Genomic DNA, 113622 nt, shown 5'->3' with positions numbered 1-113622 from the left:
CAGGCTTTCGGCGCTTGTGCTTTTTACAACCAGTTCCATTTCCGGGTCCCCTAATGATCTATTGGTGTGCACGGCAGCGTTGGCCGTGCGAATACAGCCCCCGGCACTGCCCGTGGCGGGCCGGGTCAAAGTCCCCAGTTTGAGCCCTGCCGACGGAGCCTGACAACCCTTCGCGCAGGCTTTGCGTAACTGGGTATGCACGCGAAGTGACAGGCAGGCCCAATCACAGGATAATGCGCCAACTTTTTTCCGGTTCGCCTGGTGCGAATCCACCCGTAGAAGTGTCAGCTATGTATCCCTTGTTCGGCCGTCTGAGCCTGACAACCCTGGAGTGTCCGGTTTGATCGTCTTCCGTTATCTGTCCCGCGAAGTCATGCTCACCCTCAGTGCCGTCAGCGCGGTCCTGCTGGTGATCATCATGAGCGGGCGCTTCGTCAAGTACCTGGCCCAGGCCGCTTCCGGCGCCCTGGACCCAGGCGTGCTGTTCCTCATCATGGGCTACCGCCTGCCGGGCTTCCTGCAGTTGATCCTGCCCCTGGGCCTGTTCCTGGGCATCCTGCTGGCCTACGGCAGGCTGTACCTGGAAAGCGAGATGACCGTGCTGGCGGCCACCGGCATGAGCCAGCAGCGCCTGCTGGCCATGACCATGGCACCTGCCGCGGTAGTGGCCGTCATCGTCGCCTGGCTGAGCCTGAGCCTGGCGCCCCTGGGCGCGCAGCAGTTCTCCATGGTGCTCAACCAGCAGGACGCCATGACCGAGTTCGACACCCTCGAACCTGGCCGCTTCCAGGCCCTGCGTGACGAAAGCCGGGTGACCTACACCGAGAGCATGAGCGACGACCGCATCAACCTGGGCGGCGTGTTCATCTCGCAGAAGCGCCTGGGCCAGGACGCCAAGGACCGCGGCATCACCCTGCTGCTGGGCGAGAAGGGCCGCCAGGACCGCCACCCCGACGGCAGCCGCTACCTGATCCTGACCAACGGCTACCGCTACGACGGCATCCCCGGCCAGGCCGACTACCGTGCCATCAAGTACGACACCTACGGCGTGATGCTGCCCAAGCCCGAGGTCAGTGAAGAAGTCACCGACCGCGACGCCATCCCCAGCGCCAAGCTGTTCTCCGGCGAGGTCAACGACCCTGCCGAACTGCAATGGCGCCTGTCGCTGCCGTTGCTGGTGTTCATCGTCACCCTGATGGCCGTGCCGCTGGCCCGGGTCAACCCGCGCCAGGGCCGCTTCCTCAAACTGCTGCCGGCGATTCTCCTGTATATGGCCTACCTGACCATCCTGATCTCGGCGCGTGGTGCCCTGGAAAAAGGCAAGATCCATTCCGCCCTGGGCCTGTGGTGGGTGCACGGGCTGTTCCTGGCCATCGGCCTGGCGCTGATGTACTGGGAACCGCTGCGCCTGAAGCTGGCCAGCCGTCGCGCGGCGACGGAGGTGGCCCATGGTTAAGCTCGACCGGTACATCGGCAGCAGCGTGCTGATGGCAATCCTCGCCGTGCTGGGGGTTATCCTCGGCCTGGCCACGCTGTTCGCCTTCATCGACGAGATGAGCGACATCAGCCCCACCTACGGCCTCGCCGACGTGGCCTGGTTCGTGTTGCTGACCGCACCACGCCGGCTCTACGACATGCTGCCGATGGCCGCGCTGATCGGCTGCCTGATCGGCCTGGGTACCCTGGCCAGCAACAGCGAGCTGACCATCATGCGCGCTGCCGGCGTGTCGGTGTCGCGCATCGTCTGGGCGGTGATGAAGCCCATGCTGGTGCTGATGGTCTGCGGCCTGCTGGTGGGCGAATACATCGCCCCGGTCACCGAGGCCAAGGCCCAGGCCGACCGCTCGCTGGCCCAGGGCATCGGCGACGCGCAAAGCGGCCGCCACGGCCTGTGGCATCGCGAGGGCGAGCAGTTCATCCACATCAACACCGTGCAGCCTGCCGGCCTGTTGTATGGCGTGACCCGCTACACCTTCGACAGCGAGCGCCACATCAAGACCGCCAGCTTCGCCAAGAAGGCCCAGTACGCCGATGGCCACTGGAACCTCACCGACGTGGCCACCACGGTGTTCCATGACGACCGGACCGAGGTCATCAGCAACCCCACCGAACAGTGGGACGTGACCGTCACGCCGCAGCTGCTGAGCACCGTGGTGATGGCCCCCGAATCGCTGTCCATCACCGGGCTGTGGAGCTACATTCACTACCTGTCGGACCAGGGCCTGCGCAACTCCACCTACTGGCTGGCGTTCTGGACCAAGATCCTGCAGCCGCTGGTGACTGCGGCGCTGGTGCTGATGGCGATCTCGTTCATCTTCGGCCCGCTGCGTTCGGTAACCCTGGGCCAGCGTGTGTTCACTGGCGTGCTGGTGGGCTTCACCTTCCGCATCGTCCAGGACCTGCTGGGCCCGTCGAGCCTGGTGTTCGGCTTCCCGCCGCTGCTGGCGGTGGTCATCCCGTCGCTGGTGTGTGCGGCGGTGGGCTGGTGGCTGCTGCGCCGCGCGGGGTAAGCCTTCGCCTCATGAAAAAACCGACCCTCGGGTCGGTTTTTTTGTGCCCATCAACGGGCCTTCTTGGGGATATGCACCAGCTGCGTGCCTGAATACAGGTCATGCCAGCCACGCTTCTGCTTGTCCACCAGGGCCCACCAGAACCCGGCGCCAAAGCACAGCCACGAGCCAATGGCGACGATGAAGCGCAGCAGCGCCTGCCACAGGCTGATGGCCGTGCCGTCGGCGTTCTGCACGCGCACGCCCCACACCTGCATGCCCAGGGTCTGCCCGGCGTGCATCCAGAACTTGGCGAAGAAGGCGAACAGGGCGCAGAACAGCAGCGTCGACAGGAACGGGTCGCCGTCCAGCGCGCCGGACTCCGACAGCGCCCGCAGGCGTGCCTCGCCGATGAACGCCATCATGATCAGCTTGTACACCAGCGTGGTCACCATCAGCAGCGCGATGCACAGCAGGAAGTCGTACAGCACGGCCGCCATGCGCCGGCCAAAGGCGGCGGGGGCGAAGTCGCCTTGCGGGGTCAGTCGTCGGGTCATCCTTGGCTCTCCGTGTGGGTGCGAGCAAATCGCGGGCACAAAAAAGCCCCTGGCGTTCCCGGCAGGGGCTTTTTGCGCAACTAGACGAATCAGCCTTCGGCTTGTACTTCGTCAGCTTGCATGCCTTTCTGGCCTTGAACGGCGATGAAAGTCACTTTTTGGCCTTCTTTCAGGCTCTTGAAGCCGTTGCCCTGGATAGCGCGGAAGTGCACGAACAGATCCGGACCGCTTTCTGGAGTGATAAAACCAAAACCTTTCTCGTCGTTAAACCACTTGACGGTACCGCTCTGACGTTGGGACATTTTCTTATTTCCTTGGAACTTGAATTGATGACAGCTTCTTTCAGGTGAAAGAGATACTGGGCTGGTTGCAGGAAAGTAAGAGACGTCGAACGGGTTGTAGCAATACTCAGAGCTACTGCCCAGGTCACGAACCATAGCGACCCATGCAAACACAGTGAGGAAACTCTACGCTAACTTCAGCCAGAAAAACAAGCCCTGAGCCACGCAGGTTTTTCACCTTTTTTACGACCGTTCGAGCCTTTTCCTACGGGGGTTTCCGACTCTTTCATTCAGGTATTTTCGAATGGTCTAACGCCAGTTCGAAATCGAATAGAACACCCTGCACGTTGCGGCAAAATGACAGCTCGCCCTGAGCTGTCATTGCCGGCCCCTCAGCCGCGGTAGTAGCGCTGCGGCACGAACGGCATCTTGCTGACCTTCATGGCCACGTTCTTGCCACGCACGATGGCCCACACCGGGGTGTCCAGCGCCGCGTGGGCGCTGTCCACATAGCCCATGGCTACCGGGCCGCCCAGGGTAGGGCCAAAGCCGCCGCTGCACACGGTGCCGATGATGGCGCCGCTGGCATCGACGATCTCGGCGCCTTCGCGCACGGGCGTGCGTTCCTGGGGCAGCAGGCCCACGCGCTTGCGGGCCACGCCAGCCTGTTGCTGGGCGAAGATCGCCTCGGCGCCAGGGAAGCCACCGGCACGGGCGCCGTCGGCGCGGCGGGCCTTGGAGATGGCCCACAGCAGGCTGGCCTCGATAGGCGTGGTCTGCTCGTTCATGTCGTGGCCGTACAGGCACAGGCCGGCTTCCAGGCGCAGCGAGTCGCGTGCCCCCAGGCCGATGGCGGCCACTTCCGGTTCGGCCAGCAGGCGGCGCGCCAGGGCCTCGGCACTGGCGGCCGGCACCGAGATCTCGAAGCCGTCTTCACCGGTGTAGCCCGAGCGGCTGACGTAGCAGTCCACGCCCAGCAATTGCACCGGGGCAAACTGCATGAAAGTCATCTGCGCCACCTGTGGCGCCAGGCGCGCCAGCACGGTGACCGCAACAGGGCCTTGCAGGGCCAGCAGGGCGCGTTCCTCGAACAGCGGCTGGATCTGGCAGCGGTCGCCGATGTGCGCGCGCAGGTGGGCCAGGTCCTGGTCCTTGCAGGCGGCGTTGACCACCAGGAACAGTGTGTCGTCGCCCAGGTTGGCGACCATCAGGTCGTCGAGGATGCCGCCCTGCTGGTTGGTGAACATGGCGTAGCGCTGCATGCCCACGGGCAGGTCGACGATGTCCACCGGCACCAGGGTTTCCAGAGCCTTGGCGGCGTCGCTGCCCACCAGGCGGATCTGGCCCATGTGCGACACGTCGAACAGGCCGGCCTGCTCGCGGCTGTGCAGGTGTTCCTTCATCACGCCCAGCGGGTATTGCACCGGCATGTCGTAGCCGGCGAAGGGCACCATGCGGGCACCCAGTTCCAGGTGCAGGGCGTGCAGCGGGGTGTGTTGCAGTGCTTCGGACATCGTTGACTCCTGAATTCGAAAGGGTGCCTCAACACTCGATGATGTTGACGGCCAGGCCGCCACGGGCGGTCTCTTTGTATTTGCTTTTCATGTCGGCGCCGGTCTGGCGCATGGTGCGGATGACCTTGTCCAGCGACACGTAGTGCACGCCGTCGCCGCGCAGGGCCATGCGCACGGCGTTGATGGCCTTCACCGAGCCCATGGCGTTGCGCTCGATGCAGGGCACCTGCACCAGGCCGCCGATGGGGTCGCAGGTCAGGCCCAGGTTGTGTTCCATGCCGATTTCGGCGGCGTTCTCGACCTGCTGCACGCTGCCGCCCATCACCTCGCACAGGGCGCCGGCAGCCATGGAGCAAGCCACGCCGACCTCACCCTGGCAGCCCACCTCGGCGCCGGAAATGGAGGCGTTTTCCTTGTACAGGATGCCGATGGCGGCGGCGGTGAGCAGGAAGCGCACCACGCCGTCCTCGTTGGCACCGGGCACGAAGCGCATGTAGTAATGCAGCACCGCCGGCACGATGCCGGCCGCGCCGTTGGTGGGCGCGGTGACCACGCGGCCACCGAAGGCGTTTTCCTCGTTCACCGCCAGGGCGTAGAGGTTGACCCAGTCCAGCACCGACAGCGCGTCGCGCAGGGCGGCCTCGGGGTTCTTGCACAGCTGCCGGTACAGCGCCGCGGCACGGCGCTTGACCTTCAGCCCGCCGGGCAGGATGCCTTCGTTGCGGCAACCGGCCTCGACGCAGTCCTGCATCACCTGCCAGATGTTCAGCAGGCCGGAGCGGGTCTCGGCTTCCGGGCGCCAGGCGCTTTCATTGGCCAGCATCAGCTGGCTGATGGTCATGCCCTGCGCCGCGCAATGGGCCAGCAGTTCCTTGCCGGTCTTGAACGGGAAGGGCAGCACCGTGGTGTCTTCGACAATGCGGTCGGCACCCGCCGCGCCTTCGTCCACCACGAAGCCACCGCCCACCGAGTAGTACTCGCGGCTGCGAATCTCCAGGCCGTGTTCGTCCAGGGCACGGAAGATCATGCCGTTGGGGTGGAAGGGCAGGGGTTTGCGGATCATCGCCAGGTGCTGTTTTTCGACGAAGGCGATGCTGTGTTCGCCCAGCAGGTTGAGGCGCCCGCTGGCGCGGATAGCCTGCAGGCGGGCGTCCACGGTTCCGGTGTCGACGCTGTCGGGGTGCGAGCCTTCAAGGCCCAGTAGCACCGCCTTGTCGCTGCCGTGGCCCTTGCCGGTGGCGCCCAGCGAGCCGTACAGCTCGGCCTTGACGGTGGCGGTGGCCAGCAGAAGGTCGTCGCGGCGCAGGCCCTCGACGAAGCGCGCGGCGGCGCGCATGGGTCCCACCGTGTGGGAACTGGAGGGGCCGATGCCGATCTTGAAGAGGTCGAAAACGCTTAAAGACATGGACGTGCTCCAAAGACTGCTTCGATTCGGCGCCAACGCAGCGTAACCGCTGCCGTAGGCTGCGCTGGCCCTTGAGGGCACTGAAGATCTCCAGTGGCCATGCAGGCCAGCGCAGCCTGGCGGCAGCGGCTACAGGGTTGCGCTGTAGCCGATGCCAAAGGAGCCAGGCTTAATCCTGATACGCCTCGATCGACGGGCAGGCACACACCAGGTTGCGGTCGCCAAACACGTTGTCCACGCGCCCGACCGGCGGCCAGTACTTGCTTTCCACCAGCGAGGCCAGCGGGTACACCGCCTGTTCGCGGCTGTAGGCGTGGGTCCACTCGCCCACCAGTTCGGCAGCGGTGTGCGGCGCGTTCTTCAGCGGGTTGTCGTCCTTGTCCAGGGCGCCGCTTTCCACCGCGCGAATCTCTTCGCGGATGCGGATCATGGCGTCGCAGAAGCGGTCCAGTTCAGCCTTGGATTCGCTTTCGGTCGGTTCGATCATCAGCGTGCCGGCCACCGGGAACGACATGGTCGGGGCGTGGAAGCCGAAGTCGATCAGGCGCTTGGCCACGTCGTCGACGCTGATGCCGCTGCTGTCCTTCAACGGGCGCAGGTCGAGGATGCACTCGTGGGCCACCAGGCCATTGCTGCCGGTGTACAACACAGGATAGTGCTCTTCCAGGCGGCGCGAGATGTAGTTGGCGTTGAGGATGGCCAGCTGCGAGGCGCGTTTGAGGCCTTCGCCGCCCATCATGCGGATGTACATCCAGGTGATCGGCAGAATCGAGGCGCTGCCGAACGGTGCGGCGCAGACCGCGCCTTCCTTGCGCGCCATGGTGCCGTGGCCGGGCATGAACGGTGCCAGGTGCGACTTCACGCCGATCGGGCCGACGCCCGGGCCGCCACCGCCGTGGGGAATGCAGAAGGTCTTGTGCAGGTTCAGGTGCGAGACGTCGCCGCCGAACTTGCCCGGGGCACACAGGCCGACCATGGCGTTCATGTTGGCGCCGTCGATGTACACCTGGCCGCCGTTGTCGTGGACGATGGCGCAGATCTCGCGAATGCCTTCCTCGAACACGCCGTGGGTGGACGGGTAGGTGATCATGATCGCGGCCAGGCGCTCACGGTGCTCGATGGCCTTGGCGCGCAGGTCTTCGATGTCGACGTTGCCGCGTTCGTCGCAGGCGGTCACTACCACGCGCATGCCGGCCATGTGGGCGGTGGCGGGGTTGGTGCCGTGGGCCGACGACGGAATCAGGCAGATGTCGCGACGCTCGTCACCACGGCTGTGGTGGTAGGCGCGAATGGCCAGCAGGCCGGCGTACTCGCCCTGGGAGCCGGCGTTGGGCTGCAGCGACACGGCGTCATAGCCGGTGGCCTTGCACAGCATGCTTTCCAGCTCGTCGGTCAGCAGTTGGTAGCCCTTGCTCTGCTCGGCCGGGGCGAAGGGGTGCAGGCTGCCGAATTCCGGCCAGGTGATGGGGATCATCTCGCTGGCGGCGTTGAGCTTCATGGTGCACGAGCCCAGCGGGATCATGGTGCGGTCCAGCGCCAGGTCCTTGTCGGCCAGCTTGCGCAGGTAGCGCATCAGCTCGGTTTCGGAGTGGTAGCGGTTGAACACTTCGTGGGCGAGGATCGGCGACTGGCGCAGCAGGCTGGCGGGCAGGGCTTCGGCAACGCTGGCAGCCAGGGCGTCGAACGCTGGTTGCTGGCCTGGGAACAGTGCCCAGAGGGCTTCGACGTCGGCCTGGCGAGTGGTCTCGTCCAGCGACAGGCCCAGGCGCTGGGCGTCGATTTCCCGCAGGTTCAGGCCGGCGGCACGGGCCTTGGCGTGCAGTTCGGCGGTGGCGCTGCCGGTGGCCAGGGTCAGGGTGTCGAAGAAGTGCTGCTGCTCGACGGTGACGCCCATGGCGGCCAGGCCCTGGGCCAGGATGGCGGTCAGGCTGTGGGTGCGGCGGGCAATCTGCACCAGGCCGGCCGGGCCGTGGTACACGGCGTACATGCTGGCGATGTTGGCCAGCAGCACCTGGGCGGTGCAGATGTTGCTGGTGGCCTTCTCGCGGCGGATGTGTTGCTCGCGGGTTTGCATGGCCAGGCGCAAAGCGGTCTTGCCGTGGCGGTCGATGGACACGCCCACCAGGCGGCCGGGCATGTCGCGCTTGAACGCGTCGCGGGTCGAGAAGTAGGCCGCGTGCGGGCCACCGAAGCCCAGCGGCACGCCGAAGCGCTGGGCGCTGCCGATGGCCACGTCGGCGCCGAACTCGCCCGGCGGGGTCAGCAGGGTCAGGGCCAGCAGGTCGGCGGCCACGGCTACCAGGGCGTTGGCGGCGTGGAAGCGCTCCACCAGCTCGCGGTAGTCGAAGATGTCGCCGTTGCTGGCCGGGTACTGCAGCAGCGCGCCGAAGTACTCGCTGACGTCATCCAGTTGGGCCTCGTCGGCCACTACCACTTCAATGCCCAGGGGCTCGGCACGGGTGCGCAGCACGTCCAGGGTTTGCGGGTGGCAATGGGCGGAGGCGAAGAACCGGTGGCTGCCCTTGTTCTTGCTCAGGCGCTTGCAGAAGGTCATGGCTTCGGCGGCGGCGGTGGCTTCGTCCAGCAGCGAGGCATTGGCGATCGGCAGGCCGGTGAGGTCGCTGATCAGGGTCTGGAAGTTCAGCAGCGCTTCCAGGCGGCCCTGGGAAATTTCCGGCTGGTACGGGGTGTAGGCGGTGTACCAGGCCGGGTTTTCCAGCAGGTTGCGCAGGATCGGCGCCGGGGTGTGGCAGTTGTAGTAGCCCTGGCCGATGTAGGTCTTGAACAGCTGGTTCTGCGCGGCGATGGCCTTGATGGCGGCCAGTGCCTCGGCTTCACCCTGGCCGGCCGGGAGGTCGAGCACGCTGGTGCCCTTGATGCTGTCGGGGATGACGCTGGCGGTCAGCGCGTCGAGGTTGTCATAGCCCAGGGTGGCCAGCATGGCCTGCTCGTCGGCGGCGCGCGGGCCGATGTGACGGGCGATGAATTCGTTGGTGGTGGTCAGCGCAGTGGTCATCGTGAATCCTCAGGCCTGGGCGGCGATCAGGTTGTCGTAGGCCTGCTGGTCCAGCAGCTCGCCCACCTGGCTGGCGTCAGCCGGGATGAAGCGGAAGAACCAGCCGGCGCCCAGGGCGTCTTCGTTGACCAGCTCGGGGCTGGCGTCGAGTTCGTTGTTCACTTCAACCACTTCGCCGTCCAGCGGCATGTTGATGCTGCTGGCGGCCTTCACCGATTCCAGCACCGAGACTTCGGCATCCTTGGCGTAGGTGGTCAGTTCCGGCAATTGCACGAACACCACGTCACCCAGGGCGTTCTGGGCAAAGGGGGTAATGCCGACCGTAACGCTACCGTCCGCTTCAACGCGCAGCCATTCGTGTTCGACAGTAAAACGCAACTCGCTCATGGAAACTCCTCGGGGCCAGATGACGGCTGGCCTACGCAATGGATGTGTCCGGGGCAGGGCACCGGACGGGGTCTGCCGGTTACATAGCAAGTTCGTTGCCAACCTTGGTTTTGGCCTTTGAAATCAGGGTTTTAGCGGGTTCGGGGGAAGTTTGGCGAATTGCAGGTGTAGCGAAATCGCTACGGGGCCGCCGGAGAAAAAAAGCCTTGGGGGATCAGGCCCTTGGGAATGGGCACCTGAAACGAAGTGGAATGATATCGGTACGACGTAACGATATCATTCCATGTTTCATTTGCCGCCGATGCCGTACTTGCGCAGGCGGTGGGCGATAGCCGTGTGTGAGGTTTGCAGGCGGGTGGCCAGCTGGCGGGTCGAGGGGAAGCTGGCGTACAGCTTTTCCAGCAGGGCCTTTTCGAAATCGCCCACGGCTTGCTCCAGGCTGTTCACCTCGCCGTCGCTGGTGTGCCGCGCCACTGCGGTGCCGGCGATGTCCAGGTCGCCGATGTCCACCAGCGAGCCTTCGCAGATGGCCGCCGCGCGGAAGATCACGTTCTGCAGCTGGCGCACGTTGCCCGGCCAGCGGTTGCCCAGCAGCGCCGGGTAGGTGGCCGGCGCCAGGCGGCAGATGGGGCGCTGGATCTGCGTGCAAGCCTGCTGCATGAACGAGCGCGCCAGCAGCAGGATGTCCTGGCCGCGTTCGCGCAGGGGCGGCACGTCGAGGTTGAGCACGTTGAGGCGGTAGAACAGGTCTTCGCGGAACGCGCCCTCGCTGACCATCTTCTCCAGGTCGCGGTGGGTGGCGCTGAGGATGCGCACGTTGACCTTCACTTCCTTGTCGCCGCCTACCCGGCGGAAGCTGCCGTCGTTGAGGAAACGCAGGAGCTTGGCTTGCAGGTACGGCGACATCTCGCCAATTTCGTCGAGAAACACCGTGCCCTGGTGCGCCAGCTCCATCAGCCCCGGCTTGCCGCCGCGCTGGGCGCCGGTGAAGGCGCCGGGGGCATAGCCGAACAGCTCGCTTTCAGCGAGGTTCTCCGGCAAGGCCGCGCAGTTCAGCGCCAGGAACGGTGCGCTGTGGCGCGCGCTGATGGCGTGGCAGGCACGCGCCACCAGCTCCTTGCCGGTGCCGGTCTCGCCTTGGATCAGCAGCGGTGCGTCCAGTGCCGCCACGCGCTGGGCGCGGGCCTTGAGGGTACGAATCGGCGGCGAATCGCCCAGCAGCGAATCGAAACCTTCGGCGTGGTCGTGGTGCAGGGCCGCCAGGCGCTCGCCGATGCGGTTGGGCGGGTACAGGGTGAGAAGGGCGCCGGCGTCGGTGATGGGCGTGGCGTCCAGCAGCAGGGTCTCGCCGTTGACGCTGACTTCGCGCAGCGGCAGGCGGAAACCCTGGTCCAGCAGGGTGTCGAGCAGGTTGGGGTCGCGGAACAGCTCGGTCACCGACTCGCCCGCAGGCTCCCGACCATACAGGCTGATCAGCGCCGGGTTGGCCAGCAGCACGTTGCCGGCGCTGTCCAGGGCCAGCACCGGGTCGGTCATGGCCGCCAGCAGCGCGTCCAGCTGCAGGTGCCGGCGCTGGCCGGGAAGAATGTCCACCACGCTGACGTTCTGCACGCCGCGCACGCTCAGCAGCGCCTCGCGCAGCTCGTCCAGCACCTTGGGGCTCAGCGTCGGGGCATCGATGTAGACGTTGGGCGGCACCATCTCCACGGCATCGAGGTTGAGATTGCGCGCCCCCAGCAGGGCGAGGACTTCCTGGGTGATACCGACTCGATCGATGAAACTGACGTGAATGCGCATGGGCAGGCAGGGAATCTGGACAGCAGGGAGGGCGAGTATGCCTTGTCTGGCCTGCTTCGCGCACCCCGTAGCAGCTGCCGAAGGCTGCGTCCGGACGTACTTGATGCCTGGCGCAGGGGACGCGGCCTGTGGCCGCTGTTACGGGTGCGGTGTGCACGATTGCTGTAGCCGCTGCCGTCAGGCTGCGCGGGTCCCGGCGTGCACTGAAGATTTTCAGTGTAGAAAAAGGGCCAGCGCAGCCTGCGGCAGCGGCTACACCGAACCTACGTAGCCGCTGCCGCGGGGTATGTCTGGGAGTGCGTGGCGGCTGCGGACGCGGCCTGTGGCCGCTGCTACGGGTGGGGTGTGCACGATTGCTGTAGCCGCTGCCGCCAGGCTGCGCTGGTCCCGGCGTGCACTGAAGATTTTCAGTATAGAAAAAGGGCCAGCGCAGCCTGCGGCAGCGGCTACACCGAACCTACGTAGCCGCTGCCGCGGGGTATGCCTGGGAGTGCGTGGCGGCTGCGGACGCGGCCAGCGGCCGCTGCTACGGGTTGGGGAACTCTCGGATTTCGAGGACGTGGCTGAAGGTTTGCGATTTGCCGTCCCAGCAGTAACGGAAATGTGGGCCTTGGGTGGTGGGAGATAGTGCTGGTGGTCGCAGGGCTGCCACGCATTCGTGTTGGGGTGAACGTACGCTGCGGTAGAGCAGCCCCCATGCCTGTTCATCCCTTTGCTGACGGGCGAAAGCCTGGGTCGCGGGATAGCTTGACGCATCCCTGGAGTGAAAGTCCTTGCGGTCTCTCACATCGACCAGGGGTTTGGTGACCTTGTTGATGTAAGTCCGTATGGTCACCTCGATGTTGTCTTGCGCGGTGGCGCGCCAGAACGCTTCCTGGTGATGGCGAGTCTCGGCGATCGCCGCCTCAATCGCATTGGCGCAGTAGTAAACGCCAAAACTTCCATCGGTGTAGCGGCTCGCCCGGCCGATATGGGTGAACGCCGCCATGACTGGCGTGGACCCTGGGCCGCACATTCGGTCCTGCGGGGGTACACGCTGGATTTGCCCCGCTTCATCACACAAGCGATCGTTGGTCAGCCCCTCGATCAGAAACGCAGTTTCCAGGTCTGCAGGGTCGAGGGTGTCCTCGAAAACGCTGATGGGCGGGAAGGCGCTGTTGACGATGCGAAAGGCCTGGTCCCAATCAGGCAGCACAGGGGAGGCCATCAACCGCGCACTGCGTCGAGGTAGCGCCGCACATCAGCCAGGTCCACTACGCGCCCACCCAACATGTAGTCCAACGCGGAGCGACCGTTGAACGGCGCTGCCGAATTCGCCAGCCGGGGCCATTCATAGCTGCGTTCCGGTTGGTTGCTGAACAGAATGCGCAGGGCTTTGTGAATACCCATCAGGTAGGAAATACGCTCCAGGGTGTCATGGGGCAGCCGCACGGTTGGGCGTTTTTTCCAATTGAAGTAGGTGGTGTTGCCGATGCTGCCCAGCAGCACCCTTTGCTGGTCGGCCGTGCATTGCCAGTGCTCCATCAGGTTGAAGAAGAACGTAAGCGCCACTCGACCCATTTCAGCGTTATCGCTGGCAGGATGTTTCAACGGGGCCGAGGAGGTCATGGTCTTCTCCGAATATGACGGGTGAAACAATCATACTCCCGATACGAATTAATTGAATCAGATGATTCATATTCGGATTAAGCCAAGGTACCAGATTCTTGTCAGGCGTTTCTCAATCAACCATAGGGGTCAAGATGCTTAGGCGACACCGCATCCCCCGACTGCGCGCCAATCTTGCTGCGAATGTCCTCGAACACCGCGTCGTAATGGCTGTGCATCGACAGTGACAACACGCTGGTGGTGGGCAGGCCGTTCTTGCGGGCGATGTGGTCGGCGGCGCTGGCGAAGTTGTACCAGTCGTCCTTGCCCAGTTCGAATTGGTCCTTGAAGGTCTTGTCGTTAATGTGGCCTTCGACGTCGAACTGTACGTATTTGCCGCGGCTGGCCTCGTGCAGCACCTGGTAGTCGAGCTTGATGTCGTAGCTGAAGTCGGTGGGTTGCAGCGCGGTGCGCTGGATGTGCAGGTGACCGGGTTCGAACTGGGCCATGGCGGGGCTCCTTCACGGAAAAAGTAGAGGATAGACCCTGGGGCCCATCCTCTGGTTCGACTACGGGTAGCGGATGCCCGGCGTGGCAGTGCTGATGCGGGTGCCGGCGCTGCCCTGGACGATGGCGTCGATGTCGGCCAGGGAGCCGATCACCGCTACTTTGCCGGTATTGCGCGCGAATTCGCAGGCTGCCTGCACCTTGGGCCCCATGGACCCGGCGGCGAAGCCCAGCTGTTCCAGGGCGTCAGGGTGCGCCTGGGCGATGGCTTGCTGGGTGGGCTTGCCCCAGTCGATGAACGCAGCCTGCACGTCGGTGGCGATCACCAGCAGGTCGGCGTCCAGTTGCTCGGCCAGCAGCGCCGAGCACAGGTCCTTGTCGATCACCGCTTCCACCCCCTGCAGCTTGCGGCCTTCGCCGTACAAGGTGGGGATGCCGCCGCCACCGGCGCAGATGACGATGCTGCCTTTCTCCAGCAGCCACTTGATGGGGCGGATTTCGAAGATGCGCTTGGGTTTGGGGCTGGCCACCACGCGGCGGAACTTGTCGCCATCGGCGGCAATGCTCCAGCCTTTTTCCGCCGCCAGGCGCTCGGCCTCTTCCTTGGAATACACCGGGCCGATGGGCTTGGTGGGGTGCTGGAACGCCGGGTCGTTGCGGTCCACTTCCACCTGGGTGAGCAAGGTGGCGAACGGCACTTCGAAGTCCAGCAGGTTGCCCAGTTCCTGCTCGATCATGTAGCCGATCATGCCCTCGGTCTCGGCGCCCAGCACGTCCAGGGGGTAGGGCGTGACAGACGTGTAGGCCGCAGCCTGCAGCGACAGCAGGCCCACCTGGGGGCCATTGCCGTGGGCCACCACCAGTTCGTTGCCAGGGGCTATTTTGGCGATCTGCTCGGTAGCGATGCGAATATTGGCGCGCTGATTGTCGGCGGTCATGGGTTCACCACGCCGCAGAAGGGCGTTACCGCCCAGTGCAACGACGATACGCATGGAGAATTCCTCTCGTCAGCAAATGATCCCCCGTAGCAGCTGCCGAAGGCTGCGTCCCCAGGCACCTCGGTCGTGCGCTCGGACGCAGCCTGGCGGCAGCTGCTACGCGGGTGTCTACAGGTCCGCCAGGGTCGCCACCAGGATCGCCTTGATGGTGTGCATGCGGTTTTCCGCCTGCTCGAAGGCGATGCACGCCGGCGACTCGAACACGTCGTCGGTCACCTCGATGCCGTTGGCCAGGTGCGGGTACTGCTCGGCAATCTGCTTGCCCACCTTGGTCTCCGAGTTGTGGAACGCCGGCAGGCAGTGCATGAACTTGCTACGCGGGTTGCCGGTGGCCTTCATCAGCTCGGCGTTCACCTGGTAGGGCAACAGCTGCTTGATGCGCTCGCCCCAGGCGTCCACGGGCTCGCCCATGGACACCCAGACATCGGTGTGCACGAAGTCCACGCCCTTCACGGCGGCTTTCGGGTCTTCGGTGAGGGTCAGGCGCGCGCCGCTTTCCTCGGCGTACTGCTTGCAGCGCGCCACCAGGTCTTCGTGGGGCCACAGCGCCTTGGGCGCGGCAATGCGGACGTCCATGCCCAGCTTGGCGCCGATCAGCAGCAGCGAGTTGCCCATGTTGTTGCGCGCATCGCCCAGGTAGGCGTAGCTGATGTCATGCAGCGGCTTGTCGCTGTGTTCGCGCATGGTCAGCACGTCGGCGATCATCTGGGTGGGGTGGTATTCGTCGGTCAGGCCGTTGAACACCGGCACGCCAGCGTATTTTGCCAGTTCCTCGACAATGTCCTGCTTGAAGCCGCGGTACTCGATGGCGTTGTACATGCGCCCGAGCACGCGGGCGGTGTCTTTCATGCTCTCCTTGTGGCCGATCTGCGAGGAATTGGGGTCGATATAGGTGACATTGGCGCCCTGGTCGTAGGCGGCCACCTCAAAGGCGCAGCGGGTGCGCGTCGAGGTCTTCTCGAAGATCAGCGCAATGTTCTTGCCCTTCAGGTGCTGCTGCTCGGTGCCGGTGTACTTGGCGCGCTTGAGGTCGCGGGACAGGTCCAGCAGGTAACGCAGCTCGCGGGTGGTGTGGTGTTCCAGGCTGAGCAGGCTGCGGTTGCGAATGTTGAAAGCCATGATGGATCTCCTTTGGCAGAGGGTCGATCAGTAGTCGATAGGGTCGCGGACAATCGGGCAGGTCATGCAGTGGCCGCCGCCGCGGCCGCGGCCCAGCTCGCCGGCGCTGATGGTGATGACCTCGACACCGGCCTTGCGCAGCAGGGTATTGGTGTAGGTGTTGCGGTCGTAGCCGATGACCACGCCGGGCTCCACGGCCACCACGTTGTTGCCGTCGTCCCACTGTTCGCGCTCGGCGGCGAAGCTGTTGCCGCCGGTTTCCACCACGCGCAGGGCCTTGAGGTTGAGGGCCGCGGCCACGGCGTCGAGGAAGGGCTTTTCCTCGCGGCGGATGTCGATGCCGCCCGGTTTGCTGTCGTCAGGGCGCAGGGTGAAGGCGACGATCTGCTTCACCACTTCCGGGAAGATGGTCACCAGGTCGCGGTCGCAGAAACTGAACACGGTGTCCAGGTGCATGGCGGCGCGGGACTTGGGCAGGCCGGCGACGATCACTCGCTCCACCGCCTTGTGCTTGAACAGGTTCTGCGCCAGCTGGCCGATGGCCTGGCGCGAGGTGCGCTCGCCCATGCCGATCAGCACCACGCCGTTGCCGATGGGCATCACGTCGCCGCCCTCCAGCGTGGCGCTGCCGTGGTCCTCGTCGGGGTTGCCGTACCACACCTGGAAGTCGGCGTCGGTGAACTCGGGGTGGAACTTGTAGATGGCGCTGGTCAACAGGGTTTCCTGGCGGCGCGCCGGCCAGTACATGGGGTTCAGCGTTACGCCACCGTAGATCCAGCAGGTGGTGTCGCGGGTGAACTGGGTGTTGGGCAGCGGCGGCAGGATGAAGCTGGAGTGGCCAAGAAAGTCGCGGAACATCTGGATGGTCTTGCCACCGAAGCTGTCGGGCAGGTCGTCGGCCGACACGCCGCCAATCAGGAATTCGGCGATCTTGCGCGGCTCCAGGCTGCGCAACCAGCTGCGCACCTCATCCACCAGGCCGACGCCGACCTGGTTGGGCACTACCTTGCGCGACAGTATCCAGTCCAGGGCTTCGGGTTGCCCGACGATATCGGTCAGCAGGTTGTGCATTTCCAGCACGTCGATGCCGCGCTCGCGCATCTTGGTCACGAAGTCGAAATGGTCGCGCTTGGCCTGGTTCACCCAGAGCACATCGTCGAACAGCAGTTCATCGCAGTTGTTGGGGGTCAGGCGCTGGTGGGCAAGGCCTGGGGAGCAGACCATCACCTTGCGCAGCTTGCCCGCCTCGGAATGCACGCCGTATTTGATTTTTTCCGTGGACATTGCAGTGTTCCTCCAGATTCACAAACAGGGGTTAAAGCGTTAAGAACCCGTCATACAGCCCGTAGGCCGCGAACAGGGCACCGACGATCACCAGGGCGAATATCAATTTCTCCACGTTGGTAAAAATGGCTTGGCCCACCTCCCGCCGGGCCTTGGCGAACAGCAGCGCCCCGGGGGCGTACAGCAGGGCCGAGAGCAGCAGGTATTTGACGCCGCCGGCGTACAGCAGCCAGATGGCGTAGACCAGCGCGATGGCGCCAATGAACAGGTCTTTGCGGCGCTCGGCCAGGGCCTGTTCATAGGTTTCCCCGCGCACCGCCAGCAGCAGCGCATAGGCCGCCGACCACAGGTAGGGCACCAGGATCATCGAGGTGGCGAGGTAGATCAGCGACAGGTAGGTGCTGGCCGAGAACAGGGTGATCACCAGGAATACCTGCACCATGGCGTTGGTCAGCCACAGCGCGTTGACCGGCACCTGGTTGGCGTTTTCCTTGCGCAGGAATGCCGGCATGGTGTGGTCCTTGGCGGCGGCGAACATGATCTCGGCGCACAGCAGCACCCACGACAACAGGGCGCCCAGCAGCGAAATGATCAGGCCGACGCTGATCAGCACGGCGCCCCAGTGGCCCACCACATGCTCCAGCACCGCGGCCATGGACGGGTTCTGCAGCTTGGCCAGCTCCGGCTGGGTCATGATGCCCAGGCTCAGCACGTTCACCAGCACCAGGAACAGCAGCACGGTGATGAAGCCGATGACCGTGGCCTTGCCCACGTCCGAGCGTTTTTCCGCGCGGGCGGAGAAAATGCTCGCGCCTTCGATGCCGATGAACACCCACACGGTGACCAGCATCATGTTGCGCACCTGGTTCATCACGCTGCCCAGGTCAGGGTTCATGCGCCCCCAGATGTCGGCGGTGAAGATGTCCAGCTTGAAGGCAAACAGTGCGATCAGCACGAACAGCACCAGTGGCACCACCTTGGCGACGGTGGTCACCAGGTTGATGAACGCCGCTTCCTTGATGCCGCGCAGCACCAGGAAGTGCACCGCCCACAACAGAATGGACGCGCAGATGATGGCAACCGGGGTGTTGCCCTCGCCGAACACCGGGAAGAAGTACCCAAGGGTGCTGAATAGCAGCACAAAGTAGCCGACGTTGCCCAGCCAGGCGCTGATCCAGTAGCCCCAGGCCGAGGAAAAACCCATGTAGGCGCCGAAGCCGGCCTTGGCGTAGGCGTACACGCCGCCGTCCAGGTCGGGCTTGCGATTGGCCAGGGTCTGGAACACGAACGCCAGGGTCAACATGCCCACCGCGGTGATTGCCCAACCAATCAATACTGCGCCCACGTCGGCACTGGCGGCCATGTTTTGCGGCAGTGAGAATATTCCGCCACCAATCATCGAACCCACGACCAGCGCTACCAACGCGCCGAGCCTTAGTTTGTCGTTAGCTGCTGACATTGCTTGACTCCACGCTAGGAGAAGAGGCGATAGGGTAAGTCCGTTCCTAACCTTCGAGCATGATCCAGGTCATCTAATGTGCTTATTCCATGTTGCAATGGAAGTTCGTTTGTTTTGCGGAAAGATGAATCTCGGTCGCACAGAAGCCTTGTGCTGTGGGGCTTCCATGCGATATTTCGCCATGGGTTGGCGATGCCGAGAGCTTTCAAATTAGCCCGGTTTTTCGATTTCGCAAATTTTATCGAGAATTTTTACCATTTGTTCATTGTGTAAGAAACCGTACTGAATGGTTAATTAGCTGGCTATCTTTTCTTAATGCTGGTGGCGATTGAAACAATATTCTTTTAGTCTTAAAACTGTCGGCGCAGCCTTTGTTTATATATTTAACTGCGCGGGTGGAGCGCCAATTAGATACTGGAGAGCCGCATGGCGGAACATGGACAGAAGTTGCGATTGGGCGCATTGATCGCGCTAGTGGTGGGCTCGATGATTGGCGGCGGTATTTTCTCCCTGCCGCAGAACATGGCCGAACGCGCCGAGGTGGGCGCGGTGCTGATCGGCTGGGGCATCACCGCCGTGGGCATGCTGATGCTGGCGCTGGTGTTCCAGAACCTGGCCAACCGCAAACCCGCGCTCGATTCCGGGGTGTACGCCTACGCCAAGGCCGGGTTTGGCGACTACATGGGCTTCTCGTCGGCGTGGGGCTACTGGATCAGCGCCTGGCTGGGCAACGTGGGGTACTTCGTGCTGCTGTTCAGCACCCTGGGTTACTACTTCCCGGTGTTCGGCCAGGGCAACACGCCGCTGGCCATCGGCTGCGCGTCGCTGCTGCTGTGGGCGGTGCATTTCCTGGTGCTGCGGGGCATCAAGGAGGCCGCGTTCATCAACCAGGTGACCACCGTGGCCAAGGTGGTGCCGCTGGTGATGTTCATTGTCATCGCTGCCGTGGCGTTCAAGGCGGATATCTTCACCCAGGACATCTGGGGCGTCGGCAACCCCAGCCTGGGCAGCGTGCTGCAGCAGGTGCGGCACATGATGCTGGTGACGGTGTTCGTGTTCATCGGCATCGAGGGCGCCAGCGTGTATTCGGGGCGCGCCGAGCGTCGCGCGGACGTGGGCCGGGCCACGGTGCTGGGGTTCCTGGGCGTGCTGGCGCTGCTGGTGCTGGTGAACGTGCTGAGCCTGGGGGTGATGAGCCAGGGCGAACTCGCCGGCCTGCAGAACCCGTCGCTGGCGGCGGTGCTGGAGCATATCGTCGGGCGCTGGGGCGCGCTGCTGATCAGCCTGGGGCTGGCGGTGTCGCTGCTCGGCGCGCTGCTGTCGTGGGCGCTGCTATGCGCGGAAATTCTCTACGCCACCGCGCGTGACGCCACCATGCCGCGCTTCCTGAAAAAGGAAAACGCCAACGGCGTGCCGGTGAACGCGCTGTGGATGACCAACCTGATGATCCAGCTGTTCCTGCTGATCACCCTGGTGTCGGCGGGCACCTACACCAGCCTGATCTACCTGGCGTCGTCGATGATCCTGGTGCCGTACCTGTGGTCGGCGGCCTATGCGGTGTTGCTGGCAGTGCGGGGCGAGACGTACGAGGGCCTGGCAGCGGTGCGCCAGCGTGACCTGCTGATTGCGGCAGTGGCGCTGCTGTATGCGATCTGGCTGCTGTACGCGGGCGGGTTGAAATACCTGCTGCTGTCGGCGCTGTTGTACGCGCCGGGGGTGGTTTTGTTCGCCAAGGCCAAGCGCGAGCAGGGGCAGCCGTTGTTCACGGGGTGGGAGAAACTGATATTCGCCGCGGTGCTGGTGGGAGCCGGGTTGGCGGCGTATGGGTTGTACAGTGGGGTGTTGGGGTTATGAGCCGGACGCGGCCTGCGGCCGCTGCTACGGGGGGCATTTTCCGTAGCAGCGGCCGCAGGCCGCGTCCGCGGTTCAGCTGAAGCTCGCAGGGCTGGCGCCCAGCTGGCCGGCGGGGCAGGCCCACTGCATGGGCGTGCCGGGTATCGCCAGCGGCGGCGTCAGGCGCTGGGCCGGGCCCCACCGGGTGTGCTCGATCTGGCTGGCCAGGTCGGCGCCGGTTTCTGCGGCCAGGGGCAGGTCGGTGGTGACCTGGCCATGGTCGATCAGCGCCTTGGCGGTGCGTGCCAGCGACAACCGCGCCGCGCTGCCGCGGCCGCTGGCCAGGCGCTCGCGCAGGCCATTGATGGCGGCTGCGGCGGCCAGGTAGCCGGTGGCCATGTCCAGCGCCTGCACCGGCAAGGGCACGGGCTTGTCCGCCTGGCGCCACTGCTGGCCGGCGGCGGCGATGCCGGTGCTCATCTGCACCAGGCTGTCGAAGCCACGCCGGTTGCGCCACGGGCCGGTCCAGCCGTAGGCGTTCAGGCTGATGTCGATCAGCCCCGGGTTCAGCTGGCGCACGCGCTCGGCGCCGAAACCCAGGCGCTCGAGGGCGTCGGCGCGGTAACCGTGGACGAAGATATCGGCCTGGGCCAGCAGGCGTTCGAAGCTGATGCGGTCCAGGCTGTCGTGCAGGTCCAGGCGCGCGCAGCGTTTGCCCAGGGTCACCTCCGGGGCCAGCGACGGCTCTTCCCAGCCCGGCGGGTCGATGCGCAGCACGTCGGCGCCCATTGCGGCGAGGAAGCGCGTGGCCACAGGCCCTGCGAGGATGCGCGTGAGGTCCAGCACCTTGATCCCGGCCAGCGGCTGCGCGCGGCTGCCGCGCCAGGCCTGCACGCCCTGCGCATCGCACTGTTCAAGCTGCACCAGCGGCTCGCCGGCCACGGCCTGGCCCTGGGCATGGCCGGCCCACTGCGCCAACTGCAGCATCTGCGCCGCGCAGCCATTGGCCTCGACTACGGCGCGCTCCAGTGCCTCGGCGTCCCACTGGCTGACAGCCGCAGCCATGCTGTCACGATCTTCGCACGGCCCCAGCACCTGCAGGGCCGCAGCGCGGTGATGGGGCGCATTGGTGTGCAGGCGAATCCAGCCGTCGCGGGTGGCGTAGTCGCCGGAGATCGGGTCCCAGGGCGGTGGCGGCGCCCAGCCCATGGGGCGCAGGCTGCTGGCGAACCAGAACGAGGCCAGGCGCCGGTCGACGCTGAGGCTGCCTGCGGGCACGCCTTGCTGGCGCAGCAGGTCGGCCACGGCCAGGCCTGCCGCGCCAATGCTGGCGCTGGCCAGGTCACTGACGGCGAAGGTCGAGGGCAGGGCGCCCATGCCGGGGAAGCTGATGGCGGGCAGTCGCTCCAGCGGCAGCTGCAGCGCCTGGGCGAAAGTGGCGAGTAGTTCGGACATCGCAAACGGCCCTCCAAGGTGAAGGACCGTGGGGCAACAGTCCCTGTGCATTGCAGCAACAATACACAGGGTTGGACCATCAAACGCGGAATTGATCCATCAATTTCATCTGCTGGGTGGCCAGCGCGTTCAGCTGGCTGCTGACCTGGGCCGACTCGGTGGCCTGGCCGGTCAGGGTCTCGGTCACCGTGCGAATGGCCGAGACGTTGCGGTTGACCTCTTCGGCCACCGCGCTCTGTTCCTCGGCGGCGCTGGCGATCTGCAGGTTCATGTCGCTGATCACCGTCACCGCCTGGCTGATCTTGCCCAGGGCCTGCACGGCCTGGTGGATCTGCCCGGCGTTCTCCTGGGCCTTGGCGTGGCTGGAGTGCATGGTCTGCACCACGCCGCGGGTGCCGCTCTGGATGCGCTCGATCACGTGGCGAATCTCTTCCACCGAGTCCTGGGTGCGCTTGGCCAGGTTGCGCACCTCATCGGCCACCACGGCGAAGCCACGGCCGCTTTCGCCGGCGCGGGCGGCCTCGATGGCAGCGTTCAGGGCCAGCAGGTTGGTCTGTTCGGCGATGCTGCGGATCACCTCCAGCACGCTGCCGATCTGCTCGCTGTTCACCGCCAGGGTCTCGACCTCGCCCACGGCCTTGCTGACTTCCTCGGCCAGCAGGTTGATGTCGCGGGTGCTGCGCTCGATGATCGACATGCCGTCCTTGGCCGACTGGTCGGCGCCACGGGCAGCGCTGGCGGCGTTGGACGCGCTGTTGGCGACGTCGTGGGCGGTGGCGCTCATTTCGTTGGAGGCAGTGGCCACCTGGTCGATCTCGCGGAATTGCACCTGCATGCCGTCGCTGGTGCGGCGGGCGATTTCCGAAGACTGGTCGGCGGTGGTGCGGGCGTCGGTGACGCTCTGCTTGATCTGCGCGATGGTGGGTTGCAGCTTGTCGAGGAAGCGGTTGAACCAGCTCACCAGCTCGCCCAGCTCATCCTTCTTGGTGTATTTCAGGCGCTGGGTCAGGTCGCCGTCGCCGCTGGCGATGTCCTTGAGCATGGCCGCCACGCTGTTGATCGGGCGGGTCACGCCGCTGGCGGTCAGCCAGATCAGCACCAGGCCGACCAGGGTGGCGACGATGCCCACCAGGATGGCGGTGATGGTGCCGCGGGTCTGGGCGGCATCGAGCACGCCCTGCAGCTTCACCGAGTCGGCCAGCAGGACCTTTTCCGGCAGGTCGATGACCACGCCCCACGGCGTGCCACCGGTGATTGGCGCGGCGGGGTACACGGCGCGGATGGTGTCGCCCTGTTTCAGCACCTTGGGCTGGTCGCTGGCGATCAGGCGCATGATCTCGCTGCCGTCGGCGCCCAGCACCTGGTCGATCTTCTTGCCCAGCAGGCTGGCGTCGCCGCTGTTGGCCGCCAGGGCGCCGGCGGTGGAGGCGATCATGATGCGCCCGGCGCCGTTGAACAGGTCGGCCTGGGCTTTTTCCGCCGAGGTCTGCAGCGAGTCCAGCGCCAGGTCCACGCCCACCACGCCCACTACCTTGCCCTGGTCCAGCAGCGGCACGGCGATGCTGGTCATCAGCATCAGCTTGTTGCCCACGGTGTCGGTGTAGGGCTGCAGCAGGCACGGCTTGCCGCTGTCGCGGGCGCAGGTGTACCAAATGTTGTACGGGGTGCCGGTGAGGTTCAGCTCGGTCTTGTTCATGTCACCTTCGGAGGTGACAGTGTTCAGCGCGGTGCCGTTGGAGCGACTCCAGTAGGGGGCGAAACGCCCGCTTTCGTTGGAGGTGCGCTTGTCGTCGTTGACGAATTCGGCGTCGTGGCCGTCCAGCGCCTGGCGCTCGAACGAGGTCCACACGCCCAGCACTTTCGGGTTGCGTTCGAACACCGCTTTCAGCGCCTGGTTCAGCTCTTCACGCAGGGCTGCCGGCGGCAGGCCACGCTTCACCGCCAGGGCGCGCAGGCCCATGATCTGGTCGGCGGCGGCGTTGGCCACCAGCAGGTTGTCGCCGAAGGTCTTCTGCATCTGCGCGGCTTTTTCCGCGGCCTTGCTCTGTAGCAAATTCTGGACGCTTTCGGTCAGCATCTTGCGGCTGGACGCGCTCACCAGCGCATCATTCTGGCTGGTCTGGTACAGGTTTATCCCGACGATCAAGCCCGCCACGCCCAATAGGCAAAGGCCGGCCAGCAGTACTATTTTCAGACGTATCGAAAGGTTGTCGAACATGGGCGCGCACTCACAAGTTGACCAGTCGGGACAGCGGGGGTCGAGCACGACCCCGCCCGCCGAAGCACTTCAGCGATACCGGGAGATCGGCGTATACGCGCCTAACTTTAAATATTTTTGACAGAAGGCTCGGGGCGCGACCAAATCCACAGGTTCACCACCAGCATGCAGCCGATGGCGGCGAACACTGGCCAGGCGTGCTTGAGCGTCAGCAGCATGATCACCGAGCAGGCGAGCATGCTCAGGGTGGCGCTGACCTTGGCCCGGCGCGCGACGATCTTGCCGTTGCGCCAGTTGCTGAGGATGGGCCCGAACAGGCGGTGGTTTTCCAGCCAGGCGCTCAGGCGCGGCGAGCTGCGGGTGGCGGCCCAGGCGGCCAGCAGGATGAATTCGGTGGTGGGCAGGCCGGGAATGACGATGGCCACCAGGCCAATGCCCAGGCTGACATAGGCGAGCAGGCCAAACAGGATGCGCGCGGTTTTGGAGGGCAGTGGGCGGGTCATGGAATCAGCGTGTAAAAGGTGTTCGCCGGCCGGTGGCACGCCACCGGCCGGTGGCGACTCAAGCGTGAGCGGAATACGTGTGCTGCAAGAGTATTTGCAGGCGCGCGAAGGCGTCAACCGCGGCCCGATCGGCGTCGGCTTCTTCACTGGGGGTGAAGGGCAGGGCGTCGAAGATCGCGTTGAAGGCTTTCCAGCCGCGCATGCGGCCGCCTTCAGGCTCGGCCAGGTGGCGGGCGCCGAAGGTTTCGCTCAGGCCCATGGCCTCGGCGCGCTTGATCAGGATGGCGGCGCCCAGCTTCGAGCCTTCCGACACGCGGATCCAGGTCAGCGCCGTGGCGCGGTTGGGGTTCGCCAGGGCGCCAGGCACGGCGGCCGGCACGTCCAGGCCCAGGTCGGCAAGGTCGGCCAGGGCTGCGTCGGCGCGGCAGCGCGAGGCCAGGTCGGGGAACAGCTGGTTCAGTTCCGGGTCGGTGTACAGGCCCTTGAGTTCGGACTGGAACAGGTACTGCATCTGCAGGAAGCGGCCGTAGCTTTCGCGGCTTTCAAACGGCGCGTGGGCGCCCACGGCGTGTTCCAGTTGGTCGTGCAGCACGGCGCTGGCCTGGCGCAGGCGCAGCGAGCGCAGGGCCGGCTGCTCGGCGGCCGGGGCGGCGTTGGTTTCGATGGCACTCATATGCAGGATCCTGAAAAAAGGGAAAGGCTGCCTTACTAGACGAATCAGCCAGGCAAACTCAGTAAAAAAAGTGCTGCGGTACCGTTGCCCAGGGCAACGGTACCGCGATTGACATCAGATGTCCCACACCAGGTTGACCGAGAAGTTGCGGCCAGGCTGGGTCAGGCGGTCGAGGTTGGCCGGCTGGGTCACCGAGGCCTCGCCCACGCTGTCGTAGCCGCGCACGTCATCCCACAGCCAGTATTTCTTGTCAGTCAGGTTGTACAGGCCGGCGCTGACGGTGACGTCCTTGGTGACCTTGTAGTAGCCGGTCAGGTCGAGGATGCCGAAGCCAGGGGTCTTGAACTGGGTGCTGGTGCCGTCCGGGGTGTGGAAGCTGCTGCTGTCCACGCGGTCCTTCTTCTTCACCACGGTCCAGCTCAGCAGGCCGCCGTAGGTGTCCTGGTCGTAGCCCAGGCCGAACACGCCGGTCAGTGGGTTGACGCTGTTCAGCGGCTCGCCGCTGTCGTCGTTGCGGCCGTAGGCGTACGACACCGAGCCCTGGGTGTACAGGCCGCTGGCCAGGCCGAAGGTGTCCAGGTTCAGGCGGCCCTTGGCCTCGGCGCCCTTGATGGTGGCCTTCTTGATGTTGACGCTCTGGAAGGTGGTCTCGGTGTAGCCGGGGGTCAGCGAGTTCTCGTCGATGAAGTCGTGGTACTTGTTGTAGAACACCGCCAGGTCGAAGGTGCCGTGTTCGAACTGGCCACGCAGGCCGGTCTCGAAGCTCTTGCTGCTCTCAGGCTTGAGGTTCGGGTTTGGCGCCACGGTGTAGCCCTGGGAGGTGTTGGTGAAGCGGCCGTACAACGCCTTGGCGGTCGGCGTGCGGAAGCCCTCGGCGTACTGGCCGTACCAGGTGTAGTTGTCGTTGAAGGCATAGGTCACGCCCAGGCGCGGGGTAGCCTTGTGCCAGGTTTTTTCTTCGGCGCTGACGTCGTCGCCGCTCTGGGCCGCGGTGTTGAGGAATTCCTGGGTGATGTGCGGCTTCATCTGCGTGTAGTCGTAGCGAATACCCGGCAGGAAGGTCCACTGGTCCCACTTGATCTCGTCCTGGGCGAACAGGCTGTAGGTGTTGACGGTCGGGTCCGGGAAGTCGCTGGCTGGCGTCAGGGTGTCGGAGGTGTTGGTGCTCACCGCGCCGATGGCGCTGCAGTAGGTGGCCACCGACATGCAGATGCCTTCACCGGTGCGCAGGCCGGTGACCTTCTGCTGCTTGAGGGTGGTGCCGTAGGTCAGGTGGTGGTCGGTGTCGGCGATGGCGAAGGACTTGTCCAACTGCGCATCGAAGATCCAGGTGCGTTCCTTGTACTGGGTGTCGCGGGTGCGGTACACCACGCGCGACGGCGCGTAGATTTCCTCGGTGCTCTCGTCGGTCTTGGCGATCTGGTAGTTGAGGCTCATCTTCACGTGGTCGGCCAGGTAGCTGTCCAGGCCGAAGCTGTTCTCGATGCCGAAGCGCTCGCGCGAGGTGGTGGTGTTGCCGCTGCGGGCCTTGTACATGCCAAAGCCGGCGCCGTTGACGAAGGGGCCGCCTACCGCGCTTTTCTGGTTGGTGTCGCGGTCATCCTTGTACTTTTCGTAGGTCAGGCCCAGACGTGCGTCGTCGCCGTAGTTCCAGCCCAGCTTGGCCAGCACGTTGGTGGTCTTGGCGTCTTCGGGGTTGGCCGCGGTGCGGCTCAGGCCGGTGCCGCCATGGTCGCCGTAGGACTGGGTCTCGTGGCCGTCGCGCTGGCTCAAGTGCAGCAGGCCGTCGAAGTCGCCTTCGCGGCCGGCGATGGTGCCGGACTTCAGCCAGCTGCGGTCGGCCGAGCTGTAGCCGGTCTTCAGGCGGGCGCCGAAGTCCTGGCCGGGCTTGATGATGTCGTCCGGGTCGAGGGTGTAGTAGCTGACGGCGCCGCCGATGGCGCTGCTGCCGTACAGCGACGAGGCCGGGCCGCGCAGGATCTCCACGCGCTTGACGATTTCCGGGTCCACGTAGTTGCGGTTGGTCTGTGCGTAGGGGCCGTTGAAGAAGCTGGCCGGCACTTCCACGCCGTCGACCTGGGTGAGCACGCGGTCGCCGTCGATGCCGCGGATGTTGTAGCCGGTGATGCCGGCGCGCTGGCCGGCGCCGCCTACCGACACGCCGGGCTCGTAGCGCACCAGTTCCTTGATGGTGTTGACGTTGTTGCGGTCCAGGGTCTGGCGGTCCTGCACGGTCACGGTGGCGGGCACGCTGTTGACGTCCTGGGCGTTGCGCGTGGCGCTGACGGTGACCTGCTGCAGGGCAATGGCGCCGTTGTTGCGCGCTTCCAGCACGACGTTGTTGGGGCCCAGCTTGTGCACGCTCAGGTTGGTGCCCACCAGCAGGCGCTCCAGGGCCTGTTCAGGCTTGAGCGAGCCGCGCACGCCCGGCGATTGCACGTCCTTGGCCAGGTCTGCCGACAGCCCCACCTGCCAGCCGGTCACCTGGGTGAAGGCGTTGATGGCCGACACCAGCGACTGCTGGCCGATGGCGAAGCTGTAGTTGCCCATGGCCTGGCTGCCGCCGGCGGGTTCCGCGGCCATGGCCGGGGCCACCTGGGTGGCGGCCAGCATGATGGCCATGGTCAGCACGGACAGCGTGCGTGGGCCGGGTTTGGCGGTGCTGAAACGATTGAAACCTGAGGACATCGAAGGGCGCTCCCTGTCGCGCGGCGTTATAGTTATGAACTGACTCAAAATGCGAATCAGTTGCATTGGCTATAACGAGACGAAGCAGGGTGCGTGATCGCGTAAAAATAAATTGAAGATTGTTTAATCATGCCTACGCCGCCGGACGCAGCCTTTGGCAGCTGCTACGGGGCGTTGCCGTAGCAGCGGCCGCCAGGCCGCGTCCCGGGGCGCCGCGCTAATCAGTTCAGAATCACAAGGGCGGGATATTCGCTCACTGACGCCGAGGTGATGTGCGCCAGCGAGCGCACCACGTCCAGCGGGTTTTCCAGCCGGTAGTTGCCGGTGACTTCCACCTTGGCCAGGCGCTCGTTGGTGTTGACGATCCACCCCGGGTAATACCGGCGCAGTTCGTCCAGCACCTGGCTCAACGGGCAGTTCTCGAACACCAGGCGGCCCTGCACCCAGGCCAGGTCTTTCTGCGCGTCCAGGTGCTGGCGCTGGCCAAAGCCCTTGGGCCCTACGCGGATGCTGTCGCCGGCGCTCAGGCGCACGTGGGCATCGTCCTCGCTGAGCAGGTCGACGTTGCCGCGCTGTACCTGCACCTGGGCCACGCCGTCCAGCAGGCGCACGGCGAAGTCGGTGTCGCGCATGCTCGCGCGCACCGGGCCGGCCTGCAGTTGCAGCGGCTGTTGGCGGTTGCCGGCGACCTGGAAGAAAGCCTCGCCCTGGTACAGGCGTGCCTCGCGGCGGTGCTGGTCGATGTCCGAGGAGAACGCCGTGTTGGTGTTGAGCAGCACCTTGGAGCCGTCGTCCAGTTGCAGGCGCTGGCGTTCGCCCACCACGGTCAGGTGGTCGGCCTCCAGGCGCAAGGGCACGTTGGTAAAGCCGAACACGCCCACCAGGATCACCGCCGCCGCGGCCATGGGCTTGAAGAATGGGCGCAGGCGCGTGCGCCACGAGCGCGCGGTGGCCGTCTGCAGCTGTTGGGCGGCCTGGTTCACCGCCGTGCCGTTCCACACGGCGCTGGCACGGGCGAACGCCTGGGCGTTGGCGGGCGTGGCGGCCAGCCATTGCTCGAAGGCCATGCGCTCGTCGGCGCTGGCGCAGTCCAGGCGTATCAGCCAGTCCAGTGCCTGGTCCATGGCGCTGTCGTCGGGTTCGGTCACTCGGGTTCCTCGGGCGGCGAGTTCATGGCGGCGGTAAGGGGCAAAGCTTACCAAAGAGTCGGAGCCTGTGCGGTGAACGTCGTGTCACTTCAGAGGCGTCCTACGGCGCGTCTGTCAGACGTCCATGCGTTGCGCCACGCCAACGCAGATGGCCATGATCAGTTTCAGTTCCTTCTGCACCGTGCTGGCGGAGACGTCCAGTTCGCCGGCGATCTCCAGGTAGCTGCAGCCGTGCAGGCGGCTGAGGATGAAAATGCGTTGTTGGCGGGCCGTCAGCTGGCTCAGGCTGGTATTGAGGCGCATCAGCAGTTGCTCGGCATGGGCGGCTTCCTCCGGGGTGCTCTGGCAGGCGGCCACGTTGTGCACCACGTCGCTGGGCACGTCCTCGAGCATCGTGCGTTCCTGCACGCGGCGCGCGCGCAGGTGGTCCAGCGCCAGGTTGCGCGCGGTCTGGAAGACAAAGGGTTCAAGGTGCTCGATGGCGCGCTCGCCCAGGGCGCGCGTCACCCGCAGGTAGGTTTCCTGCAGCAGGTCTTCGGCGGTGCTGGGGTTGTCGACCATGCGCTGCAGGGTGCGCAGCAGGCTGAGGCGCTGGGCCAGGAAGACGGAATTGAAGTGTGACTGACTCACGGCGATACCGGACCAGGAAGGTGTTAATGATAATGCTTATCATCTATGCCGTTGGTCAAGTGTTTCCGTGTAACAAGCTTGCGTAGCCGCTGCCGCAGGCTGCGCTGGGCCTATGCCTCGCTGAAAATCTTCAAGGGGCTCACGGGCCAGCGCAGCCTGGCGGCAGCGGCTACGGGGCGCGCGTTATTGCGCGTTCCACAGCGCCAGGCAGTTATCCAGCATGCGGTTGCTGAAGCCCCACTCGTTGTCGTACCAAGCCATGACTTTCAGCATCTTGCCGGCAACCTTGGTGTGATTGGCGTCGAAGATCGACGAAAGCGGGTTGTGGTTGAAGTCGCACGACACCAGCGGCAGGGTGTTGTAGCCCAGGATCTTCGAATGCTGGGCCGCTTCTTTCATCAACGCATTGACCTCGTCCGCGCTAGTCTCGCGGGACAGGTTCAGGGTCAGGTCCACCAGCGACACGTTGATCACCGGCACGCGCACGGCCATGCCGGTCAGCTTGCCGGCCAGTTCCGGCAGCACCAGGCCCACGGCTTCGGCGGCGCCGGTCTTGCTGGGGATCATCGACTGGGTGGCCGAACGCGCCCGGAACGGGTCGCTGTGGTACATGTCGGTCAGCACCTGGTCGTTGGTGTAGGCGTGGATGGTGGTCATCAGGCCTTGCTCGATGCCCAGCTCGCGGTGCAGCACCTGGGCCACCGGCGCCAGGCAGTTGGTGGTGCACGAGGCGTTGGAGATGATCTGGTGCGAGGCGCGCAGCACGTCATGGTTCACGCCGTACACCACGGTGGCGTCCACGCCTTTGGCCGGGGCCGAGATGATCACCTTGCGGGCGCCGGCGCTGATGTGCGCGGCAGCCTTGGCGCGGTCGGTGAACAGGCCGGTGCATTCGAACACTACGTCGACGCGCTCGGCCTTCCACGGCAGGTCGGCCGGGTTGCGAATGGCGCTGACGGCAATACGGTCACCATTGACGGTGATGCTTTCCTGGTCCGATTCCACCGTGGCATCGAAGGCGCCGTGCACGCTGTCGAACTTCAGCAGGTGGGCGTTCATGGCGCTGTCACCCAGGTCGTTGATGGCGACGACCTGCAGGTCCTGGCGGTAGCCTTGGGTATACAGTGCGCGAAGCACGTTGCGGCCGATGCGGCCAAAACCGTTGATGGCAATGCGAAGAGTCATGTCGGTACCTGCGTTCAGATTGTGTGGGGCGCCCTATAGATGTGAAGCCAAGGAGCCGCAGAACGTTCACAGAATCTGTTTTGTTATTGGAATTACAAGATTATTCGCAAAAAAATAGAAAACAAGCCTTTTTGATGGCAATATTTTGTCTTATCTACAACGAGTGACCGGCGCGGCTGTTCCTGTTGATCAAAAGCAAGCCTGTGCGACGAGCCTGGGCGGCGAATGGGATAATGGGAAGGAGTGCAGCGGTTGCCCCCATAGCCTGGAGTTCTTCACATGCATCCCCGTGTTCTAGAGGTTACCCAACGGCTGATTGATCGCAGCCGCGCGACGCGCGAGCGTTACCTGCAACTGATCCGCGGGGCTGCCAGCGATGGCCCGATGCGTGCCAAGCTGCAATGTGCCAACTTTGCCCACGGCGTGGCCGGGTGCGGCACCGAGGACAAGAACGCGCTGCGGATGATGAACTCCGCCAACGTGGCCATCGTGTCGTCGTATAACGACATGCTCTCGGCGCACCAGCCCTACGAGACCTACCCCGAGCAGCTCAAGCAGGCCCTGCGCGAGATTGGCTCGGTAGGCCAGTTCGCCGGCGGCGTGCCGGCCATGTGCGACGGCGTCACCCAGGGTGAGCCGGGCATGGAGCTGGGCATTGCCAGCCGCGAAGTGATCGCCATGTCCACCGCCGTGGCGCTGTCGCACAACATGTTCGACGCCGCGCTGATGCTGGGCATCTGCGACAAGATCGTGCCGGGCCTGATGATGGGCGCGCTGCGCTTCGGCCACCTGCCGATGATCTTCGTGCCAGGCGGGCCGATGCCGTCGGGCATTTCCAACAAGGAAAAAGCCGACGTGCGGCAGCGTTACGCCGAGGGCAAGGCCAGCCGCGAAGAGCTGCTGGAGTCGGAGATGAAGTCCTACCACAGCCCTGGCACCTGCACCTTCTACGGCACCGCCAACACCAACCAGCTGCTGATGGAAGTGATGGGCCTGCACCTGCCGGGCGCCTCCTTCGTCAACCCCAACACGCCGCTGCGTGACGCCCTGACCGTGGAAGCGGCGCACCAGGTCACGCGCATGACCAAGGCCAGCGGCGCCAGCTTCATGCCCATTGGCGAAATCGTCGACGAAAAGTCGCTGGTCAACTCCATCGTGGCCCTGCACGCCACCGGCGGCTCCACCAACCACACCCTGCACATGCCGGCGATCGCCATGGCGGCGGGCATCATCCTCACTTGGCAGGACATGGCCGACCTCTCCGAGGTGGTGCCGACCCTGTCGCACGTGTACCCGAACGGCAAGGCCGACATCAACCACTTCCAGGCCGCCGGCGGCATGTCGTTCCTGGTGCGTGAGCTGCTGGCCGCCGGCCTGTTGCACGAAGACGTCAACACCGTGGCCGGCCATGGCCTGAGCCGCTACACCCAGGAACCGTTCCTGGACAACGGCAAGCTGGTATGGCGCGAAGGCCCGGCCAACAGCCTCGACGAGAACATCCTGCGCCCGGTGGCCCGTGCGTTCTCGCCCGAAGGCGGCCTGCGGGTGATGGAAGGCAACCTGGGCCGTGGCGTGATGAAAGTCTCCGCCGTGGCCCCCGAGCACCAGATCGTCGAAGCCCCGGCGCGGGTGTTCGAAGACCAGCAGGACCTGGCCGACGCCTTCAAGGCCGGCGAGCTGGAGCGTGATTTTGTCGCAGTGATGCGCTTCCAGGGGCCGCGTTCCAACGGCATGCCCGAATTGCACAAAATGACCCCGTTCCTCGGCGTTCTGCAGGATCGCGGCTTCAAAGTGGCCCTGGTCACCGACGGGCGCATGTCTGGTGCATCGGGCAAAATCCCGGCCGCCATCCACGTGTGCCCGGAAGCCTTCGACGGCGGCGCGCTGGCCAAGGTGCGCGACGGTGATATCATCCGCGTGGATGGCGTCAAGGGCACCCTGGAGGTGCTGATGGACGCCAGCGAATTTGCCGCGCGCACCCCAGCCGTGGGCCAACTGGCCAACGCGGTGGGCTGTGGTCGCGAGCTGTTCGGTTTCATGCGACTGGCCTTCAGCTCGGCGGAGCAGGGCGCCAGCGCCTTCACGTCCGGCCTGGAGATTCTCAAATGAAGCTCGCCCTTGTTGGCGATATTGGCGGTACCAACGCGCGCTTTGCGTTGTGGGAAGACAACAACCTGCACTCGGTGCGGGTGTTCCCTACCGCGGACTACACCAGCCCCGAGCAGGCCATCGGCGTGTACCTCAAGGACCTGGGCCACGAGCGCGGGGCCATTGGCGCCGTGTGCCTGGCCGTGGCCGGGCCGGTCAGCGGTGACGAATTCCGCTTCACCAACAGCCACTGGCGCCTGAGCCGCAAGGCCTTCTGCGAGACGCTTGCGGTCGAGCACCTGCTGCTGATCAACGACTTCACCGCCATGGCCCTGGGCATGACCCGCCTGGAAGACGGCGAGTTCAAGACCGTGTGCCCCGGCACCCCGGACCCTGAGCGCGCCGCCGTGGTCATCGGCCCGGGCACCGGGCTGGGCGTGGGCACCCTGCTGAACCTGGGCGAGCAGCGCTACATGGCCCTGCCCGGCGAGGGCGGCCACGTCGACCTGCCGGTGGGCAACGCCCGCGAAGCACAGCTGCGCCAGCACATCCAGGACGAGATCGGCCACGTCAGCGCCGAGACCATCCTCAGTGGTGGCGGCCTGCTGCGCCTGTACCAGGCGGTGTGCGCGGTCGATGGCCATGCAGCGACCCTGGCCACCCCTGCGGCCATCACCTCGGCGGCCCTGGCCGGCGAGCCGGTGGCGCTGGCGGTGATCGAGCAGTTCTGCCGCTTCCTGGGGCGCGTGGCCGGCAACAACGTGCTCACCGTCGGCGGTCGCGGCGGCGTGTACATCGTCGGTGGCGTGATCCCGCGGTTCATCGAGCTGTTCCTGGCCAGTGGCTTCGCCGACAGCTTCGCCGACAAGGGTTGCATGAGCGAATACTTCCAGGGCATTCCCGTCTGGGTTGTGACCGCCGAGTTCTCGGGGCTGATTGGCGCCGGTGTGGCCTTGCAGCAAGCACGGGGGTAGGCGTTTAATCTGCGTTTATTGATCGGGCGTCTCGACCCGACGCTGGACACAAGGACGCAGCACGTGACCACTGCCGGCAAAACGATCCTCCTGGTCGACGACGACCAGGAAATCCGCGAACTGTTGGACACCTACCTCACCCGTGCCGGCTTCACCGTGCGCACCACGGGTGACGGCCAGCAATTTCGCCAGGCCTTGAACGAGGCCCCGGCGGACCTGGCCATTCTCGATGTCATGCTCCCCGACGAAGACGGCTTCAGCCTGTGCCGCTGGGTGCGCCAGCACCCGCGCCAGGCGCAGATGCCGATCATCATGCTCACCGCCAGCTCCGACGAGGCCGACCGAGTCATCGGCCTGGAACTGGGCGCCGACGACTACCTGGGCAAGCCCTTCAGCCCGCGCGAGCTGCAGGCGCGCATCAAGGCCCTGCTGCGCCGCGCGCAGTTCGGCCAGGAGCGCGGCGGCGAGGTGGTGGCGTTCGACGACTGGCGCCTGGACATGATCAGCCATCGGCTGTTCCACACCGACGGCGAGGAAGTGTTCCTTTCGGGTGCCGATTTCGCCCTGCTCAAGCTGTTCCTCGACAACCCCCAGCAGATCCTCGACCGCGACACCATCGGCAACGCCACCCGTGGTCGCGACCTGATGCCCCTGGACCGCATCGTCGACATGGCCGTGAGCCGCCTGCGCCAGCGCCTGCGCGACACTGACAAACCGCCACGGCTGATCCGCACCGTGCGCGGCAGTGGCTACCTGCTGGCGGCCAACGTTGTCACGGCTTAAGCGCCTGGTGCCGCGCTCGCTGCTGGGGCGCATGCTACTGCTGACCCTGCTGGTGGTGCTGCTGGCGCAGGGGCTGTCGAGCCTGATCTGGGTCTCGCAGCTGCGTGCCACCCAGCTCGAAGGCCTGGTCACCAGCGCGCGCAGCCTGGCCCATTCCATGTCGGCCAGCGTCAGCTACTTCCGCTCGCTGCCACTGGCCTACCGGCCCATGGTGCTGGACCAGCTGCGCAGCATGGGCGGCACGCGATTCGTGGTGTCGCTCAACGACCGCCCGCTGGACATGCGCGTGCTGCCGGCCACCCAGCGCAAGAGCGCGGTCATCGACGCCGTGGACGAGGTGCTGCACGAAAGCCTGGGTTCGCAGATGGACATCTCCGTGCAGTTCGTCAGCCCCCAGGACCTGCGCATCTTCAACAGCGGCCTGGCCCTGGACGAGCTGCCGCGCTCGTGGGCGCACTATTCCCTGACCCTGGAACCGGTGAACCCGCCGGTGCTGGTGACGCAGATCCGCCTGGGCGAGGGCGAGTGGCTGTACATCGCCTCGCTGCTGCCCGAGCCCTACACCAGCCTCGAGGAGGAGGGCCTGCCGGCCCAGCAGTGGTGGTTCATTTTGCTCACCAGCTCGTTCCTGCTGCTGTTCATCGGCCTGTTGGTGCACTGGCAGAGCCGCCCGCTCAAGCGCCTGGCGCGCGCCGCCCGGGAGCTGTCCCTGGGCGCCGAGCCCGAGGAGCCGGAAGTGGAGGGCGGCGGCAGCGAAGTCATCGAAGTGAGCCGCGCCTTCACCGCCATGCGCGGGCGCATCAGCCGCTACCTGACCGAGCGCAGCCAGCTGTTCAGCGCCATCTCCCACGACCTGCGCACGCCCATCACGCGCCTGCGCCTGCGCGTGGAACTGCTGGAAGACGACCCCCTGGCCGCCAAGTTCACCCGCGACCTGGACGAGCTGGAGCTGCTGGTCAAAGGCGCCCTGCAGTGCGTGAAAGACACCGACATCCACGAGAACATCGAACCGGTGGACCTCAACCACGTGCTCGACTGCCTGATCGAGCCCTTCGTGGCCCCCGAAGGCAACGGCCGTGTGACCCTGCACGGCGGCGCGTGGAAGGCCTACCCGGGCAAGCCGCTGGCGTTGAAGCGCTGCATGGGCAACCTGATCGACAACGCCCTCAAATACGGCGAGCGGGCGCACCTGCACGTGGAAGACAACGCCCGGGCGTTCATCCTCCACGTCGACGACGAAGGCCCGGGCGTGCCGGCGCAGCGGTTGGAGAAAGTGTTCGAACCGCATTTCCGCCTGTCCGGCAACCAGCATGGCTATGGGCTGGGGTTGGGAATTGCGCGCAACATCGCGCACAGCCACGGCGGCGAAGTCAGCCTGCAGAATTTGCCAGAGCGGGGGTTGCGCGTAACCCTCTACCTGCCCCGCACCTAACCCGTAGCCGCTGCCGCAGGCTGCGCTGGCCCTATGCCCCGCTGGAGATTTTCAGGGTTCACGCCGGCCAGCGCAGCCTGGCGGCAGCGGCTACGGGACGTCGCCTGCCCACCCAATCGGTTGACCTGCACCACTGCCATCCCTATCCTCTGGCCCGTCACGGCACATCCGTGATGGGGTTTGACGGCTCCGATTCATCACTAAGAAACACCGCATGCCGCGTTTAGTGGCGGCTGCGCGTGGGGCACCTTCGCGTGCGCCGGGTTTCTTGGTAACCGGGCCGTGTGGGTGATCAATTGATCAATCACAGAGAACAAACCATGCAAGATGATGGAACCCTGCTTACCCAACACCTCCCTTTCTGCCCAGGCGCCGACGGCGTTCCGCTGTTCAGCGTGCAACCGGGGGTACCCGTCCATCAGGCATTGGCCCAGGCGAGCGTGCTCTTCGGCTGCGCCGAGCGCCTGTCGGCCGAGAATTGTGATGCTGACCTGCAGTTGAGCCGATCCCTTGGGGTTGTTACCGCGCAGTTGGTGCAGATGGGTAGGGCGTTGGTTGATGCCTCGATCACCAGCGTCGAGCGTTGACGTGTAGCCGCTGCCACAGGCTGCGCTGGCCCTATGCCCCACGGGAAATCGCCAGGGTTCACACCGGCCAGCGCAGCCTGGCGGCAGCGGCTACGGTGCGCCGTCTGCGAGCGCCGTTCGCACGGCGCGACCCGGCCTTGCGGCCGGTGCTACAGGTACCGGCGCCAAACCTGTAGCACCGGCCGTTAGGCCGGGTCGTGCGGCCGCCGCATAACCCTGTGACATTTGGTTACCCGCCCCCCGCCATCCGTTGTTTAGACTCACTCCACCACAATAAAAAAACCAAGGCACTCCCATGGACAGGCTGCACCTGGACTTCAACAGCTGGCTCAACACCCCCGCCCATCACCACTGGCTGGCCGCCGAAGGCCTGCGTTTGCTGGACTTTGCCCGCGCTTCGCGGCTGCCCGAAGGCTTTGGCCACCTGGATGAACGCGGCTGGCTGCCCGATGCGCCGGCGCAGACGTTGATCACCGCCCGCATGACCCACAGCTTCGCCCTGGGCGCCCTGCAAGGCCTGCCCGGCTGCGCGCCGCTGGTGGACCACGGCCTGGCCGCGCTGAACGGTTGCCTGCGCGACGCCGACCAGGGCGGTTGGTACGCCGTGGCCCACGCCGCCGACGGCGACCTGGGCAAGGCCGCCTACCTGCACGCGTTCGTGGCGCTGGCCGCCAGCAGCGCGGTGGCAGCAGGCCGGCCCGGCGCCCAGGCGCTGCTGGACGAAGCCGTGGAGGTGATCCACACACGGTTCTGGCACGAGGAGGAGGGCGCCATGCGCGAGTCCTTCGACCGCATCTGGAGCCGCGAAGAGGCCTACCGCGGCGCCAACTGCAACATGCACAGCGTCGAGGCGTTCCTCGCCCTGGCCGACGCCACCCACGACCCGCGCTGGCTGGAACGCGCCCTGCGGATCGCCGAGCGGGTGATCCACCAGCACGCGGCGCACAACCAGTACCGGGTCATCGAGCATTTCCACCCCGGCTGGGAAGCCGACCTTGAGTACAACCACGCCCGTCCCGACGACCCCTTCCGCCCGTACGGCAGCACCCCGGGGCACGCCTTCGAATGGGCGCGGCTGTTGCTGCACCTGGAAGCCGCGCTGCTGGAGGCCGTGCGCCCGGCGCCCACCTGGCTGCTGACCGACGCCCGCGGGCTATTCGCGCAGGCCTGCCGCACCGCCTGGCACGTCGATGGGGCGCCGGGGCTGGTGTACACCCTGGACTGGCAGGACCAGCCCGTAGTGCGCCAGCGCATGCACTGGGTCACCTGCGAGGCCATCGCCGCCTCGGCTGCGCTGCTGCGGCGCACCGGCGAGCACGCCTACGAGCAGTGGTACCGGGATTTCTGGGAGTTCGCCGCCGAGCATTTGCTAGACCGCGTGCACGGCAGTTGGCACCACGAACTGGACGAACACAACCGCCCTGGCGCCAAGGTCTGGGCCGGCAAGCCCGACCTGTACCATGCGTTGCAGGCCGTGCTGTTGCCGCGCCTGCCGCTGGCGCCCAGCCTGGCCTGCGGCCTTGCCAAGGTGGGCGGGCAGCACATTGTCACCGGCTGGTGACAATTGTGCATCGCTTCGTTACCTGGCGTACTAACTACCCTGTTTACACTCCATCGCAGCGCAAGCATCAGACTTGCAATGCATAACAACAAAAAAAGGGAATCCGATGAACGCGATCAATCGCCTCGCCGCTGTCATTTCGCTTGCCACCCTGTTTCCTTTCGCCGCCCACGCCGCCGATTCCAAAGGCACCGTGGAAGTAGTGCATTGGTGGACCTCCGGGGGTGAAGCCAAGGCTGTGGGTGTCTTGAAACAACTGGTCGAGAAAGACGGCTACACCTGGCAAGACAGCGCTGTCGCCGGTGGTGGTGGCGCCGCCGCCATGACCGTGCTGAAAACCCGTGCCGTGTCGGGCAACCCGCCGTCTGCCGCGCAGATCAAGGGCCCGGACATTCAGGAATGGGCTTCCCTGGGCCTGCTGACCAACGTCGACGACGTGGCCAAGGCCAACAACTGGGACAAGCTGCTCTCCAAAACCGTCTCCGACACCATGAAATACGAAGGCCACTACGTAGCCGTGCCGGTGAACATCCACCGCGTCAACTGGCTGTGGGTCAACCCGGAAGCCTTCAAGAAGGCCGGCATCGCCAAGGCCCCCACCACCCTGGAAGAACTCTACGCCGCCGGCGACAAGCTCAAGGCCGCAGGCATCATCCCGATCGCCCACGGTGGCCAGCCGTGGCAGGACAGCACCGTGTTCGAAGACATGGTGCTGAGCATCATGGGCGCCGACGGCTTCAAGAAAGCCTTCATCGACCAGGACGAGGCCACCCTCACTGGCGCGCAGATGACCAAGGTGTTCACCGAGCTGAAGAAACTCAAGGGCTACATGGACCCGGATGGCGCTGGCCAGGACTGGAACCTGGAAGCGGCCAAGGTCATCAGCGGCAAGGCCGGCATGCAGATCATGGGCGACTGGGCCAAGAGCGAGTGGAGCGCGGCAGGCAAGAAAGCCGGCAGCGACTACGAGTGCGTGCCGTTCCCGGGCACCCAGGGCAGCTACACCTACAACATCGACTCCCTGGCCATGTTCAAGCTGGCCAAGAAGAACGACACCCCCGGCAACAACGCTGCGCGTGACGACCTGGCCAAGGTCGCCCTGGAGCCCGAATTCCAGTACGTGTTCAACCAGAACAAAGGCTCGATCCCGGTGCGCAATGACCTGGACATGAGCAAGTTCGACAGCTGTGGCCAGGCCTCGGCCAAGGACTTCGCCGAAGCCGACAAGGCCGGCAAGCTGGAACCGAGCATGGCGCACAACATGGCTACCTCGCTGGCAGTACAAGGCGCGATCTTCGACGTTGTCACCAACTTCATGAGTGACAAGAACGCCGATCCGGCCAAGGCCGCCAAGCAACTGTATGCGGGCATCTCGTCGGCCAAGTAACACCGACGGATAACGCGTCCGATACCTGCGCCGGGGTTCCCCCTCCCCATCCCCCGGCGCAGGGATTCGGTGCCGATTGACCTTTACCCTGGATGTTCCCGATGAGCTCTGTGGCTGTGTTCAGCAAGGCCTCGCCGTTCGACGCGCTGCAACGCTGGTTACCCAAAGTGGTGCTGGCGCCTAGCATGCTGCTCGTGCTGGTCGGTTTCTATGGCTATATCTTCTGGACCTTTTTGCTGTCCTTTACCAATTCCACCTTCATGCCGACGTACAGCTTCGTCGGCCTGCAGCAATACGCGCGCCTGCTCGACAACGACCGTTGGTGGGTGGCGAGCAAGAACCTGGCGGTGTTCGGTGGCCTGTTCATCGCCATCAGCCTGGTGCTGGGGGTGTTCCTGGCGGTGCTGCTGGACCAGCGCATCCGCCGCGAAGGCTTCCTGCGCACCATCTACCTGTACCCTATGGCGCTGTCGATGATCGTCACCGGCACCGCCTGGAAATGGCTGCTCAACCCCGGCCTGGGCCTGGACAAGATGCTGCGCGACTGGGGCTGGGAAGGCTTCCGCCTGGACTGGCTGATTGACCAGGACCGCGTGGTGTACTGCCTGGTGATTGCCGCGGTGTGGCAGGCCTCCGGCTTTGTCATGGCGCTGTTCCTGGCGGGCCTGCGCGGGGTCGACCAGTCGATCATCCGTGCTGCCCAGGTGGACGGCGCGAGCCTGCCCACCATCTACCTGAAGATCGTGTTGCCCAGCCTGCGGCCGGTGTTCTTCAGCGCCTTCATGATCCTGGCGCACATCGCCATCAAGAGCTTCGACCTGGTGGCGGCCATGACCGCGGGCGGCCCGGGCTACAGCTCGGACCTGCCGGCCATGTTCATGTATTCGTTCACCTTCAGCCGTGGCCAGATGGGCATCGGCTCGGCCAGCGCCATGCTGATGCTGGGCGCGATCCTGGCGATCCTGGTGCCGTACCTGTATTCGGAATTGAGGACCAAGCGCCATGACTAATGCCTATGGCAAATCCTCGCTCAGCTTTAGCCGCGTGGCCATCTACGCCACGCTGATCCTGGCGGCCGCCGTGTACCTGGTGCCGCTGGTGGTGATGCTGCTGACCAGCTTCAAGACCCCGGATGACATCCGCACCGGCAACCTGCTCAGCTTGCCCGAGGTGTTCACCGGCATCGGCTGGCTGAAGGCCTGGGACATCGTCGGCGGGTTCTTCTGGAACTCGGTGAAGATCACCGTGCCGGCCGTGCTGATCTCCACCTTCATCGGTGCCATGAACGGCTACGTGCTGTCCATGTGGCGTTTCCGCGGCTCGCAGCTGTTCTTCGGCCTGCTGCTGTTCGGCTGCTTCCTGCCGTTCCAGACCGTGCTGTTGCCGGCTTCGTTCACCCTGGGCAAGTTCGGCCTGGCCAACACCACCACCGGTCTTGTGATCGTCCACGTTGTATATGGGCTGGCTTTTACTACGCTGTTCTTCCGTAACTACTACGTCAGCGTGCCGGATGCGCTGGTCAAGGCGGCGCGACTGGACGGCGCGGGGTTCTTCACCATCTTCAACAAGATCCTGCTGCCCATGTCGATCCCGATCATCATGGTCTGCCTGATCTGGCAGTTCACCCAGATCTGGAACGACTTCCTGTTCGGCGTGGTGTTCGCCAGTGGCGACTCGCAGCCAATCACCGTGGCGCTGAACAACCTGGTGAACACCAGCACCGGCGCCAAGGAATACAACGTAGACATGGCCGCGGCAATGATCGCCGGCCTTCCAACACTGCTGGTGTACATCATGGCCGGCAAGTATTTCCTGCGTGGGCTCACCGCCGGCGCGGTCAAGGGGTAGAAACATGGCAACGCTAGAACTGCGCAATGTAATCAAGACGTATGGCGCCGGCCTGCCGGACACCTTGAAAGATATCCAGCTGAAGATCGATTCCGGCGAGTTCCTGATCCTCGTGGGGCCGTCGGGCTGCGGCAAGTCGACGCTGATGAACTGCATCGCTGGCCTGGAGAGCATCAGTGGTGGCGCGATCCTGGTGGACAACGCCGACATCAGCGGCATGAGCCCCAAGGACCGTGACATCGCCATGGTGTTCCAGTCGTACGCGCTGTACCCGACCATGACCGTGCGCGAGAACATCGCCTTCGGCCTGAAGATTCGCAAGATGTCGGCCGAGGCCATCGACGAGGAAGTGGCGCGGGTGTCCAAGCTGCTGCAGATCGAGCACCTGCTCAACCGCAAGCCGGGCCAGCTGTCCGGCGGCCAGCAGCAGCGCGTGGCCATGGGCCGGGCGCTGGCGCGGCGGCCCAAGATCTACCTGTTCGACGAGCCGCTGTCCAACCTCGACGCCAAGCTGCGGGTGGAGATGCGCACCGAAATCAAACTGATGCACCAGCGCCTGAAGACCACCACGGTGTACGTGACCCACGACCAGATCGAGGCCATGACCCTGGGTGACAAGGTGGCGGTGATGAAGGACGGCATCATCCAGCAGTTCGGCACGCCGAAGGAGATCTACAACGACCCGGCCAACCTGTTCGTGGCCAGCTTCATCGGCTCGCCGCCGATGAACTTCATTCCCCTGCGCCTGCAGCGCAAGGATGGCCGCCTGCAGGCGCTGCTGGACAGCGGCCAGGCGCGCTGCGAGCTGCCGCTGGCGATGAATGATGCGGGCCTTGAGGACCGCGAAGTGATCCTGGGCATGCGCCCCGAACAGATCGTGCTGGCCGGCACCGAGGCCAATGGCCTGCCGACCATTCGTGCCGAGGTGCAGATCACCGAGCCGACCGGCCCCGACACCCTGGTGTTCGTCACACTCAACGGCACCAAGGTATGCTGCCGCCTGGCCCCGGACGTGGCGCCGCAGGTGGGGGAAACACTGAATCTGCAATTCGATCCGGCCAAGGTGTTGTTGTTCGACGCCAAGACCGGCGAGCGCCTGGGGGCGGTGGGGCGTGCACAGGCACCCGTGGCGGGCGACAACGTCGCCCAGTTCAAGGGCCGCTGAATTCGTGCCGGGCGGCCTGTCGCCCGGTAACACCGATTTACACCGCGTTTAATCAACAGCCAATAACAATAAGACGAGGAAGCAAGGGATGAAAAAGCGCATGAATACCAAGTTGGCACGCAATCGTTTGTTGCAGATTTCAGTGCTCAGCGCACTGGGTCTGGCCACCAGCGCCCATGCGTACGACGCCTTCGACCCTGAATCGCCATGGATGCTCGGCGACTGGGGTGGCGAACGTACGGAGCTGATGAAAAAGGGCTATGACTTCACCCTGGAGTACGTGGGCGAGGCCGGCAGCAACCTGGGGGGCGGCTACGACAAGCACGTCACCGCGCGCTACAGCGACCAGTTCGCGCTGGGCGTGGACATGGACCTGAACAAGATCCTCGGCTGGCAGGACGCCGAGTTCAAGCTGACCGTCACCGAGCGTAGCGGCCGCAACATTTCCAACGACCGTATCGGCGACCCGCGCGCCGGCACCCTCAGCTCGTCCCAGGAAGTGTGGGGCCGGGGCCAGACCTGGCGCCTGACCCAGATGTGGTACAAGCAGAAGTTCTTCGACGGTGCGTTGGACGTCAAGGTCGGCCGCTTCGGCCCGGGCGAAGACTTCAACAGCTTCCCGTGCGACTTCCAGAACCTGACCTTCTGCGGCTCGCAGGTGGGTAACTGGGTGGGTGGCATCTGGTACAACTGGCCGGTCAGCCAGTGGGCCGGCCGCATCAAGTACAACATCACCCCCGAGTGGTACGCGCAGGTGGGTGCGTTCAACCAGAACCCGTCGAACCTGGACCGCAACAACGGCTTCAAGCTCAACGGCAGCGGCACCAAGGGCACCCTGTTGCCGGTGGAGTTGGTGTGGACCCCGCAGGTCAACGGCCTGCCAGGCGAATACCGCCTGGGTTACTACTACAGCAGCGCCAACGCCGACGATGTCTACGAAGGCGCCGACGGCCAGCCACAACCTGTCTCGGGCACCTACAAGGAGCACAACGGCAAGCACGGCTGGTGGATCGTGGCGCAGCAGCAACTCACCACCCACAACGGTGATGCCAGCCGCGGCCTGAACGTGTTCGCCAACTTCACCGTGCACGACAAGGCCACCAACTACATCGACAACTACCAGCAGGTAGGCCTGGTGTACAAAGGCCCGTTCGATGCACGTCCCAAGGATGACATCGGCGTGGGTATCGGCCGCATTCACGTCAACGACGACGCCCAGGACCGCGCACGCCTGGTCAACCAGCTGAGCGGCATCGAAGACTACGACAACCCGGGCTACCTGCCGGTGCAGAGCACCGAGTACGACGCCGAGATCTACTACGGCTTCCACGTCACCAACTGGCTGACCGTGCGCCCGAACCTGCAGTACATCAAGCACCCAGGCGGTGTGGATGAAGTGCAGAACGCGGTAGTGGCTGGCCTGAAACTGCAAACCAAGTTCTAACCGCGTAACGGTGGCCGCTGCTGCACCCGTAGCAGCGGCCACCAGGCCGCGTCACGACCACCGCGTTGCCCCAGGACGCGGCCGGCGGCCGCTGCTACGCGTATCGTGTGAGACCATGCGGCAAAAAGCTCGGCGAAATATCGGTTTATATCGGTAAGATAGCGCTACCTCTAACAATATCAGCCGTACCCAGGTGAGCTTTCACGCCCGTGTCCAGGATTTCTACTGTCATGCACGACCACCCGCTCCAGCGCTTCTTCAAATCGCAGCGGCCCCGGCCTACGTTCGAATGGGAGCGTTTTCAGCAACGTGACGTGCTGGTCATCGACCATCCCAAATGCCAGGCGGTGTTCAGCCGCCAGGGCGCGCAACTCCTGCATTTCCGCCCCCAGGGGCAGAAGCCGTGGCTGTGGTGCTCGGCCCACTGGCCCCAGGCCGGCGCCATTCGTGGCGGCGTACCGGTGTGCTGGCCGTGGTATGGCCGCCATCCCAGCGAAGGCATGTGGCCGGCCCATGGCTGGGGGCGCCTGGTGGATTGGAAACTGCACGCCAGCAGCGAGGACGAGGAGGGTGTGACCCTGCACTGGCGCCTGCTGCTGTGCGACTGGCAGGTCGACCTGCACGCGCGCCTGGGCGACCAGATGGAGCTGCGCCTGAGCACCGAACACCAGGACAGCGAGCCCTGCCAGCTGAGCCACGCGTTGCTGGCCTACTGGCGCATCGGCGATGTGAACGAGGTGAGCCTGGCGGGGCTGGAAGGCGTGCAGAGCTACGATAAGCTCAGCCGCAAGACCACCACCCACAAGGGCGAACTGGAAGTGACCGGCGCCTGCCAGCGAGTGTTCAGCGGCGCCAACCAGGTGCAGCTGCAAGACCGCGCCTGGGCGCGCAAACTGGCGATTCATACCGCCGACAGCGACGACACCGTGGTGTGGCACCCCGGTTCACGGCCGCTGATGGGCGTGGCCGGCAATGAAAGCCAGGGTTTTCTGTGCGTGGAAGCCACCAGCGGCAGCCAGGACAACCTCAGCCTGGCGCCCGGCGAGAAAGCCCACATCAGCCTGCAGGCCCGCCTGCTCAACTAACGTAGCAGCTGCCGCAGGCGGCGTCTTGCGACACGCTGCGTCAGGCAGCGCGCGGCGTCCGGGACGCGGCCTTTGGCCGCTGCTACAGCCGGTTACTCATCCATGGGGTAGCGGCTGGCGTTCAGGCTTTCCTTGATCTTGCGCAAATGCGGCTGGAAGTCTGCGCCGCGACGAAGGGTCATGCCGGTGGCCAGTACATCGAGTACGGTTAACTGAATGATCCGCGAAGTCATCGGCATATAGATGTCGGTGTCTTCGGGCAGCGGAATGTGCACGCTCATGCTGCAGGCCTTGGCCAGCGGCGAGTCCTTGGCGGTCAGGCCCAGCACCGAGGCGCCGTTTTCCCGCGCCACGCGGGCCACCTCCACCAGCTCGCGGGTGCGGCCGGTGTAGGAAATGATCACGAACAGTTCACCGGTGTGCGCCACCGACGCCAGCATCCGCTGCATCAGCACATCGGCATGGGCCGACACGGCCAGGTTGAAACGGAAAAACTTGTGCTGGGCGTCCAGCGCCACCGGCGCCGAGGCGCCCAGGCCGAAGAAGTGGATCTGCCGAGCCTGGATCAACATGTCCACGGCGCGGCTGATCAGCTGCGGATCCAGTTGCTGGCAGGCACTGTCCAATGATGCAATGGCGCTGCCAAAAATCTTCTGGGTGTACGCGGCGGGATCGTCGTCGGCTTCCACGGCGCGGCTGACATAGGCAGCGCCGCTGGCCAGGCTCTGGGCCAATTGCAGTTTCAGCTCGGGGTAGCCGCTGACGCCGAACGAGCGGCAGAACCGGTTGACCGTCGGTTCGCTGACCGAGGCGGCCTGGGCCAGCGCGGCAATGCTGAAGCGGGTGGCTTGCTGGGGGTTGAGCAGGATGACTTCGGCGACCTTGCGTTCAGCCTTGTTCAGCTCTTCGAGGCGGCTCTGGATCTGCTCCAGGAGATTGCGCACGCGGTCCATGTTATGTCCTTGGGTCGAGGATGCAGCCAGTACAGCTGTCTGGCGCGGCTGTATTCACGGGTGGCCTATCGTACTGAGGGCTTGGTGCGATCACCACTCGAATCTGATCTACCGGGAAAATGTTGTGTTTATTACTACATTTTCCCTTGAATGGTGCCTTGAAAAAAGGTATTTCTAGTCTAACTTGATAAAAGAACAAACATCATGCCTTCGACTTCCGTAGAACCCTGCACTTTTGCCTTGTTCGGCGCCCTAGGCGACCTGGCACTGCGCAAGCTGTTCCCGGCGCTCTACCAGCTTGATCGAGCCGAACTGCTGCACGCTGACACCCGCATCCTGGCGCTTGCCCGTGAGCCGGGTACGCCGCAGCAGCACCTGGCCAATATCGAGGAACACCTGCGCCTGTTCGTTGCCAAGGCACAGATCGAGCCAGAAACCCTGGACCGCTTCCTGGCCCGGGTCACCTACGTGCATGTCGATTTCATGAACGAGGCTGACTACGTCAACCTCGCCGAACAGGTAGGGCCCAGCGAGCAGCTGATCGCCTACTTCGCCACCCCTGCGGCCGTGTACGGCGCCATCTGCGAGAACCTGCACAAGGTCGGCCTGGCCGACCGTGCCCGCGCGGTGCTGGAAAAGCCCATTGGCCACGACCTGGTGTCGTCGCGCCGGGTGAACGACGCCGTGGCGCAGTTCTTCCCCGAGAACCGCATCTACCGCATCGACCACTACCTGGGCAAGGAAACGGTGCAGAACCTGATTGCCCTGCGGTTCGCCAACAGCCTGTTCGAAACCCAGTGGAACCAGAACTACATTTCCCACGTGGAAATTACCGTGGCTGAGGAAGTCGGCATCGAAGGCCGTTGGGGCTACTTCGACAAGGCTGGCCAGCTGCGCGACATGATCCAGAACCACCTGCTGCAGCTGCTGTGCCTGATCGCCATGGACCCGCCTGCCGACCTGTCGGCCGACAGCATCCGCGACGAAAAGGTAAAAGTGCTCAAGGCCCTGGCGCCGATCAGCGCCGAAGGCCTGACCACCCAGGTGGTGCGTGGCCAGTACATTGCTGGCTACAGCCAGGGCAAGCCCGTGCCGGGCTACCTGGAAGAAGAGAATTCCAACACCCAGAGCGACACCGAGACCTTCGTCGCCCTGCGTGCCGACATCCGCAACTGGCGCTGGGCCGGCGTGCCGTTCTACCTGCGTACCGGCAAGCGCATGCCCCAGAAGCTGTCGCAGATCGTCATCCACTTCAAGGAACCGCAGCACTACATCTTCGCCCCCGAGCAGCGCCTGCAGATCAGCAACAAGCTGATCATCCGCCTGCAGCCGGACGAAGGCATTTCCTTGCGCGTGATGACCAAGGAGCAGGGCCTGGACAAAGGCATGCAACTGCGCAGCGGACCGTTGCAACTGAACTTCTCCGACACCTACCGCAGCGCGCGCATCCCCGATGCCTACGAGCGGTTGTTGCTGGAGGTGATGCAGGGCAATCAGAACCTGTTTGTCCGTAAAGATGAAATCGAATATGCGTGGAAATGGTGCGACCAGTTGATCGCCGGCTGGAAAAAGTCCGGTGATGCGCCCAAGCCGTACGCGGCGGGCTCCTGGGGGCCGATGAGCTCCATCGCACTGATTACCCGCGATGGGAGGTCCTGGTATGGCGATATCTGAACTCAAACTGCCAAGCGAAGTGGTTCCACGTGACTTCGCCAGTGCAGCGCTGCTGGCCGAAGGCCTGGCAGCCCATGTGGCCGAACAACTGCGCGGCGCCATCGAGCGCCAGGGTGTCGCTACCCTGGTGGTCTCCGGCGGCCGCAGCCCGGTGATGTTCTTCCAGTGCCTGGCGCGCCAGGCACTGGACTGGTCGAAAGTGGTCATCAGCCTGGCTGACGAGCGCTGGGTGCCGGTGGAACACGCCGACAGCAACGCCGGCCTGCTCAAGCGCTACCTGCTGGTAGGCGCGGTGGCCAAGGCGCGTTTCGTCAGCCTGTACAACCCGGCCCAGAACCTCGAGCTGGCGGCGCAGGAAACCGACGCGCTGTTGGCCGAGCTGCCGGCCATCGACGTGCTGGTGCTGGGCATGGGCGACGACGGCCACACCGCCTCGCTGTTCCCCAACAGCCCGAACCTGGCCGAGGCGCTGGAGCCTGCCGGCAGCCGTCGCTGCCTGCCGATGCTGGCGCCGACCGTGCCGCACCAGCGCCTGACCATGAGCCGTGCCCTGCTGGCCAGCGCCCGCTACACCGCGCTGTCGCTGCAAGGGGCGGGCAAATTGAACACGTTGCGCGACGCGCTGGCGGGCGATGACGTTGCCCAGATGCCGGTGCGCGCGTTCCTACACTCCCCACTGGATATCTACTGGTGCCCCTGAGCCAAGGATCAGCCGCTATGACGACACTCGAAAAACAACAACTGGTGCAAAACCGCATGGCGGATAAAGTCGCCCTGATCGACAAGCTGGCCGCCAAGGCGAAGATTCTTCCGGTGATTACCATCGCCCGTGAAGAAGACATTCTGCCCCTGGCGGACGCCTTGGCGGCCGGTGGCCTGACTGCACTGGAAGTGACCCTGCGCTCGGAACTGGGCCTGAAGGCCATCCAGATCCTGCGCCAGGAACGCCCCGAGTTGATCGTCGGCGCGGGCACCGTGCTGGACCGCCACATGCTGGCCGCCACCGAGGCGGCGGGCTCGCAGTTCACCGTGACCCCGGGCGTGACCCAGGACATGCTCGAAGCCGGCGTTGAAAGCCCGCTGCCGCTGCTGCCGGGTATCAGCAGCCCGTCGGAGCTGATGATGGGCTACGCCCTGGGCTACCGCCGCTTCAAGCTGTTCCCGGCGGAAGTCAGCGGCGGCGTGGCGGCCATCAAGGCCTTCGGCGGCCCGTTCCCGTCGGTGCGCTTCTGCCCTACCGGCGGCGTAGGCCCGGCGAACCTGAAGAACTACATGGCCCAGCCCAACGTGATGTGCGTGGGTGGTTCGTGGATGCTGGAAAGCGCCTGGATCAAGAACCGCGATTGGGCACGCATCCAGGAGTGCACCGCCGAGGCGCTGGCCCTGTTCGACTGAATTTGTTGCTTGCTGTTGATTGTTTTACGGCTTTTGGGGGCGCTTGGTCGGCGCCCCTTTTTTTTTTTGCCTGCGTTTTTTGCCCGCGTTCTATGCCCGATCAATGCTTCGGCGCGGGGCGGTTGTGTTTCTTGCGCAAGGGCTCCAGCAAGTCGCTCAGGCCGTTGTGGTCAATTTCCTGCATCAGCGCCAGCAGGCCGCCCAGTTCCCCTTTGGGGAAGCCTTCGCGGGCGAACCAGTTCAAGTAGGGCCCGGGCAAGTCGGCGATGATGCGCCCCTTGTATTTGCCGAAGGGCATTTCACGGGTAATCAATAATTCAAGTTTTTCCGGGTTCATGGATAGTAAATACCGGGGTGCAAAACAACGGTGAACAGAGTTGCATTCTGCATGAAGGCCAATGGCTGTTTCATGCAGAACGCGGTGTGTTGTAAATTCTGTAAAATCATAAGTTATTGAATTTAAAGGATTTATTTAAATAAAAAAGATGGCACGAAGTCTGCGATATACCTCTGTAACCTTTCAACCCAGAGGGAATCGAAAATGTCTAATCCAACCAAAGAAGTTATCTCGGTACTCAACGACCTGATTCAGACCAGCAAGGATGGCCAGGAAGGTTTCAAAACCTGTGCGGAAGATATCAAGAATCCTGAGCTGAAGGCATTGTTCGTCAAGCGTTCCCAGGAATGCGCCCAGGCCGCAGGCGAACTGCAACAGGAAGTTCGTGCGCTGGGTGGTGATCCCGAAGACTCCACTAGCGTGGCCGGCGACCTGCACCGCCGCTGGGTGGACGTGAAGTCGGTGTTCACCGGCAAGGACGAAGAAGCGGTGCTCAATGAAGCCGAGCGGGGTGAAGACCACGCCATCAAAGCGTACAAGGAAGCCCTGGCCAAGCCGCTGCCGGCCAATGTGTATGCCATCGTCGAACGTCAGTTCCACGGTGTGCAGCGCAACCATGACCAGGTCAAGGCGCTGCGCAATATCGCCCGCGCCAGCTGATACCTGAGCAGCCCCCGAACGCCGGCCCCGTGCCGGCGTTTTTTTTGCACCTGTAGCAGCGGCCGCAGGCCGCGTCCCCTCAGGCGACCGCTTTCTCGCAGAAACCCACCTGGTTGCGGCCATTCGCCTTGGCCTGGTACAGCGCCAGGTCTGCCGCCGCCAGCAGGTCTTCGAGCTTCATGCCCGCCCGCGTGCGCCGGGTGCCCACGCCAATGCTGACGGTCACCGGCCGGTCGTCGCCGGCGAACGGCGCCTGGCTCTCGATGGCGTTGCGGATGGTCTCGGCGATGATCAGCGCGCCGTTGAGGTCGGTTTCCGCCAGCACCACCATGAACTCCTCGCCGCCGTAGCGCGCCGCCAGGTCTGCGGGGCGGCGCACGCAGCCATGGATCACCTTGGCTACCCGCCGCAGGGCCTCGTCGCCGCCGGGGTGGCCGTGGCGTTCATTGAAGGCCTTGAAGTGGTCGACATCGATCATCAACACGGACATGGGCTTGCCGCTGCGCTGGGAGCGTGCCCACTCGGTGCGCAGCGCGCGGTCCAGGCTGCGGCGGTTGGCCAGGCCCGTGAGGCTGTCGGTGGAGGCCAGGGTGGCCAGTTCGCGCTCGGCGCTGAGCCGCCGGCGCAGTTCGCGGCCCATCATCAGGCACAGCCATAGCAGGGCCAGGCACAGGGCTGCGGTGGCGGTGCCGACGAACATCGCCGTGCGCCGCCACGAGGCGTACACCTCTTCGGTAGACAGGGCGACGATCACCACCATGGGCAGTTGCCCCACCTTGGCGAAGATGTACAGGCGCTCCTTGTGGTCGAAGCTGGAGATGGACACGAAGCTGCCGTTGCGCTCGCGCACCACGCGCTTGAAGTTGGGGCGCTGGCTGAAGTCCTGGCCGATCAGGTCCTGGCCAGGCACTTCCGGCTCGCGGGCCAGGAACAGCCCTTGCTCGCTGATCAGGTTGACGCTGCTGTCACGGCCGATGGTCAGGCGCTTGAACAGCTCGGCGAAGTAGTCCAGGCGCAGGGCGCCGGAGGCCACCCCGAGGAACTCGCCGCTGGGCGAGGAGATACGCCGGGCGAAGCTGATGCACCAGCCCAGGCTGCCGATGCGGTCATGGAAGGGGTCGCTGATCTGCAGGCCGGCGTCGGGGTGGTCGCGCAGGTACTGGAAGTTGGGGCGGTCGCTGAAGTTGGCCTTGCGTGGTGGGTAGGCGCGCGAATCGGCGACGATATCGCCCTGTGGCCCCAGCCACAGAATGTCGCCGCGGTAGGGGCCGGTAATGGCGGCGTCGAACAGCACCCGGTGCCGCAGGCTCTGCGGGATGCGTTGGTAGTCGGGGTGCTGCGAGGCCTCGATCAGGCCCTTGAGCGACAGGTCGTAGAGTTCGACGTTGCGCTGCACGTCGATGTTGATCAGCTGCACGATGTTGTTCGCCGCCCGCGCGGCATCCCGTTCGGCGTTGGCATGTTCACGGGCCAGCAGGAACGTGACGATGGCAATGATGGCCAGGATCGTCAGCCCGCACCCGATGTTCAGGTACCGCAGCGGGGCGCGGAGTTGCGGCCGCGAGGGTGGGTGGGAATGGCGCAAGATGGCGAACTCTGATCGGGTTTGTCGCCACGGACACGGGCGTGGGGCGCGCAAAGCGGCGGTATTCTAGGGGTGTGTATCAGAGTGGACAACCCGTCCGGCGGGATGATGGCAAATTGCCAGATGAACGGTTTGACTGAACAGTCAGACAATTTTCCTGATTTCTCAAGCCTTTCCGAGGTTTAGGCAGGAAACAAAAAGCCGGCATCAAGTGCCGGCTTTTTTATGAACAAACGTTTGATTAGAAGATGTTGATCGGGTAGTCGACGATTACGCGGTATTCATCCGAATTGTCGTCCACGGTCTTGTAGCCATCGTTGCTGCGGTTGGTGGACCAACGCAGACGCACACCCAGGTTCTTGGCCGGCCCTTGTTGCACCACGTATTTGATGTCCACGTCGCGTTCCCAGTGCATCGCATCCTTGCCATCGGCGTTGTAGTAGCTGCTGTAGCCCGAATCCGCGGCTTGGGTCGCCTTGGTCAGGTCAGCGGTACCACGGGTGTAGGAAATGCCTGAGGTCAGCCCGGGCAGGCCCCAGCCGACGAAGTCATACAGGTAGGCCAGCTTCCAGGACTTCTCGCCGGGAGAGTTGAAGTCAGACCATTGTTGGGAGTTGTCGAGGAAAATGCTGTCGCCGTCCTGGATGTAGTCGAACGGGGTATTACCGTTGACCTTCTGCAGCGACGCGGTGACGGTCTGGTGGCCGACAGTCACGCCCATGTGCACGCTGAAGGTATTGTTGTCGATCTTGCCCAGCAACGCCTGGCCGCTGCTATTGGTGCGGTAGTAATGGAAGCCAGGGTTCACACTGACGAGGTCGTTGAGCGCATAGGTGTAGTCCAGGTCGTAGTAATACTGGTCCCAGATGTCCTTGAGCTGCGAGGCAAACAGGTTGGTGGTCACGCCTGGAATGCCGGTGTAGGTGGCACCAGCCCAGTCCATGTGCTTGCTTTCCTCGCCATCGGGCAGGGTGCCGTAGTAGGTACCGATGCGGCCGTTGCCGCTCTGGTTGAACAGTTTGTCGAAGCTCACCCGGCCGGCGTCCAGGGTCAGGTGGTCGAAGCTGGTATTGGTGGCTTCGACGCCGCGGAAGGTCATTGGCAGCATGCGCGAGGCGCCGCCGGCGATGACAGGGTTGTTCAGGAAAATGTCGCCCGCCTTGATCACGGTGCCGAAGGCACGCATTTTCACGGCGCCGCCTGCCGAGGAGAAGGAGTCAGGCGCATCACCATAAAGATTACCCGCCTTGGTGGCGCGGGTGGTTGGCAGGATGCTGGACCCGCCGGTGCCGCCACCGCCGTCCAGTTTCAGGCCGAGCATGGCGTTGACGTCCAGGCCAAAGCCCACGGTGCCCTGGGTGAAGCCCGATTCGAAGATGCCGGTGAACCCCTGGCCCCATTCGACGCTGTTGTTCTCGCCATTGTGGCGACGGTGGCTCAGGTAATAGTTCTTCAGGTCCAGTGTCAGGGTGGACCCGTCGATGAAGCCATCCTTGCTGGCGGCCGCGGTGGTGCTGTCATCGGCGTAGGCGCCGGCGGACATCGTTGCAGCCAATGCAACGAACAAAGGGCTGAAGCGGAAAGTGGATTTCACTGTTTCTAAACTCCTTGGTAAATGTTTTTTAACTTTGGCAGTTGTTATTTTCATCAGCTCAGTTTTTTGTTGTGGGTAAAATCACGCGTAACTCTGTGTTTTCGCAAGACGAAAAAAAAGCCGCTGAAAGCAGCGGCTTTAAGATCAATCGCTTGGACAACCATCATCTAAGCAACGTCGAGGGAAAAGGGGTTCAATTCCAATTTCAGCTGTCCTTGGCGTCGCTCTGAGGCTTTACAGCCTGCGCCTGCTGAATATTCTGATGTTGCTGGGCCTTGAGCGCCACGGCCTCTTGATGCTGTTCGAAGTTGGCTTGAATAGCCGCGTTCCGCGCCGCGAAGGCTGGCGATTCTTCTGCCATGGCCAGCGGGGACAACATCAGGGAAGACAGGATAATAGCGCCGGCAATACCCAATGATTTGGACATTTTGGAAAACCTTCTTGCGTCTGCAAGTTCGTTGGTGTGCAACAAATATATAAAGCGAGGCGCCACGGAACAAGTGAAAATAAAGATAAGAGCCTTTACGAAACTTGTAACAGTGGCGCGCAATCAGGCGGGAAGGCTGATGCCAAAGGTGTTGGCGCCTTGTTCGCTGCGCACGAAAACGCTGCCACCGTGCATCAGCGCGATGGCCTTGACGATGGCCAGGCCCAGGCCATGGTTGGCGCCGCTGTTGCTGCGCGAGGCGTCCACCCGGTAGAAGCGCTCGAACAGCTTGGGCAGGTGTTCCTGGGCAATGCCGGGGCCGGGGTTGCTGACTTCAATGTGCACCTGGTCGCCGTGGGGCGTGATGCGCACGTCGATCTGCTGGCCGGCGGCGGTGTGCTGCACGGCGTTGTTGAGCAGGTTGATCAGGGCGCGGCGCAGGTGCGCGCGTTCGATGTGCACCTGGGCGTCGCCGCTCACGCGCACGCTGATCTGCGCGTCCTCGAGGATGAACTCCAGGTAGTCGACGGTGGTGGCCACTTCCTCGGCCAGGGAGCTGGCGGTCAGTTGCGTGGCCTTGCTGCCTTGGTCGGCGCTGGCCAGGAACAGCATGTCGTTGATGATGCTGCGCAGGCGCTCCAGCTCTTCGAGGTTGGATTGCAGCACCTCGAAGTAATGTTCGGCCGAACGGCCACGGGTGAGCGCCACCTGGGTCTGGCCAATCAGGTTGGTGAGCGGCGAGCGCAGCTCGTGGGCGACGTCGGCGTTGAAGGCCTCCAACCGCCCGTAGGCCTGGTCCACCCGTTCCAGCGACGAGTTGAAGGCCATGACGAACTCGTTGAGCTCCGGCGGCAGCGGCGACAGTTGCAGGCGCCCGGACAGGCGCGGTGGCGCCAGCTTCTGTGCCTCGCGGGACAGGCTCACCAGCGGCCGCAGCCCCACCCGCGCCACCCAGTAGCCCAAGGCCGAGGCCAGCAGCACGCCCAGGGCGGCGAAGCTGATCAGGGCGATTAGCAGCGTGTGCTGGGTTTGCGAGAAGGTGTCGGTCTCGATGCCGGCCAGGAAGCGCAGCGGCGGCCGCTGGTCCACCGCCGGCAGGGCGTTCACCAGCACTTTCAGCGGGTAGGCGTGCTCGGCCAGCACCAGGTCGCGCTTGCCCGGCCTGCCCAGGGCGAAGTCGCGCACCTGCGGGTCGGGGTGGCCGTATTCAAAGGCCGGGTTGCCGCTGACCACCCAGAAATGCAGGCGCCGGTCTTCTTCTTCCAGCAGGTGCAGTTTGGCAACGATTTTCGCCCAGCGCTCGGGCGAGCCGTCGCGGGTCAGCACCGATTCCAGCACGCTGTAGCGTGCGTCCAGCTCGGCCTCGGGCAGCAGGCCCAGGCTTTTGTCGACCTGGCGGTACAGGGCCCAGCCGATCAACAGGAAGATGACCATCGCCACCAGGGTGAACAGTGCGCTGAGGCGCACGGCGATGGAGTTAGTACTCACGCCGGCTCTCCAGCACATAGCCCATGCCGCGGATGGTGTGCAGCAGTTTTTCCTCGAACGGCCCGTCGAGCTTGGCGCGCAGGCGCTTGATCGCCACTTCGACGACGTTGGCGTCGCTGTCGAAGTTGATGTCCCACACCAGCTCGGCGATGGCGGTCTTCGACAGGATCTCGCCCTGGCGCCGGGCCAGCACGCTGAGCAGCGAGAACTCCTTGGCGGTCAGGTCCAGGCGCTGGCCGGCGCGGCTGGCCTTGCGGCTGATCAGGTCGATCCACAGGTCGGCCACGCTGATCTGCACCGGTTCGTGGCCGCCACTGCGGCGGGTCAGGGCCTGCAGGCGCGCCACCAGTTCCAGGAACGAGAAGGGCTTGCCCAGGTAGTCGTCGGCGCCTTCGCGCAGGCCGCGGATACGGTCTTCAACGCGCTCGCGGGCAGTGAGCATGATCACCGGGGTCTGCTTGCGCGCGCGCAGGGCGCGCAGCACGCCGTAGCCGTCGAGCCCGGGCAGCATCACGTCAAGGACGATCACCGCGTAGTCGCTTTCCAGTGCCAGGTGCAGCCCTTCGATGCCATCGGGGGCCAGGTCGACGGTAAAGCCTTGTTCGGTGAGGCCGCGGTACAGGTAGTCCGCGGTCTTTTCTTCGTCTTCGATAATCAGGATACGCATGGTCCGCTCTCAATGGCCGGCTGGCAGCGCCGCGGCAGGGGCCGCCTGGCGCCGATGGAACAGCCGCTCCAGCTGCAAGTATATGACTGGCGTGGTGAACAGTGTCAGTGCCTGGCTCACCAGCAGGCCGCCAACCACGGCCATGCCCAGGGGCTGGCGCAGCTCGGCGCCGGCGCCGAAGCCGAACATCAGCGGCAGGGCACCCAGCAGGGCCGCCAGGGTGGTCATGATGATGGGCCGGAAGCGCGTGAGGCAGGCCTTGAAGATCGCGTCGTGGGGTGACAGGCCTTCATGGCGCTGGGCCTCCAGGGCGAAGTCGACCATCAGGATGCCGTTCTTCTTGACGATGCCGATCAGCAGCACCAGGCCGATCAGCGCCATGATCGAGAAGTCCTGGCCGCACAGCCACAGCATGATCAGCGCGCCAAGGCCGGCCGAGGGCAGGGTGGAGATGATGGTCAGCGGGTGCACGAAGCTTTCGTACAGCACGCCGAGGATGATGTACACCGCCACAAGCGCCGCCAGGATCAGCCACGGCTGGCTGGCCAGCGAGCTCTGGAACGCCTGGGCGGCGCCCTGGAAGTTGCCGGTGATGGAGGCCGGCATGCCGATCTCGCTCTGGGCGCGGTTGAGGATCTGCACCGCATCGCCCAGGGCCACCCCAGGGGCCAGGTTGAACGACAGGTTGGCCGCCGGGAACATGCCATCGTGGGCAATGGACAGCGGGCCGATGCTGGGCGCGTCGACCCGGGCCAGCGCCGACAGCGGCACCATTTCACTGGTCAGCGGCGAACGCAGGTAGAAGAAGTTCAGGCTCTCGGCCTTGCCGCGCTGGGCCGCGTCCAGCTCGAGCACCACCTTGTACTGGTTGGTCTCGGTCTGGAACTCGTTGATCTGCCGTTGGCCGAAGGCGTCGTACAGCGCCTGGTCGATGTCGGCGGCGCTGATGCCGAAGCGCGCGGCGGCGCTGCGGTCGATGCTGATGTGGGTGATGCTGCCGCCCAGTTGCAGGTCGTTGGACAGGTCGCGGAAGGCCGGCAGCGAGCGCAGTTTCTCGGTCAGGCGCTGGGCCCACAGGTTGAGGGTAGGGCCATCGTTGCTCTTGAGCACGTACTGGTACTGGGCACGGCTGGGGCCGGAGCTGAGGTTGATGTCCTGGCCGGCGCGCAGGTAGAGGACGATGCCCGGCACCTTGGCCAACTGCGGGCGCAGGCGGTCGATGAACTCGCTGGCCGAGACATCGCGGTCGCCACGGTCTTTCAGGGCAATCCAGAAGCGGCCGTTGGCGATGGTCTGGTTGCTGCCGGTCACCCCCACCGAGTGGGAGTAGGCCTGCACGGCCGGGTCGGCACCGACGATCTTCGCCAGTTCCAGGTGCTTCTTGATCATGTCCGGGTAGGACACGTCTGCTGCCGCCTCGGTGGTGCCGAGCACAAAGCCGGTGTCCTGGATGGGGAAGAAGCCCTTGGGAATGAAGATGTAGCCGCAGATGGCCAGGCCCACCGACAGGCCGAAGATGCCCAGCATCAGCCGCTGGTGCGCCAGGGCCTTGCGCAGGTAGTGTTCGTAGCCGGCCAGCAGCCGCCCGCCGAAGCCGGGCCTGGCGTCGGCGTGGTGCACCGGGGCGCGCATGAACATGGCCGCAAGCGTGGGGGCCAGGGTCAGCGACACCACCACCGAGATGAGGATGGTAGAGGTGGCGGTCAGGGCGAATTCCTTGAACAGCCGGCCCACCACGCCGCCCATGAACAGCAGCGGAATGAACGCCGCCACCAGCGAGAAGCTGATGGAGACCACGGTGAAGCCGATTTCGCCGGCGCCTTTCACCGCCGCCTCGCGCATGCCTTCGCCGGCTTCCAGGTGCCGGTGGATGTTCTCCACCACAACGATGGCGTCGTCCACCACGAAGCCCACGGCCACGACGATGGCCACCAGGGTGAGGTTGTTGAGGCTGAAGCCCAGCGCGTACATCAGCGCGAAGCTGGCCACCAGTGACACGCCCAGCACGCTGGAAACGATCAGCGTCGCCGACCATTGGCGCAGGAACAGCGCCATCACCGCCACCACCAGCAGGACGGCGATCAGCAGGGTGGTTTCCACCTCGTGCAGCGAGGCGCGGATGGTGCGGGTGCGGTCGATCAGCGTGGTGACCTGCACCGACGCCGGCATCATGGCCTGCAACCCGGGCATGGCGGCCTGCACCCGTTCCACGGTGTCGACGATGTTGGCGCCGGGCTGCCGGGTGATCACCAGGTTCAGGCCCGGCTGGTCGCCGGACCAGGCCTGCACGTAGGCGTTTTCCGAACCGTTGATGACTTTCGCCACGTCGGTCAGGTGCACCGGCGCGCCGTCCTTGTAGGAAATGATCACCTGGGAGTAGTCAGCCGGCTCGAACAGCTGGTCGTTGGCGGCGAAGGTGGAGACGCTGGAGTCGCTGTACAGCGCGCCCTTGGCCAGGTTCAGGCTGGTGTTCTGCAGGGCCACGCGCACGTCGGCCAGGGTCAGGCCGATGGCGGCCAGCTTGTCGGCCGAGGCCTGCACGCGGATCGCCGGGCGCTGCTGGCCGGTGATGTTCACCAGGCCCACGCCTTCGATCTGGCTGATCTGCCGGGCCAGCAGCGACTCGGCGTAGTCGCTCAGTTCGGTGCCGGGCATCTGCGACGAGCTGATGCTGTAGATCAGCACCGGGCTGTCCGCCGGGTTGACCTTCTTCCAGGTGGGCAGGGTGGGCATGTCCTTGGGCAGCAGGCCGGCGGCAGTGTTGATGGCCGCCTGCACTTCCTGGGCAGCGGTGTCGATGCTCTTGCCCAGGGTGAACTGCAGGATCAGGTTGCTGGTGCCCAGGGCGCTGGTGGAGGTCATCTGGGTCATGCCGGGGATGGCGCTGAACTGCACCTCCAGCGGCGTGGCCACTGACGAGGCCATGGTCTGCGGGCTGGCTCCGGGCAGCGCGGCGCTGACCTGGATGGTGGGGAACTCGGCCTCGGGCAGGGGGGCCACGGCCAGGCGCGGGAAGGCGATGCAACCCAGCAGCACCAGGGCGAAGGTCAGCAGCAGGGTGGCCACCGGGTGGTCGATGCACCAGCCTGAAACGCCGCCGCGCACGCTCATGGCTGTGGCTCCACGGTGGTGTCGGCAACCGCTGGGGGTTGCTGCTTGACCACTTCGACAGTGCTACCGGGCTTGAGCCGCGACTGGCCGTCGCTGACCAGGGTGTCGCCGGCGGCCACGCCGTCGATCACGGTCAGGCTGCTGTCCTGGTAGACCACCTTGACCGGCACCGACTCGACGCTATTGGCCTTCACCCGGTAGACGAAGTGGTTGTCGACGCCGCGCTGCACCACCTGGGGCGGTACCACCAGGGCATTGCGCAGCAGCTCGCTCTGCAGGCTGACGTTCACCAACTGGCCGGGCCACAGGGTCTGGCCCTTGTTGTCGAACTGCGCCTTGGCGCGGATGGTGCCGGTGGTGGCCGACACCTGGTTGTCGATCAGGCTCAGGTGGCCGGTGCCCAGCAAGGTGCCGTTGTCGCTGTCGCCATCGACGAAGGCTTTCACCTGGGCCGGCTCGCTGCCGTGCACCAGGACCTGCAGGGTGGGCAGGCTTTGCTGGGGCAGGGCGAATTCCACGGCGATGGGGTCGATCTGGGTCACGGTGAACAGGCCCTGGGTGTCGGTCACGCGCAGGAAATTGCCTTCGTCGACGCTACGGATGCCCACGCGGCCGGTCACCGGCGAACGGATCTGGGTGTAGGACAGCTGCACCTGGGCGGCAGCGATGCTGGCCTGGTCGCCCTCGATGGTGGCCTTGAGCTGGTCGACCAGCGCCTGTTGCTGGTCCAGGGTCTGGCGCGACACGCCGTTGTCGACGCTCAGGTCCTTGTAGCGCTTGAGGTTGACCCCTGCCACCTGCAGCTGCGCCTGGCTCTGGCCCAGCTGCGCCCGGGCCTGGTCGAGGCTGGCGCGAATGGCGCGGTCGTCAATGCTGGCCAGCAGGTCGCCCTGCTTGACCCACTGCCCTTCCTTGACCGCCAGTTTGGCGAGGATGCCGTCGATCTGCGGGCGCACGGTCACGCTTTGCAGCGACTGCACGGTGCCAATGCCGGTGAGGTACTTGGGCACGTCCTGGCGGCTGACTTGCACCACGCGTACGGGGATGGGCGCGGCGGCCGCGACCTTGTGCGCCGGCTTTTTCCAGTACCAGAGGGCGGCGCCCAGCAGGGCAATGATGATCAGGGCCAACAGCAGTTTTCTTGTTATCGGTGTGCGCATGCGGGTGAGACGCCGGGGTCGTGGGCAGGGAAGGGGGATTGCTTCTCTTTATATAGCGGCAATCGGGTCGCGAGCATGACGTGTCGCTGTCAGTTTTGTCAGGAAAGCGGCGCTGGTCCGCCACGGCCTTGCTTGCAATCTCGGCTTTTTCCTACAAGCAAAAGGGAAACGCCCAATAGCGGTAACTTTTTGATACCGAGACACTTGGTTACGTTTTGTCCACCTGCAGAGGTTGCCCTTGAATCGCCCCCACCTGGGTAAATGGTTGAACCCCGTTGCGCTCGTGCTGATGCCGCTGCTGTTGGTGGTGTTGCACTACTTGCCGGTGGCGCCAGGCAGCAAGGCCTGGCTGGCCAGCCTGGGCGGCCTGGCGGTGTGCCTGGTGGCCCTGCTGCAGGACAACCCCTGGTTCAAGGCCTCGTTGTTCGCCAGCCTGCTGGCCAACGTGCTGTGCCTGGCGTTGCTGGGCAGCAGCGACAGGCTGCAGCCCTGGCTGGACCTGGTGTACCGGTTTGTCTGGCTGTGAAGCTCAGGGCTTGCGCACGCTCATGATCGAGTCCCACTCGCTGACCTGGGCGCGCTGCTGTTTCTTGTCGAACAGGCACAGCTCGCGGCCCTGGCGGTTCTTCATGTGCGCCTGGGGGTAGCGGCCCTGCAACAGCAGGGCGCTGTAGCCGACGCTGTCGTCGAATTCTGCGGGGCGGCCCACGGGCTGGCTGTCCTTGAGTTGGCTGGCCGCCACGCAGGCGTCGATCACCTGCTGGTCGTGGGCAGCCCAGGCTTCATCGCTGGAGGCCTGGGCGGTGGCGCACAGGCCCAGCAGCAGCAACGCGGGAAGGCGGGTGGTAGTCATCGGGAGCCTCGTTGGGGAAAGCGCGAAGTATGACTCAGGGCTAGGGCCGGCTTGTGACCGGCATTGTTACTGGATATAGCTACTGACTATAGCGACGCACCTCGTGCATGCCAGCGCGGGCATAAAGTCTCAGCGCGTCGGCATTGTCAGCCAGCAGGGTCAGGTCGACGAAGCCCTCGTCGCGGCGCCGGTAGGCGTTGAGCAGGTCGTTGAGCAGGGCCAGGCCCAGGCCCTGGCGGCGGGCGTCGGGTTGCACGGCCAGGTGGCGGATGAAACTGCTGGTCCAGCCCATGGCGAACCCCGCCAGGCCGTCGGGGCCGTAGGCCAGCCGGCACAGGCGCGGGTCGAACTCGGGGTCGCTGGCCAGTTGTTCCAGCCAGGCCTGCGGCGTGCTGGCGGGTTCCAGTTGCTGCACGCTCAGTAGCAAGGCATGGGCGGCTGCGGCGGCAGAGGGTTCCCAGGGCCGCAGTTGCACGCCGAGCGGCCACCACACGGGGGCCTCGGCAATGCCCAGGGCCTTGCGCATCAGGATGCACTCGGCCATGGCGGTGTCAGTGGGGCACGCCGGCCACCGCGCGGGCAGCGCGGATCAGGCATTGGGTCAGCTCGGGCGACGAGAACTTGGTCAGCACGGCGTTGGCGCCGGCGGCCTGGGCCTTGTCGCTGTTCATCTTGCTGTCCAGCGAGGTGTGCAACAGCACGTAGAGGTCCTTGAAGTCGGGGGTTTCACGCAGGGTACGGGTCAAAGCGTAGCCGTCCATTTCCGACATTTCGATGTCCGACACCAGCACGTTGATCTGCTCGGCAGTGCCTTGCAGCTCCAGCAGGCGGTCGATGGCCTCGCGGGCGCTGCGCGCGGTGTGGCAGTCGATGCCCAGGTTGCGCAACGTCAGCAGCGACTGCTGCAGGGCCACCTGGCTGTCGTCCACCACCAGGATGTTGGCCTGGGCCAGCAGCTGCGCGTCTTCTTCGCTGAGTTGCTCGTGGCCGGCCTCGATGGGCGCGGGGGCGATGCCGTGGATGACTTTTTCGATATCCAGCACCTGCACCAACGCGCCGTCCACCTGGGTGACCCCGGTGATGAACGACTTGACCCCGGCGCCGTAGGGCGGCGGGCGGATGTCGGTGGTCAGGCAGTGGACGATCTTGCTCACGCCCTGTACGTGCAGGCCCTGCTTGGAGCGGCTGATGTCGGTGACGATCAGGCAGCCGCCGCTGGGGTCCAGCAACGGCATTTCGCCGATGGCACGGCTGAGGTCGATCACCGACAGCGAGGTGCCGCGCAGGGTGGCCACGCCCTTCACGTGCGGGTGCGACTCCGGCAGGCGGGTCAGGGGCGGGCAGGGGATGATTTCACTGACCTTCAACAGGTTGATCGCCATCAACTTGCCGCTGCGCAAGGTAAACAGCAGGAGCGAGAGTGAATCTGCGCGGGCATTCTTGGACGACATGGGGACCTTCTCTGTCAGACCGGTTTCAATTCGATGCCAGGTTTATCGACCCGGCGCGGGCAGGCTTTAGGCCGGCGGGCGGTTGTTTGTCATCCTGGGGCTGCGTGGTGGCCGGGACGCGGCCCGGAGGGCGTAGCAGCGGCCGGCAGGCCGCGTCCGGGCGCCCCGCAGGGTTACTTCAAGCCCAGGCGACGGGCCAGGCGCGCCAGGTTCGCGCGGTCCAGGCCCAGCTCGCGGGCGGCGGCGGCCCAGTTGTGCTGGTGGCGGGCCAGGCAGGCCTGGATCTGCTGGCGCTGGAACAGGTCGGTGGCCTGGCGCAGGTCGATGCCCGGTGCCACGGTGTCGTCGGTGATCAGCGGTGCGCTGCTGGGCGCGGTACGCAGGTCCAGGTCGGCGGCGGCCAGCGTGAGGATGTCCGGCCGCTTGCCCTGTTGCCCCAACGCCTTGAGCGCGGCGCGGCCGATCAGGTGTTCCAGCTCGCGCACGTTGCCCGGCCACGGGTAGGCCAGCAGCGCGGCCTGGGCGTCGGCGCTCAGGCGCAGGCTGCCCAGGCCCAGGCGCGAGCGGTTCTGTTCCAGGAAATAACCGCTGAGCAGCAACACGTCATGGCCGCGCTCGCGCAGCGCCGGCACCTGCAGCGGGTACACGCTGAGGCGGTGGTAGAAGTCTGCCCGGTAGCGGCCCTCGCGGACTTCCTCGGCCAGGTCCCGGTTGGTGGCGGCGATCAGGCGCACGTCCACCTGGTGCTCGCGGTCCGAGCCCAGGCGTTGCAGCTGGCCACTCTGCAATACCCGCAGCAGCTTGGCCTGCACGCTTAGGGACAGTTCGCCCACCTCGTCGAGGAACAGCGTGCCGCCGTTGGCCAGCTCGAACTTGCCGCGCCGGTCGCTGGTGGCGCCGGTGAAGGCGCCGCGCACGTGGCCGAACAGTTCGCTTTCCACCAGGGTGTCGGGCAGCGCCGCGCAGTTGAGGCTGATCAGGGGCTGCCGGGCGCGCGGCGAAGCCTGGTGGATGGCCTGGGCCACCAGTTCCTTGCCCACCCCGGTTTCGCCGGTTATCAGCACGGTGAGGTCGCTGCCGCCCACCAGGCGGATTTCGTCACCCAGGCGTTGCAGCGCTGGGCTCTGGCCGATCATTTCATGGGGCTGCTGGCCGCTGGCCTGGCGGTAGACCTCGGCACGCTGGTGCTCGTCCTCGGCGCGCATGGCCAGTTGGTCCATGCGCTCGGCCACGGTGACGGTGGCGGCGGCCATGCTGGCGAACGCCTCCAGGGCGTCCAGGTCCAGGCTGTCGAAGCGCTGCGGGTCCAGCGCGTCCAGGGTCAGCAGGCCCCAGGGGCGTTCTTCCACGAACAGCGGGCAGCCCAGGCAGTCGTGCACGTGCAGGTCTTCGTGCAGGCCGTCCACCAACCCGTCGTAGGGGTCGGGCAGGGTGGTGTCGCTGTCGAAGCGGGTCGGGCCGGGGTTGTTCAGCAGGATCTCGAAGCGCGGGTGTTCGCTGACCTTGAAGCGCCGGCCCAGGGTGTCGGTGCTCAAACCGTCCACGGCCAGTGGCACCAGGCAATCGCCGTCCAGGCGCAGCAGCGCGGTGGCATCGCACGGCAGCAGGGTGCGCAGGCTTTGCAGCAGGCGGCGGTAGCGCTCGCGTTCGGGCAGGTCGCGGGACAGGTCGGAGACCAGTGGCAGCAGGGCAGTGAGCAGCGGTTTTGCAGTCATAATGACCTCGTGTAGTCATTATGACTTTACGCTGTTGTTGTCATTTTGACCATGATGTTTATTAACTTATTGATTTATATCGATAAAATAGTTGGCATGAAGCGTGAAATACCTTGGGCAACCTTTTCAACTCACGCTTCAAGGAGTTACGCCATGCTCAGTGCCCAGGATCGCGCCATCGTCAAATCCACCGTCCCACTGCTGGAAAGTGGCGGCGAAGCGCTCATCACCCATTTCTACCGCACCCTGCTGGAAGAGAACCCCAGTGTGCGCCCGCTGTTCAACCAGGCCAACCAGGCCAGCGGCGATCAACCGCGGGCCCTGGCCAATGGCGTGTTGATGTATGCCCGCCATATTGACCAGCTCGACCAGCTGGGCGGCCTACTGGCGCGCATCATCAACAAGCACGTGGCCTTGCAGATCCAGGCCGAGCATTACCCCATTGTCGGCGCCTGCCTGCTGCGTGCCATCGAGGAAGTGCTGGGCAGCGAGATCGCCACCCCGCAGGTGCTGGCAGCCTGGGGCAACGCCTACCAGCAATTGGCGGACATCCTGATTGCCGCCGAGGCCGAGGTGTATCAGCAGAAGGCTGACGCCCCAGGCGGCTGGCGCGGTGGCCGGGACTTCAAGCTGGCGGCGCGGGTGCAGGAGAGCAGCGAAATTGTGTCCTTCTACTTCGAACCCGTGGACGGCCAGGCCATTCTCGATTTCAGCGCCGGCCAGTACATCGGCATCAAGCTGCTGATCGACGGCGAGGAACACCGCCGCAACTACTCCCTGTCGGCCTTGGCCAAGGGCGGGCAGTACCGCATCAGCGTCAAGCGCGAGGCCGGGGGCAAGGTCTCCAACTTCCTCCACGAGCGCCTGCAGGTAGGCGACCAGGTGCAGCTGTTCCCGCCTGCCGGCGAGTTCGTGCTGCACGCCGGCAGCAAGCCGCTGGTGCTGATCAGCGGGGGCGTGGGCATCACCCCGACCCTGGCGATGCTGGAAGCGGCGTTGCCCAGCCAGCGGCCGATCTACTTCATCCATTGCGCGCGCAACGCCGCGGTGCACGGCTTCCGCGACTGGGTGGACAACCTGGCGGCGCGCCACCCGCAGCTCAAGCGCTTCTATTGCTACGCCGAGGCGGGCGGCGCAGCGGATGCGGTGGGCTTGTTGGATAACGCGCTGTTGAACCGCTGGTTGCCGGCCGAGCGTGACCTGGACGCCTACTTCCTGGGGCCCAAGGGCTTCATGAAGGCGGTGAAGGGCAACCTCAAGGCGCTGGGCGTGCCGGAAGGGCAGGCGCACTATGAGTTCTTCGGCCCGGCTGCCGAAATCTGAATCACGTAGCAGCGGACGCCAGGCCGCGTCAGGGGCGATGCAATTGTCCCGGACGCAGCCTTCGGCAGCTGCTACGCGGTCAGCGGGTTAACGGCGGGTTAACGCAGGGTTAATTTCGCTGCGGTTTACTCCACAGTCCCGCGCAAGTCCCGGAACCTTCCTGTTTTTTCAAGGTCTTGGTGAGCGTGTAGACTGGCGGGCGCAACGGCACGACAGCCTACCCACACCAATGAAGGGACAAGCAATGAGTGATGTGAAATCGCAGCTGAACCGCGAGAAGCGTTTCCTGGTCTTGCTGGGCATCATCTGCCTGGCGTTGATCGGCGGTGCGCTGTACATGCAGGTGGTGCTGCAAGAGGCGCCATGCCCGCTGTGCATCCTGCAACGCTACGCGCTGCTGTTCATTGCCCTGTTCGCCTTCATTGGTGCCGCCATGCCCGGCAAGCGCAGCCTCACGGTGTTCGAGGCGCTGGTGGTGCTCAGCGCCGTCGGTGGCGCGGTGGCGGCCGGCAATCACGTCTACGTGCTGGCCAACCCTTCCTCGAGCTGCGGCGTCGACGTGCTGCAGCCCTTCGTCGACGGCCTGCCCCTGGCCGACGCCTGGCCCATGGTGTTCCAGGTCAGCGGTTTCTGCACCACGCCCTATCCACCCGTGTTGGGGCTGTCCTTGGCACAATGGGCTCTGGTAGCCTTCGCGCTGACGATCGTCCTGGTGCCGCTGGGCATCTATCGCAACCGCCGCAAGGGCTGAAACGGCGCCCTTCGAGGTCAAGTTACAAATCATTAATCGTGCCGATTCCACCGCCTTGCCAAGGCGTGACCGATAAGCACAGACCTTTTGTAAGGGCTTTATCCCTAGCAAAACCAGGCTTTTAGGGGTGCGGCAGGGGGTGCGACATCGTGTCGCAATCCCTTGAAAGTGGGCTTCATTGTTACACTAGCGGAAACTTATTGTTGCTAAATAAGCCATAGTCAATGAAACCTGAGGTATCTACAATCCCCGCAAAATCCGCTGGGCCAGGCTTTGCGAGACGCTCGACAGGTGGCAGAAATGCCCCCCGCCAGTGCTCCAGGCCACGTCAGGCGCGGGGTTGAGAGCCCACCTTGTGTTTCCGCACCCAAATGGATTTGGTCTGCAGACAGGCTATTGCCGACTAACCGACACTTAGCCTGCAAAGGCACAATAAGAAATTACCGTACCACACAGGTCTGCCAAACAGCAGCAGCTGATCTCTAGGCATGCCCGTATCCAACTCGATAAATGCTGACGCTTGGCAGGACGAAGTGTTGGCGATCAAAACACAATTGCACTGATGCAAGCTGCTTAGAGGTCGTGAGATGAGCAAAAAGCGTTACCCCAGACTGTTTGGCATATTGCCCTTTTTCGGCATGCTTTTTCTCGGTGGATGCAAGTGGACCCTGCTTGACCCGAAAGGGCCGATCGGTCTCGACGAGAGAAACCTGATCATTACCGCTACCCTGCTGATGCTGCTGGTGGTGGTACCCGTCATTGTGATGACCATCGTGTTCGCGTGGAAATACCGCGCTACCAACACTTCGGCCAAATACACGCCGGACTGGAGCCACTCCAACAAGATCGAAGCCGCCATCTGGGGTATTCCCCTGTGCCTGCTGATCGTGCTGGGCGTGATCACCTACAAGTCCACTCACGCCCTTGACCCGTATCGCCCGATCGAGTCCGACGTGAAGCCGATCACCATCCAGGTCGTTTCGCTGGACTGGAAGTGGCTGTTCATCTACCCGGACCTGGGTATCGCCACCGTCAACAAGATCGAGTTCCCGGCCAACACCCCGATCAATTTCCGCATTACATCTGACTCGGTGATGAACTCGTTCTTCATTCCGGGCCTGGGCGGCCAGATCTACTCGATGGCCGGCATGACGACCCAGCTGCACCTGCTGGCCAGTCAGCCACATGAATTCGATGGTATCTCCGCCAACTACAGCGGCGAAGGTTTCACCGGCATGAAGTTCAAGGCAGTCGCCACCACCCAGGCGGACTTCGATGCATGGGTCGCGGAAGTGAAGAATTCACCTAAACAGCTTGATTCGGCTGAATACGCTGCTCTGGCCAAACCAAGCGAGAAAGCACCTGTCGCGCTTTATTCCTCGTTCACGCCAAACCTGTTCCAGACCATCATCGACAAGTATGAGGGTATGAATCCAGGCCACATGGCGCACGAAGGCAAAGAAGTCGCCGGTATGGAAGGTATGGACATGGGTTCGCATTCAGCTGCTGGGGCAGAGGAGTAAACGATGTTTGGTAAATTAACTTTGGAAGCGATCCCCTTCCATGTCCCGATAGTGATGGTCACGATCAGTATGATCATCCTGGGTGGGCTGGCGCTGGTCGGGGCGATCACTTACTTCAAGAAATGGTCCTACCTGTGGACCGAATGGCTGACCTCGGTTGACCACAAGAAAATTGGCGTGATGTACATCGTCGTCGCCATGGTGATGTTGGTGCGTGGCTTTGCCGACGCCCTGATGATGCGTTCGCAGCTTGCCTTGTCCGCCAACGGCGGCGAGGGCTACCTGCCGCCTGAACACTATGACCAGATCTTCACCGCCCACGGTGTGATCATGATCATCTTCATGGCGATGCCATTCTTCACCGGCCTGATGAACCTTGCAGTTCCACTGCAGATCGGCGCCCGTGACGTTGCGTTCCCGTTCCTGAACTCCCTGAGCTTCTGGCTGCTGGTATCCGGTGTGGTACTGATCAACCTGTCGCTGGGCGTCGGTGAATTCGCACGTACCGGTTGGGTTGCCTATCCACCGCTGTCGGAACTGGGCTATAGCCCGGGCGTGGGTGTGGACTACTACATCTGGGCGCTGCAGCTGTCGGGTATCGGTACGACGCTGACCGGCGTGAACTTCCTGGTCACCGTGCTGAAAATGCGTACCCCAGGCATGAAGCTGATGGACATGCCTATCTTCACCTGGACTTGCACCTGGGCAAACGTCCTGATCGCGGCTTCGTTCCCGATCCTGACCGCCACCCTGGCCCTGCTGACCCTCGATCGTTATATGGACTTCCATATCTTCACGAACGAGCTGGGCGGCAACCCGATGATGTACGTCAACCTGTTCTGGGCATGGGGTCACCCTGAGGTGTACATCCTGATCCTGCCAGCGTTCGGCGTGTTCTCCGAAGTGGTCTCGACCTTCTCCGGCAAGCGTCTGTTCGGCCACGTGTCGATGATTCTGGCTTCTGGCTGCATCGCGGTACTGGGCTTCATGGTTTGGCTGCACCACTTCTTCACCATGGGTTCTGGCGCCAGCGTCAACTCCTTCTTCGGCCTGGCAACGATGTTGATTGCCATCCCGACGGGTGTGAAGCTGTTCAACTGGCTGTTCACTATCTACCAAGGTCGCCTGCGCTTCACCGCGCCGGTCATGTGGACCCTGGGCTTCCTGATCACCTTCGCGATCGGCGGCATGACTGGCGTACTGCTGGCCATTCCAGGTGCTGACTTCGTGCTGCACAACAGCCTGTTCGTGGTGGCTCACTTCCACAACGTGATCATCGGTGGTGCTGTATTCGGCTACATCGCAGGCTTCGCCTACTGGTTCCCTAAAGCGTTCGGTTTCACCCTGAACGAGAAGTGGGGCAAGGCAGCGTTCTGGTTCTGGATCTCGGGCTTCTACGTGGCATTCATGCCGCTGTACGCACTGGGCTTCATGGGCATGACCCGTCGTCTGAACCACACCGACAACCCGGACTGGACCCCGTACCTGTACGTGGCCATGGGTGGTGCACTGCTGATCCTGGCCGGTATCGCTTGCCAGTTCATCCAGCTGTACGTTTCGATCCGTGACCGTGATCAGAACCGCGACGTGACCGGTGACCCGTACAACGGCCACACCCTGGAGTGGATGACTTCCTCGCCACCGCCGTTCTACAACTTTGCCGTGCTGCCAACCGCAAACGACATCGATGCCTTCACCGAAGCCAAGCGCAACGGTACCGCGTACACGTTCCCGACGAAGTACACGGATATCCACATGCCTAACAACACTGCCACGGGCCTGGTGATGAGCGCCTTCCTGACTGTGTTCGGTTTCGCGATGATCTGGCACATCTTCTGGCTGGCCGCTGTTGGCCTGATCGGCTGTGTTGGCTACTTCATCATCCACGCTGCGCGTGATGATCAAGGCTACATGGTCCCTGCAGCAGAAGTGGCTCGCATCGAAGGCGAACGTCAACAAATCTTGGCGAAAGCAAACGTGGCTGGTGTCTCCAAGACCCCCGTCAACGCGCTTGAACAGGCTTAAACAATGTCGAACATAGTATTGAACGCTGGAACTGCCCATGGTCACGACCATGGGCACGACGACCACGAACACCATGATGCGGGTCCAATGACCGTATTTGGTTTCTGGATCTACCTGATGACGGACTGCATCCTGTTCGCATCGCTGTTCGCTGCCTACGCCGTACTGTCGGGCAACGTTGCAGGTGGTCCGTCGGGTCATGACATCTTCGAACTGCCGTACGTATTGGGCGAGACCGCCTGCCTGCTGCTGAGCTCCATCACCTACGGCTTCGCCATGCTGGCGCTGCACAAGGGTAACAAGGGTGGCGTACTGGGTTGGTTGTTCATCACCTTCCTGTTCGGCCTGGGCTTCATCGGCATGGAACTCAACGAGTTCCACAAGCTGATCTCGGAGGGCTTCGGCCCGTCGCGCAGCGGCTTCCTGTCTGGCTTCTTCACGCTGGTCGGTACCCACGGCCTGCACGTGACCAGCGGTCTGATCTGGATGGCGGTGATGATGTACCAGGTCTCGAAACACGGCCTGACCCCGACCAATAACACCCGCCTGAGCTGCCTGAGCCTGTTCTGGCACTTCCTGGACGTGGTGTGGATCTGCGTGTTCACCGTTGTTTACCTGATGGGGACCCTGTAATGGCTAACGCTCACGCTCACGCCCACGATTCGGGCAGCCACGGCAGCTTCAAGTCGTACATGATCGGTTTCGTACTGTCGATCATCCTGACTGCGATCCCGTTCGCCCTGGTCATGCACCCAGTGTTCTCCAAGTCGGCGACGCTGTTCCTGATCCTGGCATTTGCCGTGATCCAGGTACTGGTTCACCTGGTGTACTTCCTGCACCTGGACCGTAGTGAGGCGCAACGCAACAACGTCATCGCCTTCGTGTTCGCAGGCATCGTCATCGTGCTGTTGGTTGGCCTGGCGCTGTGGATCATGGTCAGCATCCATACCGTCATGATGGCGCACTGAGGAAAACTGCATGTCCGTTAAGCACTTTATCCAAATCACCAAACCGGGGATCATTTTCGGTAACGTGCTTTCTGTGGCAGGCGGCTTTTTCCTGGCCTCGCAAGGGCATGTAGATTTCGCCCTTTTCCTGGCCACGGTGATTGGCACTTCACTGGTGGTGGCGTCGGGTTGTGCATTCAACAACTGCATTGACCGCGACATCGACGTGAAGATGGAACGCACCAAGAACCGCGTACTGGTCCAGGGCCTGATCTCGTTGAAGGTCGCCCTGGCCTACGCCACCCTGCTGGGTGTGGCGGGCCTGGCCATGCTGTACAAGATGGCCAACCCGCTGGCGGCCTTGGGCGGCCTGATCGGCTTCATCATCTACGTGGGTTTCTACAGCCTGTACCTGAAGCGCAAGTCGGTGCACGGTACCCTGGTCGGCAGCCTCTCCGGAGCCATGCCGCCCGTCATCGGGTACGTGGCCGTGAGCGGTCACTTCGACATGGCTGCATTGACCCTGCTGGTGATGTTCAGCCTCTGGCAGATGCCGCATTCATATGCCATCGCGATCTTCCGCTTCAACGACTACCTGGCCGCATCGATTCCGGTGCTGCCGGTCAAGCGTGGCATCGTTGTAGCCAAGAAACACATCCTGCTCTACATCCTGGCGTTCCTGCTGGCGACTCTCATGCTGACCCTTGGTGGTTACGCAGGCATGAGCTACCTGGCAGTGGCGGCAGCGATGGGCATGTACTGGCTGTACATGGCCTGGACCGGTTACAAGGCAGTTGATGACAAGGTGTGGGCACGCAAGCTGTTCGTGTTCTCCATCTTCACCATCACGGCCCTGAGCGTGATGATGTCCCTGGACTTCAAGGCGCCGACGGAGCTGCTGCTGACCTACGCTCACTGAGTGTAGGTACGCGACTCGATCGCTGTCCTGCTACACCGAAAACGCCCCGTACCGCAAGGTCCGGGGCGTTTTTGCGTTCAAGAACCCCCCGTAGCAGCGGCCGATAGGCCGCGTCATGCATTTCTCACTTATTCAGGATAATCCACTGAATTGTGTTTTGTTTTAAGGTGAAATTTCTGGTTTTAACATAAATAATTCAACTATCCCTGAAAAGGGGCTGGACAGCTTTTCCTCCCCAGGCTTATTGTTATGCCTCTGGCCAGCGCACTGGCCGCGTCGCTCGGACGGTTCCGGGCGCTTACGTCTCGAGGTTTCAACATGGCTGACAACGGTTCTTCGCCGCGCCGCTTTTCGCGTATCGATCGTCTTCCCCCCTACGTCTTCAACATCACCGCCGAGCTCAAGATGGCCGCCCGCCGCCGTGGCGAGGACATCATCGACCTGAGCATGGGCAACCCCGACGGCGCCACCCCGCCGCATATCGTGGAAAAGCTGGTCAGCGTTGCCCAGCGTGAGGACACCCACGGCTACTCGACTTCGCGTGGCATTCCCCGTCTGCGTCGCGCCATTTCGCGCTGGTACGCCGACCGCTATCAGGTCGAGATCGACCCTGAAAACGAAGCCATCGTCACCATCGGTTCCAAGGAAGGCCTGGCGCACCTGATGCTGGCCACCCTGGACCAGGGCGACACCGTGCTGGTGCCCAACCCCAGCTACCCGATCCACATCTACGGTGCCGTGATTGCCGGCGCCCAGGTGCGTTCGGTACCGCTGGTGCCCGGCGTGGACTTCTTCGAGGAACTGGAGCGGGCGATCCGTGGCTCCATCCCCAAGCCGAAGATGATGATCCTCGGCTTCCCCTCCAACCCCACCGCCCAGTGCGTGGAACTGGACTTCTTCGAGCGCGTGGTCGCGCTGGCCAAGCAGTACGACGTGCTGGTGGTGCACGACCTGGCCTACGCCGACATCGTCTACGACGGCTGGAAAGCCCCCTCGATCATGCAGGTGCCCGGGGCCAAGGACATCGCAGTGGAGTTCTTCACCCTGTCCAAGAGCTACAACATGGCCGGCTGGCGCATCGGTTTCATGGTCGGCAACCCGGAGCTGGTCAACGCCCTGGCGCGCATCAAGAGCTACCACGACTACGGCACTTTCACGCCGCTACAGGTCGCGGCCATCGCGGCCCTGGAAGGCGACCAGCAGTGCGTGCTGGACATCGCCGAGCAGTACCGCCAGCGCCGCAACGTGCTGGTCAAGGGCCTGCACGAGCTGGGCTGGATGGTCGAGAACCCCAAGGCCTCGATGTATGTGTGGGCGAAGATCCCCGAGCAGTACGCGCACCTGGGCTCCCTGGAATTCGCCAAGAAGCTGCTGGCCGAGGCCAAGGTGTGCGTGTCGCCGGGCATCGGCTTTGGTGAGTACGGCGACGACCACGTGCGCTTCGCCCTGATCGAGAACCAGGACCGTATCCGCCAGGCGCTGCGCGGTATTCGCCAGATGTTCCGCGCCGATGGCTTCGGCAAGGCCGCCAAGGCCTAGAACACCTGCACCGTGACAACGGCGAGCCCTTCCTGTGGCTCGCCAACTGTCTCAACCCGCAGTTCCGCGACCCGCCCGCTGTCCTCGCAGCCCGGGCCTGCGGTCGCGAGGCGGGCCAATACAGGCTGGTCCGGTGCCAGAAGCAACGGGCACAGGGGCGTGGTCACCGCGCCGCTGAAGTGGATCACGCCTTCCGTGGCCAGGGCGCCGAATGGCGTCAAGGCCAGCAGCAGGAAGGGCAGCGTGTTCGGGGCGTGTAGGGGCATTGTCACTATCCGGTACGAGGTGGAAGCGGCTGCATTATCCGGACGCTCGCACCACGCCGTAACCGGATGCTTCCAGTATTGCCTCGGAAGCTTCCCGAAACGATCTAGGAAATTTCTCCTCAGGGCTGATCTTGCCAGGGGTATTGCATCTGCCTGGCCGTGCTCGCCGCGGTGTCGGCACCCAACAGGCGAGCGACCACATGCAGGCTCATGTCGATGCCAGCGGAAATCCCCGCAGAAGTGATCAGGCTGCCCAGGTCCACGTAGGGCACGTCGGCAACCACTGTCAGCGCAGGAAAGTCGCGCTGCAGCAGCTCAATGTCGTCCCAATGCGTGGTCACCCGCTGGTTCGTCAGCACGCCGGCCTTGGCCAGCACGAACGCACCGGTGCACACCGACGTCACCAGCGCGGTGCGGGTGGCCGTCGTGGCTACCCAGTCGAGGGTGCGCGCATCCGCCAGCGGCTGGTCGACCACGCCCCCAGGCACTATCAGAATGTCGCAGGGCAGGGCGCTTTCCAGGCTGGCGTCAGCCTCCACGCGCAGGTTGTAACGGGCGCGGACCAGGCCTGCCTGGGCGGCCACGGTGTGCACGCGAAACGCCGGGTGAGCCAGCACGCCGTCGCGCAAGGCCACGCGGCTGGCGACGCTGAACACCTCGTAGGGGCCGGCGAAGTCGAGAATCTCGACCTCGGGGTACAGCAGCAGGTTGATGTCCAGCGGGCGTTGGCGAATCAGGTCGTTGAGCATGATGGCTTCCACGAAGAGAGGTGGAACCATCATCGCTCGACCGGCCATTGGCGGGAATGACAACAATCGCACAAATGCTGCCAATCCAGCGAGCTACATCACAATGGCGCCCACCACGTTCTTGCCCTTCAACTCCGACGGTTCACGCAGGCTGGCGTCAGAGCGGCACGCTGCCAACGTGCGCGCGGTGGCGGTGGCAATGGCGTTGACCGTGTGGGTCTGTTCATCGATGTCGCCGGACAGGCAGGCGCAACCATAGCCGTAGTCACCGTTGGTGCGTATCCACTGGCTGGCGCGGAAAATCGGCTTCTGCCCTGGCGCGCTGTAGCCGTCCGCAGTGGCCACTTTCCAGCTGCCTTCGTGGTCGATGAGATTGATGACCCGCGGTGTAGGGTTCTCGTACCAGCCACACAGGCGCTCTTGGGTGGCCTCTTCGGCATGGACCAGGGGCATGAGGGAAACAGCGAGCAGCGCGACGCTGCCTGGAATGCGAAATAGGCGCATAAGACCTCCGTGTCTTGGGCGTGCCGACATAAAGCGCGGCAGCCAGATGAACAATGAGAATGGGATTGGCTTCTCAATAACCTTATTATTAGTAACATTATATTGACGGTTTTTGGTGTCAAAAATGTAGCGTCGTGAGTACTTTTGATGGCGTTGTGCTTAAAATGACGAGGCGGTCACAATTTTCATGATGGCGTTTTAGGCTCGTATTCATGGGTCGTAACACTTGAATTACGGCATCTGCTATCATAAAGTGATAGCGTTTATCGATGAATAATCGATACCGGAAAACGCTTGAATCCATCTGGCGCCAACCCACCAGTGCCACCATTGTCTTTGCTGATATCGAGGCACTGGTCAGCCATCTGGGCGGAAAGATCCTGGAGCGCGAAGGCTCCAGGGTTAAGTTGACCCTGAATGGGGAGACCTGGCGTTGCCACAGGCCTCATCCAGGTAAAGAGGCGAAACGCTACCAAGTGGAACAGGCCCGCGAGTTTCTCGAGCGGGCAGGAGTTGACGTATGAATTGCATGACCTACAAAGGCTATACCGCGCGCGTCGAGTTTGATCAGCGCGATGATATTTTTGTCGGCCGCCTGCTCGGCGTACGTGACATCATCAGTTTCCACGCCCATTCCGTTGTGGAATTACATCGTGAACTGGCGTTGGCTGTTGATGACTATCTGGAAGACTGCGCGGAACGGGGTGTCACGCCTGACAAGCCGGCTTCAGGCAAGGTGATGCTGCGCATTCGCCCGGAAGTTCATGCTGCCGCCACCATTGCCGCGCAGGTTGCCGGGAAAAGCCTCAACCAGTGGGCGGATGAAGTGTTCGCACGCGCGGCCCATGCCTGAACCTGCCTATCGAGGCCGGTGAGAGCTTAACCACCCGGTCACAAATTCTCCCTACCATCTCGGAAACGTCCGACATCCACGGGAGAATCCATCATGCACGCCAGCGCCGATACCCTGATGCACCGCATTCACCGCGAGCTGGTCGACCACGGTGACGAAGAGCTTGAACTCGAGTTGCTGGACGATGGCTTCGACTTCGATGAGCTGTTCGACAACAACATCCCCGAAAGCCCCGAGAAGCACGCGCGCCGGCAGTATTTTGCCGAGCTGTTCCGCTTGCAGGGCGAGTTGGTGAAGTTGCAGAGCTGGGTGGTGAAGACCGGCCACAAGGTGGTGATCCTGTTCGAAGGCCGTGACGCGGCGGGCAAGGGCGGGGTCATCAAGCGCATCACCCAGCGCCTCAACCCGCGGGTGTGCCGCGTGGCGGCGCTGCCGGCGCCCAACGACCGCGAACGCACCCAATGGTATTTCCAGCGCTACGTGTCGCACCTGCCGGCCGCCGGCGAGATCGTGCTGTTCGACCGCAGCTGGTACAACCGTGCGGGCGTCGAGAAGGTGATGGGCTTCTGCAACGACGAGCAGTACGAGGAGTTCTTCCGCAGCGTGCCGGAGTTCGAGCGCATGCTGGCACGCTCCGGCATCCAGCTGATCAAGTACTGGTTCTCCATCTCCGACCAGGAGCAGCACCTGCGTTTCCTCAGCCGCATCCACGACCCACTCAAGCAGTGGAAGCTCAGCCCCATGGACCTGGAGTCGCGGCGCCGCTGGGAGGCCTACACCAAGGCCAAGGAAGTGATGCTGCAGCGCACCCACATCAGCGAGGCGCCGTGGTGGATCGTGCAGGCCGACGACAAGAAGAAGGCGCGGCTCAACTGCATCAACCACCTGCTGTCGCAGATGCCGTACGAGGAAGTGGAACACCCGGCCATCGAGCTGCCCCAGCGCGAGCGCCAGCTGGACTACACCCGCAGCCCGGTGCCCGAAGAGTTGATTGTGCCGCAGGTGTATTGAAGCCGCCTACCAGTGCGACCTGGCTTGCCAGTCGCTGATCCAGCCCAGCACCGCGTCGGCGGCCATGGGCTGGGCGATGCCAAAGCCCTGGGCCAGCTCGCAGCCCATCTGTAGCAGGCGCCTGGCCTGGGCGGCGTTGTCCACGCCTTCGGCGATGATCTCGCGGTCGAAGGCGCTGGCCAGGCCCAGGATGGCCTGCAGGATGGAGATATCCTGGGGGGCATCGAGCATGCCCTGGATGAAGGACTGGTCGATTTTCAGCTGCGCCACTGGCAGGCGCTTGAGGTAGCTGAGCGACGAATAGCCGGTGCCGAAGTCGTCCAGGGCGAAGCGCACGCCCATGGCCGCGCAGGTGCGCAACGTCTGCGACACGCCTTCGATGTCCTCCAGCGCACTGGTTTCCAGGATCTCGATCATCAGCATGCACGGGTCGACGTCCGGGTGCGCGGCCAGGCGCTCGGTCAGGTTGGCGACGAAGTCGGGGTGCTGCAGTTGGCGGGCACCGACGTTGACGCTGACCGGCACCTGCACCCCTTGCCGCTGCCATGCCTGAATCTGCTTCAGGGCGCCGTCCAGCACCCAGTCGCCGATCACTTCCGACAGCGCGTTGCTTTCCACCAAGGGCAGGAAACTGTCAGGCAGCAACAGGCCTTTTTCCGGGTGCTCCCAGCGCAGCAGCGCCTCGGTGCCTACCACCAGGCCGGTGCGCAGGTTGACCTTGGGTTGGTAGTACAGCCGCAGCTCCTGTTCGCGAATGGCGCGCTCGATACGGTCGAGGCGCGCGTTGTGGCCGCGCAGGTCGAGGTCGTGCTGGGCATCGAAGACGTGAAAACGATTCTTGCCGGCTAGCTTGGCCTGGTACATGGCCTGGTCGGCCTGGCGCAGCAGCTGGTCGGCGCTGACTTCGCCCTCCTGCGGGTAATAGCTGACGCCGATGCTGGCGGACAGCTCGATGGGCAGCGCACCGATGTGTACCACTTCGCTGGCGGCGGCCAGCAGGCGTTCGAGCATCAGCGCGCTGTCGCACACATGGTCGAGATCGACGATCAACGCCACGAACTCGTCGCCGCCCAGGCGCGACAGCGTGCAGGCGTCACGCAGGGTGTGTTTCATGCGCCGGGCCACGGTGGTCAGCACGCGGTCGCCGGCCTCGTGGCCGTGCAGGTCGTTGATGGCCTTGAAACCGTCCAGGTCGAGATAAGCCAGGGCCAGTTTGCTGCCCGCCTGCAAGGCACGGGTCATGGCCTGCTGCAGGCGGCTGGCCAGCAACACGCGGTTGGGCAGGTGGGTCAGCGGGTCGTAGTGGGCGATGTATTCCAGCTGGCGCTGGTGTTCGTGCAGTTCGGTGACGTCGGTGAACAGCGACACGTAGTGCTGTACCCGGCCCTGTGGGTCGAGGATGGCGGTGATAGTCTGGCGGGTGGCGAAGTTCTCGCCGTTGCGCCGGCGGTTCCACAGGTCGCCTTGCCAGTGGTGCGTCTCGCAGAGGCTGCGCCACAGGTCGGCATACAGGCCCGGCTCGGTCAGGCCCGAGGCCAGGAAGCGCGGGTTCTGGCCGAGCGCCTCGGCCCGGGCGTAGCCGGTGATGGTGCTGAAGGCGTCGTTGACCTCGACGATCGCGCCGCCCGCGTCGGTGATCATGATGCCTTCGCGGGCATGGGTAAACACGCTGGCGGCCAGGCTCAGGCGGCTTTCCAGCTGCTGGCGGGCGGTGAGGTCGGTGATGCTCACGCGCACGCTGGGCGGCTGGCTGGGGTGCTGCACGCAGTTCAGCCGTGCCTGCCACAGGCTGCCATCGGCGCGGCGCAGGGTCAGCTCGCATTCCTCGGGCTGGGCGCCACGGCACATGCGCACGAACACCTGCTGCCAGCGGTCGCGGTCATGGCTGGCCACCCGGCTGGCGAAGCGGCGCTGCAGCAGGCGCTCGCGCGCGCAGCCCAGCAGGCTCTCGCCAGTGCGGTTCACCGCTTCGATCACCCCTTGGGTAGACAGGGTCAGGTAGCCCACCGGCGCGTGCTCGTAGAGGTCCAGGTACAGGTCGCGGGAGGTCTCCAGGGCCAGGTGGGCGTTGCGCAGCTCCTCGTTCTGCATCTGCAGCTCGACCTGGTGCATCTGCAGGTCGTACAGCAGCTGCGTGTTGCCGGCCTGCGCAGCGTGGGGTGAAGCCTGTGCAGGTGTCGGCAACTTCATGGAGCAGACCCTCTAGGTTTTCGACGGTTGGAGTTGCATGGCCAGCAGGATCAGGTGCGGCCGCGCGCCGCTGCCGGCGACACGACGGGCATTCAGGGTGATGGTGTGCGGGCCGCCGCCGGCCAGCACCTGCTCCACCACAAAACCATCGAAACTGGTGTTGTCCTGCAGAATGGTGCCCAACTGATTGCGCAGTGCCACGATATCCCATTGGCCGTTGCCCAACTCATATAGCCGACGGCCAGCAGTCTGCGCCGGCCCGGTGTGGAATTCACGATAGTACGAGCGACTGGCCGTCACCACCCGCAGGTCGTGATCGAGCAGCAAAAGCGGCTCGATCACCGTGTCCACCATGGCTTCGGCGAGTTCGCGGGCGGCCTGGATCGCCTGTTCGTTGGCCACCCGGGCGTTGATGTCGTGGAAGGTCATGACCACGCCGTCGATCACGTTGTCCAGGGTGCGGTAGGGCAGCAGGCGCGCCATGAACCAGTCGCCGGTGGTGGTGCACAGCTCTATCTCGCGGGGTATCAGGGTGTCGAGCACCTGTTGCGCGGGCACCAGCAGGTCGAGGTTGTCCAGGTACGACGTTATGTCGGCCAGCGGCCGCCCGACGTCCTTGGGGATCAGCCGGTAGATTTTCACCGCGTCGCGGGTGAAGCGGCGGATGGTCAGGTGGGTGTCGAGGAAAATGGTGCCGATGTTGATGCTGTCCAGCAGGTTCTTCATGTCGTTCTGCATGTCGCCCAACTGCTCGATCTTGGCCTGCAGCTCGGCGTTGACGGTCACCAGCTCCTCGTTCACCGATTGCAGCTCCTCACGCGAGGTCTCCAGTTCCTCGTTGGAGGACTGCAACTCTTCATTGGTGGACTGCATTTCCTCGTTCGCCGAGCTCAGTTCTTCGTTGGCGTCCTGCAGCTCGTCGATGGTGGCCTGCAGGTTGGCGCGGGTATAGGCCAGGTCGCGCTCCAGGCGCGTGACGTTCTCGGGGCTTGGCTGGCTCAGCGACTCGCTGCTGGTGACAGGCGCACCGGGCAGGTCCTGGAAGGTAATCAGCAGCAGGCGTTCGCCCTGGGCGCTGTCGGCCAGGCGCCGGGCGCTGACCTGCACCTGGCGGTTGATGCCATCGGTGGTGACGGTCAGCGGCTGCGTCAGGCTGCCGTCGGCCGCCTGCTGCACGGCGTTGCGGACGGCCAGTTGCAGGCCTTCGCGGGCCATGTCGATGACGCTCAGGCTGGGTTGGCCGGGCGCCGGGCGCAGGTAGTTGCCTGTGTCGCCGTGGATGTAGAGGATGGTGCCAGTCAGGTCGGTGACCACCGACGCGGGGCCGAAATCCTGCAACAGGGCGCGGCGGGTGAGTTCGGCGATGTTGCTTTCACGGGTCATTTTCGCGGGGTGTTCCGGTAGTTTGGCGATCCGTTCGGGCACCCAGGACAGGCTGCGGTTCAACGGCATGGAGGCGGGCATCGTACCCTTGATGGCCCGGTACAGTTTCCACTTGCGATGCAGCGGCGAAAACAGCGTGGCGTGGCCGCCGATGCTCTCGCTGGGGGACAGGAACAGCACGCCGCCCGGCTTCAGCGCGTAATGGAAGCTGGGCACCAGGCGGTTCTGCAGCGCGTGGCCCAGGTAGATCATCAGGTTGCGGCAGCACAGCAGGTCGAGCCGGGTGAAGGGCGGGTCCTTGATCACGTTCTGCACCGCGAACACGATCATCTCGCGGATTTCCTTGCGCACCCGGTAGCCCGCTTCTTCCTGGGTGAAATAGCGCTGCAGCCGGTGCGCGCCCACGTCCTCGGCGATGCTGGGCGGGTACAGCCCGGCCCGTGCGGTGGCGATGGCGTCGGCGTCGAGGTCGGTGGCGAAGAATTGCACGGTCAGCGGCTGGTCGCGGCCCTGCAGCAGCTCGTGCAGCAGGATGGCCAGTGAATAGGCCTCCTCGCCGCTGGCGCAGCCGGCCACCCAGATGCGCAGCATCTCGTCGCGGCCCTTGGCCGCCAGCATGGGCTGCAGCACCTGCGCCTGCATCACCTGGAACGCCAGCGGGTCGCGGAAGAACTGGGTGACGTTGATCAGCAACTCGTTGAACAGCAATTGCGCCTCGCTGGCGCTGGCTTCCAGCAGCTGCACATAGTCGGCTTCGCTGGCCACCTGTTGCACCTGCATGCGCCGTTCAATGCGCCGGGCGATGGTGCTTTTCTTGTACTGGGTAAAGTCGTGGCCCGTGCTTTGCCGCAGGTGCAGCAGAATGTGTTGCAGGGCGGTATTGGCCACCGGCAGCGGCTCGCTGAACAGCGCCCCGGCCATCTGCACCACGGTCAGCACCTGGGTGGCATTGCCGGCCTGGATCACGCTGTCGGGCATGCCGCTGTAGGCGGCTTCCTCGGGGGATTGCACCAGCGTCCTGCCGCCGTGGTCGAGAATGGCCCGGCAGCCACGGGTGCCGTCACTGCCGGTGCCGGACAGCACGATGCCCACCGCGCGCGCACCGTGTTGCTCGGCCAGGGAGGTGAAGCAGGTGTCGATCGGCCGGTGCTGGCCCGCGGGCTGCTGGCGCGGCCCCAGCACCAGGCGCTTGCCGGCCAGGCGCAGGTCGTGGTTGGGCGGAATCACGTACACCGTGTTGGCCAGCAGGCGCGCGCCGTCAGTGGCTTCCAGTACGGCCAGGGTGGTGGCGCGGCCAAGAATCTCGGCCAGCAGGCTGGGGTGGTCGGGGTCCAGGTGTTGAATCACCAGGAAACAGGCGCCCGAATCGGCCGGCATCAGGCGCAGGAAACCTTCCAGCGGCCCCAGGCCACCGGCGGAAGCGCCGAGGGCGACGATGAGTGATGACACGGTGGGGCCTGCGGTGGCGGGGGAGAGGCTTATCTTAACGGGTTTGATACGCGGGTGCGTCAAACCTGTAGCCGCTGCCGCAGGGGGTCACGGCCCCAGGTAGGCCTGCAGCTCCTTGGTGCGCTGCTCGGCGTGGGCCCGCTTGCAGCCCAGCGCCGCCAGCCCGCGAAGGCTGCCCGAGGCGTTCATCTGGTACACCGCTTCGCAGTCGGCGTCGCGGAACTTGATCCACGCGCGCTGGGCCACCTGCAGCTTCTGGCGCATCAGGCTGAACCTGTCCGTGGCGGTATCAGGCTGACCCAGCCGTTTCAACAGTTGCTGATACGCCGCGTTCAGTTGCGCCTCGGCGGCGTCTGCATCCAGCGCTGCGCACTGGGTCATCTGCACCGTGGTCAGCGCGTTGGCGCAGTCGGGCTTGGGTTCGCTGGCGGCGAATGCGCCGGTGGCCAGGGTGCCGAGCAGCAGGAGTACAAATGTTCTCATCGGTGCGCCCCCACCAGCAACAGCATCGGCCGCTCCACCTCATCGGCCAGTGCCGGCACCGCCGCCAGCTGTTGCGCCGTGGGGCCCCAGTCCTCGATATGCGCCAGGGTAAAGCCGGCGTCGATCACCGCGTTCAGTAGCGTGCCCAGGGTGCGGTGCTGTTTGACCACGCCGTCGGCCAGCCAATTGGTCACTCGCTCACCCTCGCGCTGGTAGCTGTCCACCGGCCAGGTCTTGCGCCCGTCCTTCGTAGTGACCCAGTCTGCGTGGCGCGCGGCCATGAAAATCGGGTGTTCGATGGAGAACACCAAGTGGCCGCCCGGCACCAACGCCTTGTGCGCTGCGGCCAGCAGGCCGGCCAGGTCCTTGAGGTAATGCAGGGTCAGCGAGCTGTAGACCAGGTCCACGCTGCACTCGGGCAACACCAACTGTTCCAGGTCGGCCTGGGCGTACTGGATGCGCGCGTCGCCGGTGGTGGCGCGGGCGCGCTCCAGCATCTTCTGCGACACGTCCAGCCCCAGCACGCTGCGCGCGCCCTGTTCGGCGGCCCAGCGGCAGAACCAGCCATAGCCGCAGCCCAGGTCCACCACCCGCACGCCGTGCATGTTCGGCAGCATGGCCTGCAGCGCCGGCCACTCGGCGGCGCCGTCCAGGCCGTGTACCGAGCGCCCCAGCTGGGCGTAATTGGCGAAGAAATCCGGGTTGTCGTAGATGTTCTGGGTCATGGGCAGCGGTCCTTGGCGTTTTCCCCAAGCCTACTACAGCCCGGTGGGTGCGACGGAGCCTATAGTGTAATAGCCAATGTCTTACACGCCGTGCTTCCAATCGCCTCTATGGGAAACCCGCCCGTGGCCTTAATCTACGTCCAACAGCTGAGGCAAAGGAGTTGCCCGGCGTCAGGATGACAGGCCACGAAAGGATTCACTTCGACAGGGAGTTGAATGGGCCAAAACACAAAACCCGCTTCGGCGGGTTTTTTGTTGGGCGCGATTTGAGCTTCTGTTCATATACGGAAATAGTCTGGGTATTGTTGGGTTGTACGGCTTTGCGTAGGGTGCCTACCTCGTTGCTCAAGCGACTCAAACACGAGATACCCAATGGACGCTGAGATGGAACAGTTCCAGCGTGATTTGCTGACCTCGGTTCGCCAGATGAAGGCAGGCCATGCAGCACGAATCACCCCAGTGGCGTTGTCCCGTGCGGCTGAGGCCCGTTCGCGGGTTGGCGTTTCCCAAAGCGTTTTTGCCAAGCTGCTCGGTGTGAGCCTGCGTACCTTGCAGGATTGGGAGCAAGGTCGCCGTCAGCCAACCGGGGCGGCGCAGACGTTGCTTCGCGTTGCCAGCCTGCACCCCGAGGTTTTGCGCGAGTTATCTGCGCTGGATTGACTAATCGAGCCTGGGTAGGGCCACCGGCCACCAGCGCTCACCGCCTGCCCGCAACCGCCGAAAATTACCCGTCCGATCAATAAAGATTCCGCCCGCGCCGCCGATGGCACAGGCGACAGCGTGTCGCAGAAGGCCGTCATCCGAAAACTTGACCAGGCTCTCCGAAAATCCGGCCCGAACGCTTACAATCCGTTCATCGCAAATGACCCGCACAGGCCTTGTCAGAACATGGCGCTCGACCCACCCACAATGTTGACGATCACCATCGCCCTGGCTGCCGCTGCCGCGCTGTACCTGGCGGTGGAGTGGGCCAGCGTGCGCTCGCCATCGCTGCTGCAGTGGAGCGCCGGTTTCGCCATCATCACCGTTGGCTCCACCCTGGCCCTGCTGCGCGGCAGCGGCCTGCTGGTGGTGGGCATCTGGTTCGCCAACGGCCTGCTGGTGACCGCCCACTGGCTGTTCCTGCTGGGCGTGGCGCGTTTCACCGAGGCGCGGCTGTCCAAGGCCTGGTACCTGATCATCGCCGTCTGGCTGGGCATGCTGTTCCTGCCCGACGGGCCCTGGTGGTCCAAGGTGATGATGGCCACGCAATCGAGCATGATCGGCCTTGTCACCCTGCGCGCCAGCTTCCTGCTGCGCCCCCACGGCAAGTCCCTCAGCGTGGGCGCCGTGCAGTTGCGCTACGTGCTGTTGCTGCACGGCCTGTTCTACTTTGCCAAGGCGCTGTCGGTGGTCATCCCCGGCACCCTGATCGACCTGGCGGCCTTCCGCGGCGAAATCATCCAGATCTCCCTGGTGGAAGGCGCCATGGCGATCATGCTGATTGCCCTGTCCATGACCGGCACCGAGCGCTACCGCCGCGAGCAGCACATCGCCCGCCTGGCCGCCCGCGACCCGCTCACCGCCCTGTACAACCGCCGCGCCCTGGAACAGCGGGCGCCGCGCCTGCTGCAGGATGTGTCCAGCGCGCGGCCTGGCGCCTTGCTGCTGATCGACATCGACAACTTCAAGCTGGTCAACGACCTGCACGGCCACACCGCCGGGGACCGCCTGCTGATTGCCCTGAGCGAGATGATCCGCGCGGTACTGCCCGAGCACGCCCTGGCCGCGCGGCTGGGCGGCGACGAATTCGTGATCCTGGTGAGCAACGCCTCGCGCGACGCCATCGTCGAACTGGGCAGCGCCCTGCGCGACCGCTTCCACAGCGCCGCCGCAGAGGCCTTCGCCACCCCTGAAGCGGTGACACTGAGCATTGGCGCCAACCTGTTCGACCAGCCGCCGGCCAGCCTGACGGCCTTGATAGAACTGGGCGATGCGGCGCTGTACGAATCCAAGCGCGGCGGCCGCGACAGCATTCGCCTGGTGGACTGGACGTGCGCGGGTGGGGAGCCGGTGCGCGCGCAGTGAGTGGCGCGGCAGGCGACCTGCCCGTGGTCAGTCCACGGGAAGGTCGGGAGTGCTGGTCAGTACTTGTCTGAGCGGACCCACTCGCCTAGCCCGACGTTGCGCCAGCCTGGTGTCACGGCACTACCCCGCGCCCCGGGACCGCTACGCGAGGTGTCCAGGCTGCCAATGTCGGAAATCGCCACGGTGTCGTAGCGGCCCGAATACACCGTGCTTTTCAGCACGAAGCTGCCGTTCTGCTCATCGATGCTTTCGAGCACCCCTTGCACGGCCAGCGGGTTGCCGCCTCCCGTGGTGGTCTTGCGCCACACCAGCAGGTAAGTCCCCTGCAATGCCTTCAGGGTTTCCACGGTGCGAGCACGCTCGACCTGGTCGTTCACGTAGGCATCGGCGGCTGAGCGCACAGGGGCTGTGAACTCTTCCAGGCGCATCACCAGCCGTATCGAGTCCTCGTCGATTTTCGTGCCCACGATGGTCGCAATGTAGGGTTGCGCGGCGGTGTAGGCCTCTTCGGCGGCGTTGGCGTCGGCGATGGCGTCGCTGGCGCTGCCGCCCACCGCGGCCTTGGCATCCTGCTTGACTGCGGCGATAGCGGTTTCCAGCACCTCGCCATTGGTTTGCTGGGCCTTGATAAGGGCTTTGAAGGCGGTGTCATCGCCGCCGTCGTATTGCTCGATGGCGAGACTGGCAGCACTGTCCTCGCGGGTAGCCACTGCAACCCCCCACACCAGTGCATACACCTCTGCATCGCGCAGGGCGCGCAAGGTGCTGGGGTCCTGGGTAGCGGCCTTGTTTTGCCGAATGGCAGCCAGGCGGGCGGTGACTGATTCATAGGTTTTACCAGCGCGAACGCTGGCCAACAGCTCGTTGAATTCCGAAGCCATGATGGCGATCTCCCTGTTCGTACATTCCATTGGTGACGCTTCCTGCGACTTAACCATAGCCATGGAGCACTGATGCGCAAATGACAATCATCTTCACCGACGAAGGGCGTCCGGCGAGCCGATCTGCTACAACTTAACCCTGCCCAACGTTGCGGAGGCCCCATGCAAACCCTCGACAAAGCCCTGGCCTTCCAGGCCCTGCACGCCCAGCCCAAGCTCTTCATCCTGCCTAACGCCTGGGACGCCGGCAGCGCGAAAATCCTCGAATCACTGGGTTACCAGGCCCTGGCCACCACCAGCGCCGGCCTGGCCTTCAGCCTGGGCCGCCGTGATGGCGAAGGGGCCGTGTCGCGCGCCGAAACCCTGGCCAACGCCCAGGCCATCGTCCAGGCCACCCACCTGCCGGTCAGCGCCGACTTGGAAAACGGCTTCGGCGACAGCCCTGAAGCTGTTGCCACCACCATCCGCATGGCCGGCGACATCGGCCTGGTGGGCGGCTCCATCGAGGATGCCACCGGCAACGCCGCGGCGCCCATCTACGACTTCAACCACGCCCTGGAACGGGTAATCGCCGGCGTCGAAGCTGCACGCAGCCTGCCGTTCCCGTTCACCTTCGTGGCCCGCGCGGAAAACTTCAGCCAGGGCCGCCCGGACCTGGACGACACCATCCACCGCCTGGTGGCCTTTGAACGGGCTGGTGCCGATGTGCTGTTCGCGCCGTCGTTGCCCAACCTCGAGGCCATTCGCCAGGTGTGCGCGGCGTTGGGCAAGCCGGTGAACGTGGTGATGGGGCTGGCGGGGTCGAAACTCACTGCCAGCGAGCTGGAAGGGGCAGGGGTGCGCAGGGTCAGCCTGGGCAGCTCGTTTGCCCGGGCGGCGCTGGGGGCGTTGCTGCGGGCGGCGCGGGAGGTGAGGGATGGCGGGACGTTTGAGTTTGCCGATGAGGCGCTTGGGTTTCGGGAGGCGAATGGGGTGATGGGCTCAAGTTACGAGCCGGATTTGTAGCTGCCACAAGGCTATGCCTTTCAATAGCTGATCAGCTACTGGCCTATGGATACATATCTTCCCTGTCGATCGCGTTGCGCAGGGCGACCTCTAATATGTGCAGGCAGGGTAGGGCGGTTGCTCAAATTTGCCCATCCTGTCGTGGCCAATTATATTGGCACCGCAGCCCTAGCCCGTCCTCTCCCAGAAGCCCTTCTGGTTCATGCTGGTGATGGCACTAGGTAAGTATTTATGGCCCCGCTCTGCGGGGCCATTTCGTTTCTGGGCGGCGGAAATCTTAGCTGCTCTGATGGTGCTGCCTCCCCCCGTTTTTTGTGTCGCTGTATGCCACGTGCTTTTCCGTCGATTTTGCCTGCTGCGTCCTTGGGGATGTGGTGGGCTGCGGCCAAACCCCAGGCACAAAAAAACCGACTCAAGGCCGGTTTCTCTGCTGCAAATCCCACTGAAATCATGACCGATTGCTGGTTTCCTGAGGCACCTGCAACTCAGGAATGAACGGCATGGGCGCACGCGCTTTGCCGTTGAGGCGTTTGCCCAGCTGCATGAAGGGCCACTCGACGTAGTGGTAACTCACATGGGCTGCCACAAACGCAAGGCCGGTAGCCACGAGTGCCAGCAAAATCGACGGCTTGGCACTGCCCAGCCAATAACCCGCCAGCAACGCCATGCTGGGGTGCAGCAGGTACAGCGAATAACTGCGGGTGCCCAGCCACAGCAGCAGTGGCTGCTGCAGGCGCACGCGCTGGGTCAGCACCAGGAAGCTGCTGATGGCCAGGGCATAGGTGAACAGATAGCGCAGCCAGTACTCGCCCAGGCCGGTGTCGAAGCCGTAGGCCGCGTAGAAGGTCGGCGGCAGCAGCACGCAGTAGGCGCCGAGCAGCGCAACAGCGCAGCGTTTGGTGGTGGCGGTGGCCTGGCCCAGTATCCAGTCGCGCCAGATCGAGCCGAACAGCATCAATGAAAGCCCCAGCGGCAGGGCGACCGGCAACTTGCGGTGTAGCAGCATGCGCGCCATGCCCATGGCCAGCGCAACCAGCAGCAGCCCCAGTGCGCAGAGGGCGCGGAACGTCGTATCGTGCAGCCTGCTCATCAGCGTCAGGCCCAGGCACAGGGCGTAGAACACCCACTCGATGAACAGTGTCCAGTACAGCCCCACCACGTCGTCGTACCCAAAAGCTGACTGCAGCATGGTCAGGTTGGCCATGATGGCGCGGCCACTCGGCAGCTCCGCGCCGGTCAGCGCCAGCATGGCGACGAACACCGCCATCGAGAGCCAGTAGGTGGGGTACAGCCGCAGCCCACGCGACACGATAAAGCGCCGGGCCCCGCCAGGGCCGGGGTGCAGGCTGAACGGGATGACCACCCCGCTGAGCAGGAAGAACCAGATGACCCCCATCTTGCCGATGTCGAGCAGGAAGTGGTCAGGCAGCGACCACGCCCCTAGCGAAGGCAGCCACAGGTGGGTGATGACGACCAGGACTGCAGCAATGCCCCGGAGGGAATCGAGGTAGGCAAGCCGATTCACGCTTTTTTCCTGGGCCAGGACTGGCGCGTCGATGACTGTCATGGGAAGTTCCTTAATAGAAGCAACCACACGCGCCCCAAGAAGGGGGAGGCATGTCAGTGGGCGATTAACCCGTAAGCCTGGCCCGGGTTGACGAGGGTGGGGCAAGTCGCAAACGCTGCGCAGGGGCATGGGACCCCGTGATGGGCAGGTTGGCGTTGAAAACGGTGGGGCACGCTACCGCCAAGGGCGACGTAGGCGCAGGTGTTCACATGTTTGAAGGGGATGTGGAAGCCGGATTGGCTTCGCTTCAGGCCTGTAAGACTGTGCAGAAACGGGGGAACGATTGACGCCTGATACAGACATTTAAGGTGTTACCAAATGCGTCGTCAATAGGTTTTGTCAAAGATGCGACGGAATGGGTGTCTGGGGATTTTGGGGTTGTTTAACGTGTTGATTTGTAATGAGTCGAGATGGCAGGTGGCCCCGCGATGCTTCACCTGTAGCAGCTGCCGAAGGCTGCGTCGCGCCGCGCAGGCGGCGCTCGATCTCAGGAATTACCTGGCGATGAATCGTGGTGGCGAGGCCCGGTTTATCAATGGCTGCACTCGCTGTAAAATCCTGCGCCAGCGTCCACGGTAGGACGCTCTTCGAAAAGGAGCTTCCCAATGTCCGCAAAACCAGCGGCTCGTATTTCCGATACACATGCCTGTCCCATGTCCGGCCACGCGCCAAACCCCATTGCAAGCGGTTCACCCGATGTGATTTTCGAAGGCATGCCGGTGGCTACGGTTGGCGACACTTGCAGTTGCGGAGCGTCCATTACCGAGGGGATGTCCACCGTATTCGTCAACGGAAAGCCCATCGCATTCCTGGGCAGCGCAACGAACCACGGGGGACAAATTATCACGGGCGCAAGCACCATTATCGTCGGCGACACGTTCGTGCCTGCGCCATTCAGTGGCCTGGCACCGATGCCTGGTCATTTCAATGAGCACTTCGTGCTCAAGGACGACTCGGGCGAGCCCCTTGCAGGGCGCCGTTACCAGCTGACGACCGCTTCTGGAAAAGTGCTCAAAGGTATCACTGACAGCCAGGGGAAAACCCAATCAATCGCCGCTGCTCAGGCAGAAAGCGTGCATTTGGAATATGAACCCCAAACTGAAGTAGTGATTGCTTGAGGGCAGGTCATGGCAAATGAGACAGCGAAATCGACGTTGAGCCCTAGCACTAATACTCAAGGTGCGCAGGTGCAGTCGCGGCAATTCAAGATCACTGATATTCCGGATGCAATGGACAAAATTGGTTGGCCAGTGTCGGCTGCGCTGATGAGGCACTGGTTTGCCGGCAAGCCTTGGGATACGCCCAATGGCGGCATGACGAGGGAAGTGAAAACGCATCAACTGCCAACGCCTGCCCAGTATGTTGAAGAAACTATCGTAAAAATGAGCTGGGTGGTCAGTTACCCTCGCGCACAGGAAGTGGCCAAGGTGCTTGAAGCGAACTGGAATAACATGAGCGCCCAGGCTGAAATTAAACGGCACGTTGCAGCGTTTTCTGCAGGCAAGGCGCCGGGCTCCTATCCGCTTCGGTTCAATGGCGTTGCGTCCAAGGCTGAGGCGTTCGGCTACTCCAATAGCCGAGTCGTTGAATTCAATCAGGAGGGCGACGACGACTTGAACGACCTGCGTGGCGCCTTGGCGAATTTCAATATGCGCGTCGTCGCTGAAGGGGACGTGGTGATAGATGCTCAGGGCATTAGGCTGGTGGCTGATACTATCGGTTTCTATGCCGAAGACAGCTACGATTTTGAAGACAATACGTTGATCAGCCAACCGCTGGGCTTCTGGAATTTCGATGGCATTGCCCCCAGTGTCGGAGAAGCGCTTTCAAAGAATGACACGATTACCCAGCAAGAACGGGTATTGGGTTACCAGTCTCTGTTCCAGGATGATGCGACTTCAAACCAAACATTCAGGCAGCTTGAACAGGGCAGGTACTATTTGATACAGAATAGTAGTTTCCAGAAGTACCGGGATCGCCACAAAGCTGGCGGGGACTTTACGGTTTACTCTGATATTTTATACAAGAAACTCACTGCGCCGGTGGTCATTGTTATCAAATGACTGATTTTAAAAAATTGAAGATTTTTTCGCTGGTTGTCGCGCTTTTTATTACGGCGGCGACTGGTGAGTTTTTCAGGCAGTTGAATGGCCGAGCGGACTTTACACTACGCAGCCCTAAAGGCGATTACCTTATCGAAAGCGTCACCCTTGGCGGGGTACTGTTTCCTCTGCGCGACAAGGTATTCGTGAGGGTGGTGGATGCCACGCGCCCGGGGGAGGTTTACCGCACCCCCCTTTACGCGGCCTCCATGTTGGATATGCGCTCGCCGTATGAAACGGAGGGTGAATTGTCCATTACCTGGGTGATCTTTGATAAAGCGCGGAAATCGTTTTCTCTAGGGGTTCCAGGATGGCAAGGTACTTGGCTTAATTTTTTTGTTGCCAACGTACCGTATGAGATTACTCCGAACGAGTGATCGAGGCTGTGACCCTTGAGTGCGGCACCGCTGAATGGAATGTCGGCTTGCGTTGCCGATGGCCCGCCGAGCGTAAAAGTGGCGTCTGGACAACCCTTTTGACACCGAAGGATTCAAGGGCTTGCCGGCGCTTCAGGGCAGCTCAAACGGCTTTGAAGCCAGGCAAACCGTTCATTGCGCGCCATTGTTTGACGATGCGAACCACGCCCGAAGGAGTGCTATCCGCACCTGGTTCTGGATAATAGATAAGGTCTGAGCCTGACGGGTGTTGGCTGATCTTTTCAAAATGCAGCAGCAATCGGTCTGCTTGCTCGTCAGTTGTACCATTGCGATCTTCGAAGGCAAGTGCTTCTAGAAGCTGTGTGAATTCTTCTTCGGTGTAATCGGAAAAGTTGTCTTTCAGTAGTGGGTCAGTCATGGTGTGCCTACTTGTTGCGGTGAAGGTCAATATGGTTTTTTGGGGTGTTCACTCGCAGGTTATCAACGTTGTACACCTCGCCATCTTCGGATACCTTGCGGACATGATGAAGCTCATACGATAGCCTGCCTCCCACCCGATCTGTCCGGCGTGCCCGCGGAGCCCTGCCTGTTTGCATCCGCCCGGTGTTCTGTGGAGCAAATTGCTCCGCGAAGGTGGAGGTCGATACGGCCTTCCAGAACGCCGATCTGAATTTATCGAACCCGGTAAAGTTTTGTCCTCTAAGGATGCTCTGATCAACTTGCTTTACGGCAGCCGCAAGTCGTAATTTTCTCAGCACGAAGCGCTATTTGCTGAATACGGCCTAGTTCAGCGGGCGTCGAGGGCGTTTTTCGCCCGGTTCACCTTGTTAAGAGCGCAGCTCACCCATACCCATGAGCTGTTTTCGAGCCATCCACAGATTCGACAGGGCGAATAGCGTGGTCAACTGAGCTGTGTTTTTCATCAGCCCCCGGAAGCGCACTTTCACGTAGCCAAACTGACGCTTGATCACCCGAAATGGATGCTCGACTTTGGCCCGTGTCTGAGCTTTGCAGTACTCGATCTTGCACTTGGCCTTGTACAGCACGCTGCGTTTATTGAGCCTGGAATACGTGCTGCGCCGCGCCGCGATTTGCCAGATCACCTCACGACTTTCATGCTCTTCACGATTCTCGACACCGGTGTATTCAGCGTCTGCATAAACTGCGTTTTCTTCGCCGTGCAACAGCTCGGCGACCTGCGTGACATCGGCCACATTGGCCGCAGTGCCGTGAACATGATGAACCAGCCCCGACTCTGCATCGGCGCCGATATGCGCCTTCATGCCGAAGAAGTATTGGTTGCCTTTCTTCGTCTGATGCATCTCGGGATCACGCTTTCCTTCCTCGTTCTTGGTCGAGCTGGGAGCATGAATGATGGTCGCGTCGACGATGGTGCCTTGGCGCAGGGACACCCTTTGTCTTGCAGATAACCGTTGATGACCGCGAGATGGCAGGCGCCAATTGATGCTTCTCCAGCAGGTGCCGGAAGTTCATGATCGAGGTGTCTTCAGGGATCGGCGCGCTCAGTGTCAGACGCGCGAACTGACGCATGGGCGTGATTTCGTAGAGCGCTTCTTCCATGGCTGGGTCGCTCAGGGAGAACCCGTTTTGCAACAGATGAATGCGCAGCATGGTTTCCAGAGGATACGGTTTTCTGCCACCGCCGGCCTTGGGGTAGAACGACTCGATCAGGCCCAGCAGACCTGTCCAGGGCACAACCTGATCCATCTCGGCGAGGAAGCATTCTCGGCGTGTCTGCTTGCGCTTGCCGGCATATTCGATATCGGAAAAGCTCATCTGGCTCATGGGCGGCTCGGATCAGGTGGTCGGGCGCTTTTCGCATACGCGGGACTTGTTCGGACAATCCCGAGTACAAGTCATCTGACTGTCGCTCAAAATCTGGCTGACCGCTTTGGAAGCTGCCGCTGACGACCTGCCACTATCGGCCAGAAGCGACTGTTATAAATGGTCGTCACCGAGTATCTACTTAGTTGCCAGTTGAAGCTTACGAACCAAGTTTATTACATAGTGCTCATTACTCGTGTGGCTGAGACCTGAGGTGATGAAATTCCGAACTTCTCCGTCATCAGCAGTGCAAGCGAGTCCACTTCTAATCTGTATTGTTAACTGCTGCTCATCTAGCTGAATTTTTATACTTCGAACTGGAGAGTCCTCCCTTCGATTGTATCGCTGCAAGGCTTTATATAGGTCGTAGAAATCAAAATCAATTCGAATTGAGTTTCTTGGTAGCTTACGGGCAACGTACAGGCTCGGGCAAAAATCAAAAATAAACGCCTTTTCGGTGTGCCTAATAAATGCCGGCAAGTTGTGATGTATTCTCCGATCACCATTCTTGTCAATATCTACTGAAAAACCCCAAGATTGTTTTAAGTGAATACTTAGATCTTTAAAGTCGCGCTCTGCTTCACCAATTTTCCGGAGTTTTGCTCTAAAGTGACTTTTAAAGACGGCGCGATCATAATAAGCATAACGAAGCTCCCAAGAATCCCATTCGCATGCCTTGCATACATGCGCCAAGGCTTGTATGCGAAACTCTCCGTCTCGAAAAATTTCGTTATGGCACTTTGAGCAGGCGGGAACATTTTGTACCGTGGACTCGTCAGTTATCACGTCGAAAAAATTTACAAGGCGCTCTAGTGTCACCGAAAGGGATCGAGCCCATTCATCAACCGCTAGATCCACAGAAACACTGTAAACCCTATCGTATTTGAAAAAACGTAGCAGGTTCATTGGAATCAAATAGGTATTGTAATAGCGACCGGTCTCCTTCTGGAAACGATGCATTACCAAATAATCTGCCCCTTTATATTGCGGGTTACTCATTGTAATCTTGCGCACAATAGTGCTTTTTACTTCTATATAGTTTCCTTTGAAAATGGCATCGTGGCCTTTGCTGTTTACTTCTCCTTGCTCCCCTGGTAGCAGTAACTCCGTAAGTGCTTCCCCTGCCGCCCCCATAATGCCCTTGGCATCAAACCCTTGACCAATGAGTTCCGGCTCCCGCCCTAATGCATAGATTGACTTTGCAACCTCCTTCCATGCAGCTGGAGTCTTCATGTTGCTTAGTCGTTCGTTGCCTTTAATGATTTTATCGAATCGCACCTCGTTTTCTATGCAATGCCTTACGTATTCATCCCAAGGCTGTACTTTTTTATTTCCAGCAATAATATCGAATGGTAAGCCCGAACTATTTTTCACAAAAACGTCCACCTATCCCCTGACGCTTGATCATGATTGGGATGCTCTTCAATTCAGTGCCAGCCAAGTGTATACCGCAGTCTGGGACTTCAATATTTGGGGTTAGCGCTTCATCGGAACCAAAAAATATCTGGCGATAGCGTGAATTTTGTTTTTGACAGTCACGGCACGTCAAGCGAATTTCGAGGTCCGCAGCTATCGGTAGAATATTTTGCGAAAAAATTGCAATTGGTCGACTTCCGATCAAAGTTTACTCCTTGTACTGGTCAATCCGATGCAAAAAACTGGTCAAGTCGTATGCAAATGACTGCCCAGTGGTAATGCAAGCAGATGGTCAATGGGATGCAATTTTCCATAATGTGGAGTTACCGCAACCAAGACGCCAGAATCTCGGGGAGTCAGTCTTTTGGTAGGTCGAAGCCGAATGGCAACTCGCCAAATTCCTGCCATTGGCTTCGGTAACCTACGAGCCAATCATCAGGGTCTCGACCCTCAAACAACGATGTGAGCCAGTTCGATCGATCGGAGTTCTTGAGGTAGAACTTGGGGTGGTGAGATCCAAGGTCTGCCATGTCGATGTCAGCGTATCTGTAGCTGGTGAGTACGCGACCGCCACAATGCTTTTTCAAGAAGGTGATGAGCCTCAGAAGGTTGCCATGCCCGCCACTCCCCATGCCCTCCTTCAGCATAAAACTAGCGCCTGATCTTCCCATCGCATATTCATTGGTTCGGACGTTATGCCTGATGCAAAGCATTTCGCCGTCAAGGCGCCCGCCAGCTATTCGCAGAAAATTAAAGTGAACATCCGGGTTGGCGAAGTCATGGAGAAAAAAATCCGAGTAGGCGGTTCCGATGTGTGAAATTGGAAACATCTCCCCTAAACCTACCAGGAGCCAATCTGGGGAGCACTGGGACCACGCTACCAACCTATCGAGCATGTCAAACGAAGGGTCTGCAAGGCCTTGGAGGCAGTCAAGGAAATGACCTGGCGACTCTTCTCCAATGGTTCGGGCCACCCGGTACAAGTAGCATTCGCTATTTGAGAAGGCGCCATCATTTCTAACTTGAGCGATGAGCTTGTCAATCCGTGTTCCCACACCGGCTTGCCAGGATTGCCGATAGGTTTGCTGATCAGTGTGCTGGCTAGCACGCACAAATTGTGTGACATATCCCTGCAAGGCATAACGAATCTCTGCTTCGACAGACCTATGGTTGAGTGCGGCGGAGTCGGCGAGTGTTTCGTGAATAGGATCTGGAATATCTCGGATTGTGATTCTGGCCATCAGGAAGGCTCCATGAATGTGTTTGCGCCAATCTACCATCAATTATTCCTGGTTATCTAGGTCAAGTCGACATCAATTTTTCCTGTATTTTTGCGTCATTGTGACGTCATTATGATGTCGTGTGCGGTTCGGCACCTGCGAGCAGCTCATCCTTGGGGGCCGGGTTTGCCGAGGCGCAGGTTCGAAAATAATGCTGGGTGGCATATGCGAACGTGCCGCATCAGTGCGTGATAGCGGCGGCCCTGAGCTCCTTGAACCTGTGCATGATGTCGATTACGAGCGAGTTGAGGGCTAGGATCTTCATAGCTCTGGTAGCCGATACATACAGCAGATTTAGCTCGTCATGTCGGCGTCTGGCAGAGCTCCAGTAGCTGCAGATCGCTGACGACTGGAGCCGGCAACGTCACAGGTGCAGGTGCAGGTGCAGGTGCAGGTGCTACAGATGTTGCAAGCTGGATGGTGGGAGTATGGCGTTTGGCGGAACGCAGGTACTCCCGAAAGGCAGTACCAACAAATTCGCCAAAGCGGTAGCTGGCTGTGCTCATGGTGTTTCTCCTGCAACGAACACGCGGAGAAACACAACCCTGGGCGGGGAGTAGTGCGATGAGTGTGCAACCATCGACAGGCAAGCCAGTCGACCGTTCGCGCTTCCGGATGCTTAGCGAACTTTGGGTTGGATCAATGCGGTGGGCCGCATCGCAGTCTTGAGATCCGGACTGCTTCGGACATGTTGCTGACGACGTCAGCTATCACTTGCTTAGTGATGCGAGCTTGCTTTATGCCTGTCAAGCTTGATTTTGCTAGAATATAGGGCTATGGCATAGGTTCGCTTATCATTCTATATTCGTGAGTTGCAAGTTTCATTTTGAAAACTGGTATTTTGATTTTTTGGCATATTTTCAGGATGCTTTCCTGATCTAGGGTAGATATCCTCGCTCCTAGGTGAACTGCCTTGAGCGGTGCGTTTACGCTCATGGACTTCTGTTCAGGGCCATCTGCTATAACAAGTCGCCACTCTTTTTCGTACTTCCAGTCATTCGCTTTTCTTAACGCTGCAGCCACGCCAAATAGGTTGTTGAAAGTGTTGGCTTTCTGTTGCTCGACAAATATTTTAGATATGTCGAGGAGCTCGTCTGAGTATGCTACTGGCCACAAGGATATTTCTAATTCCTTGTTGGTAGTAAAGTCGTACTCCATGGCAAAACCGGTGTGATTACTCCCGTAGTGACCCCATGTAACCACTGAGTCAACGCGCTCGCTCAAGCTGCATATCTTGTAGCTGTTTTGTATTGAATCTACAAGTCCTTTTATTCCCTCAGCACTGAAAGCTTCATGCTCACGTAGTTTTTCATCGATTTCGAATTTGTCGAGCTGATTTTCAAGGCAGTACTCATAGAAACTTCTCAGCGGTTCTGCGTTATTTAAAAAATTTTCACATAGATCTTTAGGGAGGTTTAAGGTGCGACACATAATCATAATGCTTACATTGTCATAGCGTCCCCAGAATGCTGCGTCATAAGGGTCGTTGAAAGTGTTAGCTGTAGCCAGGTGTAATGTTCTGTCTCTAAGATTTTTAAGAGCATAGTCTGAGCAGTTTCTGATTTTGTACAGCTTTTGAGGGGTGTGTTTGTTTTTGGATTCTAATATAGATCTTATTAAGTCGGGGGTCATGAGTTCTGCAGCGAATTTATCCATCAAAGACTTGACCCATGGTCTATCCATTTTAAAATTTCCCGCGCAATGAGTTCGGTTGCGTATCGCAAAAAGCTATTCTTGGGTTTTTGAGTAAGAAAATCAATAGTTACAAGAGAGGATGGCTTGGAAGCGAGCACATCTAATGTCCACTTCCAAGCATCAGCAATTGAGCTAGGAGCCCTCTGAACAAGTCTGTTTTTCGCTCGAAGAGCCTGCTGTAGCCCGCGTATTTACAGGGGGCAGTGCAGCTCAAAACGACTTGTTCGGAGGATCCCTAAGCGCGTCTGCCAACTCTGTGGGAATGGGCGCGCCAATACCTGAGCCCGCATCGGCAAGCCAGACACCTTCAACGTCCACGCCTCGGCCGGTCACCGTGCCCGGCGCCGTCCGCACGCTCATCACGATGTAGAGCGGTGGTACCCCTGATTCTGCGGGGAAAACCAGTAAGTAGTCTTGATATTCGGGTGGGTATAGCGGATTAACGATGATCTGGTCCGCTTGGTCTGTTGCAGGGTAAATCCAGATATGGGGTGCTTGGGGCGAGCCCTTCAACGGAGGTATGCCAGGTTTGGACCCAGGGGAAGTCACTGGTGTCCAAATCAGGGTGACGCCGTTGCCAAAATCCGCAATTTGTTTCTGATCTCGGGTTTTGAACTGCACCACCGGGATCATCTCCCAATCACGGTGCCGCTCGGTGTTGAAACCGTAGCCTTTCAATGACCCATCAGGATTCTGCACTACGTGAAGCCTTACCCTGGTACGTGCCAGGTCGAGTGTCCTGAGTTGTTGCTCCGAGTACAGGCTGCCATCGGCAAGATCTGAGGGCCATAGCAGCGCAAGTACACCCGTTAGGAAAGTGGCGGCGGTGCTTGCCCCCACGGCCGCGGCCGCGCTGCTAGACGTAACGCCAGCGCCAGCGGTTATTGTCGATCCACCCCGAAGCAGCAATGTGCCTAGAGCCGCCGGTAAAGGGCTACCACCGATCTTGTACCGAGGGATGTTACCGTCAGGATCGGATTGAGCACCGCTCAGAATGGCGTGGTTGCCGTAGTTGCTCACCGGTTCGACGGGAATGAACCCTGAATGTAACGTGTAATTGAAAATTCCCTGGGGCAGGTGGCAGGACTTTGTGAAAACACATCCGGTATCTGGAGGGCGTGGAGTTGGGACTCGGCGGGCTGGAAATTCGGGGGCGGTGGGGCTGATCTGAGCTTTGCTTTGGAGGGCTGACGTTTTGCTTCGGCTGCTTGGGTTGCTCGCCGCCGCTGTAGCGCATTTTCATAGCAGACCTTGCAGTGGTGCCCGGCCCATGGTCTTTTTTCCATGTGTTGAATGCCTTCAGAATGTTCGAACTCGTGCCCACGTCGTGATGTGGGGGAGCCGCAAAGGCTGCCTGCCTGCTACAACGTGATCTGTAGGACTATTCTGAAACTGCTGAAGCCGATTACTTTGTAGGCGCTGTAGCTCCGGGACCAGTGATGCGAGTGCGCATATATTTAGATGCCGGTCATGAGCTCGCTCTGTCTGTTCAGAACGCCGAACCAGCTGCTAATCCAGCCCAGCGTCACAACGCAATCAGCCTGCGTTGCTGTATGCCACCGGTATCGTCAGGTCATGCACGATCGCCTGCGCCATCTCCCCCAAATAAGCCGCTGCCCACGCCAGGTGAGGACCGTCGTCGCCCATGGCGGCGTCTGTCATCAGTTGATTGGCGATGAGTTGCAGGTTGGCGCTGTGGGCCAGGGCATCCACGAGTGGGACGTCGGGGTTGACGGTGAACAGTGGGGTGGCGCTGGGGCCGCAAGGGGCAAAGGTGGTTTGGCCTTGGGTTTGGTGCGGGGTTGGATCGGTCATAGCTATTTCCCTATATCGGTGAAGCCACGCCGCCTGCCGCCAAGCAGGTTTAGGGGTGGCAAATTGCACAAGGTTGGCGGACCGGCGATATAGGAACCGGCACCCCGTGAGGGGTCCCTGCGCAATTCGCCATAGCGTTGCTCCTGAACGAGGTCAGGGAGCGAGGTTTTGGCACGTTGCGCCTATATCGTTTGGGGCCGCCAAGCCCGCGTGGGAGATTGTCCCAGCGTGGATGGTACAGATTTTTGGGGGCGTGGGTCTACTTCGATGACTAGCTCTTACGTTACGGTGGGTAGGCGCGGTTGGATGACGGTCATGAAGCTTCCGTGTAAACGTAGCTCCGGCGACATGTCGTCGTGCCTGCTACGTTGGTCATGCGGTTGCGTTACTTCAGAGTTCCATCAGGGGTTGATATGGATATTAAAGAGCTTTGCGATAGTCATGAAATAGATGTTCGAAAGTTTGGGGTCGCCTTGGGAGGTGGCGGATTCACAATGACGAAGCTTGATACGTCTCCCATGGAATTCTTGATGCTGGCAGAGGAAGACTTCGAGAGAGGTGGTCTGTCCGCGCTTGTTAACGCAACTACCAATGCGAAGCGAGCAATCGTCTGTCAGGTTGACCAATTGTTGATTTCGTTTGGGTATCGGTCGCTTGGGTGGGCCGTTCCCAAAAAACTTGATCGATTAAAGGCGCTCGGTCTGTTGACGCCTAGTCTTTTGCGGAAAGTTGTGGGTGTGCGGAATATTATCGAGCATGAATATTCAAAGCCGAAATTGGAGTTTGTAAAAGAAGCGCTGGATATTTCCAGTTTGTTTGTGATGTCGGCATCGGCTATGTTTATTCCGTTTGATGACGTCCTAGAGTTTTCGCTGCCTGACATCGCTGCTTCTGGTCAGGAAGTGACGCACTTTACAGTGGGTTTGAATCGAGAGGATCGAGGCGTTTTTTATAGGCTCTACGCATACGGAGCCGGCACGTTTTGCGGGCGATGTGTCTCGCAATGTGAAATTCCTTCAGGGCATATTGTCTTTGAAGCAATGGTACGGCTTTCCGCAGCCCTGATGCTTCAATACAAGATCGATGAGGCGTTACGGAATCTTGAGGAGGCTTTCGCTCAAATGTAGTAGCAACTGTCTTGCGGGAACTGGCTTGCCAGCGAGTTTTCGCGAACTAAACCGCTAGCCCCGTAGAGAACGTAGCAGCAACTGTCTGGAAAATGGCGTCGTCTGCATCGCGACTAAAGTCGGCTCCTACGCCGGTCGTGGTAGGAGCCGGCCTTGGCCGCGATGCAGGCGACGCGGTCTATGGGGTATCCGCATTCGCGTAGCAGCTGCCGAAGGCTGCATCCGGCGGCGGTCCTGCGTTGCTCCAGGACGCGGCCTGCGGCGGATGGCCGCCCCGCCGCTGCTACAGGCGCGCCGTGCGCAGGACTTCGCGTAGCCGCTGCCGCCAGGCTGCGCTGGCCCCTGAGTGCACTGAAGATCTCCAGCGAAAGTGAAGGCCTGAGCAGCCTGCGGCGGCGGCTACAGATTCGCCTAGCTGCCGCAGGCTGCGTCCCGCGCCACGCGGTGCGCCTGCGGGCGGCGTGCGCAGGTGTCGCGTAGCGCCCGGGCACGATTTCGCCACTATTGACAGCCGCACCCCGCTGCGCTTTAACTTGTACGACAACTACTGCCGCCGAACAAAGGATTTGTCCATGGCTCTCCCGCGTATCACCTAGCCGCAAGCTACCCATAATCTCCGCGACTTCAGCCTTGCCTCATAGGCTTGTATGACGTCTACAAGGTGGCACCCCGCAACCGCCACCGGCCCCCATAAAAACAATTCAGGGTAAGCGGTCACATGACGACAAAAACGAGCGGCGCGCGCGTCACTTTCAGGCACCTGCGCTGGTGGATGCTGGCGCTGTTCCTGCTGGGGGTGACGGTCAACTACATCACCCGCAATTCCCTGGGCATTCTGGCCCCCGAACTCAAGACCGAACTGGGCATGAGCACCCAGCAGTATTCCTACGTGGTGGGCGCGTTCCAGTTGGCCTACACCTTCTTCCAACCCCTGTGCGGCTGGCTGATCGACGTGGTGGGCCTCAAGGTCGGCTTCATGATCTGCGCCAGCCTCTGGGCGGCGGTGTGCATCCTGCACGCCGGTGTCGGCAGTTGGTTGCAGCTGGCCGTGCTGCGCTTCTTCATGGGCGGCGCCGAGGCCGCCGCCACCCCGGCCACGGCCAAGACCCTGGGCGAATGGTTCCCGCGCAAGGAACGCCCGGTGGCAGCGGGGTGGGCCGGTGTGGGCTTCTCGGTGGGGGCCATGCTGGCGCCGCCGATCATCGTCATGGCCCACGTGCAATTCGGCTGGCGCGGCGCGTTCATGTTCTCCGGGGTGCTGGCCGCCGCCTGGGTGCTGTTGTGGGCGTGGTTGTACCAGGCGCCGCAGCGGCACACACGGTTAAGCGCCGGCGAGCGCGCCTTGATCCTGCAAGACCAGGAGCCCGAGCAACCCAAGCAGCCGCTGCTCACCACCCTGCGCGCGGTGCTACGCAACCGGCGCTTCTACGGCATCGCCATTCCCGCGTTCATGGCCGAACCCGCCTGGGCGGTGCTGAGCTTCTGGGTGCCGCTGTACCTGGCCAACGAACGCGGCATGGACCTCAAGCAGATCGCCCTGTTCGCCTGGGTGCCGTTCCTGGCGGCGGACCTGGGCAGCGTCGCCAGCGGCTACCTGACCCGCCTGTACGTGCGCCTGTTCGGCTGCGCGCGGGTCAACTCGGTGGTGGCCAGTTCCGCCAGCGGCGCGGTGCTGATGCTGTCCCTGGCGTTCGTGGCGCTGACCCGCGACCCCTACGTGGCCATCGCGCTGATCTCCATCGGCGGCTTCGGCCACCAGATCATCTCGTGCATGCTCAGCGCCCTGGTGGTCGAGACCTTCGACAAGAGCCAGATGGCCACGGTCAACGGCATGCGCGGCTCCTGCGCCTGGATCGCCAGCTTCCTGTTCTCGCTGGTGATCGGCCTGACCACCGACACCTTCGGCTTCAACCCCATTTTCATCGCCATGGGCTTCTTCGACCTGCTGGGTTGCCTGTTCATGGTGCTGTTCATTGCCGAGCGCCGCACCGCGCGCGCCACCCCATTACCTGACACCCGGACTGCCGTATGAAAACCTTGAAGCATTGGACGCTGGAACACCGTGGCCCCCACCACGTGGCCCTGAAGGTCGACGACCGCCACCTGTTCTGCCTGTATGTGCTGGAAACCTCGATGTTCCGCGTGCTGGTGAAACGCCAGGGCGAGCTGGCGCTTGACCGCACCTGGTCCATCGCCCCCGGCCAGGACGTGCCCTGGGAAGGGCGCCCGCGGGAAAGCCTGGAGGGCTTCGGCCTGCCGGCGTTCAGCCTGGCCGAGCATGAGCACGGCCTGACCCTGGCCACCGAGCGCCTGCGCGTCACCGTGCACCAGCCGTTGTGGCTGGAATGGGAACACCGCGACGCCCAGGGCACCTGGCAGCCCCTGGCCGCCGACCGGCCCACCAGCGCCTACCTGCTGGGCAGCGCCAACGACGGCGTGGCGCACTACCAGCGCCGGCACGCCGATGACCAATATTACGGCCTGGGCGAGAAGGCCGGTGACCTGCAGCGCAACGGCCGCCGTTTCGAGATGCGCAACCTCGACGCCATGGGCTACAACGCCGCCAGCACCGACCCGCTGTACAAGCACATCCCGTTCACCATCACCCGCCGCCCGGGCGCCAGCTTCGGGCTGTTTTACGACAACCTCAGCAGCAGCTGGCTGGACCTGGGCAACGAATTGGACAACTACCACCAGCCCTACCGCCGCTACCAGGCCGAGGCCGGCGACCTGGACTACTACCTGTTCCTCGGCCCGCAGGTGCTGGACGTGACCAAGGCCTTCGTCCGGCTCACCGGCAAGACCCTGTTCGGGCCCAAGTGGAGCCTCGGCTACAGCGGCTCCACCATGCACTACACCGACGCCCCCGACGCCCAGCAGCAGTTGCTGAAGTTCATCGAGCTGTGCCGCGAACACCAGATCCCCTGCGACTCGTTCCAGCTGTCCTCGGGCTACACCTCCATCGGCGCCAAGCGCTACGTGTTCCACTGGAACCACGACAAGGTGCCGCAGCCGTTGCAGTTGTCCGCAGCCTTCCACGCGGCAGGCCTGAAACTGGCCGCCAACATCAAGCCGTGCCTGCTGCACGACCACCCGCAGTACGCCCAGGTGGCCGAGCAGGGGCTGTTCATTCGCGACTCTGAAAGCGAGGCGCCGGAGCGTTCGGTGTTCTGGGACGACGAAGGCTCGCACCTGGACTTCACCCACCCGCGCACCATCGCCTGGTGGCAGGCCAACGTCACCGCGCAGCTGCTGGAAATGGGCATCGACGCCACCTGGAACGACAACAACGAATACGAAGTGTGGGACGGCGACGCCCGCTGCCACGGCTTTGGCCAGGCCATCGCCATCAAGCACATCCGCCCGGTGATGCCGCTGCTGATGATGCGCGCGTCCATGGAAGCCCAGCAGCGCTTCGCTCCCGATAAACGCCCGTACCTGATCTCGCGCTCCGGCTGCGCCGGCATGCAGCGCTACGTGCAGACCTGGAGCGGCGACAACCGCACCAGCTGGCAAACCCTGCGCTACAACACGCGCATGGGCCTGGGCATGAGCCTGTCGGGGCTGTACAACATCGGCCACGACGTGGGCGGCTTCAGCGGCGCCAAGCCCGATGCCGAACTGTTCGTGCGCTGGGTGCAGAACGGCGTGATGCACCCGCGCTTCACCATCCATTCCTGGAACGACGACCACACCGTCAACGAGCCGTGGATGCACCGCCAGGTGACCCCGGCCATTCGTGACGCCATCAACCTGCGTTACCGCTGGCTGCCGTACTTCTACACGCTGTTCTGGCAGGCCTGCGTGGACGACGAACCGATGCTGCGGCCGACCTTCCTCGACCATGAGCACGACCCGCGCACCTTCGAGGAAACCGACGACTTTCTGCTGGGCCGCGATGTGCTGGTGGCCAGCGTGGTGGAGCAAGGCCAGCGCAGCCGCGAGGTCTACCTGCCGCGCAATGCGCAGGGTTGGTTCGACTACCACAGCGGCGCATGGCACGCGGGTGGCCAGGTGATCAGCCTGGACGCCCCGCTGGAGCGCCTGCCGCTGCTGGTGCGCGCCGGCGCCGCGTTGCCGCTGGCGGTGCGGGGCGATCAGCGCGAGCTGCTGCTGTTCGCCGCGCCGGGCACGGGGCAGGGCAGTGGCGTGCTGTTCGAAGATGACGGCGAAAGCCATGGCTGGCAGCAGGGTCAGGCGCTGTGGGTGGAATGGACCGTGCGCGGCGACGCGCAGCGCATCGACCTGGCCATCACCCACCGCGGCGACTTCCGCCCGGCGTGGCAAACCCTGACCGTGGCCCTGCGCCCGGGCGAGGCGCGTGCGCTGTACATCAATGGCCAGGCGGGTAACACCTACACCCTGTAGCCCCCAGACGCGGCCTGGCGGCCGCTGCTACGCGCCAACCTTCGGACGCGGCCTGGCGGCCGCTGCTACGTGCCAGCCTTCGGACGCGGCCTGCGGCCGCTGCTACGTGCCAGCCTTCGGACGCGGCCTGGCGGCCGCTGCTACGTGCCAGCCTTCAGACGCGGCCTGTGGCCGCTGCTACGTGCCAGCCTTCGGACGCGGCCTGCGGCCGCTGCTATGCCACTCTCCTGTAGCAGCGGCCGCCAGGCCGCGTCACGGTTCGCTGCAGCCATCAAGTCTGGCAAGGGCTGGTCGATAAAAGAAGGTCATCCCCAGCCCGAGCCTCACCCATGCCCCGCAGGACGCGAATCTTGTTGTTCACCCTGGCCCTGGTCACCGTCGCGGCCCTGGCCGTCAGCCTCGATTGGGGCCTGCCCCTGCGCTGGTACCAAGGCTACCAACAGGTCCAGGCGGTTACGCGCCTGCAAGGCGAATACGACGACACCCTCAAGGCCGTGAAGGAGCAGTTCGGCGAGACCGCCGGCTATGTCATTAACGTCAGCGTCGACCAGGACGGCAAGGTCATCCGCACCCTGAGTGCCACCCGCCAATGCGGCGACATGGATGACACGCGCTTCCTGGCCCAGGTCACCGGCAAACTGCACAGCGCCGGCCTGCCGTGGCCCGACAAGGTCGAGTACGTCTACAGCTGCAACTTCTCCAGGCCGGCCTCCATGGGCATGGTGGTGCCGATCCTGGCCAAGGGCGTGGCCCGGCAGCTCAAGGCCGACACCCAGTGTGGCGACGTGCGCGCCGGTTCACTGGCCGCGGTGAACGGCTATTGGCAGCAATCGCTGTACGTGCACGACGGCGCACTGGACATGCGCCTGTACGTGGGCAAGAGCGGTGACGCCGAACGCGTGCAACTGGTGGCCTGGACGCAGATGATGGCCGCCGAAACCCAACAGCGGCTGCTGCTGTGCGCCGCCCGGGCGCTGGTCGACACCGTGGCGCCGGACCAGCGGGACGATGCCTTCGGCGAGAAACTGCAACGGGTGTGGCAGCGCGGCAAGTCGGCGGCCACCTCGGTTCGCGTCGGCGGCTACCAGATAGACACCCAGGCGGAGCCGCTGGAGTTGAACGTGTATTCGATTCGCTGAGTCAGTCCATGCGCAGGCCTGTGCGCCCCGGCAGCGGCGAGAAGAAGATGCCGGTGACCTGGCACAGCAATTGGTCTCGCGCCACCGGCCCGTCGAAACGGCTGTCGCGGCTGCGGTCACGGTTGTCCCCCAGCATGAACAGCTGGTCGTTGCCCACCACCGTGGGTTCGAACGAGTCCGAGTAGGGGGCCGTGTGCGGGGCGGCGTAGAACGGCCCCAGTTCATGGCCGTTGAGGCGCAGGTTGCCGCCGACGATCTGCACCGTGTCGCCACCCAGGCCGGCGATGCGCTTCACCTGTTGCCGGCCATTGTTGAGGTAGGCCACCACGTCGCCCAATTCGTACTGGCTGCGGTTGGCGCACACTACCGTGTCGCGGTCGACCAGGGTCGGCGCCATGCCATTGCCTTCGATGCGCATACCGGTGAAGCCGAGCAGATACGGCCAGGCTGCCACATGCAACAGCAGCCACAGCGAGCAGCCCATGGCGGCCAGGTAGAACAGCTGGTTGCGGGTGCTGGGGCGCCACGCGCGGCGCCGCGCCAGCCAGGCGCCGGCCACGGCCGAGATGCACTTCACCAGCAGCCACAGCACGGCGATGGCGAGCATGCCCACGGGTGTGCCGAACACCCCCAGCCTTCCGCCCACCAACAGGCAGGCCCAGAACCCCGCCACCAGGGCCACGGCGGCCCGCGGCCGGCCCGCATAAAACAGCCCCCAGCCGGTTACCAGCGCACCCAACACAAAGGCGAGCCAGCGCCGTGCGGGCTTGAGTGGAGCGGTGGCGTGGGGCGACGCGGCAACGAGGGATGACATGGCGGGGCTTCCTGTGATTGTCCATAACCAGTGCGCTCGCATTCTCGTTGGCGCGCTTGGCTCTGTCGAGTGCGCGGTAGACGTTTGACGTCACCAGCGGAAACGAGCAGAAACCAAATGCCTGTGCCTTCCGCCGGTCGGGGAATGTCACCCGGGCCACGGTCCTGTATAGTTTTCTGACGCAAGCAATCCATCTAGCGACTCGAGGGCTGAGTTATGTCGAAATCGAAGGCGAAGGTCGCGTGTATCGCCGCTGAGCGAGAGGCGCAGGAGGCCAAGCAGGGCTTCCTGGGGCTTCTGCATGAGGACATGGCCAGCGCCCCCGAGAAGATCCAGCCTATTCCTGCGCCACTGCTGAGCCGCATGGCTGCACTGCGAGCCAAGGCCAAGGCCAACCGCGAGCGGAATGAACCACTTGAGATGTAATCAGTGAATTCAGGGGCGATGGCTGGCCGCCATGGCTGGTCGCTGTTTGGGCACCCCTTGTTCCTCAAGCGGCTGGAGGAGTTGGTTGAGGAGGTGGAGGTGCTGGCGGAGGCAAATCCTCTGCATTTTCACCATCATCCACACTACAAGCTTTTCGAGAAGGTCGACGATGCCATCAGGGTGCGTGTCCCGGCTAACCCCGCAGCCAGGGAATACCTGCAGGGCAATACCTTGGGAAAAAAATGTCGGCATTGGCGTCGCATCAAGGCGGGGATGCCGAACCGCTATCGGCTGTTTTTCCAGTTCAGGGCAGAGGCTCCCCACAGCATCATTTATGCTTGGTTGAATGATGAGCTTACCCTTCGCAAGGACGGCGCCCGAACGGATGTGTACGTGGTTTTCCAGGCGATGCTCAAAAACGGGCAGATTCCCTCGAGTTTTGATGACTTGAAAGAAGCGTCACGCCCAGTGCCGGCGTGACGCTGACCGTGCTGCATTTTACCTCGGCCTGCCCCCGCTACTTCACCGCCACCAGCGCATCCACCAACCCCCTCGCCCCCTCGATATGGTGCAGCGTCGACCACACCAGGCCCTTCTCCACACCTTCGCCATCGGTCAACTCGTAGGCCGAGTCATAGGCGCAGCGCAGCAGGTGCCCCAGGTGGCACAGGGCGTCTTCCAGGCTGATGCCCGGGTTCACGCTGAAAAACGGCTGCTCGCGCGAATCGCGCATGCCGAAGGGCAGCGCGGTGGTTTCCAGATAATCATTCATGACCAGGTTCCCTTTGAGTAAAAACGGCGTGGTGGTGGGTGAGGCCGTGCAAAGGGGTGGGTCGGGTGTTGGCTTTTGCATGGATTGACTCCTGACTTGAATAGGAACCGCACCACACTGTGACCAAACGGTGGGTGGCGGAAGGTACGCAGGTTGGTCAACCGGGAAGTCAGCACCCGGCGCACCCTAAGGTGCCCCACGCACATTCCGCCATAAAGATGCAGTGCAGGTGGGGAAATACCTGCACGCTGGCGCGATGCTGTGCGCTGACTTTACCGGGTGACCAAGCCCTACCGCTGATGTGCAGCGGCGGGCAGAGGTTAGTCACCTATGGAAAAGCACGCAAGCAGCCAAATGTAAGCTAATTATTCGATTATCGCAGACGTTGTAGGGCTTTTCCTAGGATGATTCCTACGTCTATGTTTCCCCATGTGTCTCACAGCTCCTTCTTCATGTGCTTCTCGATCTGCTCCAGCGTCTTGCCCCGCGTTTCCGGCAAGCAGAAGAACACAAATGCCAGCGAGCCCACGTTGATCGCCGCGAACACGAAGAACGTCGGGTTGCCCAAGGTGCTCACCGCCACCGGGAACAGGAACGCCACGCTGGCGTTGAACAGCCACTGCATTGACACCGCCACCCCAGTCAGCAAACCGCGCACCTGCATGGGAAACAGCTCGGACATCAGCAGCCAATACACCGGCGCGATGCACATCTGCATGAACAGCAGGAACACCAGAATGCAACCCAGCGCCGCGTAGCTTTGCGCAAGGTTCTGCGGCATGAACTGCAGCACGCAACCCAGCGCCGCCTGCATCAGCACCACGATCACCAGGCCGGTCATCAACAGGTGCCGGCGGCCGTAGCGGCCGATGGCCCAGATGCCCAGCAGGGTGGCGATCACCGAAACCACGCCGTTGCCGATGGTGGCGGTGAGGGCGGCGTTGGTGCCCATGCCGGTGTGCTGCAGGATGATGGGCGTGTAGTACATGAACGCGTTCACCCCGGTGAACTGCGCGGTAAAGCCCAGGCCCACGCCAATCAGCAACAGCTTGCGCACCCAGGGCTGGCGCAGCAGGGCGCCGGCAGAGGCGTGGCTGCGGTGCTGCTGGTCGTGGGCTTTCATGGCCTCGACCTCGCGCTTGGCTTCGGCGGGGCTGTCGCGCAGGGTTTCCAGCACGGCCTGGGCGTCGTCGTAGCGGCCCTTGGCGGCGAGCCAGCGCGGCGACGCCGGCACGAAGAAGGTGCCCACCAGCAGCAGAAGGCCCGGCACCGTGGCGATGGCCAGCATGTAACGCCAGATGCCCGGGGCGTGCAGCAGCGCCGCCAGCACCGCGCTCAGCACGTAGGCCAGCAATTGCCCGCTGACAATCATCAGCTCGTTGCGGCTCACCAGCCGCGCGCGCTTCGACGGCCCGGCGATTTCCGCGATAAACACCGGCACCGTGGCCGAGCCGCCGCCCACGGCAATGCCCAGCACGAAACGGGCGGCCACCATGAACGCAATCGACGGCGCCACCGCCGTGCCCAGGGCGCCGACGATGAACAGCACCGCCAGCACCCGCAGGGTCACGCGGCGGCCGAAGCGGTCGGACAGGTAACCGCTGGCCAGCGAGCCGAACGCGGCGCCGACGATCAGCGACGCGGTGATCAACCCTTCGCTGAGCGGGTTCAGCCCCAGCCCACCCTGGGCCACGGGCAAGGTCATGAAGGGCAGGGCGCCGGCGATGATGCCGGTGTCATAGCCAAAGGCGAGGGCGCCCATGGTGGCCACCAGCACCGAAATCAGGATCAGGCGCTGGGGCGAGCTGTGTTGGCGGGTGGTTTCACCTGCGGGGTGCGACGCGATAGTGCTGGTAGCCATGGGCGGCAGACCTCTCTGGAAACGACGGGGTGCCAAAATGGCTCACATCGTGTTTAGGGCCGTGCCAGAGCGGTTGGTTCCCTCATAAGTTGCCTTGAACCCGGGTCCCGGCTGTCGGCGCGTTGCCCGCCCCCCCGGAGCTGGGGCCGCCCGCCGCGTCCGGGTTCACCACAGTGTGCCGGGCACAGCGCGGCGCCTTGGACGCGGCCTGCGGCCGCTGCTACAGGTTCGCCCAAAACCGCTCCGCATGCTCCCCCAACGGCATCCGTGGCCGAAACACGCGGATCTGCGCGGCGATTGCCTGCAAACCGTGACCCGCGGCAACCAACCGTCCAGCCGTCACCTCGCTGGCGGCCAGGCTCTCGGGCAGCCATGCCACGCCCTTGGCCTGCAACGCCATCGACAACAGCACCGCGGCCAGGTGCGAGCTGAACACGGTGTCCAGCCGGGGGTGGCCGGGGTGGGTATGCAGGTGCGAGGCGACGATGCGCCCCAGCCCCGACTCGGCGGTGTAGGCCAGGAAGGGCAGGCGCTCAGTGGTGTCCAGTTCTGGCGACTGCAATGCCAGCAGCGCATCACTGCCAATGACCTTGCTCTCGAACAGGCTGCTGTCGAAACGCGGAGGCACCCCGGGGTGCTGGTGGCAGATGAGGAACTGCACCTCGCCACTCAGCAGCAGCTGTTCGCAGGCGGCCATGTTGTCCGAATGCAGGCTGATGCCCTCCAGCGGCGCGCCCTGTTCCATGGAGCGGATCCAGGCAGGGAAGAAGGTGAACGACAGCGAATGGGTGGCCGCGAAGTGCAGGGTGCGGCTGGCCTTGCCGGCCACCTGCTGCACGTCGGCGCGCATCTGGTACAGGCGCCGGGTCAGCTCGCGGGCGTTGTCGAGCATGCTGCGCCCGGCTGCGGTCAACGTCGCGCCCTGGGGCGTGCGCTCGAACAGCTCGACCCCCACCCAGCTTTCCAGCGCGCGTATACGACGGCTGAACGCCGGCTGGGTGACGTGGCGCAACTCCGCGGCCCGCGAGAAATTTTCACTTTCAACCAGGGCGTTGAAGTCTTCCAACCACAGCAATTCCATGAGCGATGCCTTGTACGCATAGGGTTCCCCATTAATAGCATTGGCCCGTTTTTCCCGTCCAGCCGTAGAGTCCCCTCGCACCCCTGGCCTGCCAGGCAAGACAATCAGAGAGGACGCTTTCCATGCGCATCGTCGACATCCGCGAGAAGACGGTTTCCATCGCATCGCCCATTGCCAATGCCTACATCGACTTTTCCAAAATGACCTGCTCGGTGGTCGCGGTGATCACCGACGTGATCCGCGACGGCAAGCCGGTGATCGGCTACGGCTTCAACTCCAACGGCCGCTACGGCCAGGGCGCGCTGATGCGCGACCGCTTCCTGGCGCGCATTACCGAGGCCGACCCCGACACGCTGGTGGACCAGGCCAACGACAACCTCGACCCGTTCGCCATCTGGAAAACCCTGATGACCAACGAGAAGCCCGGCGGCCACGGCGAGCGCTCGGTTGCGGTGGGCACCCTGGACATGGCCATGTGGGACGCGGTGGCGAAAATCGAGGGCAAGCCGCTCTATCGCCTGCTGGCCGACCGTTACCGCAACGGCGTGGCCGACGACAAGGTGTGGGTCTACGCCGCGGGCGGCTACTACTACCCCGGCAAGGACCAGAGCAAGCTCAAGGCCGAGATGCAGAGCTACCTGGACCGCGGCTACGACGTGGTGAAGATGAAAATCGGCGCCGCGCCCCTGGACGAAGACCTGCGCCGCATCGAGGCGGTGCTGGAGGTGGTGGGCGACGGCCGGCGCCTGGCGGTGGACGCCAACGGCCGCTTCGACCTGCCCACCGCCCTGGCCTACGCCGAGGCGATCAAGCCGTACAACCTGTTCTGGTACGAAGAGATCGGCGACCCGCTGGACTACGCCCTGCAGGCCGAGCTGGCCAACCACTACGAGCTGCCCATGGCCACTGGCGAGAACCTGTTCTCGCACCAGGACGCGCGCAACCTGCTGCGCCACGGCGGCATGCGCCCGGACCGCGACTACCTGCAGTTCGACTGCGCGTTGTCATATGGCCTGGTGGAGTACATGCGTACTCTCGAGGTGATGAAGGGGTTGGGCTGGTCGTCGCGCCGCGTGGTGCCGCACGGCGGCCACCAGATGTCGCTGAACATCGCCGCCGGCCTGCACCTTGGGGGCAACGAATCCTACCCGGACGTGTTCCAGCCCTTCGGCGGCTTTGCCGACGGCATCCGCGTGGAGAACAGCTACGTGGGCCTGCCGGACATACCGGGCGTAGGCTTCGAGGCCAAGGCCGCGCTGTACCAGGTGATGCGCGAACTGGGCGAGGGTTGATCAAGTTTTGCTGTAAGGCGGCCCCTGCGCGGGGCCGTGCTTGTCCTCACTACAAAAACAACACTGAGGTACAACCATGAACACGACCACGCGCTGGTACAAGCTGTTGTACGTGCAGGTGCTGATCGGCATCCTGCTGGGCGGGGCGATCGGTTACCTGGTCCCCGACTTCGGCGCCAAGCTGCAACCCCTGGCCGACGGTTTCATCAAACTCATCAAGATGCTGCTGGCGCCGATTATTTTCGGCACCGTGGTGGTGGGCATCGCCAAGATGGGCAGCATCAAGGAAGTGGGGCGCATCGGTGGCAAGGCGCTGCTCTATTTCGAGGTGGTGTCCACCATTGCCCTGGTCATTGGCCTGGTGGTGGTCAACGTCATGAAGCCCGGCGTGGGCATGAACATCGACGTCAGCGCGCTCAACGGCGAAGCCATCAAGGGCTATGCCCAGGCGGCCCACGAGCAGGGCGGCGCGATCAATTTCTTCATGAACATCATCCCCACCACCTTCGTCGATGCGTTCGCCAAGGGGGCGATGCTGCAGGTGATTTTCATCTCGGTGCTGCTGGGCATCGCCCTGGTGCAGATTGGCGCACCGGCCCAGCCGTTGATCAACGTCATCGACCTGTTGTTGCAGGGGCTGTTTCGCATCGTCGCCATGGTCATGCGCCTGGCGCCCATCGGTGCGGGGGCGGGCATGGCGTTCACCATCGGCAAATATGGCATCGGCACGTTGCTGTCGCTGGGGCACCTGATGCTGGCGCTGTACCTCACCACGCTGCTGTTCATCGTGGTGGTGCTGGGCGCCATTGCGCGCTGGTCCGGCATTCCGCTGCTGACCTTCCTGCGCTACTTCAAGGACGAGATCCTGGTGACCCTTGGCACCTGCTCCACCGAAGCGGTGCTGCCGCGCATGATGATCAAGCTGGAGAAGCTGGGCTGCCGTAAATCGGTGGTTGGCATGGTGCTGCCCACGGGGTACACGTTCAACTCCGATGGCACCTGCATCTACCTGACCATGGCGGCGATCTTCGTGGCCCAGGCCACCAACACGCCACTGAGCCTGGCGGACCAGCTGGTGGTGCTGGGGGTGCTGTTGCTGACCTCCAAGGGTTCGGCGGGCGTGGCGGGCGCAGGCTTCGTGACCCTGGCCGCGACCCTGTCGGTCATACCGCAGATCCCGCTGGTGGGGCTGGTGTTGTTGTTGGGGGTGGACCGCTTCCTCAACGAAGCGCGGGCGGTCACCAACCTGCTGGGCAATGGCATCGGCACCCTGGCCATCGCCAAATGGGAAGGCGCCCTCGACCTGGCCAAGGCGCAGCAGGAGATCGCCCAGATGAACAAACCACCGGCCCCAGCCCCGGTGACCCCATAGCAGCGGCCGCCAGGCGGCGTCTTGCTGGAGCACCGCGTGGCCTGGGACGCGGCCTGCGGCCGCTGCTACGGGGGGGCGCAAAACCTTCGTAGCAGCTGCCGCCAGGCGGCGTCTTGCTGGAGCACCGCGCGGCCTCGGACGCGGCCTGCGGCCGCTGCTACGGGGGGGCGCAAACCTTCGTAGCAGCTGCCGCCAGGCGGCGTCTCGCTGGAGCCGCGTGGCCTGGGACGCGGCCTGCGGCCGCTGCTACGGGGCGGCGCAAAACCTTCGTAGCAGCTGCCGCCAGGCGGCGTCTTGCTGGAGCACCGCGCGGCCTCGGACGCGGCCTGCGGCCGCTGCTACGGGGGTGCGCAAAACCTTCGTAGCAGCTGCCGCCAGGCGGCGTCTTGCTGGAGCACCGCGCGGCCTCGGACGCGGCCTGCGGCCGCTGCTACGGGGGGACGCAAACCCCGTAGCAGCTGCCGCCAGGCGGCGTCTTGCTGGAGCACCGCGTGGCCGGGGACGCGGCCTGCGGCCGCGGCTA

102 protein-coding genes and 1 pseudogene (1 of these 103 only partly in view) are annotated in these 113622 nt (G+C 63.2%); 45 read left to right on the top strand and 58 right to left on the bottom strand.

The features are described 5' to 3' along the window. A protein-coding gene (locus tag AC0Z2B_RS02665) for a leucyl aminopeptidase (protein WP_473005473.1) crosses the window boundary here: on the bottom strand, positions 1 to 39 show its 5' portion. It extends 1452 nt beyond the left edge of the window; 39 of the gene's 1491 nt are visible here — the first part of the coding sequence; it begins with the start codon at positions 37 to 39; its stop codon lies beyond the left edge, outside the window. A 301-nt stretch (positions 40 to 340) separates the two neighbouring features. On the opposite strand from AC0Z2B_RS02665, the gene lptF reads away from it, so the two are divergent. Together lptF and lptG are read left to right on the top strand one after the other, a co-directional pair. Next, entirely contained in the window at positions 341 to 1456 is a 1116-nt protein-coding gene (lptF, locus tag AC0Z2B_RS02660) for an LPS export ABC transporter permease LptF (protein ID WP_476295007.1), read from the top strand. Continuing rightward, a complete protein-coding gene (lptG, locus tag AC0Z2B_RS02655) occupies positions 1449 to 2510 on the top strand; it encodes an LPS export ABC transporter permease LptG (protein WP_476295005.1) in 1062 nt (353 codons plus the stop codon). Before lptF ends, lptG begins: the two co-directional genes overlap by 8 nt. Before the next feature lie 50 nt (positions 2511 to 2560). Here the strand turns inward: lptG and AC0Z2B_RS02650 are convergent, their stop codons facing one another. The 14 genes from AC0Z2B_RS02650 to arcD (AC0Z2B_RS02585) form a co-directional block, all read right to left on the bottom strand. Beyond that, complete coding sequence (locus tag AC0Z2B_RS02650; protein WP_476295004.1) at positions 2561 to 3046, bottom strand: RDD family protein; 486 nt, start codon at positions 3044 to 3046, stop codon at positions 2561 to 2563. A gap of 89 nt (positions 3047 to 3135) precedes the next feature. Continuing rightward, positions 3136 to 3348 (bottom strand): cold-shock protein, encoded by a 213-nt coding sequence (locus AC0Z2B_RS02645; RefSeq protein ID WP_007931076.1) that lies wholly within the window; start codon positions 3346 to 3348, stop codon positions 3136 to 3138. A 371-nt stretch (positions 3349 to 3719) separates the two neighbouring features. Next, complete coding sequence (gcvT, locus tag AC0Z2B_RS02640) at positions 3720 to 4841, bottom strand: glycine cleavage system aminomethyltransferase GcvT (protein WP_476295002.1); 1122 nt, start codon at positions 4839 to 4841, stop codon at positions 3720 to 3722. 28 nt (positions 4842 to 4869) lie between these two features. Next, positions 4870 to 6246 (bottom strand): L-serine ammonia-lyase, encoded by a 1377-nt coding sequence (locus AC0Z2B_RS02635; RefSeq protein ID WP_476295000.1) that lies wholly within the window; start codon positions 6244 to 6246, stop codon positions 4870 to 4872. Between the two features lie 169 nt (positions 6247 to 6415). Further along, positions 6416 to 9262 carry an aminomethyl-transferring glycine dehydrogenase gene (gcvP, locus tag AC0Z2B_RS02630; protein ID WP_476294999.1) on the bottom strand — a complete coding sequence of 949 codons (2847 nt, stop codon included), beginning with the start codon at positions 9260 to 9262 and terminating at the stop codon, positions 6416 to 6418. A gap of 9 nt (positions 9263 to 9271) precedes the next feature. Continuing rightward, on the bottom strand, positions 9272 to 9649 hold the full coding sequence (gcvH, locus tag AC0Z2B_RS02625; RefSeq protein WP_416422647.1) for a glycine cleavage system protein GcvH: 378 nt from the start codon (positions 9647 to 9649) through the stop codon (positions 9272 to 9274). Positions 9650 to 9937: 288 nt separating this feature from the next. Then, positions 9938 to 11446 carry a sigma-54-dependent transcriptional regulator gene (locus AC0Z2B_RS02620; RefSeq protein ID WP_476294998.1) on the bottom strand — a complete coding sequence of 503 codons (1509 nt, stop codon included), beginning with the start codon at positions 11444 to 11446 and terminating at the stop codon, positions 9938 to 9940. A 526-nt stretch (positions 11447 to 11972) separates the two neighbouring features. Further along, entirely contained in the window at positions 11973 to 12653 is a 681-nt protein-coding gene (locus tag AC0Z2B_RS02615; RefSeq protein ID WP_476294997.1) for an RES family NAD+ phosphorylase, read from the bottom strand. Beyond that, positions 12653 to 13054, bottom strand: coding sequence for an MbcA/ParS/Xre antitoxin family protein (locus tag AC0Z2B_RS02610; RefSeq protein WP_416422650.1), 402 nt, complete (start codon positions 13052 to 13054; stop codon positions 12653 to 12655). Before AC0Z2B_RS02610 ends, AC0Z2B_RS02615 begins: the two co-directional genes overlap by 1 nt. Before the next feature lie 116 nt (positions 13055 to 13170). Further along, positions 13171 to 13542, bottom strand: a complete 372-nt coding sequence (locus tag AC0Z2B_RS02605; RefSeq protein ID WP_476294996.1) for a DUF5064 family protein — start codon at positions 13540 to 13542, stop codon at positions 13171 to 13173. 60 nt (positions 13543 to 13602) lie between these two features. Then, positions 13603 to 14532, bottom strand: a complete 930-nt coding sequence (gene arcC / locus AC0Z2B_RS02600) for a carbamate kinase (protein ID WP_416422652.1) — start codon at positions 14530 to 14532, stop codon at positions 13603 to 13605. Between the two features lie 114 nt (positions 14533 to 14646). Then, the gene (locus tag AC0Z2B_RS02595; protein ID WP_416422653.1) at positions 14647 to 15657 is read right to left on the bottom strand and encodes an ornithine carbamoyltransferase; all 1011 of its coding nucleotides are present in this window, start codon (positions 15655 to 15657) and stop codon (positions 14647 to 14649) included. 27 nt (positions 15658 to 15684) lie between these two features. Then, a complete protein-coding gene (arcA, locus tag AC0Z2B_RS02590) occupies positions 15685 to 16941 on the bottom strand; it encodes an arginine deiminase (RefSeq protein WP_416422654.1) in 1257 nt (418 codons plus the stop codon). Positions 16942 to 16972: 31 nt separating this feature from the next. Further along, positions 16973 to 18400, bottom strand: coding sequence for an arginine-ornithine antiporter (gene arcD / locus AC0Z2B_RS02585; protein ID WP_476294994.1), 1428 nt, complete (start codon positions 18398 to 18400; stop codon positions 16973 to 16975). A gap of 426 nt (positions 18401 to 18826) precedes the next feature. Here arcD (AC0Z2B_RS02585) and arcD (AC0Z2B_RS02580) point away from each other — a divergent pair, with 426 nt between their 5' ends. Beyond that, the gene (gene arcD / locus AC0Z2B_RS02580; protein WP_476294992.1) at positions 18827 to 20254 is read left to right on the top strand and encodes an arginine-ornithine antiporter; all 1428 of its coding nucleotides are present in this window, start codon (positions 18827 to 18829) and stop codon (positions 20252 to 20254) included. 72 nt (positions 20255 to 20326) lie between these two features. On the opposite strand, the gene AC0Z2B_RS02575 is transcribed toward arcD (AC0Z2B_RS02580), so the two are convergent. The 8 genes from AC0Z2B_RS02575 to gap form a co-directional block, all read right to left on the bottom strand. Beyond that, positions 20327 to 21688, bottom strand: a complete 1362-nt coding sequence (locus tag AC0Z2B_RS02575; RefSeq protein WP_476294991.1) for a CoA transferase — start codon at positions 21686 to 21688, stop codon at positions 20327 to 20329. Between the two features lie 79 nt (positions 21689 to 21767). Further along, positions 21768 to 23906 (bottom strand): methyl-accepting chemotaxis protein, encoded by a 2139-nt coding sequence (locus AC0Z2B_RS02570; protein ID WP_476294990.1) that lies wholly within the window; start codon positions 23904 to 23906, stop codon positions 21768 to 21770. Between the two features lie 107 nt (positions 23907 to 24013). Next, positions 24014 to 24409 (bottom strand): YbaN family protein, encoded by a 396-nt coding sequence (locus AC0Z2B_RS02565; RefSeq protein WP_416422658.1) that lies wholly within the window; start codon positions 24407 to 24409, stop codon positions 24014 to 24016. A 58-nt stretch (positions 24410 to 24467) separates the two neighbouring features. Continuing rightward, on the bottom strand, positions 24468 to 25082 hold the full coding sequence (locus tag AC0Z2B_RS02560; RefSeq protein WP_473005487.1) for a biliverdin-producing heme oxygenase: 615 nt from the start codon (positions 25080 to 25082) through the stop codon (positions 24468 to 24470). A 114-nt stretch (positions 25083 to 25196) separates the two neighbouring features. Next, complete coding sequence (locus AC0Z2B_RS02555) at positions 25197 to 27770, bottom strand: TonB-dependent receptor (protein WP_476294989.1); 2574 nt, start codon at positions 27768 to 27770, stop codon at positions 25197 to 25199. 221 nt (positions 27771 to 27991) lie between these two features. Continuing rightward, positions 27992 to 28894, bottom strand: a complete 903-nt coding sequence (locus tag AC0Z2B_RS02550; RefSeq protein WP_476295142.1) for a FecR family protein — start codon at positions 28892 to 28894, stop codon at positions 27992 to 27994. A 138-nt stretch (positions 28895 to 29032) separates the two neighbouring features. Beyond that, a complete protein-coding gene (locus AC0Z2B_RS02545; protein ID WP_473005489.1) occupies positions 29033 to 29548 on the bottom strand; it encodes a sigma-70 family RNA polymerase sigma factor in 516 nt (171 codons plus the stop codon). Between the two features lie 183 nt (positions 29549 to 29731). Beyond that, on the bottom strand, positions 29732 to 30733 hold the full coding sequence (gene gap / locus AC0Z2B_RS02540; RefSeq protein WP_416422662.1) for a type I glyceraldehyde-3-phosphate dehydrogenase: 1002 nt from the start codon (positions 30731 to 30733) through the stop codon (positions 29732 to 29734). A gap of 279 nt (positions 30734 to 31012) precedes the next feature. Between gap and edd the strand changes: the two genes are divergently transcribed. The 12 genes from edd to AC0Z2B_RS02480 all read left to right on the top strand — a co-directional run bounded on the left by edd (position 31013) and on the right by AC0Z2B_RS02480 (position 45087). Beyond that, the gene (gene edd / locus AC0Z2B_RS02535) at positions 31013 to 32842 is read left to right on the top strand and encodes a phosphogluconate dehydratase (RefSeq protein ID WP_416422663.1); all 1830 of its coding nucleotides are present in this window, start codon (positions 31013 to 31015) and stop codon (positions 32840 to 32842) included. After that, positions 32839 to 33795, top strand: coding sequence for a glucokinase (locus tag AC0Z2B_RS02530; RefSeq protein WP_416422664.1), 957 nt, complete (start codon positions 32839 to 32841; stop codon positions 33793 to 33795). Before edd ends, AC0Z2B_RS02530 begins: the two co-directional genes overlap by 4 nt. 63 nt (positions 33796 to 33858) lie before the next feature. After that, positions 33859 to 34578 (top strand): response regulator, encoded by a 720-nt coding sequence (locus AC0Z2B_RS02525; protein WP_416422665.1) that lies wholly within the window; start codon positions 33859 to 33861, stop codon positions 34576 to 34578. A 31-nt stretch (positions 34579 to 34609) separates the two neighbouring features. Beyond that, positions 34610 to 36010 carry a sensor histidine kinase gene (locus tag AC0Z2B_RS02520; RefSeq protein ID WP_476295140.1) on the top strand — a complete coding sequence of 467 codons (1401 nt, stop codon included), beginning with the start codon at positions 34610 to 34612 and terminating at the stop codon, positions 36008 to 36010. Positions 36011 to 36330: 320 nt separating this feature from the next. Beyond that, positions 36331 to 36597, top strand: coding sequence for a DUF3077 domain-containing protein (locus tag AC0Z2B_RS02515; RefSeq protein WP_476294988.1), 267 nt, complete (start codon positions 36331 to 36333; stop codon positions 36595 to 36597). 295 nt (positions 36598 to 36892) lie between these two features. Further along, the gene (locus tag AC0Z2B_RS02510; RefSeq protein ID WP_476294987.1) at positions 36893 to 38158 is read left to right on the top strand and encodes a D-mannose isomerase; all 1266 of its coding nucleotides are present in this window, start codon (positions 36893 to 36895) and stop codon (positions 38156 to 38158) included. A gap of 106 nt (positions 38159 to 38264) precedes the next feature. Further along, the gene (locus AC0Z2B_RS02505) at positions 38265 to 39545 is read left to right on the top strand and encodes an ABC transporter substrate-binding protein (protein ID WP_416422668.1); all 1281 of its coding nucleotides are present in this window, start codon (positions 38265 to 38267) and stop codon (positions 39543 to 39545) included. Positions 39546 to 39646: 101 nt separating this feature from the next. After that, positions 39647 to 40555 (top strand): carbohydrate ABC transporter permease, encoded by a 909-nt coding sequence (locus tag AC0Z2B_RS02500; protein WP_416422669.1) that lies wholly within the window; start codon positions 39647 to 39649, stop codon positions 40553 to 40555. Continuing rightward, a complete protein-coding gene (locus AC0Z2B_RS02495; protein ID WP_416422670.1) occupies positions 40548 to 41393 on the top strand; it encodes a carbohydrate ABC transporter permease in 846 nt (281 codons plus the stop codon). Before AC0Z2B_RS02500 ends, AC0Z2B_RS02495 begins: the two co-directional genes overlap by 8 nt. Positions 41394 to 41397: 4 nt before the next feature. Then, complete coding sequence (locus AC0Z2B_RS02490) at positions 41398 to 42558, top strand: ABC transporter ATP-binding protein (RefSeq protein ID WP_416422671.1); 1161 nt, start codon at positions 41398 to 41400, stop codon at positions 42556 to 42558. A gap of 100 nt (positions 42559 to 42658) precedes the next feature. Further along, complete coding sequence (locus AC0Z2B_RS02485) at positions 42659 to 44002, top strand: carbohydrate porin (protein ID WP_476294984.1); 1344 nt, start codon at positions 42659 to 42661, stop codon at positions 44000 to 44002. Between the two features lie 230 nt (positions 44003 to 44232). Beyond that, positions 44233 to 45087 carry a D-hexose-6-phosphate mutarotase gene (locus AC0Z2B_RS02480; RefSeq protein WP_416422673.1) on the top strand — a complete coding sequence of 285 codons (855 nt, stop codon included), beginning with the start codon at positions 44233 to 44235 and terminating at the stop codon, positions 45085 to 45087. 92 nt (positions 45088 to 45179) lie between these two features. On the opposite strand, the gene AC0Z2B_RS02475 is transcribed toward AC0Z2B_RS02480, so the two are convergent. Then, the gene (locus AC0Z2B_RS02475) at positions 45180 to 46031 is read right to left on the bottom strand and encodes a MurR/RpiR family transcriptional regulator (RefSeq protein ID WP_416427542.1); all 852 of its coding nucleotides are present in this window, start codon (positions 46029 to 46031) and stop codon (positions 45180 to 45182) included. Positions 46032 to 46244: 213 nt separating this feature from the next. Between AC0Z2B_RS02475 and zwf the strand changes: the two genes are divergently transcribed. Genes zwf through AC0Z2B_RS02460 form a run of 3 tightly spaced genes read left to right on the top strand, consistent with a single transcriptional unit; the run spans position 46245 to position 49109 of the window. Next, on the top strand, positions 46245 to 47714 hold the full coding sequence (zwf, locus tag AC0Z2B_RS02470) for a glucose-6-phosphate dehydrogenase (RefSeq protein ID WP_416422674.1): 1470 nt from the start codon (positions 46245 to 46247) through the stop codon (positions 47712 to 47714). Further along, on the top strand, positions 47701 to 48414 hold the full coding sequence (gene pgl, locus AC0Z2B_RS02465) for a 6-phosphogluconolactonase (RefSeq protein WP_473005495.1): 714 nt from the start codon (positions 47701 to 47703) through the stop codon (positions 48412 to 48414). The genes zwf and pgl overlap by 14 nt, the downstream gene beginning before the upstream one ends. Positions 48415 to 48431: 17 nt before the next feature. Beyond that, the gene (locus tag AC0Z2B_RS02460; RefSeq protein WP_416422676.1) at positions 48432 to 49109 is read left to right on the top strand and encodes a bifunctional 4-hydroxy-2-oxoglutarate aldolase/2-dehydro-3-deoxy-phosphogluconate aldolase; all 678 of its coding nucleotides are present in this window, start codon (positions 48432 to 48434) and stop codon (positions 49107 to 49109) included. A gap of 100 nt (positions 49110 to 49209) precedes the next feature. On the opposite strand, the gene AC0Z2B_RS02455 is transcribed toward AC0Z2B_RS02460, so the two are convergent. Continuing rightward, positions 49210 to 49446: a DUF3820 family protein gene (locus tag AC0Z2B_RS02455; protein WP_027978992.1), complete on the bottom strand. Its 237-nt coding sequence runs from the start codon at positions 49444 to 49446 to the stop codon at positions 49210 to 49212. 204 nt (positions 49447 to 49650) lie between these two features. Here AC0Z2B_RS02455 and AC0Z2B_RS02450 point away from each other — a divergent pair, with 204 nt between their 5' ends. Beyond that, positions 49651 to 50106 carry a ferritin-like domain-containing protein gene (locus AC0Z2B_RS02450; RefSeq protein ID WP_416422677.1) on the top strand — a complete coding sequence of 152 codons (456 nt, stop codon included), beginning with the start codon at positions 49651 to 49653 and terminating at the stop codon, positions 50104 to 50106. Between the two features lie 79 nt (positions 50107 to 50185). Here AC0Z2B_RS02450 and AC0Z2B_RS02445 read toward each other — a convergent pair whose 3' ends face one another. The 7 genes from AC0Z2B_RS02445 to AC0Z2B_RS02415 all read right to left on the bottom strand — a co-directional run bounded on the left by AC0Z2B_RS02445 (position 50186) and on the right by AC0Z2B_RS02415 (position 60138). Beyond that, on the bottom strand, positions 50186 to 51691 hold the full coding sequence (locus tag AC0Z2B_RS02445) for a sensor domain-containing diguanylate cyclase (RefSeq protein WP_476294982.1): 1506 nt from the start codon (positions 51689 to 51691) through the stop codon (positions 50186 to 50188). 241 nt (positions 51692 to 51932) lie between these two features. Further along, positions 51933 to 53285, bottom strand: a complete 1353-nt coding sequence (locus AC0Z2B_RS02440) for an OprD family porin (protein ID WP_476294981.1) — start codon at positions 53283 to 53285, stop codon at positions 51933 to 51935. A 205-nt stretch (positions 53286 to 53490) separates the two neighbouring features. Next, positions 53491 to 53712, bottom strand: a complete 222-nt coding sequence (locus AC0Z2B_RS02435) for a hypothetical protein (RefSeq protein WP_416422680.1) — start codon at positions 53710 to 53712, stop codon at positions 53491 to 53493. A gap of 123 nt (positions 53713 to 53835) precedes the next feature. Next, entirely contained in the window at positions 53836 to 55200 is a 1365-nt protein-coding gene (locus tag AC0Z2B_RS02430) for a heavy metal sensor histidine kinase (protein ID WP_473005496.1), read from the bottom strand. Further along, positions 55190 to 55867 carry a heavy metal response regulator transcription factor gene (locus AC0Z2B_RS02425; protein WP_008366030.1) on the bottom strand — a complete coding sequence of 226 codons (678 nt, stop codon included), beginning with the start codon at positions 55865 to 55867 and terminating at the stop codon, positions 55190 to 55192. Before AC0Z2B_RS02425 ends, AC0Z2B_RS02430 begins: the two co-directional genes overlap by 11 nt. Before the next feature lie 9 nt (positions 55868 to 55876). Beyond that, complete coding sequence (locus AC0Z2B_RS02420) at positions 55877 to 58978, bottom strand: multidrug efflux RND transporter permease subunit (RefSeq protein WP_476294980.1); 3102 nt, start codon at positions 58976 to 58978, stop codon at positions 55877 to 55879. Next, positions 58975 to 60138, bottom strand: coding sequence for an efflux RND transporter periplasmic adaptor subunit (locus tag AC0Z2B_RS02415; RefSeq protein ID WP_476294978.1), 1164 nt, complete (start codon positions 60136 to 60138; stop codon positions 58975 to 58977). The genes AC0Z2B_RS02420 and AC0Z2B_RS02415 overlap by 4 nt, the downstream gene beginning before the upstream one ends. Positions 60139 to 60376: 238 nt before the next feature. On the opposite strand from AC0Z2B_RS02415, the gene AC0Z2B_RS02410 reads away from it, so the two are divergent. Further along, entirely contained in the window at positions 60377 to 60664 is a 288-nt protein-coding gene (locus tag AC0Z2B_RS02410) for a hypothetical protein (RefSeq protein ID WP_416422685.1), read from the top strand. A gap of 3 nt (positions 60665 to 60667) precedes the next feature. On the opposite strand, the gene AC0Z2B_RS02405 is transcribed toward AC0Z2B_RS02410, so the two are convergent. From AC0Z2B_RS02405 to norR, 4 genes are all read right to left on the bottom strand, one after another. Continuing rightward, complete coding sequence (locus AC0Z2B_RS02405; protein WP_476294977.1) at positions 60668 to 60991, bottom strand: hypothetical protein; 324 nt, start codon at positions 60989 to 60991, stop codon at positions 60668 to 60670. A 79-nt stretch (positions 60992 to 61070) separates the two neighbouring features. Next, positions 61071 to 61535: a GNAT family N-acetyltransferase gene (locus AC0Z2B_RS02400; RefSeq protein WP_476294976.1), complete on the bottom strand. Its 465-nt coding sequence runs from the start codon at positions 61533 to 61535 to the stop codon at positions 61071 to 61073. Between the two features lie 7 nt (positions 61536 to 61542). After that, on the bottom strand, positions 61543 to 62442 hold the full coding sequence (locus AC0Z2B_RS02395) for a chemotaxis protein (RefSeq protein WP_476294974.1): 900 nt from the start codon (positions 62440 to 62442) through the stop codon (positions 61543 to 61545). Between the two features lie 173 nt (positions 62443 to 62615). Then, positions 62616 to 64157, bottom strand: coding sequence for a nitric oxide reductase transcriptional regulator NorR (gene norR / locus AC0Z2B_RS02390; protein ID WP_476294972.1), 1542 nt, complete (start codon positions 64155 to 64157; stop codon positions 62616 to 62618). 153 nt (positions 64158 to 64310) lie between these two features. On the opposite strand from norR, the gene hmpA reads away from it, so the two are divergent. The 8 genes from hmpA to alaC all read left to right on the top strand — a co-directional run bounded on the left by hmpA (position 64311) and on the right by alaC (position 73184). Beyond that, the gene (gene hmpA / locus AC0Z2B_RS02385) at positions 64311 to 65480 is read left to right on the top strand and encodes an NO-inducible flavohemoprotein (protein WP_476294971.1); all 1170 of its coding nucleotides are present in this window, start codon (positions 64311 to 64313) and stop codon (positions 65478 to 65480) included. Positions 65481 to 65724: 244 nt separating this feature from the next. Next, complete coding sequence (locus AC0Z2B_RS02380) at positions 65725 to 66231, top strand: disulfide bond formation protein B (RefSeq protein ID WP_476294970.1); 507 nt, start codon at positions 65725 to 65727, stop codon at positions 66229 to 66231. 587 nt (positions 66232 to 66818) lie between these two features. Next, a complete protein-coding gene (gene cyoA / locus AC0Z2B_RS02375; protein ID WP_416422692.1) occupies positions 66819 to 67754 on the top strand; it encodes a ubiquinol oxidase subunit II in 936 nt (311 codons plus the stop codon). Positions 67755 to 67757: 3 nt separating this feature from the next. Next, positions 67758 to 69779 carry a cytochrome o ubiquinol oxidase subunit I gene (gene cyoB / locus AC0Z2B_RS02370; protein WP_416422693.1) on the top strand — a complete coding sequence of 674 codons (2022 nt, stop codon included), beginning with the start codon at positions 67758 to 67760 and terminating at the stop codon, positions 69777 to 69779. 3 nt (positions 69780 to 69782) lie between these two features. Next, positions 69783 to 70412: a cytochrome o ubiquinol oxidase subunit III gene (gene cyoC / locus AC0Z2B_RS02365; RefSeq protein ID WP_416422694.1), complete on the top strand. Its 630-nt coding sequence runs from the start codon at positions 69783 to 69785 to the stop codon at positions 70410 to 70412. Beyond that, on the top strand, positions 70412 to 70747 hold the full coding sequence (gene cyoD / locus AC0Z2B_RS02360; RefSeq protein ID WP_416422695.1) for a cytochrome o ubiquinol oxidase subunit IV: 336 nt from the start codon (positions 70412 to 70414) through the stop codon (positions 70745 to 70747). Before cyoC ends, cyoD begins: the two co-directional genes overlap by 1 nt. 10 nt (positions 70748 to 70757) lie before the next feature. Continuing rightward, positions 70758 to 71645 carry a heme o synthase gene (cyoE, locus tag AC0Z2B_RS02355; RefSeq protein WP_416422696.1) on the top strand — a complete coding sequence of 296 codons (888 nt, stop codon included), beginning with the start codon at positions 70758 to 70760 and terminating at the stop codon, positions 71643 to 71645. A 318-nt stretch (positions 71646 to 71963) separates the two neighbouring features. Beyond that, entirely contained in the window at positions 71964 to 73184 is a 1221-nt protein-coding gene (gene alaC / locus AC0Z2B_RS02350) for an alanine transaminase (RefSeq protein ID WP_416422697.1), read from the top strand. Here alaC and AC0Z2B_RS02345 read toward each other — a convergent pair. The 3 genes from AC0Z2B_RS02345 to AC0Z2B_RS02335 form a co-directional block, all read right to left on the bottom strand. Beyond that, a complete protein-coding gene (locus AC0Z2B_RS02345; RefSeq protein WP_476294968.1) occupies positions 73181 to 73450 on the bottom strand; it encodes a hypothetical protein in 270 nt (89 codons plus the stop codon). The genes alaC and AC0Z2B_RS02345 overlap by 4 nt on opposite strands. 119 nt (positions 73451 to 73569) lie before the next feature. Further along, entirely contained in the window at positions 73570 to 74229 is a 660-nt protein-coding gene (locus tag AC0Z2B_RS02340) for a DJ-1/PfpI family protein (RefSeq protein ID WP_476294966.1), read from the bottom strand. Between the two features lie 63 nt (positions 74230 to 74292). Next, positions 74293 to 74703, bottom strand: coding sequence for a DUF4087 domain-containing protein (locus tag AC0Z2B_RS02335; protein WP_476294964.1), 411 nt, complete (start codon positions 74701 to 74703; stop codon positions 74293 to 74295). 269 nt (positions 74704 to 74972) lie between these two features. Here AC0Z2B_RS02335 and AC0Z2B_RS02330 point away from each other — a divergent pair, with 269 nt between their 5' ends. From AC0Z2B_RS02330 to ppk2, 3 genes are all read left to right on the top strand, one after another. Beyond that, positions 74973 to 75227, top strand: a complete 255-nt coding sequence (locus AC0Z2B_RS02330) for a type II toxin-antitoxin system HicA family toxin (RefSeq protein ID WP_473005507.1) — start codon at positions 74973 to 74975, stop codon at positions 75225 to 75227. After that, the gene (locus AC0Z2B_RS02325; protein WP_476294962.1) at positions 75224 to 75556 is read left to right on the top strand and encodes a type II toxin-antitoxin system HicB family antitoxin; all 333 of its coding nucleotides are present in this window, start codon (positions 75224 to 75226) and stop codon (positions 75554 to 75556) included. The genes AC0Z2B_RS02330 and AC0Z2B_RS02325 overlap by 4 nt, the downstream gene beginning before the upstream one ends. Positions 75557 to 75649: 93 nt before the next feature. After that, positions 75650 to 76567 carry a polyphosphate kinase 2 gene (gene ppk2, locus AC0Z2B_RS02320; RefSeq protein ID WP_416422701.1) on the top strand — a complete coding sequence of 306 codons (918 nt, stop codon included), beginning with the start codon at positions 75650 to 75652 and terminating at the stop codon, positions 76565 to 76567. A gap of 6 nt (positions 76568 to 76573) precedes the next feature. Here ppk2 and AC0Z2B_RS02315 read toward each other — a convergent pair whose 3' ends face one another. The 4 genes from AC0Z2B_RS02315 to AC0Z2B_RS02300 all read right to left on the bottom strand — a co-directional run bounded on the left by AC0Z2B_RS02315 (position 76574) and on the right by AC0Z2B_RS02300 (position 82797). Continuing rightward, positions 76574 to 78757 carry a putative bifunctional diguanylate cyclase/phosphodiesterase gene (locus tag AC0Z2B_RS02315; RefSeq protein WP_476294961.1) on the bottom strand — a complete coding sequence of 728 codons (2184 nt, stop codon included), beginning with the start codon at positions 78755 to 78757 and terminating at the stop codon, positions 76574 to 76576. A 12-nt stretch (positions 78758 to 78769) separates the two neighbouring features. After that, the gene (locus AC0Z2B_RS02310; protein ID WP_476294959.1) at positions 78770 to 81589 is read right to left on the bottom strand and encodes a chemotaxis protein CheB; all 2820 of its coding nucleotides are present in this window, start codon (positions 81587 to 81589) and stop codon (positions 78770 to 78772) included. Between the two features lie 87 nt (positions 81590 to 81676). Then, a complete protein-coding gene (locus AC0Z2B_RS02305) occupies positions 81677 to 82072 on the bottom strand; it encodes a lysozyme inhibitor LprI family protein (protein WP_476294958.1) in 396 nt (131 codons plus the stop codon). Then, positions 82069 to 82797, bottom strand: coding sequence for a class I SAM-dependent methyltransferase (locus tag AC0Z2B_RS02300; protein WP_476294957.1), 729 nt, complete (start codon positions 82795 to 82797; stop codon positions 82069 to 82071). The genes AC0Z2B_RS02305 and AC0Z2B_RS02300 overlap by 4 nt, the downstream gene beginning before the upstream one ends. Before the next feature lie 372 nt (positions 82798 to 83169). Between AC0Z2B_RS02300 and AC0Z2B_RS02295 the strand changes: the two genes are divergently transcribed. Continuing rightward, positions 83170 to 83457 (top strand): helix-turn-helix domain-containing protein, encoded by a 288-nt coding sequence (locus tag AC0Z2B_RS02295; protein ID WP_476294956.1) that lies wholly within the window; start codon positions 83170 to 83172, stop codon positions 83455 to 83457. A gap of 228 nt (positions 83458 to 83685) precedes the next feature. Further along, entirely contained in the window at positions 83686 to 84864 is a 1179-nt protein-coding gene (locus AC0Z2B_RS02290; protein WP_476294955.1) for a GGDEF domain-containing protein, read from the top strand. 56 nt (positions 84865 to 84920) lie between these two features. Here AC0Z2B_RS02290 and AC0Z2B_RS02285 read toward each other — a convergent pair whose 3' ends face one another. Next, the gene (locus tag AC0Z2B_RS02285; protein WP_476294953.1) at positions 84921 to 85745 is read right to left on the bottom strand and encodes a hypothetical protein; all 825 of its coding nucleotides are present in this window, start codon (positions 85743 to 85745) and stop codon (positions 84921 to 84923) included. Positions 85746 to 85907: 162 nt separating this feature from the next. Between AC0Z2B_RS02285 and AC0Z2B_RS02280 the strand changes: the two genes are divergently transcribed. Continuing rightward, positions 85908 to 86750 (top strand): isocitrate lyase/PEP mutase family protein, encoded by an 843-nt coding sequence (locus AC0Z2B_RS02280; protein ID WP_476294952.1) that lies wholly within the window; start codon positions 85908 to 85910, stop codon positions 86748 to 86750. A 448-nt stretch (positions 86751 to 87198) separates the two neighbouring features. Here the strand turns inward: AC0Z2B_RS02280 and AC0Z2B_RS02275 are convergent, their stop codons facing one another. Beyond that, the gene (locus AC0Z2B_RS02275; protein WP_476294951.1) at positions 87199 to 88317 is read right to left on the bottom strand and encodes an acyltransferase family protein; all 1119 of its coding nucleotides are present in this window, start codon (positions 88315 to 88317) and stop codon (positions 87199 to 87201) included. A gap of 605 nt (positions 88318 to 88922) precedes the next feature. Here AC0Z2B_RS02275 and AC0Z2B_RS02270 point away from each other — a divergent pair. From AC0Z2B_RS02270 to AC0Z2B_RS02260, 3 genes are read left to right on the top strand one after another with little or no spacing between them, the layout of a single operon-like run. Then, complete coding sequence (locus AC0Z2B_RS02270) at positions 88923 to 89435, top strand: PAAR domain-containing protein (protein WP_476294950.1); 513 nt, start codon at positions 88923 to 88925, stop codon at positions 89433 to 89435. Between the two features lie 9 nt (positions 89436 to 89444). Beyond that, positions 89445 to 90380 carry a DUF6402 family protein gene (locus tag AC0Z2B_RS02265; protein ID WP_476294949.1) on the top strand — a complete coding sequence of 312 codons (936 nt, stop codon included), beginning with the start codon at positions 89445 to 89447 and terminating at the stop codon, positions 90378 to 90380. Further along, positions 90377 to 90796, top strand: a complete 420-nt coding sequence (locus tag AC0Z2B_RS02260) for a hypothetical protein (RefSeq protein ID WP_476294948.1) — start codon at positions 90377 to 90379, stop codon at positions 90794 to 90796. Before AC0Z2B_RS02265 ends, AC0Z2B_RS02260 begins: the two co-directional genes overlap by 4 nt. A 142-nt stretch (positions 90797 to 90938) precedes the next feature. Here AC0Z2B_RS02260 and AC0Z2B_RS02255 read toward each other — a convergent pair whose 3' ends face one another. The 9 genes and pseudogenes from AC0Z2B_RS02255 to AC0Z2B_RS02215 all read right to left on the bottom strand — a co-directional run bounded on the left by AC0Z2B_RS02255 (position 90939) and on the right by AC0Z2B_RS02215 (position 98847). After that, on the bottom strand, positions 90939 to 91214 hold the full coding sequence (locus tag AC0Z2B_RS02255; protein ID WP_476294947.1) for a bacteriocin immunity protein: 276 nt from the start codon (positions 91212 to 91214) through the stop codon (positions 90939 to 90941). A 7-nt stretch (positions 91215 to 91221) separates the two neighbouring features. Next, entirely contained in the window at positions 91222 to 91554 is a 333-nt protein-coding gene (locus AC0Z2B_RS02250; protein ID WP_476294946.1) for an HNH endonuclease, read from the bottom strand. 69 nt (positions 91555 to 91623) lie between these two features. Beyond that, positions 91624 to 92602 (bottom strand): annotated as a pseudogene (locus tag AC0Z2B_RS02245) (IS5 family transposase). A 177-nt stretch (positions 92603 to 92779) separates the two neighbouring features. Continuing rightward, positions 92780 to 94015, bottom strand: a complete 1236-nt coding sequence (locus AC0Z2B_RS02240; RefSeq protein WP_476294945.1) for a hypothetical protein — start codon at positions 94013 to 94015, stop codon at positions 92780 to 92782. 398 nt (positions 94016 to 94413) lie between these two features. Continuing rightward, complete coding sequence (locus AC0Z2B_RS02235) at positions 94414 to 95337, bottom strand: FitA-like ribbon-helix-helix domain-containing protein (RefSeq protein ID WP_476294944.1); 924 nt, start codon at positions 95335 to 95337, stop codon at positions 94414 to 94416. 302 nt (positions 95338 to 95639) lie between these two features. Continuing rightward, positions 95640 to 95843: a hypothetical protein gene (locus tag AC0Z2B_RS02230; protein ID WP_476294943.1), complete on the bottom strand. Its 204-nt coding sequence runs from the start codon at positions 95841 to 95843 to the stop codon at positions 95640 to 95642. Between the two features lie 268 nt (positions 95844 to 96111). Next, on the bottom strand, positions 96112 to 97020 hold the full coding sequence (locus AC0Z2B_RS02225) for a DUF2971 domain-containing protein (RefSeq protein ID WP_476294942.1): 909 nt from the start codon (positions 97018 to 97020) through the stop codon (positions 96112 to 96114). Positions 97021 to 97242: 222 nt separating this feature from the next. Then, complete coding sequence (locus AC0Z2B_RS02220) at positions 97243 to 97872, bottom strand: S-type pyocin domain-containing protein (RefSeq protein WP_476295139.1); 630 nt, start codon at positions 97870 to 97872, stop codon at positions 97243 to 97245. A gap of 696 nt (positions 97873 to 98568) precedes the next feature. Next, positions 98569 to 98847 (bottom strand): DUF3077 domain-containing protein, encoded by a 279-nt coding sequence (locus AC0Z2B_RS02215; protein ID WP_476294941.1) that lies wholly within the window; start codon positions 98845 to 98847, stop codon positions 98569 to 98571. A 413-nt stretch (positions 98848 to 99260) separates the two neighbouring features. Between AC0Z2B_RS02215 and AC0Z2B_RS02210 the strand changes: the two genes are divergently transcribed. From AC0Z2B_RS02210 to AC0Z2B_RS02195, 4 genes are all read left to right on the top strand, one after another. Continuing rightward, positions 99261 to 99974 carry a hypothetical protein gene (locus tag AC0Z2B_RS02210; RefSeq protein ID WP_476294939.1) on the top strand — a complete coding sequence of 238 codons (714 nt, stop codon included), beginning with the start codon at positions 99261 to 99263 and terminating at the stop codon, positions 99972 to 99974. Between the two features lie 718 nt (positions 99975 to 100692). Continuing rightward, the gene (locus AC0Z2B_RS02205; protein ID WP_476294938.1) at positions 100693 to 102006 is read left to right on the top strand and encodes an MFS transporter; all 1314 of its coding nucleotides are present in this window, start codon (positions 100693 to 100695) and stop codon (positions 102004 to 102006) included. Beyond that, the gene (locus AC0Z2B_RS02200; RefSeq protein WP_476294937.1) at positions 102003 to 104342 is read left to right on the top strand and encodes a glycoside hydrolase family 31 protein; all 2340 of its coding nucleotides are present in this window, start codon (positions 102003 to 102005) and stop codon (positions 104340 to 104342) included. The genes AC0Z2B_RS02205 and AC0Z2B_RS02200 overlap by 4 nt, the downstream gene beginning before the upstream one ends. A 350-nt stretch (positions 104343 to 104692) precedes the next feature. Then, a complete protein-coding gene (locus AC0Z2B_RS02195) occupies positions 104693 to 105481 on the top strand; it encodes a hypothetical protein (RefSeq protein ID WP_476294935.1) in 789 nt (262 codons plus the stop codon). A gap of 1 nt (position 105482) precedes the next feature. Here AC0Z2B_RS02195 and lepB read toward each other — a convergent pair whose 3' ends face one another. Beyond that, positions 105483 to 106295 carry a signal peptidase I gene (lepB, locus tag AC0Z2B_RS02190; RefSeq protein WP_476294934.1) on the bottom strand — a complete coding sequence of 271 codons (813 nt, stop codon included), beginning with the start codon at positions 106293 to 106295 and terminating at the stop codon, positions 105483 to 105485. A gap of 216 nt (positions 106296 to 106511) precedes the next feature. Here lepB and AC0Z2B_RS02185 point away from each other — a divergent pair, with 216 nt between their 5' ends. Both AC0Z2B_RS02185 and AC0Z2B_RS02180 read left to right on the top strand, forming a co-directional pair. Further along, entirely contained in the window at positions 106512 to 106721 is a 210-nt protein-coding gene (locus AC0Z2B_RS02185; protein WP_473002899.1) for an AbrB/MazE/SpoVT family DNA-binding domain-containing protein, read from the top strand. An 18-nt stretch (positions 106722 to 106739) separates the two neighbouring features. Then, complete coding sequence (locus AC0Z2B_RS02180) at positions 106740 to 107201, top strand: type II toxin-antitoxin system YhaV family toxin (RefSeq protein WP_473002898.1); 462 nt, start codon at positions 106740 to 106742, stop codon at positions 107199 to 107201. Between the two features lie 37 nt (positions 107202 to 107238). On the opposite strand, the gene AC0Z2B_RS02175 is transcribed toward AC0Z2B_RS02180, so the two are convergent. From AC0Z2B_RS02175 to AC0Z2B_RS02165, 3 genes are all read right to left on the bottom strand, one after another. After that, complete coding sequence (locus AC0Z2B_RS02175; protein ID WP_476294932.1) at positions 107239 to 107493, bottom strand: DUF3077 domain-containing protein; 255 nt, start codon at positions 107491 to 107493, stop codon at positions 107239 to 107241. 436 nt (positions 107494 to 107929) lie between these two features. Next, positions 107930 to 109354 (bottom strand): sugar porter family MFS transporter, encoded by a 1425-nt coding sequence (locus AC0Z2B_RS02170; RefSeq protein ID WP_476294931.1) that lies wholly within the window; start codon positions 109352 to 109354, stop codon positions 107930 to 107932. 220 nt (positions 109355 to 109574) lie between these two features. Continuing rightward, on the bottom strand, positions 109575 to 110435 hold the full coding sequence (locus tag AC0Z2B_RS02165; RefSeq protein WP_476294930.1) for a LysR family transcriptional regulator: 861 nt from the start codon (positions 110433 to 110435) through the stop codon (positions 109575 to 109577). 122 nt (positions 110436 to 110557) lie between these two features. Between AC0Z2B_RS02165 and AC0Z2B_RS02160 the strand changes: the two genes are divergently transcribed. Both AC0Z2B_RS02160 and dctA read left to right on the top strand, forming a co-directional pair. After that, positions 110558 to 111727 carry a mandelate racemase/muconate lactonizing enzyme family protein gene (locus AC0Z2B_RS02160; protein WP_476294929.1) on the top strand — a complete coding sequence of 390 codons (1170 nt, stop codon included), beginning with the start codon at positions 110558 to 110560 and terminating at the stop codon, positions 111725 to 111727. A 76-nt stretch (positions 111728 to 111803) separates the two neighbouring features. Then, positions 111804 to 113099 carry a C4-dicarboxylate transporter DctA gene (gene dctA, locus AC0Z2B_RS02155; protein ID WP_476294928.1) on the top strand — a complete coding sequence of 432 codons (1296 nt, stop codon included), beginning with the start codon at positions 111804 to 111806 and terminating at the stop codon, positions 113097 to 113099. Positions 113100 to 113622 lie beyond the last annotated feature (523 nt).

It is taken from the genome of Pseudomonas sp. GYB4201, from assembly GCF_056312595.1.
This window is presented reverse-complemented; position numbering and strand designations above follow the sequence as displayed.

Excerpts from the sequence above, each read along its gene's own strand:
- AC0Z2B_RS02530 (WP_416422664.1), top strand. The coding sequence starts at position 32,839 with ATGAAGCTCGCCCTTGTTGGCGATATTGGCGGTACCAACGCGCGCTTT.
- AC0Z2B_RS02300 (WP_476294957.1), bottom strand. The coding sequence starts at position 82,797 with ATGACCCAGAACATCTACGACAACCCGGATTTCTTCGCCAATTACGCC.
- AC0Z2B_RS02485 (WP_476294984.1), top strand. The coding sequence starts at position 42,659 with ATGAATACCAAGTTGGCACGCAATCGTTTGTTGCAGATTTCAGTGCTC.
- gap (WP_416422662.1), bottom strand. The coding sequence starts at position 30,733 with ATGACTCTTCGCATTGCCATCAACGGTTTTGGCCGCATCGGCCGCAAC.
- AC0Z2B_RS02565 (WP_416422658.1), bottom strand. The coding sequence starts at position 24,409 with ATGACCCGCCCACTGCCCTCCAAAACCGCGCGCATCCTGTTTGGCCTG.
- AC0Z2B_RS02170 (WP_476294931.1), bottom strand. The coding sequence starts at position 109,354 with ATGGCTACCAGCACTATCGCGTCGCACCCCGCAGGTGAAACCACCCGC.
- zwf (WP_416422674.1), top strand. The coding sequence starts at position 46,245 with ATGCCTTCGACTTCCGTAGAACCCTGCACTTTTGCCTTGTTCGGCGCC.
- AC0Z2B_RS02480 (WP_416422673.1), top strand. The coding sequence starts at position 44,233 with ATGCACGACCACCCGCTCCAGCGCTTCTTCAAATCGCAGCGGCCCCGG.
- norR (WP_476294972.1), bottom strand. The coding sequence starts at position 64,157 with ATGACTGCAAAACCGCTGCTCACTGCCCTGCTGCCACTGGTCTCCGAC.
- AC0Z2B_RS02500 (WP_416422669.1), top strand. The coding sequence starts at position 39,647 with ATGAGCTCTGTGGCTGTGTTCAGCAAGGCCTCGCCGTTCGACGCGCTG.
- cyoD (WP_416422695.1), top strand. The coding sequence starts at position 70,412 with ATGGCTAACGCTCACGCTCACGCCCACGATTCGGGCAGCCACGGCAGC.
- arcC (WP_416422652.1), bottom strand. The coding sequence starts at position 14,532 with ATGCGTATCGTCGTTGCACTGGGCGGTAACGCCCTTCTGCGGCGTGGT.
- AC0Z2B_RS02335 (WP_476294964.1), bottom strand. The coding sequence starts at position 74,703 with ATGCGCCTATTTCGCATTCCAGGCAGCGTCGCGCTGCTCGCTGTTTCC.
- gcvT (WP_476295002.1), bottom strand. The coding sequence starts at position 4,841 with ATGTCCGAAGCACTGCAACACACCCCGCTGCACGCCCTGCACCTGGAA.
- AC0Z2B_RS02305 (WP_476294958.1), bottom strand. The coding sequence starts at position 82,072 with ATGAGAACATTTGTACTCCTGCTGCTCGGCACCCTGGCCACCGGCGCA.
- arcD (WP_476294994.1), bottom strand. The coding sequence starts at position 18,400 with ATGTCAGCAGCTAACGACAAACTAAGGCTCGGCGCGTTGGTAGCGCTG.
- AC0Z2B_RS02635 (WP_476295000.1), bottom strand. The coding sequence starts at position 6,246 with ATGTCTTTAAGCGTTTTCGACCTCTTCAAGATCGGCATCGGCCCCTCC.
- AC0Z2B_RS02325 (WP_476294962.1), top strand. The coding sequence starts at position 75,224 with ATGAATTGCATGACCTACAAAGGCTATACCGCGCGCGTCGAGTTTGAT.
- AC0Z2B_RS02425 (WP_008366030.1), bottom strand. The coding sequence starts at position 55,867 with ATGCGTATCCTGATTATCGAAGACGAAGAAAAGACCGCGGACTACCTG.
- AC0Z2B_RS02615 (WP_476294997.1), bottom strand. The coding sequence starts at position 12,653 with ATGGCCTCCCCTGTGCTGCCTGATTGGGACCAGGCCTTTCGCATCGTC.
- AC0Z2B_RS02330 (WP_473005507.1), top strand. The coding sequence starts at position 74,973 with ATGAATAATCGATACCGGAAAACGCTTGAATCCATCTGGCGCCAACCC.
- AC0Z2B_RS02645 (WP_007931076.1), bottom strand. The coding sequence starts at position 3,348 with ATGTCCCAACGTCAGAGCGGTACCGTCAAGTGGTTTAACGACGAGAAA.
- AC0Z2B_RS02205 (WP_476294938.1), top strand. The coding sequence starts at position 100,693 with ATGACGACAAAAACGAGCGGCGCGCGCGTCACTTTCAGGCACCTGCGC.
- edd (WP_416422663.1), top strand. The coding sequence starts at position 31,013 with ATGCATCCCCGTGTTCTAGAGGTTACCCAACGGCTGATTGATCGCAGC.
- AC0Z2B_RS02550 (WP_476295142.1), bottom strand. The coding sequence starts at position 28,894 with ATGGACCAGGCACTGGACTGGCTGATACGCCTGGACTGCGCCAGCGCC.
- arcA (WP_416422654.1), bottom strand. The coding sequence starts at position 16,941 with ATGTCCACGGAAAAAATCAAATACGGCGTGCATTCCGAGGCGGGCAAG.
- AC0Z2B_RS02265 (WP_476294949.1), top strand. The coding sequence starts at position 89,445 with ATGGCAAATGAGACAGCGAAATCGACGTTGAGCCCTAGCACTAATACT.
- AC0Z2B_RS02515 (WP_476294988.1), top strand. The coding sequence starts at position 36,331 with ATGCAAGATGATGGAACCCTGCTTACCCAACACCTCCCTTTCTGCCCA.
- AC0Z2B_RS02420 (WP_476294980.1), bottom strand. The coding sequence starts at position 58,978 with ATGAGCGTGCGCGGCGGCGTTTCAGGCTGGTGCATCGACCACCCGGTG.
- hmpA (WP_476294971.1), top strand. The coding sequence starts at position 64,311 with ATGCTCAGTGCCCAGGATCGCGCCATCGTCAAATCCACCGTCCCACTG.
- AC0Z2B_RS02650 (WP_476295004.1), bottom strand. The coding sequence starts at position 3,046 with ATGACCCGACGACTGACCCCGCAAGGCGACTTCGCCCCCGCCGCCTTT.
- AC0Z2B_RS02260 (WP_476294948.1), top strand. The coding sequence starts at position 90,377 with ATGACTGATTTTAAAAAATTGAAGATTTTTTCGCTGGTTGTCGCGCTT.
- AC0Z2B_RS02185 (WP_473002899.1), top strand. The coding sequence starts at position 106,512 with ATGTCGAAATCGAAGGCGAAGGTCGCGTGTATCGCCGCTGAGCGAGAG.
- AC0Z2B_RS02275 (WP_476294951.1), bottom strand. The coding sequence starts at position 88,317 with ATGACAGTCATCGACGCGCCAGTCCTGGCCCAGGAAAAAAGCGTGAAT.
- AC0Z2B_RS02455 (WP_027978992.1), bottom strand. The coding sequence starts at position 49,446 with ATGAACCCGGAAAAACTTGAATTATTGATTACCCGTGAAATGCCCTTC.
- AC0Z2B_RS02200 (WP_476294937.1), top strand. The coding sequence starts at position 102,003 with ATGAAAACCTTGAAGCATTGGACGCTGGAACACCGTGGCCCCCACCAC.
- cyoC (WP_416422694.1), top strand. The coding sequence starts at position 69,783 with ATGTCGAACATAGTATTGAACGCTGGAACTGCCCATGGTCACGACCAT.
- AC0Z2B_RS02405 (WP_476294977.1), bottom strand. The coding sequence starts at position 60,991 with ATGACTACCACCCGCCTTCCCGCGTTGCTGCTGCTGGGCCTGTGCGCC.
- dctA (WP_476294928.1), top strand. The coding sequence starts at position 111,804 with ATGAACACGACCACGCGCTGGTACAAGCTGTTGTACGTGCAGGTGCTG.
- alaC (WP_416422697.1), top strand. The coding sequence starts at position 71,964 with ATGGCTGACAACGGTTCTTCGCCGCGCCGCTTTTCGCGTATCGATCGT.
- AC0Z2B_RS02225 (WP_476294942.1), bottom strand. The coding sequence starts at position 97,020 with ATGGATAGACCATGGGTCAAGTCTTTGATGGATAAATTCGCTGCAGAA.
- AC0Z2B_RS02235 (WP_476294944.1), bottom strand. The coding sequence starts at position 95,337 with ATGGTAGATTGGCGCAAACACATTCATGGAGCCTTCCTGATGGCCAGA.
- AC0Z2B_RS02340 (WP_476294966.1), bottom strand. The coding sequence starts at position 74,229 with ATGGTTCCACCTCTCTTCGTGGAAGCCATCATGCTCAACGACCTGATT.
- arcD (WP_476294992.1), top strand. The coding sequence starts at position 18,827 with ATGGCGGAACATGGACAGAAGTTGCGATTGGGCGCATTGATCGCGCTA.
- AC0Z2B_RS02215 (WP_476294941.1), bottom strand. The coding sequence starts at position 98,847 with ATGACCGATCCAACCCCGCACCAAACCCAAGGCCAAACCACCTTTGCC.
- AC0Z2B_RS02290 (WP_476294955.1), top strand. The coding sequence starts at position 83,686 with ATGGCGCTCGACCCACCCACAATGTTGACGATCACCATCGCCCTGGCT.
- gcvP (WP_476294999.1), bottom strand. The coding sequence starts at position 9,262 with ATGACCACTGCGCTGACCACCACCAACGAATTCATCGCCCGTCACATC.
- lepB (WP_476294934.1), bottom strand. The coding sequence starts at position 106,295 with ATGTCATCCCTCGTTGCCGCGTCGCCCCACGCCACCGCTCCACTCAAG.
- AC0Z2B_RS02605 (WP_476294996.1), bottom strand. The coding sequence starts at position 13,542 with ATGGCCCAGTTCGAACCCGGTCACCTGCACATCCAGCGCACCGCGCTG.
- lptG (WP_476295005.1), top strand. The coding sequence starts at position 1,449 with ATGGTTAAGCTCGACCGGTACATCGGCAGCAGCGTGCTGATGGCAATC.
- AC0Z2B_RS02520 (WP_476295140.1), top strand. The coding sequence starts at position 34,610 with ATGCTACTGCTGACCCTGCTGGTGGTGCTGCTGGCGCAGGGGCTGTCG.
- AC0Z2B_RS02620 (WP_476294998.1), bottom strand. The coding sequence starts at position 11,446 with ATGCGCATTCACGTCAGTTTCATCGATCGAGTCGGTATCACCCAGGAA.
- AC0Z2B_RS02400 (WP_476294976.1), bottom strand. The coding sequence starts at position 61,535 with ATGGCCGAGTGCATCCTGATGCGCAAGGCCCTGGGCATTGCCGAGGCC.
- AC0Z2B_RS02505 (WP_416422668.1), top strand. The coding sequence starts at position 38,265 with ATGAACGCGATCAATCGCCTCGCCGCTGTCATTTCGCTTGCCACCCTG.
- AC0Z2B_RS02270 (WP_476294950.1), top strand. The coding sequence starts at position 88,923 with ATGTCCGCAAAACCAGCGGCTCGTATTTCCGATACACATGCCTGTCCC.
- cyoE (WP_416422696.1), top strand. The coding sequence starts at position 70,758 with ATGTCCGTTAAGCACTTTATCCAAATCACCAAACCGGGGATCATTTTC.
- AC0Z2B_RS02285 (WP_476294953.1), bottom strand. The coding sequence starts at position 85,745 with ATGGCTTCGGAATTCAACGAGCTGTTGGCCAGCGTTCGCGCTGGTAAA.
- AC0Z2B_RS02180 (WP_473002898.1), top strand. The coding sequence starts at position 106,740 with ATGGCTGGCCGCCATGGCTGGTCGCTGTTTGGGCACCCCTTGTTCCTC.
- AC0Z2B_RS02280 (WP_476294952.1), top strand. The coding sequence starts at position 85,908 with ATGCAAACCCTCGACAAAGCCCTGGCCTTCCAGGCCCTGCACGCCCAG.
- ppk2 (WP_416422701.1), top strand. The coding sequence starts at position 75,650 with ATGCACGCCAGCGCCGATACCCTGATGCACCGCATTCACCGCGAGCTG.
- AC0Z2B_RS02230 (WP_476294943.1), bottom strand. The coding sequence starts at position 95,843 with ATGAGCACAGCCAGCTACCGCTTTGGCGAATTTGTTGGTACTGCCTTT.
- AC0Z2B_RS02255 (WP_476294947.1), bottom strand. The coding sequence starts at position 91,214 with ATGACTGACCCACTACTGAAAGACAACTTTTCCGATTACACCGAAGAA.
- gcvH (WP_416422647.1), bottom strand. The coding sequence starts at position 9,649 with ATGAGCGAGTTGCGTTTTACTGTCGAACACGAATGGCTGCGCGTTGAA.
- AC0Z2B_RS02555 (WP_476294989.1), bottom strand. The coding sequence starts at position 27,770 with ATGTCCTCAGGTTTCAATCGTTTCAGCACCGCCAAACCCGGCCCACGC.
- AC0Z2B_RS02460 (WP_416422676.1), top strand. The coding sequence starts at position 48,432 with ATGACGACACTCGAAAAACAACAACTGGTGCAAAACCGCATGGCGGAT.
- AC0Z2B_RS02395 (WP_476294974.1), bottom strand. The coding sequence starts at position 62,442 with ATGTCGTCCAAGAATGCCCGCGCAGATTCACTCTCGCTCCTGCTGTTT.
- cyoA (WP_416422692.1), top strand. The coding sequence starts at position 66,819 with ATGAGCAAAAAGCGTTACCCCAGACTGTTTGGCATATTGCCCTTTTTC.
- AC0Z2B_RS02595 (WP_416422653.1), bottom strand. The coding sequence starts at position 15,657 with ATGGCTTTCAACATTCGCAACCGCAGCCTGCTCAGCCTGGAACACCAC.
- AC0Z2B_RS02345 (WP_476294968.1), bottom strand. The coding sequence starts at position 73,450 with ATGCCCCTACACGCCCCGAACACGCTGCCCTTCCTGCTGCTGGCCTTG.
- AC0Z2B_RS02165 (WP_476294930.1), bottom strand. The coding sequence starts at position 110,435 with ATGGAATTGCTGTGGTTGGAAGACTTCAACGCCCTGGTTGAAAGTGAA.
- cyoB (WP_416422693.1), top strand. The coding sequence starts at position 67,758 with ATGTTTGGTAAATTAACTTTGGAAGCGATCCCCTTCCATGTCCCGATA.
- AC0Z2B_RS02450 (WP_416422677.1), top strand. The coding sequence starts at position 49,651 with ATGTCTAATCCAACCAAAGAAGTTATCTCGGTACTCAACGACCTGATT.
- AC0Z2B_RS02490 (WP_416422671.1), top strand. The coding sequence starts at position 41,398 with ATGGCAACGCTAGAACTGCGCAATGTAATCAAGACGTATGGCGCCGGC.
- AC0Z2B_RS02415 (WP_476294978.1), bottom strand. The coding sequence starts at position 60,138 with ATGCGCACACCGATAACAAGAAAACTGCTGTTGGCCCTGATCATCATT.
- AC0Z2B_RS02175 (WP_476294932.1), bottom strand. The coding sequence starts at position 107,493 with ATGAATGATTATCTGGAAACCACCGCGCTGCCCTTCGGCATGCGCGAT.
- AC0Z2B_RS02435 (WP_416422680.1), bottom strand. The coding sequence starts at position 53,712 with ATGTCCAAATCATTGGGTATTGCCGGCGCTATTATCCTGTCTTCCCTG.
- AC0Z2B_RS02510 (WP_476294987.1), top strand. The coding sequence starts at position 36,893 with ATGGACAGGCTGCACCTGGACTTCAACAGCTGGCTCAACACCCCCGCC.
- AC0Z2B_RS02160 (WP_476294929.1), top strand. The coding sequence starts at position 110,558 with ATGCGCATCGTCGACATCCGCGAGAAGACGGTTTCCATCGCATCGCCC.
- AC0Z2B_RS02575 (WP_476294991.1), bottom strand. The coding sequence starts at position 21,688 with ATGTCCGAACTACTCGCCACTTTCGCCCAGGCGCTGCAGCTGCCGCTG.
- AC0Z2B_RS02610 (WP_416422650.1), bottom strand. The coding sequence starts at position 13,054 with ATGACCTCCTCGGCCCCGTTGAAACATCCTGCCAGCGATAACGCTGAA.
- AC0Z2B_RS02315 (WP_476294961.1), bottom strand. The coding sequence starts at position 78,757 with ATGAAGTTGCCGACACCTGCACAGGCTTCACCCCACGCTGCGCAGGCC.
- AC0Z2B_RS02570 (WP_476294990.1), bottom strand. The coding sequence starts at position 23,906 with ATGTTCGACAACCTTTCGATACGTCTGAAAATAGTACTGCTGGCCGGC.
- AC0Z2B_RS02495 (WP_416422670.1), top strand. The coding sequence starts at position 40,548 with ATGACTAATGCCTATGGCAAATCCTCGCTCAGCTTTAGCCGCGTGGCC.
- AC0Z2B_RS02210 (WP_476294939.1), top strand. The coding sequence starts at position 99,261 with ATGGATATTAAAGAGCTTTGCGATAGTCATGAAATAGATGTTCGAAAG.
- AC0Z2B_RS02380 (WP_476294970.1), top strand. The coding sequence starts at position 65,725 with ATGAGTGATGTGAAATCGCAGCTGAACCGCGAGAAGCGTTTCCTGGTC.
- AC0Z2B_RS02560 (WP_473005487.1), bottom strand. The coding sequence starts at position 25,082 with ATGAGTGCCATCGAAACCAACGCCGCCCCGGCCGCCGAGCAGCCGGCC.
- AC0Z2B_RS02295 (WP_476294956.1), top strand. The coding sequence starts at position 83,170 with ATGGACGCTGAGATGGAACAGTTCCAGCGTGATTTGCTGACCTCGGTT.
- pgl (WP_473005495.1), top strand. The coding sequence starts at position 47,701 with ATGGCGATATCTGAACTCAAACTGCCAAGCGAAGTGGTTCCACGTGAC.